This is a genomic window from Brucella tritici (genome assembly GCF_902825325.1).
GTDB lineage: Bacteria > Pseudomonadota > Alphaproteobacteria > Rhizobiales > Rhizobiaceae > Brucella.
Genome location: NZ_CADEAR010000005.1, coordinates 115,344 through 225,647 on the forward strand (window position 1 = coordinate 115,344; position 110,304 = coordinate 225,647).

Genomic DNA, 110,304 nt, shown 5'->3' on the forward strand with positions numbered 1-110,304 from the left:
CATGCCAAGCACCACGCCAACCGGCTGGCGCACGGCCATGGAAACGATGCCGGGTTTGTCAGAAGGGATGATCTCGCCGGTGATCTGCGTGGTGAGCGCTGCGGCTTCGCGCAGCACTCCGGCGCCAAGGTGGACGTTGAAGCCCGACCATGGGGCCGTTGCACCGGTCTCTTCGAGCATGAGACGGGTGAATTCATCGGCCCGGCTTTCCATCAGGTCAGCCGCCTTGTTCAGCAGAGAACGACGCTCGTTCGGTCCCGTTTCAGACCAGCTTTCAAAGGCTTTCGCGGCAGATAGTGCAACCGCATCGACATCGGCGATGTTGGCCGCTGGCGCGGTGGTGGCGACTTTTCCGGTGACCGGGTCCTTACGCTCGAAGGTCTTGCCCGATGCGGATGCAATTTCCTTACCGTCGATGATGAAGCCGATTGTCGTCATGGTCTTCTCCCTGTTTACCTTTCATATCATGGTATAAAAGCTGAAAGCTTGCATGATCCTTATTTGTGAACAGACTGTGCAACGGCACTGTTTCGAATTTGAAAGCAAGCAGCGGAGTGTAGCTTCGAGGCGGTGGCATTAGCCTTCCTTCATGCTCATATTGAAGGAATACGGACATGAACCTTATGACCATGAAGACCCACGACCCTGACGAAAATCGCTGGCAGAAGGTACTCGACCGCGATAAGGCGTCGGACGGTGCATTTGTCTATGCGGTGCGCACGACAGGCGTCTATTGTCGTCCATCATGCCCCTCGCGGCGTGGAAAGCGCGAAAACGTGCAATTCTTCGAGGGTTGCGAGGATGCGGAACGCGCCGGTTTCCGGCCATGCATGCGCTGCAAGCCGCATCTCTCCGAGACATTGGCGACGCAGAACAGCACCCGTTATGCCGATATGGTCGCTAGCGCCTGCCGCTTTATAGAGACGGCGGAAGAGGTGCCTTCGCTTGAAGAAATAGCGGCTTTCGTGAAGGCGAGCCCGGCCCATTTTCATCGTGTATTCAAGGAGTTAACAGGGCTGACCCCGAAAGCCTATGCCGATGCGCATCGTGCGAAGAAGATGCGGGAGGCGCTTGATGCACCGGAAATCCGCGTAACCGAAGCCATCTATGATGCCGGTTACAATTCCAGCAGCCGCTTTTATGAGGCTTCGGACAGGATTTTGGGAATGACTCCAAAGGCTTACAAGCAGGGCGGCAAGAATGCGGAGATTCGCTTCGCCATCGGCCAGTCGACGCTCGGGGCGGTGCTGGTGGCTGCAAGCGACAAGGGTGTCTGCGCTATTCTGATGGGCGATGACCCGGAAGAACTGATCCGCGATCTGGAAAAGCGGTTTCCGCAGGCCAATCTCATCGGTGCAGACCGTGAGTTCGAGGACATGGTGGCCGAAGTTGTCGGTTTCGTAGAAGCGCCGCGCATCGGTCTCGACCTGCCGCTCGATCTGCAAGGAACCGCATTCCAGCAACGCGTCTGGCAGGCTTTGCGCGAAATTCCGGCAGGAAAAACAGTGAGTTACACTGAAATTGCCGAACGTATCGGCGCGCCGAAATCGGTGCGTGCAGTGGCACAGGCCTGTGCGGCCAACAAGATCGCTGTCGCGGTTCCGTGCCATCGGGTCGTGCGCAATGATGGTGGCATCTCCGGCTATCGCTGGGGCGTCGAGCGCAAACGCGATCTCCTGAAGCGGGAGAGCCAGACATGAACAAAAATGAACCCTTACAGGCGGGAAATATCCCTGCCTACGACTGGCAAGAAATCGGCGCCGAACTGGATGAGTTCGGCGCCACAATCCTCAAAAACATCATTTCGCCACAAGAGTGCCACGAATTAGCCGCCGGTTACTACAATTTGGCCGCATTTCGAACCGTTATTTCGATGCGAAAACACGGTTTTGGGCGCGGAGAATACAAATATTACGCAAATCCCATTCCTGCCTTAATTTGGAATCTGCGCCAGAAGCTCTATCCGCAGCTTGCGCCCATCGCCAATCGATGGAGTGAGAGACTGGGATCGGATGTCCGCTTCCCCCCGACCCATGACGAATTTCTGGACCGGTGCCACGCAGCAGGGCAGACCCGTCCGACACCGCTCATCCTGCAATATGTCGAGGGTGACTATAATTGCCTGCATCAGGATATTTACGGCGATATCGCATTTCCCTTGCAGGTGGCGATTTTGCTTTCCGAGCCGGAGAAGGATTTTACAGGCGGGGAATTCGTTTTGACCGAACAACGTCCCCGGATGCAGAGCCGGGCGGAAGTCGTGCCGCTCCGGCAAGGCGACGGCGTGGTTTTCGCGGTCAATGACCGTCCAATGCAGGGCACGCGCGGCGATTATCGCGTCAAGATGCGGCATGGTGTCAGCCGTATCCGTTCCGGCCAGCGGCATACGCTGGGCATAATCTTTCACGATTCCAGATAAAGCATGTCTCCCAAAAGTGGGAACCGCCTTCGCGGGGAAATCAGTCCACTGGACTGATTTCTGATCCCGCTACGATGGGATAAAGACATGCGTGAAAACAAAAGCTTAAAGCGTGTTCCCTGAGTATAGTGAGATGCAACACGTTTTAAAGGTTGAAACCGGTGTTTCGATAGCCTTTGATCGCGGCTAGAACATGATTCCGAAAAGTGGGAACCGGTTTTCGGATAAAATCATGCTCGAACAAAAGTTTAGAGCGGGATAATGGTTCAACTTGAAAACATCACGCTCTAATCGATCAAAGGAGTCGGATATGAGCGTGACCATCTACGGTATCAAGAACTGCGACACCATGAAGAAGGCGCGCACCTGGCTTGAAGGCCATGGCATCGACTATGCGTTTCACGATTACAAGAAGGAAGGGCTCGACGGCGAAACGCTGGACCGCTTCCTGAAAGATATTGCGTGGGAACAGTTGCTCAACCGGGCCGGAACGACGTTTCGCAAACTGCCCGAGGAAGAACGCCAGAATGTCGATGCCGCCAAGGCGCGGGCGCTGATGCTGGCACAGCCTTCCATGGTCAAGCGTCCGGTTCTCGACAAGGATGGAAAACTGACGGTCGGTTTCAAGCCGGACCAGTACGAAAACTTCTTCAAGCCTTGAGGCGGGAAAACGCTGCCATAGATAGCTGCCGATAAGCTGATGGAGAAATCGATGCGGCAGCGCGCAAATAAGGTTGTCCAGCAATGGTCTGCGAGCTGGCGCGATTCCCTCATCGCTTCCTTCGCAGGCGGTGTCGCATGGTTGATCTGCCAACTGGCTCTGGGGCAGCCAAAACCCGTCTTTGCCATGGTCACGGCCGTGATCTGCCTGGCACCGAACCTGCCCAACCATGGCAAGCAGGCGATAGGGGTGATGGTCGGCGTCACGACCGGTGTTCTGGTCGGCGAGCTTTCTCTGCTCTTGCCGGAAACCGTCCCGGTCTTCCACACAAGCATAGTGACCTTCGTTGCCATGGTTCTGGCGACCTCTTTCGGCATGGCTCCGGCAATTGCTATCCAGTCGGGCGTTTCGGCGATTCTGGTTCTCGCCATGGGGCCGCAGGTTGCAGGTGTGACGCGGTTGATCGACGTTCTGGTCGGTGCCGGTGTGGGCTTGCTGTTCAGCCAGATATTGATGACGCCAAGCCCGGTACTTCTGATCGACAGGGCTGTTCGCGGCTTGCTCGACCGTCTCGCAAACGGGCTCAAGCAATCGGCTGTAGCACTCGAAAAACAGGATCCCGTGCGGGCACAAAGCGCGATCAATCAGTTCACATCCGCCCACCGGGCGGTGATCGCGCTTGGCGACGGTATCGCATTGGCGCGCAGCAATGCCCGCTGGTCGCTGCGCGGGCGGCTGGTGGCGCGTGAGGTTACGGAAATGGCGGGCCGGTACGACCGGCGCGGCATCCGTCTTTACGCATCGGCGCTGCTGTTCGGGGAGGCGCTGGGCAATGCACTGCGAAAGAAGGAGGCGCCGCCGCCGCTCTGGCTGACGGAAGCCTTGCAGGTGGTCATTGCCAATTGCGAGCTTGAGGAAGGGCAGGAGCCAAGCCGGATTCCTCCCATGCCAAAGGATATTCCCTTCGGCTGGCGTGATTGCGCGCACCGGCTATCGTCGGTTCAGGACACGCTTTTGCATTTCCTGCATTCCGATATTCCGGACAGTCTTCCCGTGCCCAAACGGCAGCAAAAGCAGGACGAAGCCGCAGCTTGACGATTTTCAGAGAAGCGACCGCACGTGATGCGCCAGTTCATCCGCCGCTCGTCGGGCAAGCTTGGGGTGGTTCTGCCAGTCGTCAAAAACTGCACCACGATAGGCCGCCTGCCCAAGCGCAAGGGCAGAGGCGGTTTCGGATGAAACCAGCGACAGGGCCCATGCGGCAGCTGCATCTTTCGGGGTAAAATTTCCAGTTTCGAGCGTGTACCACATGCGCGCAAGCGTCAGCAGCACATTGCGCTCGTCACCCTGAAGATTGCCAAGCAGGCCGGGCAAGGCGTCAGCAATTGCCCGTCGCACATCGTCAAGCGGCACCGGTGGCAGAAGGTGTTCCCGCGCCGGGCCCACGAGGCTTACGGCCTCCTGACCGGCTTGCGCGAGCACCAATGTGTATTCTGGATCAGTGTGCGGTTGCGGCACGGTTCCGGCCTCGAACTCGTCGCGCAACCATTCTCCATAGATGAATGCACAGCGCGCGGGATAGCTGAGTGCGGTGAGATCCTGTCCTAGAAAAATCATCACTTCCAGACATCTGGGCGTGCCGGGTTTGGCCGGATGCCGACCTGATATCTGCATAAGCTTGCCGACGAGACGCGCGCCGGTTTCCAATGTGAGAGGCTGGTTGCTGACCACCAGCAGATCGACGTCGCTATTGGGGCGAAGTCCGCCATTTACGGCAGAGCCGTGCAGATACACGGCCTGCAAAGATTGCCCCAGACTTTCCCGCAAAACGGTCAGAGCCTTTGTCGCTTCGTCAGGTATTGACAGATCGCCGCTCGTCACCATCGATTTATAATATAACTTTCAGATGTGCGCAGCTGGTGATCAACAACGCCGTCCATCGGGAGTGTTTTCCTTTTAGACGTTTCCCTCTTTTTTCAATACTTCTGCCGCATCCCAGGCGCCTCTTGCACCTGCATCGCCTTTTCGAAACATGATTACTGTGACACCGACATTTGCCGTAGGGGCATATACAGGCATTGCTGATCCTGAACTATTATAGCTTCCATATGTGGAACTCCCATATGTGTTTGCGGAAAACGTACCGTTGTTCCAGCTATTAACGCCAACTAACTGTCTGCCTTGCGAGGTGCTGGCCTGCTCAAGGCGGAAATGAGTGTAACCTCTATTCAGCGTTGCTTGAGCTGCACGTTTCATTGTAATGCGCCCCGCTGAGCCAGCAAATAGTGCGCCAGATGCTTGTGTATCCAGGCGCACCACGTTGGGTGCGAGCGGCATTTCATTGGTAGTTGCACATGCGGAAAGCGCTACGGCACACGCGGTTAAAAGAATCAAATTTTTCATACTAAGCCCCCCAAAAAACTAACTACGGAGTAACAGCTGCTTAGCTAGTTTTCAATTCATTTGGGAGGCTGTGATCCCAGCTATTCTCGGAGGTTTCACGAGGGTACCTTTTGCGAAGAACTAGATAGTCTCTTTAACGGTTTTAGATCACGCCGGAGAGACTTCCCGCCGTTCCAGAATGCGGTCGATCAAGCCCCATTCGAGGCCTGCTTCAGCAGTCATGAAATTATCGCGGTCGAGCGCGCGTTCCACCTCTTCATAGGTGCGACCGCAATGTTCGGCATAAAGACGCGTCATCAGCCGCTTGGTTCGTTGCGCTTCCTCTGCATGGATGAAGATGTCCGATGCCTGCCCCTGAAATCCGCCGGAAGGCTGGTGAACAAGCAGGTTTGCGTTGGGAAGGGCAGCGCGATGACCGGGCTCACCGGCCATCAGCAGGAAGGAGCCCATCGAGCGGGCCGTCCCCATGCAAAGCGTGTGCACGGGCGCACGGACATAGCGCATCGTGTCATAGATCGCGAGGCCGCTGGTCACAACGCCGCCCGGCGAATTGATATAGAGATTGATCGGCTGTTTGGAATTTTCCGCTTCCAGAAACAGCAATTGCGCGCAGATAAGTGCGGACACGGTGTCGTTCACTTCGCCATTGAGAAAGATGATCCGTTCGCGCAGCAGGCGTGAATAGATATCGAATGATCTTTCGCCACGGCTCGACTGTTCCACGACCATAGGGACGAGTTGCATCGTTTCGCGCATCGGCGAACTCCTCTCTTCCAGAAATTTGGTGTGTTAGAGCATGTCTCCCGAAAGTCGGAACCGGTTTCGGGATAAAGACATGCGTAAAAACAAATAGATAGAGCGGTTCCAGCGGCCCTGTTTTCTGAAAACGCTTTAGGCGGTCAGGCTGCGCGCATCATCGGCGCCCGGTTGTTGTTGGCGGCAACTGCCGTAGTGCGCTTCAGACGCGTGTCGTTCAGCTCATGGATGACGCGCAGAAAGGTGCCGCCGGAAATGCCCGGTACAATGCGGAACGTGACCATACTTTCCAGAAAGGGCGGTTCGCTTTCCCGCATCCGGTAGCTTATTTCCTCACCGGGCTTGCAGGATGCAGGCTCCGGATCGGCCAAAGCCTCGGATGGAAGCCAGTTTTCGCGAAACTCCGGAATGCTGATTGCGCGCCAAACTTTCTGCGGCGTGGCATCCAGCTCATATTCAAGCTTGATGCCATTTTCGCGTGGTTCTTCCTGCCGGTCGGTCATTGGTCCATATCCTTCAGCAAGGTTTTGAGAGCGTCGATACGTTCCGGCCAGTAGGCGCGATATTTCGCAAGCCAGTTCGCGATGAGCGTCAGTCCGTGCGGGTCGACCTCGTAATTGACGAAGCGTCCCTCACGTTCCTCACGCACCAGTCCTGCACCGCGCAACACCGCCAGATGCTGTGACATGGCAGGCTGGCTGATCTCCATGCCTTCGCGTAGCGCACTGGCATTCATGCTGCCCGATGCCAGCTTCTCGAAAATCATCCGGCGGGTCGGGTCGGCAAGTGCCCTGAATACATCGTTGAATATATCGTTCTCATTCATGTCATCACATAAGCACGCGCTTATGTGATTCGCAAGACCTTATTTGAAGGCCGACGTCTTGTTTAATCAGATGAATGAAACTGCATGGTGAAGACATTCCCGCCGATACCCTGCGCGAGTGAGGGCGCAAGGTTCAGCGGCGTGCATTTTTCGACCGCTTCGATTGCAGCGTTTACGAATGCCTTTTTGGCCTTGTCATCGCCCTGAACGTTGATCGCGCTGGCACGCGGCGGTCCTATCAGGCTTCCGTCTCGCTTGAAGCTGAAACTGAGAGTAACGGCGGAATTTTTACTGCCTGAAGGCGGAGACCAGCAGGCGTTCAGCGCGCTGCCGACATCGTCCATCGTCTTCAGTTCCTGCGCCTGAACTGCCCCTGTGGCGGTGATCGTAACGGCGGTCAACAGACAAACGGATAGTCCTGTTCTATTCATCCTGATCCTCCATCAAGAAAGTGTAGCAAATCTATTGTAGGTCTGCTTTGGCGGAGTTCAAACCCAACTCTGTGGTTAGTGTTAGAGCGCATCCCGAAAAGTGTGAAACGGTTTTCGGATCAGATGCGCGTTAAAACAAACAGTTGAGACGCGCCGATCTGATTCAATCAGATCGAGACGGCTCTAACGTGCTGAGGGACAGTTTCAGCCTCAATCCGTGTGATCGGTCCGATCAGAAAAATTCAATTGTCCCCGGATGATTGAGGTATATTTTCCCGCCAATGACCGAGACCTCCCTGGAAATGACCAAGCCTGTATCTTCACAACACCGCACTGCCGTCCGTTATGCTTTCGGCGGTTTTCTGGCCATGGCTGCTGCCATGGGGATCGGGCGTTTCATCTACACGCCGATCCTGCCGGGAATGATGGCTGATGTCGGCTTCACGGCCGCCGATGCAGGTTTCATCGCATCGGCAAACTATATCGGCTACTTGCTGGGAGCGATTGTTGCCGGTTATGGATGGTCTGCGGGCATCGAACGGGCAAGCGTCATTGTAGGCCTGATCATCAGCGGATTGCTATGCGCTGCCATGGCGCTTTTTGACGGTGTCTGGCTGTTCTCCATCATCCGTTTTGCTGCAGGTTTCATCAGTGCGGTGACGATGATCCTTTGCACGGCAATCGTGCTGAGCCATGTCACGGCGGCGGAAAGAGCCGGGCTTGGAGCCCTGCATTTCGGCGGCGTCGGCAGCGGCATTGCACTTTCTGCCGTTCTGGTGGCGCTGATCCGTTTTGCCGGACTTGACTGGCGGGCCGACTGGATCGGTGCTGCAGTTCTGACCATCGTCATGGTTGTTCTGGTTGCGGCTTTCGTCAGGGAAGGGCCGGTCGGTGGCAACAGCGGCACGCGTGAACCGCCGCTTCCCAAGAGCTTCGCCTTCAACGCGCTGGCGCTGGCCTATGGAATTTTCGGCTTTGGCTATGTGATCACGGCCACCTTCCTCATTGCAATCGTGCGCGCAACCGATGGCGGCCCACTGATGGAAGCGGCCGTGTGGGTGGTGACCGGCCTGACGGCCGCGCCCTCGATCTGGCTGTGGGCACCGGCTGCGAAGAAGTTCGGCCTCTTCAACGCATTTGCCCTGACGGCCATTCTGGAGGCCGTCGGCGTTGCCGCGAGCGTGGTTCTGGCGCCGCCGCTGGGGCCCTTGGTGGGGGGTGCGCTTCTGGGCATCACTTTCATGGCGTTGACGGCGTTCGGATTGCAGATCGCCCGCACGCTTGCACCGGCTTCGCCAAAACGCGCTTTGGCGCGGATGACGGTCTGTTTCAGCATCGGCCAGATTGTCGGCCCGCTGGTTGCGGGCTTCATGGCGCAGCGCTCCGGTTCGTTCACTTCGGCAAGTCTGGCCGCAGCGCTTTCGCTGGTGGTCGTCGCAGTGCTTGGCATCATGGCAGGGCGTGCGACAAGATCGCAAGGTTGAAACCTTACAGGAATTTAACTGGTAAAGGCACGAAGACAGGCTTCTTATGAGGAAAATCCTCACGAAGTTGGACTGAAATTCCGTGTTTGTGTCATTCTTCCCTCGCCCGAAAATCTTCTTCTGGTCCGCACTCATCTGGAGCCTGCTGGCAATCGCTGGCTGGTATAACGGTGGCGAAGGGCTGGGCGCCATATTCGGTCTGCCACCTTTAGCACATGATGCCGCGCCGATTATTGGTGCGAGCCTTTTCTGGTCGGCGCCGTTTCTCTGGTTCTATGTCTATTTCGCGGTGGTGACGTTCGCCTTCTACCTGTTCTGGGCGTGGTTTTCATCGCACCCATGGCAGCGCTGGTCGATACTTGGATCAGCCCTGATCCTGTTCACCACCTATTTCGGCGTGCAGGTCAGCGTGGCGGTCAACGCCTGGTACGGACCGTTCTACGATCTGGTCCAAAAGGCACTGACATCGCCCGGAGCCGTCAGCGCCTCCGATTTCTACTGGGGCATGGTCACCTTCGCCGAGATTGCCTTTATCGGCGTGACGGTCGGCGTTCTGAGCCTGTTCTTCGTCAGCCACTATATCTTCCGCTGGCGTTCGGCGATGAACGAATACTATGTCAGCCACTGGCCGAAACTGCGTTCCATCGAAGGTGCAGCCCAGCGCGTGCAGGAAGACACGATGCGCTTTTCCACGACGCTGGAACAGCTTGGTGTCAGCCTCGTCAAATCGGTGATGACGCTGATCGCCTTTCTGCCGGTCCTGTTCAGCTTCTCGGAGAAGGTCAGCGAGCTGCCGGTGGTTGGCATGGTGCCGCACGCGCTGGTCGTGGCGGCGATTTTCTGGGCAGCTTTCGGCACCGGATTTCTGGCGCTGGTCGGTATCAAACTGCCGGGATTGGAATTCAACAATCAGCGTGTCGAGGCGGCCTACCGCAAGGAGCTGGTCTATGGTGAGGATCATGCGGATCGCGCGGAGCCGATCACGCTCGGCGAACTGTTCCGCAATGTCCGGCACAATTATTTCCGGCTCTATTTCCACTATGTCTATTTCAACGTGGCCCGCATTTTCTACATTCAGGCCGACAATATTTTCCCGACCCTGATCCTGGTCCCGTCGATCGTGGCGGGCAAGCTGACGCTCGGTCTGATGAACCAGATCAGCAATGTCTTCTCGCAGGTGCAGGGATCGTTCCAGTATCTCGTCAATTCATGGACCACGATCATTGAGTTGCTGTCGATCTACAAGCGTCTGAGGGCCTTTGAGGCGGTTATCCGCGACGAGCCGCTGCCGTCGCTCGATCAGGCAAATCTGGAATCAACCCCTTCGACATAAGGTCAGGATCTGCTCTGGTCCTTATGGACAGTGTCCCTGTCGAGACTGTCCAGATAATCGCTGTAGGTGGTGCATTTGACGTCGGGCTTGGTGCAAACTTCCGTTACGAGCCGTTCCATGGCGCGCCAATAGGCGCCGTCATTCATCAGCACGAAATGGAAGCCGAGTTGAAGCGGGTTACGTTCGCCCGCATATTGCTTGTCGAATGCCGTCCGGAAAGCCTTATAGGCCCGTTCCTCGAAAGCGGCGGATTGCTGTGGCGCTTCCTTGCCCTTCGAGTGGCGGACATAGAGATTATAGTCCATCGCCACGATAGGACGCTGTGACGGGCCTTCCGGAACAAGAGGCAATCCGAAAGAAGCAAACTGACCGGCAAGGGTCGGCTCTTCGGGGCCGCGCGTGATGGAGGACGCCTGATAGCGGAACCCGTTTGCCTTGAGCGCATCCTGCACCGGCTTCGATGCGGCAAGATAGGGCGCGCGGAAACCGTCGATGCCCTTCAGCGCCATATCGCGCCAGCCTTCAGGCTCACCGTCGATGCCGTTATTCTTGTAGGCGTCTGCGGTAATGCGGCGGAACTCCTTGATTTCCTTATCCCAGTCGGCGGTAGACCAGTCGGTGCCGTCAAAATGGCCGCAGCCATGGCTTGCGATCTCGTTTCCTTCCAGATGCGCCTGCCAGATATTGCCAAGGCGGGCGACGACTTCGTTGCGGCTCAGCGCAAAGCCAACATTGGACGAACCCGCCCGCTTGTGAGGCGGCTTGTAATCGCGCCGGTCCTGCTTGGTCATCAGGAAGACGCAGGAGAGGAAATAGGTGAAATGGGCGTTGTTCTTCTTCGCCAGCTCGCGCGAGCGGGTCCAGAGCGCATTGTCATGTGCACCATCGAAGGAAATCAGCACATATTGCGGCTTTGCGGACATTGGTTCTGCCTGTGCAGTGCAGGTGGCCAGAACCAAGGCGGAGAGAAGAAGGGGGCGGGGGGACAGAAAGCGCATGAATCACGAAACGAAGCGGGGGAGGAACAGTTCCACTAGTTCTTGAATAAGGCTATTGTCGGACCGAAATGCACTTTGTGACACGTGTTTCGGCTTATTTCGCAGACGGGTCTTACATATGGCGCGAAATGCGACTAAAAGCGCCAGAACGAACAAATACGAACATCAATTTGGCTTTAGTGGCAGGTCCATGGCAGACGACAGTTTCATTCGCGAGGTAAACGAGGAAATCCGTTCGGAACGGGCAAAGCAGATCTGGCGGAATTTCGGTCCGGCATTGATCGGCGCTGCTGTGGCCGTTGTTCTGGGAACGGCTGGCTGGGTCGGCTATCAGCACTGGGTCGACAGCAAGGCTTCCGCTTCCGGTGACAAGTTCCTTGCCGCACTGGACCTCGCCTCGGAAGGCAAGAACGACGAAGCGCTGACCGCGCTCGACGATTTGGAGAAGACCGGCTACGGCTCCTATCCGGTTCTGGCACGTCTTCGCGCCGCATCGGTTCTCGCGGACAAGGGCGATGCCGCCGGTGCCGTGAAGGCTTTCGATGACGTCGCCGCCGACAACGCCGTGCCTGCACCGCTTCGCGACGTGGCTCGCCTGCGTGCCGGCTATCTGCTGGTCGACAGCGGTTCCTATGACGATGTCGCCAAGCGCGTCGAAACGCTTTCCGCAGACGGCAATCCGATGCGTTCAAGTGCGCGTGAAGCGTTGGGACTTGCTGCTTGGAAGGCTGAGCGGTTCGATGATGCGGTCAAGCTGTTCCAGCAGATCGCCAATGACAATCTTGCTCCGGCCAACATTCGCCAGCGTTCCAATACGATGCTCGATCTGATGCGCAGCGCAGGCGTCAAGGTGCCTGACGCGCAAAGCACATAATAAAACAAGCGCATCCCGAAAAGTGCGAAGCGGTTTTCGGATAAGATGCGCGGGAAAATCAAAGCGCATCCCGAAAAGTGCGAAGCGGTTTTCGGGCAAGATGCGCGTCAAGATAAATAAATAGAGCGGTTCCACGTTTCGGTTGAAAGCGGAACCGCTCTGGTTTCTGGAGTTATCTTCTCCCATGGGTTTCACAGTCGCCATCGTCGGGCGTCCCAATGTCGGCAAGTCCACGCTGTTCAATCGCCTTGTCGGCCGCAAGCTGGCGCTGGTCGATGACCTGCCGGGCGTCACGCGTGACCGGCGCATCCACGATGCCAAGCTCTACGATTTGAAGTTTCAGGTCATCGACACGGCAGGTCTTGAAGAAGCTGCCAATGACAGCCTGGAAGCGCGCATGCGCGCGCAAACCGAGGCTGCCATTCAGGAAGCCGACGTGATCCTTTTCGTGGTCGATGCCAAGAATGGCCTGACGCCGACTGACAGCACCTTTGCGGAAGTGGTGCGCCGTTCCGGCAAGCCGGTTGTGCTGGTCGCCAACAAGGCGGAAGCGCGCGGCGCACAGTCCGGCATGTATGACGCTTTCCAGCTTGGCCTTGGCGAACCGTGCCCGATCTCTGCCGAACACGGTCAGGGCATGCCCGATTTGCGCGACGCCATTGTCGAACTCCTGGGCGAAGAGCGCGTCTTTGCCGATGAGAAGGAAGAGGAAGCCGCAGACGAGGTTTTCACGCCGAAGGCTGTCGGTGAACTGATCGGCGACGACGTCGAAGACCCGGACGAAGAAGAAATCCCGGCCTATGATGCGACCAAGCCGCTACGGATCGCCATTGTTGGCCGACCCAATGCTGGCAAGTCGACGCTCATCAATACGATGCTCGGTGAAGACCGCCTGCTGACGGGACCGGAAGCAGGCATTACCCGTGACTCGATCTCGGTGGATTGGGAATGGCGTGGCCGCAAGATCAAGCTGTTCGATACCGCTGGTCTGCGCCGCAAGTCGCGCGTGCAGGAAAAGCTCGAAAAGCTCTCGGTTGCTGACGGCCTGCGTGCGATCCGTTTTGCGGAAGTCGTCATCATCGTGCTCGATGCGACGATCCCGTTTGAAAAACAGGATCTGCAGATTGCCGATCTCATCATCCGTGAAGGCCGTGCGCCGATCATCGCGTTCAACAAATGGGATCTGATCGAGGACCGCCAGATGGTTCTTGCCGATCTTTACGAAAAGACGGCCCGCCTGCTGCCACAGGTGCGCGGGCTTCGCGCCGTGCCGATTTCCGGTGAGCGTGGTCAGGGTATCGACAAGCTCATGGAGAATGTCGTCAAGACCCACGAAATCTGGAACCGCCGCGTTTCGACCGGGCGTCTCAACCGCTGGCTGGCAGGCGTCATCGCGCACCAGCCGCCACCGGCAGTTTCTGGGCGCCGCCTCAAGGTCAAGTATATGACGCAGGTGAAGACCCGTCCGCCGGGCTTTGTCGTGTCCTGCTCGCGCCCCGATGCGATGCCGCAATCCTATGTGCGCTATCTCATCAACGGTCTGCGTGAAACCTTCGACATGCCGGGCGTGCCGATAAGGCTTTCTTTGCGCACCTCGGACAATCCGTTCGCAGGCCGAGCGAAGAAAAAGAAATAAGCTGACACAGAGAAAGCCCGGATTGCTCCGGGCTTTCTCTTTTCGGTGATCACGAGACGCTGTTTGCGGCCTCGACGATCAATCCCGCGACCTCGTCGGGTCTTGATGCAAGCGAGGCATGACTTGCATCCAGTGTGATGGTCTTGCGCGGGTTCATGCGCTCAGCCATCCGCTTCTGGTTCTCCGGCGCGATCATATGGTCCTGAGTTGATATCTGATACCAGGTTGGCTTCTTCTTCCAGGCTGGTGCTGTGATCGCGTCACCGAATGTATTGGCGATGGGAGCTTTCTGCGTGGTTGCCATGACCAGAGCTTCGTCGGCGCTCAGATCCTGGCAGAAACTCTCGCGAAACTTATCGTATTTGATCCAGAGATAGCCGTCGCTGTCGGGCGCGAGGTTGGCGATTGCCGCAGGCGGATGTTCTTGGCTGATGCCGCCGGGGCTTTCGCCCGCATCAGGTGCAAAGGCTGCGATGTAAACCAGACCCACCACATTGGGCAGATCGCCTGCCTGTGTAATGACCGCACCGCCATAGGAATGGCCAACCAGAATGACAGGGCCGTCCTGTTGTGCTGTCATCTTGCGCAAACGTTCAGCATCGTCGGCAAGCGACGTCAGGGGCATCTCCACGGCTCTTATCTTGTCATGTCCCATTCGGGAAAGTGCGAGGATGGTCTTGCTCCAATGGGCAGCTCCTCCCCAAAAACCATGCGCGAGGACGATCGTTGGTTTTGTGCTCATGAGACGGTTTCCTAATTGTGGTTGATGCCGGGGCCGGCAATCGTGAACTAGGGCGTCAACGCCTCATGAAAATAAGATATTACTAATATATCTGGGGCAGAAATTGCAGACTTCCGGCGTGATGCCGGAAGTTGCGTTCGGTATGGGGCCAGCCCCCTAGGCTTTCGGCATTACAAATTCGACACGCCGGTTCTGCGCCCGCCCGTCGGGATTGTCCTTGCCCTTGATTTCGTTGGGCGCGACAGGTTCGCTTTCGCCGTGCCCTTCCGGTTTCAGCCGTGCCGATTGAACACCATTGTTCATGAGAAACTTCGCGACCGCATTGGCACGGTTTTTCGACAGTTTGTCGTTGTAGTTGTCGGACCCCTTGGAATCCGTATGGCCCACCACGCGGACGGCGGAATCCGGCATGCTTTCCAGTATTCTGGCAATATCGGTCAGCGTTGCCTTGGCCTTGCCAGTCAGTTTGGCGCTGTCGAAATCGAACAGAATATCGCTCGTCACGGAAAGGACGATGCTGTCATCGGTTTCGCGCATGGTGATATTGCCACTCTTCTCGACAATCTCCTGTGCCGCACCGGACAGGCCACGCGCCTTGCCATCAGTGCTGCCCGATGCCGAAACCAGATCACGGATTTCGGGCACGAGGTCGCGAATATAAGCGCTGTTGTCGGTGCTTGTATTCTGCGCTGCCGCAATGGACGGCAGGCAGAGCACGGCAAGCCCTAAAGCGATGCTGCCTATGATCTTACTGGTCATGGCCAGCCCCTATTCGGCGGGAACGGCGAACGGTCCAAGCGGCTCGACGCCCTTGATATAGAGCGTCACCTTCTGGCCCTTCGGTGGAGCAGGGAAGACGCCGTGCCATACACCGACGACATGGCCCGTACCGAACAGGGAAACCGACGCTGGAGCGAGCGGCTTGCCTTCGGAATCTTTCAGCAGAAGGTATTTCTTGTCGCCCGCGAGGAGATAGTAGTCATTCTCGTAGTCCTCGTCCGACAGCGCGGTGTAAAGCGTCGTGGAAACACTTCCGCCTTCCCTGGCGTTGATGAAGCGAACCTTGACCGTCAGCTTGTCGCCGTCGGCCACGACACCGCTCACTTCTGCGGTGGCCTGGCCGCTGCTGTGATAGCCGCTGGCTATCGGCTGGCTGGCCGTCTCCTGAGCATTTGCAGCGTGGGGAAGCGCACCGGCCGAAAGGAGGAGCGTGGCAAGAACCGTACGTGAGAGAAACGCCATGAGTATCGCTTTCATCTGTTGGGTGAACTTGAACATAGCGAAACCGAATGCAAAACATCCGGCATTGCGAAGACGGTGAAAACAAATAAGCGGAGCAGTTCAGGGGATGTGAGTGAAAGACGAACCACTCCAGATGCGGCGCAGAAACCTAACAGGCCGAAAACAAAATTCATGTAAACTTTAAAGACCTTCATTAACATTTGCGCGACCCAAAATTTTTCTCATCTGGGCGCCGATGATCGCGATCGTGATCACAACCAGCACTTAATTTGGTACTTTCGGGTTGAGCTTGCCTTCGGCGACTGCTAATTCGCCCGCTCTCCGGTTTTCTCCAAAAAGGTGCAGTGATGACGAAGGCTGTTCAGAGCCGTTTTGACGGCGTGACATTGGGCATCGATTTTGGCACGACCAATACGGTTATTTCTGTTGCAGCGCCTGACGGCACGACAGCGGTTTTGAGTGTGCCGAAGGATGGGATCGACATTACCGGTTATCGCTCGATCCTTTGCTTCTGGCAGGATCGCGAAACCGGGGAGCGCACCGTTGAAAGCGGGCCTTGGGCGATGGACGCATTCGTCAACGCGCCGCATTCCACGCGCATGTTGCAATCGTTCAAGACGTTCGCGGCATCGAAATCCTTCACCGATACGCCGGTTTTCGGCAAGCGGTTCAAATTCGAGGATATTCTGACGACTTTCCTCGAAACGGTTGCCGCGCGGCTGGGCGACCGTCTGCCGCCAAAGGGCAATCGCGTGGTCATCGGCAGGCCGGTGATCTTTGCAGGCGCTTCACCGGATGAAGCACTGGCCATGCAGCGCTATGAAAAGGCATTCCGGGCGTTCGGCTTCACCGATATTCACTACGTCTATGAGCCGGTTGCTGCCGCTTATTTCTATGCACAGGAACTGAAAGCTGCATCCACCGTTCTGGTGGCCGACTTCGGCGGCGGTACGAGCGACTTTTCCATCGTGCGCTTCGAAGTGGGCAAGCATGGCCTCAGCTTCACACCGCTCAGCCAGACGGGTCTTGGCATTGCGGGCGATACGTTCGACTATCGCATCATCGACAATGCCGTTTCGCCGCTTCTCGGAAAGGGTACCGAATACCAGTCTTTCGGCAAAAGGCTGACCATACCGAACCATTATTATGCAAATTTTGCGCGCTGGAACACGCTGTTCCTGATGAACTCTCCGGCGACCATTCGCGATCTGGACGAACTGGCCCGGCAAGCGGTCGATCCGAAGCCGCTCGAACATTTCATCAACTTGATCGAGAACGATTACGGCTATGAAATCTACCGCGCCGTTTCGGACCTCAAGGTGCGTCTCTCCTCACAGCGCATGTCGGAACTGCACTTCAAGGCCGACGACTTCGAAATCCGTTCCGACATCACACGCAATGATTTCGAAAACTGGATCGCGGACGATGTGCACCAGATCGAGCAGTCGGTGCAGCAGGCGGTGGATAAAGCGGAGCTGGAAACGTCGTCTATCGACCGTGTTTTCCTCACCGGCGGCACATCTTTCGTGCCGGTTATCCGCACCGTGTTTGAAAACCGCTTCCCCGATGCCGTCGTAACAAGCTCGAACCAGTTCGATTCCATCGCCAACGGTCTCGCATTGATCGGACAGAGCGCTGATATCGACCGCTGGTCTGTGAAGCAGGATTAAGTGTGGTTGGAGAATGGTTCACTCCAAGCCTGGAAAACCTTCCAATCGCCACTGCCGGTCCGGCTTGCGGACTGACGCAGACACCATACGAATCTTGCCCTTGATCCGGTCTTTCGATACGAGGCCGACATACTTTCCTCGGCTATCGTTCGCATTATCGCGATTGTCTCCCATGATATAATATTGGTCGCGAGCAAGTGCCTTCTCCTCGACGTTGTCAATAACGCCATGATCGACGGTATCCAGAAGAACATAGCTCTTGCCTTCCGGTGTCGTCTCGCGCACGAAACGGCACTTATAATAAGAACTCGACACGGTTTCTTCCGGGCAACCATCATCAATTGTTGATGTGATCTCCGTTGTTTCGAGCGCTTTTCCGTTGATGAGCGGTATTCCGTTCTCGATTTTGACCGTTTCACCGGGCAGTCCGATCACTCGCCCGAGGAATTCAGCTTTGACCGGTACATCGCCGAACAATTCCTTCGAAAGGTAGTCAACAGTATAGACGACGAGATCGCCGCGCTCGATCTTTTCCTGTGGTCTATAGCTGGTTGCCGCGACGACATCGCCTGGCCCAAAGACGGGCATCATGGATGTGCTACTCACGCGCAGGTTCATGAGTTCTGCTGTGGCGGTATTGCATGCAAGGAGGCCGCTGATGGCGCCTGCAAGGCCAACTATAAATGCCTTGGTAAACTGCATTATAATTATACCTTGGATTCAAAAATTGCGTGATGAGTCGGTGGCAAATGTGCGTTGCTCCGTCAATCATCTTACGGACACTGGCGTCAATTAAGTCAGTGAAAGTCGAGTGTAGGTTTCTCGAACTTAAGAAGCGGTTGCCGTATCGGCAAAACAGGCGGCAATTTGCTTGTTGGCGCCGAGCTTTTCCGCCCATTTGACCAGATCGGGTATCTCGCTTCTTTCAGCCATCCCGCCCCAGACGTCCTTCAGTTTGGGTGATTTGCCGGAAAGGTCGAAAAAGAAATAGCCGGGATCGGCCACCGGGACATCCGCATAGACGACGGACCAGTTGCCATATTGCATGAAGCTCTCAATGTTGACGGAAGCCGGTTTGACTTTCTTGCCGAGGCTTTGCGCGATGAGAGACCTGTAGTCGGATTTCTGTTGCTTGGTCAGTGTCGTCGTCACGCCGTCACAGGCAGGTTTGGCAAAGGCGCTCCCTGCAGGAAGAGCCATCGCAACAGAAAGCAGCAGAGCGGCGCGGGCTGGCGAAAAGTGTGTGTTCATCGTTCCCCTCAGAAAAATGTCACCTCATTTCAGCAGCATAACCAATCTGCCGCCGATGCATAAGGGGATTTTGACATGCGCATTGCCGATGCTGGATAGCCCCGATAAGGTCCGGCCGTGAAAATAGCAAGGAGTCGGTCTTTCCATGCCAAGTGATGCCAAAGCCGGACGTTTTACTGATAATCTTCGTCAGAGCGCCGAACCATTCTGGTCGCAAGCCGTCGGCCATCGCCTTGTCAGTGAAATCCATGCGGGTACGGTCGCGCCCGATGTCATGACGCGCTATCTGGTGCAGGATCATCGCTTTATCGACTGCTTTCTGTCACTGCTGGGCGGAACGCTCGTCAATTGCGACCGGATGGAAGCCAAGCTGACATTGGGCCGTTTCATAGGCATGATCAGCAGCGACGAGAATTCCTATTTCGAACGGGCTTTTGCAAAACTCGCAGTTTCCGACGCCGAGCGTTTCGATACGCCCGATGCAGCGCCAACCGCCGCATTCAAGGAGCTGATGTTGGAGGCTGCGCGATCCGGCTCCTATGCGGCCTGCCTGTCGGTGCTGACGGTTGCCGAATGGCTTTATCTTGACTGGGCTGAAAAAGCGCCAAAGCCTCTGCCCGACGATTTCATTTTCGCGGAATGGATCGTGCTGCACGACAATCCATATTTTGTGGAGTTCGTTGGTTTCCTGCGCTCGGAACTCGACAGGGTCGGCCCGGCAACGACGGAACAATGCCAGCAGTTCTTCCGGCGAGCGGTCGAACTGGAGAAGGCATTCTTCGATGCCGCCTATGAGAGCCGAGCCTGATAATTATAGAGCAGGTCTAGTTACTCGCAGCAGGGAAGGGGCAGTTGCTGTCCCCTTCGTCGCATTTGAGATAACCCTTGAGATCATTGATGCGCTGTGTTGTTAGGCCGGACAGGCAGATAGGATAGGATGTGCCCACTATACTGCCGCCGCCGAAAGTCTGCATGTCGCATTCGGCATCGCGGAAGGCGATCCACGCCCGTTGCGACTGCACCAGCTTTTTCTTCAGGTCGGCATCGTCGGCGCGGCGCTGCAAGGTCTTGAAGAGCTTGTTCAACTCGGCATCAGATTTCTTGTAGGCATTGCCAAAACATTCATTGAGTGCGGCCTGCGAACTGGCGTTCTGGCAGTCATCGGCCTGCGCCGTGGCAATAGCCGCAAAAGAACTGAAAACCACTCCGATAATCCCGAGCTTCAATCCCCGCATAAGTTCCCTCCCAGAAGCTTTGAAGACCAATATCATTATCGCAAATAGAACGGCTGTCACGAAAGAAAAGGCGCTCTAATCCTTTGTTTTGAACCGCGCATCTTTTCCGAAAACCGTTTCACCCTTTTCGGGATGCGCTCTAATCCTCAAAACGGTTCGACCCATCGCGGTCACGCCCGTAGCCTTTCATGCCGGGGAAGGGCGGCAACCAGGATTCGCGACGGATCATCCAGAGTTCATATGTCGGTTTGAACTGATCCGGCGTATCGAGCGAGCCGAGATTGACCTCGATTTCATCCGCGCTGCGTCCGAAAACAGGAGAGCCACAACGAGGACAAAAATGACGTCCCGCATAGTCGCGGGTTTCCCCCTCAACCGTAACCGCAGTTTCAGGGAATATCGCCGAAGCGTGAAACAGGGCTCCATGATGCTTGCGACAATCGAGGCAATGGCAGATGCCGACCCGATATGGCCGCCCCGACGCTTCAAAGCGGACACTGCCGCACAGGCATCCACCTGTGACCTTATCCATGACGCAACTCCCTCTCCATAGCTATCCGGCATTCGTGAAGCCGAATGAGCTTAAACCCTGCATTAACCATATTCGTTCATGGTTAACGCGCTGCTGATAATGACTGTATTAGCCAGAGCTGCAAGCGCGTCCTCCACCCGATGGACAAGGTTAATACTCCGTTATCGCCGCATCAGTTTAGTCAGTGTGAGTGGAGTGTGCGGTGCGTCTTGTATCTTTACGAGCGCTGTTTGGTCGAAGGAAGGCCGTTGCCGAGCCGGTGTGGCATTACCCTGTCACGGGCTATTGCCCGGAAGAGGGCCGCTATTACGCGGTAAGGGCAAAGCCACGCCAGACAGTTCATAAGCCGCATCGCCTGGTGCCGCTGGTTCTGGCAGCCATGACATATCTCTTCAACTCCAATGCGATCGCCTTTCAGGATATGGCAAGCCTGGTGCCGTCGGCGGATCTGGGGTCGCATCGCTGGACCGCCTTCGTTGCCAAGGCGCCGGTCGGCTCTGTGCATCAGGCTGAAATGCCGTTCGTGGATGCGACGACCGTAACGGGCAGCATAGCGACAAACGGTATTGAAGTGCCGGGCATCGGTCGTGTCGCGCTGTCCGGAGGCAAAAAGACGGCCAAGCTCGGTCCGGATGATCCGAACCCGGATGAAAACCGCATCAATCGTGCCGACAAGACAGGCCGTCTCGTCTCAGTCAAGCCCAAGGCACCCGCCAAGGCCTTCACTGCCGGCAGCATGTTCGAGAAGATCAGCATGATCACGCGTCCGCCGGAAAAGACGGACGCGAAAATGGCCTTCTCCAGCAAGCTCGAAGGCAAGGAAGTCGCCATCACAATGGCATTCCACGCGGTCAAGCCGCCAAAGCCACGCTCCGAAATGCCGACCCAGCTTGCCAAGCTCATTACCAATGACCAGCCGGATGCGCTGGCCCTTGGTTATGCGCCTGCGACGCCGGACTATGGCAAGACATCGCCTTTCGAGAGCATTTTGAAGCCCCAGCCGGACGAAGGCCGCTTCGTGCCGCCGATCGGCGAGAAGGACCATGAATGGGCAGCAACACCGTTGCCGCCTTCCGCTTTCAGCCAGAGCGAGCAGAAGTGTCTTGCGGAGGCCGTCTATTATGAAGCGCGCGGCGAAACGGTAAAGGGGCAGGTTGCTGTCGCTCAGGTTGTCCTCAACCGCGTGCGCAACCCCGCCTATCCGGGTTCGATCTGCGGCGTGGTCTACCAGAATCGTGACTGGCTCAATGCCTGCCAGTTTTCCTTTGCCTGCGATGGCCAGAAGCACCGCGTGACCGAAATGCCGCAATGGCGCATGGCGCAGCAGGTCGCGAAGACGGTTTCCGCTGGTCAGATTTGGCTGCCGGAAGTCGGTTCCGCCACGCATTACCATGCGACCTATGTTCGCCCGTTCTGGGCTCCGACCATGAAGAAGGTCACGAAGATCGGTCTCCACGTTTTCTACCGCACCTATGGCGGCGGGTGGAGCTGATTGCTGTGTTCTCACGCAATAGCAGGGTCGACCGGTTTCAACTCACGTTTTTGTTAGCGGACTAAAAGGCCAAGCAGGCGCATAAGGCCGGCTTTCATCCTCACCCGAACAGGGTGTGACCGTTCAAAATCGATTCCGTTTTTTTAGCCAATAATGTGACCAATCTGATCCTTTGGTCGGAAAATGAGTCGCACTAATATCTAACTATTTGAGTTTGTTGGATAAAAAACCTTCTGGACCAATGCCTGCACCGCCTTGACTAGCGGACGGCGTGTCAATATGTTGCGCGCAACTTGGAAATGGGATTGAAATCCTCGTATTTCTTGAAAAAAGGAGCTGCCAATGGCGCGCGGGACCGAACCCGGAAAGCCATCCGGTGGCATCAAGGATGCGAAGAACGAACCCGGTTCCGGGGAGCTGGATCAGCGTTTGAATCGCCTGGAGGCCGAACTGGCCAAGAAGGGTGTACTCAAGCAACCGGCTTCCGAGGAGGAACGATCGGCGACTGCAAGTTCGGTCGCGCAGGCCATGAAGATTTCCAGCGAGTTCATCGCAGGGGTTGTGGTCGGAGCGCTGATTGGCTGGTTCATTGATCGTGTCGCCGGTACGTCGCCCTGGGGATTGATCGTATTTCTCCTTCTGGGCTTCGGTGCGGGCGTCCTCAACGTGCTTCGTTCCGCTGGATATGTTGCCGAACAGGGCAACATTAAATCTAGCGTGGAAAAGAGCGACAAGAAATAGGACTTGAAGGGCTTCACGGTAAAGTTCGTTCAAGTGTAAGTGATCAAACGGGCCTTGCGCCCGAGACTGAAACGCCTTCGGGCAGACCAAATCGCCTTCGGGCAGGCCAAATTGCCTTCGGGCAGGGAAGACAGACGAGGTTAAGGTGGCGAACGATCCGATCCATCAGTTCCAGGTTTCCCGGTGGATTCCCATCGACGTAGGCGGTGTGGACCTTTCGTTCACGAATGTTTCGGCCTTCATGGTCGCAACCGTCGTGCTCGCTTCGGGTTTCCTCTATCTGACTTCTTCGGGCCGTGGTCTCATCCCGACCCGTCTGCAGTCAGTTTCGGAAATGGCTTACGAGTTCGTGGCCACCAGTCTGAGAGATTCAGCAGGGTCGAAGGGCATGAAGTTCTTCCCCTTCGTCTTCTCGCTGTTCATGTTCGTGCTGGTTGCCAACTTCCTCGGTCTTTTTCCGTATTTCTATACGGTTACCAGCCAGATCATCGTAACCTTCGCGCTCGCCGTGCTGGTTATCGCCACGGTCATTATCTACGGTTTCTTCAAGCACGGTTTCGGCTTCCTCAAGCTGTTCGTGCCGAGCGGCGTTCCGGGCATTATCGTGCCGCTGGTTGTCGCCATTGAAATCATCTCGTTCCTGTCGCGTCCGATCAGCCTCTCGGTTCGTCTCTTTGCGAACATGCTTGCTGGCCACATCACGCTGAAAGTCTTCGCAGGCTTCGTCGTTTCGCTGGCCGCACTTGGGCCCATCGGCATCGGCGGCGCGGTTCTGCCGCTCATCATGACGGTTGCGATCACCGCACTCGAATTCCTCGTAGCCTTCCTGCAGGCCTACGTGTTTACCGTTCTCACCTGCATGTACATCAACGACGCAGTACATCCGGGACACTGAGTTCAAGCCGGCGGGCGACCGCCAGAACTGAAATCCGCGCTTATATTCAATCCAGAAGGAGCTTAACATGGAAGCGGAAGCAGCAAAGTACATCGGCGCCGGTCTCGCCTGTTTCGGTATGGCCGGTACGGCTCTCGGCCTCGGCAATATCTTTGGCCAATACCTCTCCGGCGCTCTGCGCAACCCGTCCGCTGCTGACAGCCAGTTCGGCCGTCTGGTGTTCGGTTTCGCCGTTACGGAAGCTCTGGGCATCTTCTCGCTGCTCATCGCGCTTCTGCTCCTCTTCGCCGTCTAATCAACGGTCGCAAGGAACTGGCCTGCCGCGATCTGTATCTTGAAATGCAGCGCGGCTGGCCTTTGCATATGACGTCTGAGTAAGGCATGATCCTTCTCCATCTGGATCAGATCGTGCTGGATTAAAGGGGAAATCTGGATGTTCGTGTCCACGGCGTTTGCCCAAACCGCCACCGAATCGCAGCCGGCACCTGCTGCTGGCGAGCACGGCGCAGCCGATGCTGTGCACACCGAGACCGGGGTCGCCAACGATGCCGGACACGGCAGCGGCGTATTCCCGCCGTTTGATTCCACCCATTATGCTTCGCAGCTCCTGTGGCTCGCGATCACCTTCGGGCTTTTCTATCTGTTCATGTCGCGCGTGGTTCTGCCGCGCATCGGTGGCGTGATCGAAACCCGTCGCGATCGTATCGCTCAGGATCTCGAGCAGGCAGCCCGCCTCAAGCAGGACGCCGACAACGCTATTGCTGCCTATGAGCAGGAACTGACCCAGGCCCGCACCAAGGCTGCTTCGATCGCCGAAGCCGCTCGTGAAAAGGGCAAGGGCGAAGCTGACGCAGAACGCGCTGCAGCTGAAGCAGCACTTGAAGGCAAGCTCAAGGAAGCCGAAGAACGTATCGCCGCGATCAAGACCAAGGCCATGAGCGACGTCGGCAACATTGCCGAGGAAACCACGGCAGAGATCGTCGAACAGCTTCTGGGCACCAAGGCCGACAAAGCTTCGGTAACAGCAGCCGTCAAGGCTTCGAACGCCTGAGGAGAGGACAATGGACGCTACATTCTGGGCACTGATTGGCCTCATTATCTTCCTGGCAATCCTGGCTTACCTGAAGGTTCCGGGCATGGTCGGTCGTTCGCTCGACGAGCGTGCTGATCGTATCAAGAACGAACTGGAAGAAGCACGCACGCTTCGCGAAGAAGCCCAGCAACTGCTGGCCGAGTATCATCGCAAGCGCAAGGAAGCCGAAAAGGAAGCAAGCGACATCGTTGCTTCTGCCGAACGTGAAGCCAAGGCACTTCTCGAAGATGCCAAGCGCGCGACGGAAGAATATGTTGCACGCCGCAACAAGCTGGCCGAACAGAAGATCGCAACGGCTGAAGTCGATGCCATCAACGCAGTTCGTGCTTCGGCAGTTGACCTCGCAGTCGCCGCAGCCGGCAAGATCGTTGCGGACAAGGTAGACACGAAGGTCGCAGGCAACCTGTTCAAGGATGCTCTGTCGCAGGTCAAGTCGAACCTGAACTAATCCCGCCTCACATAGTTTCAGAGAAACGCCGCCTCAAAAGGGCGGCGTTTTTTGTTGGCTTGGATCGAGAAATCGATTTCAGTACAGTCCGATCAGAGGATGGCTGCAATGCCATCCAGTTTGTCAAACAATGGTCGGTATTCCTCCAAAGCAAGGTCATCCAGTGCACAGGCTTCCGCTGGCGTAAACCATCGCAGTTCCGTGTGCTCCCGGTCGCGAATGGTGGGATGGCCGTCCCAGCCGTTAACGGTAAAGAGGTGGAATGACGCGACCGGATCTACCGCTTTTATGGTGGCGAGAAACGAAAATGCGCGAAGCGTTAATCCGAGCTCCTCGTGGATTTCCCGTTGGAGCGCGCTTTCAAAGCTCTCGCCCGCTTCAACATGACCACCCGGAAAACTCCACCGGTTTGGATAGGCGCGACGATCCGGGCTGCGGCGCCCAAGAAGAATGCCCCTGGGGCCGATGAGAACTGCATTGACAATATCCGGCATGATGGCCCTCAGACGGTGCAAAGTGAGGTCAGTCCTTGAGGTCTGCCAGATGCGCAAGCGGCAGCTCTCCTTGCGATTTGACCGTCTGGATGGCGAAATTGCTCCGAATGTCGATCACGCCGGGAAGCCGCAACAGCGTGCCGGATAGAAAGCGTTCATAGGCCGCGAGATCAGCGACCACCACCTGCAACAGAAAATCGGATTCTCCCGACACGAGATGGCATGAAAAGACCTCCGGCAGATTCTGCACGGAGGTGCGAAACGCAGTCGCAGTTTCTTCGTGATGGCGCTCCACCCGGATGCCGACGAAAACGGTCAATCCAAGCCCGACCTCATTGCGATCCAGTGCTGCATGGTAACCTTGAATAGCGCCTGCCTTTTCGAGCATCTTGACGCGCCGCAGGCATGGAGAGGGCGACAGGCCGACTTTCTCTGCCAGTTGTACATTGGAGAGCCGCGCATCTTCCTGAAGTGCGGTCAGTATCTTGCGGTCGATAGCGTCCAGTTTCAATTTTGGCATGATCCGACAATCAGAGTTACTATATTGGTGGAATATACCACAAGCCAGAAACATTGCGCCACAAATCGCAAGGACATGCGCATGGATCTCCGCATAGTTTCGACACGCCGCTGCTTCGGATAACGGACAGGCTGTTACTTTCTTTGTTCGCATTATCCTACGCAAAACTGCTGCGCACTTTTGCTGGAAATGCTCTGGTGGACGATATCGATGGGCGAGATGTGGTTATATGCAGGCGCATTGGCTGCTGCATTTCTTATTCCGGGACCGGATATGCTTCTGCTCCTCCAGACAGGTGCAGCACAGGGCAGGACACATGCGCTTGCAGCGGCAGCAGGGCTTGCAATCGCGCGTGCCTGCCATGTGGCACTTGCCGCACTTGGTCTCGCTGCGCTTTTACATGCATTTCCAGTCGCGTTTCAGTTCGTTCGGATCATAAGTGCCTTTTATCTGGTCTGGCTTGCCATTGGCATCCTGCGCCATCCGTTGCCGACAGTGGATACGGTCGGCGGTGCGCGGGAGCGACGATCCTATATGGCGTCGGCCCGGAAAGGTCTTCTCACCAATTTGCTCAACCCGAAAGCGCTGCTTTTCTGTTCGGTTCTGCTGCCGCAGTTCGTTCATCCTGAAAATGGCAGTATTACGCTCCAGTTTGCACTTCTGGGGGCTGTCATGACTATGGTGGGGCTGTCGTTCGACACGATCTATGCCTTTACAGGCTCGTCGCTTGGCAACCTGTTCAAACGTTATCCTGCTATACAAACGGTCCAGCGCTGGGGTTTTGCAGCCCTGCTTTTCGGCTTCGCGGCCAAGTTGGCCACTGTTTAAGCGCTATAGCGGCCTTTGATGGGCGCGAAAGTGTAGCGGTGGATGCCGGGAACGGGACCAGCCGTTTCGATGGCGGTGCGATGCTTCACGGTTGCATAACCTGCGTGAATCTCCAACCCGTAGGGCGGATGAACGGCACCGGCACGGATCATCATCCGGTCGCGTGTTACCTTGGCGACGATGGAGGCGGCGGCGATGGAGACGGAGCGCTGATCGCCCTTGACCAGCGCCGAACCTGGGCAGGGAAGCCTCGGCGGAACATCACGTCCGTCGATCAGCGCGTGGCATGGCTGCAAGGTCAGGCCAACAGAAGCGCGACGCATGGCTTCAAGCGCGGCCTTCCTGATATCGCTTGCATCGATACTGCGCGCGCTGAGGCTTGCCACCGAAACGGTGACGGCCTTCGCCAGGATGGTTTCGTAAAGCGCTTCACGCTTTGCAGCCGTGAGACGCTTGGAATCGTCCAGACCATCCGGAAGGTCATCGATATCAAGAATAACCGCAGCGGCAACCACCGGACCGGCCAAAGGTCCGCGTCCGGCCTCATCGATGCCGACGATGTGTTTCAGTCCACGCGAAAGCAGCCTTTTCTCTTCGGAAAAGTCAGGCGCAAGTGGGATATCAAAGAGGAGCGGAGAATCAGAAGCCGAGCGTTTCATTTGGCGGCAATGCTCGCATTGCTTCCGATTCTCCGCAAGGGCCCTGCTCGAGGACGGTGGCGTGAAAGCAGGCAGCCCCTCCGTCTGAAGGACAAGTCAGACGGAAATTGAATTGACGACTGATAGGGTATGCAGTTTGAAAACCGGCCCCAGCCCAAGGTTAGGCTTACCTTTCGCTGCGCGTCTTTCCTAAAACAGCGAAAGCTGCTTGCCTCCCTTTTCGACCGGTTCGAACAGGTCGGTGCGCAACTGCAACCGTCGCGCATTGAAGCCGAGCTTGCGTGCGGTAATCTCGAAACGGCGACCGATCTGCCATGCATAGGGGCCTGTGCCGCGCATGCGCTTGCCCCATTCAGCATCATAATCCTTGCCGTCACGCATGGAGCGCACCAGCGACATGACATGACGATAACGATCCGGATAATTGCGCAGCAGCCAGTCCTTGAACAAAGGCGCTACTTCGAGCGGCAGGCGCAGCAAAACATAACCCGCTTCGCGCGCGCCTTGTGCATAGGCGGCATCCAGAATGCGCTCGATCTCGTGATCGTTGATCCCCGGAATGACCGGTCCCATCATGACGGAAGCAGGGATGCCCGCATCGGCCAGCTTGCGGATGGCCTGAAGCCGCAGTGTCGGCGTAGAAGCGCGCGGTTCCATCGTGCGGGACAGGTGAGCATCGAGCGTCGTGACCGACAAGGCAACCTTGGCCAGTCCTTTCTCGGCCATGCGGCTCAGAATATCAATGTCGCGCACGACCAGGGCAGACTTCGTCACGATGCCGACCGGATGATTGGCGGCCTCCAGCACTTCGAGAATTTCGCGCATGATGCGCCATTTCTTCTCGACCGGCTGATAGGGATCAGTGTTGGTGCCAATGGCGATGGTTTTCGGCTGATAATTGGCCTTGGCCAGTTCGCGCTCCAGAAGGCGCGCGGCATCCGGCTTCGCGAACAGACGGGATTCGAAATCGAGGCCGGCAGAAAGTCCCATGTAACTATGGGTCGGACGGGCAAAGCAATAGATGCAGCCATGCTCGCAACCGCGATAGGGATTGATCGAGCGATCGAAATTGATGTCGGGTGAATCATTGCGTGTGATGATCGTGCGCGGCTTTTCGATCTGCACGTCTGTCTTGAACGGCGGCAGTTCCTCAAGCGTGGTCCAGCCGTCATCGAAATCATGCCGCGTCGTCGGCTCAAAGCGTCCGGTCGGATTGATGCCTGCGCCGCGCCCGCGCCTGCGAGCGTGATCGATGCGCAGGCCAGCCTCGCCGATCATCGCATTGGCGTGATCCGCGCGTCCGCTACCGAAGGCAGCCCTGTCGGCCTGCTTGATGATATCTGCCTGCTGGATCACTTCCATCTTCGTCTCCCTGAATGGAAACATCGGGCGTTGTGCAATCACGACGAAAACAAACCGGAGAACAGCTTAGAGCGCGTTTCGATCTGATTGAATCAGATCGGCGCTCTAATCATTTGTTTTTACGCGCATCTTTTCCGAAAACCGTTTCACACTTTTCGGGATGCGCTCTAAAAACCGTTCTGTTGCGTGTGCCGTGCTGCCATGCGACTCTGTTCTGATGAATCTATTCCTATCGCAAGAATAAGAACAAATCAAGAACATATGCGTGACAGCTTTCCGTTCATGCGTTCTTGATATATGAAGCGCGCATGTTGTCCGTCGTCATCGAAACTCTGAATTCAGAACGAGCGCTGGCCCACACGCTTTCGGCATTGGTACCGGCTGTCGTGGAGGGTTTGCTGCGCCGTGTCACGGTTATCGACAGAGGATCGTCGGATGAAACCGCTCTCGTTGCGCTGGGCGCGGGCTGCTCCTTTTACGCCGAAATGGATATTGAGACAGCGCTGGATGAAATCCGCACGCCGTGGGTCCTACTTTTGAATCCTGGAGCTATACCGCAGGACGGCTGGGAGGAAATTCTCCGCCGCCACATCGAGAATGATGGCAGTGCCGCGCGCTTTTCACTGCCGGAAGACGGCGGCTTTGGTGCCGTGCGTAAAATCTTCGGACACAAGGCGACACTGGATGCCGGGCTTCTGGTTCGGTTGGACATTCTAAGGCCGCTGCTGCTCGACGGCGTGGCATTGGATCAGCTTCCACAGCGCTTGCGACCAACTCGTCTCAAGCATCTTATTTTGCCGCCCGAAGACGACTGAACAAAACAAAAAGGCGAAGCTGAAAGCTTCGCCTTTTTCGTCAGACATGCCGACTGGATTAGTTCTGATAAGAGGAAGGCGAAGCATCGCCGAAGCGGTGAGCCGAACCATCCTGATAGACCGGAGCCTTGATCGAGGCAGGAGCAGTATAATCAAGCTTCTGGCTCTGCGTTGCAACTGGCGTACGATCGTTTGCATAAAGATCGGCAGGTTCGCCGACATGTGGGTTTTCGGCGAAAGCAGCACCGGCGCTAAGAGCAACGGCAACGGCAGCAAGAGCAAACTTCTTCATTTTTTTAATCCTTATGATCGCTCCTTCGGATGGCATAGAAGCCTTTCCGGGGCTCCCGGGTGGCACCATGCCATCCATCGGGGAGATAACTGGGGGAAGCTGAATGATTGGGAGGAATATCCAGCTTGGAAATTCATCGGGGCGTCATCGGCTGGGAGGCTTTTGACGACGCCCTGTATTCTAAGTCTTTAAAGAAAGCTTAGTTCTGGTAGCTCGAAGGCGATGCGTCACCGAAGCGATGAGCCGAACCGTCCTGGAACGAGGACTGGCTGATCGAAGCGGGAGCAGTGTAGTCGACCTTCTGGGAAGCAACCGGGGTGCGGTCGTTTGCATAAAGATCGGCAGGTTCGCCAACGCGTGGGTTTTCAGCAAAGGCAGCGCCGGCGCTAAGAGCGAGGGCGGCAGCAGCAAGAACAATCTTTTTCATTTTCCTATCTCCTTGGAAAGTGGAGCGGCGTTTTGTTCGTCGTTCCGATGCACCTCAAATGGGTGACAGTGGGTAAAAGTTCCAGTCACGAAAATGTTTTCTTAATCACACATTCGTGCAGCCAATTTTTTAGAATGTAGATAATCTATCAGAAATAAATAAATATAATCAATAAGTTGTGTTGTATATCAGTCTTCACGAAACTGTTGTATGAGGCCTTTTGTTCAAAAAGCGCGAACAGTCTGTCCCAATATATTGTCCAATGTGAGTGAACAATAGGGCGATTTGCGGGCTTTCGGAGGGGTATCCGTTCAGAAACTATTTTCGAGAAGGGACGCTTTGGGTCGCGATTACGAACCAATCCGGTCTTTCTGCTGAAAGACGCGCCTCTGCCTGTTCGGCGGCTGCCATGTTTTCAAAGACTGCATAGCAAGTGGCACCGGAACCTGACATCTGTGCGTAGAGCGCTCCGCTTGCGCGAAGCATCTCAAGCTTGTCAGCGATCCGGGGGGCAAGTTTCAACGCCGGGGCGAGAAGATCGTTGCGGGTTGTTTGCAGATAGGCGCAAAGGGGTGCGATATCGGCATGGGAAGCAAGGTTCAGCGCCGGATGATCGCGTTTGTCGAGTGCGCGAAAAACATCGGGCGTTGCAACGGCCGTTCCGTCATTGACGAGCAGCATGGGCAAGGCCGGAAATCCGGCAATAGGAGTCAAGTCCTCACCGATGCCGCGTGCAGCCAATGGTGTACCCTTTGATGCGCCATGCAGGCACATGGGCAGGTCGGCACCAAGAGCAAGCCCCATCGTGGCGAGCTGTTCGGAACCGAGATCAAGGCCCCACAACGCATCAAGTGCGAGCAGCGTTGCTGCGGCATCGCTCGATCCGCCGCCAATGCCCGACGCAATCGGAAGGTTCTTCTCCAGATGAATGGCGACGGGCGGCACTGCCCTTTGCGCATACTCGCGCAAGGTATCGCGAGCCTTGAGAACCAGATTGCCGCCATCGAGCGGTATGCCCTTTGCAAAAGGCCCGCTGACGGTAAAGCTGTCCTTTTCAGCAAGTTCAACACGAACGATGTCGCCAAAACGTGCAAAGACGACCAGCATATCGAGCAGATGGTAGCCATCGTCACGACGCCCCGTCACATGCAGCGCGAGATTGATCTTGGCCGGGGCCAGTCGCGTCACGGCACCGGGAAATCCGGCATTGGCGGTTTTTTCGGTTTTCGGGGAAATGGTCATTTCTGGTTATGGACCGGGAATAGAGCATTTCCAGCAAAAGTGTGAAACGGTTTTGCACAGGAAAATGCGATGAAACAAATAGTTAGAGCGGTTCCGACGATTCTGTTAAAATAGGAACCGCTCTAAAGAAACCATGGCGGTTCGGCTGCGGCAAGCCACCGCGCCGCTTCTTCGGCAACTGCTTCTGATGGAAAGGTCAGTCCTTCTTGACGTAATATTCGCCGGTTTTGGGGTCCTGCACCAACGTGCCATGCGCCCGGTTCTGCGCTTCCTTCTCTGCCTGACGCACACGCTGGGACACGCGCGAGGCTTCACGCTTGAACGAGCGGTAGCCGTACCAGGCGGCGGCGATGATCAGCAGCAGAAAAATGAGCTGGGGCATGGCCTCAAGTCCTTAAGGGTTGCAGTTCGGATTGCCGGATCGCAACGGCCGAAATGCCGGATGTTCATGAAGGGGCGGGAAGCGGCCCGCCCCACTTTCTGACACCATATCATGGTGAAACGAAGAAATTCAAAGCATTGGTGCGAAAATCGACGCCGATTTTCGCTGGCATTGTCTTTTCAAAGACCGTAACGGCCCCAAAGCGCCTTTTCTTCGGCTACCGAAAGCAGGCCGTCGCCGAGATGCGCGGCAATGGAAGCCGGTTCAAGATTACCGAACGCCATATCGACGCCGGGCATCTTGCGTCCCAGAAGGCCGCGCTTTTGTTCCACGAGCTTGAGCTTGACCTTGTCGCCATAGGTTTTGCGCAGGAAGCTGCGCATGTCGCCAAGCCCGTCGATCAGGCCAAGCTGTTGTCCCTTGATGCCGGTCCAGAACAGCCCCGTAAACAGGTCCTTGTCCTCTGCAAGCTTCGTTCCGCGTCGCTCCTTCACCATGTCGATGAAGGTTTCGTGGATTTCAAGCTGCAGAGATTTCAGCCGCTCGATGTCGGCCTTCTTCTCCGGCTGGAACGGGTCAAGCGTCACCTTGTTGGAACCCGCCGTATAGACGCGGCGCTCCACGCCGATCTTCTTCAGAAGTTCGGGGAAGCCGAACGAGGCCGACACAACGCCGATAGAGCCCACGATGGATGACGGATCGGCGATGATTTCGTCACCGGCCAGCGCAATCATATAGCCGCCCGAGGCGGCGACATCTTCGACGAAGATGAAGACCTTCTTCTGATGTTCGGCGGCGAGATCGCGGATACGCCGGTAGATCAGACGGGACTGAACCGGCGAACCGCCGGGCGAATTGAGCGAAATGGCAACGGCCGGCGCTTCCTTGTCGGTGAACGCTTTTTCAAGCACTGCTGCTGCCGACGCCAGTGAAAGCATCGGACGGAATGCAGATCCGCCGGACATGATGGCGCCATGCAGTCGCACGACAGGTATCTCGATGGAAACCGGGCGGAAGCGGCGCGGAACAAGGCGCGTCAATAAACCGGGCAAGGCGAACTCCTGCTGACTGAAATAATTTCAGCAAATGTAGGAAGCAATATGGGAAACACAAAGAAAACCACCCGGAAATTTTGTTCTCCGGGTGGCGTGTCGGTTCTGTCAGTCGTTTTTCGGCTTTGTGACCAGCCGCAGCAAAATATAGCTGCAAGGCCGACAGGCCCGAACTAGCCAGTGCGCCGCTCTTGGTTTCCACCGGCATTGGCGAAGCCGAAAATCGGCATGATGATGAAATCAGCAGGTCTGGACCATCGGAACTTCTGAAATGCTGCCGTGTTATCCGATCCGGGAGGAGACCCGCGATGGTGCTCACAGCTATTTTTGCCCAGCTCAATTGTTCCGACCTCGAACGCAGCACGGAATGGTTCGCCACAATCTTTGATCGCGGCCCCGATGCGCGACCGATGCAAGGGCTGGCTGAATGGCATCACGGTTCGAGTGCGGGGTTCCAGCTCTACCAGAACCCGACGGAAGCCGGGCACGGCACGCTGACGCTCATCGTCCGCAACGTGCGGGCCGAACATGCGCGCCTTTCCTTCGACGGGATTCGCCCCGGAAGTGTCGAGAACGCCGACTATACGACGATCCTGAGATTGCGCGATCCGGACCGCAATCTGGTCGTGCTGACACAGCCTAAATATTAAATAAGGGCGTCGAGCCCGTTATTGATGCCGTCGGCGCGCGGGGTGAAACCATGCCCCTCACTGCCATGGAGAACGAGCGCTGGCATGAGCGAAAGACCGGCGCGGCTTGCGCGTGTGCCTGTCACGACGATGCGGATCGCCGCCGCATCGGGGCGCGGCTGGACAGGTATGATCTTCAGGCCGCCAAACCGCCCCGACAGAGCCTCGAGGATGGGAGAAATGGAGCCGGGCCGGGCAATGATGGCAATGCCGCCGCCGGGCTTCACAATGGCGGCCGCAGTGCGCACCCATTGTTCGAACATGCCTTCGGGCATGACATGCGCTTCCGCCTTCAACGGATCAGGTGTGCTGCGATCACGCGCTTCGTTGAAGGGGGGATTCATGATAGCGAAGTCGAAACTGTTATCGACAAGGCCAGCGGCGAGGCGTGCCTTGCCTCTCAGGACGACGTCGGCTTCGATCACGCTGATACGGCTTGCCAGAGTGGCATTCAGCGGATGCGCAATGCTTTTACGGGCAAAGCCAGCCATGAAGGCTGAACGCTCGACAAGGGTGATATTGGTGTCCGGGCATCGGGAGGCGACTGCAAGTCCGGCAGCTCCTGCGCCGCTGCCAAGATCAACAACGCGTCCGGCAAAGCCGTTTGGAACGGCACTTGCCAGAATCATCGCATCCACACCGGAACGATGGCCTTTCAATGCGGGCTGGACGAGATGAAATGCCCCACGATGAAACACATCGAGTGTTTCTCCGGCTTCATCTTCGCTTTCCGAACTTGTTTCCGAATTCATTGATCGCGCAGTTCGTGTTCAATCTCGGCATCGATCAGAATCTGCCGTGCTTCTTCGACTTGTTCTTCGCTGACCAGAAGGCGGCGCGGCAACACGCCCAAAGAGCCTTCGATGATGCTCATATTCGTGTCGGCAATGAAATAAGCGATCCCGGCCTCTTTCATCAAGGCCTCGGCAAAGGACAGCAGAACGGAATCATTCGTACGGATAAGTTCGATCATTTGAACAGTTTGTAGCGAATGCACCGCATTGACAACAGCTTCCTTCAATGGTGAACAGGCGTTGGAATAGTAACGCTTTGAGGGCGCTTTGGGGGCAGTTGCGTCTTGAGCAATCCGGCCCGTTTCAATAATGTGGCCGGGCAGCTAGGAGAAATGGCATTGGGTGTGGTTCTGAATCTGGACGGTAAAAAGAAACAGGAAGGATCGGTTCAACCGCTTGTCGATCTGACAAAGGCCGACATGGCGCGGGTGAACGAGATGATCCTTTCCCGGGCCGGGTCCGATGTGGAAATGATACCGGAAGTCGCCAATCATCTGATTTCGTCCGGCGGCAAGCGCCTGCGTCCCATGATGACGCTCGCGGCAGCCCGCATGTTCGGCTACGAAGGCGACGGCCATGTGCGCCTCGCGACCGCTGTGGAATTCATGCATACGGCCACATTGCTGCATGACGATGTGGTCGATGAAAGCGATCTGCGTCGTGGAAAAAGCACGGCGCGCATGATCTGGGGCAATCAGGCCAGCGTTCTCGTCGGCGACTTCCTTCTGGGGCAAGCCTTCAAGATGATGGTGGATGTCGGTTCGCTCGACGCGCTCGATGTTCTCGCCACCTCGGCGTCGGTGATCGCCGAAGGCGAAGTGATGCAGCTTGCCGCTGCCAAGAACATGGAAACCACCGAAGATGAATATCTGGCGGTCATCAAGGCCAAGACTGCGGCGCTGTTCTCGGCTGCCGGCGAAGTCGGCCCGATCATTGCCGGCGCACAGCGTTCGGACCGCGCTGCGCTGCGCGATTACGGCCTCAATCTCGGCCTTGCCTTCCAGCTTGTCGATGACGCACTTGATTATGGCGGCTCGGCAGCAGATCTCGGCAAGAATACCGGTGACGATTTCCGCGAAGGCAAGATTACGCTTCCGGTGATTCTGAGCTATCGTCGCGGCACTGACGATGAACGCGCTTTCTGGAAGCACGCGATCGAGGACGGTGCGAGCGATGACGCCTCACTTCAAAAAGCCATCGGCCTGATGACGAAGCACGGCGCGATTGCCGACACGGTGCAGCGCGCGCGGCATTTTGGCGAGATTGCCCGCGATGCTCTGGCACCTTTGAAAGCAACGCCTCAGAAGGACGCGCTGATCGAAGTCATCGATTTCTGCATCAGCCGCGTGAACTAACCGGCAACAGTTGCAAACTCCGGCCAGCATTTCTTGCGGGCCAGCGATACACGGGAAAAGCATCCCATCACGGATGCTTTTCTTGCCCCGCCATCCCAAAAAGGCCATGCTTGGGGTGCCTTTTCCGGCAAAGAGACAGCGTGCCCGGCTTTTGAGCCAGTTGGGGTTTGCTTGCCGGTATCTGTCACAGGGATTTGAGAAGAGGATAGGGCTTTATGCGGCAAGGATCGAAATACCGCCCGCTTTATGGTTTGCTGCTCTCGCTTCTGGCGGGGATCGCGATCCCGACAAGTGGTGCTTTGGCCAAGGCGACAACCGATCCCACACCGCCTCCTGTCCGCGCCGGTTCGTTTGCCGGAGCCTATCTTGCCGGACGTACTGCCGAATCCGACAATAATCTCGCTACCGCCGTCGATTTCTATCGTCAGGCCATGGCGTTCGATCCGGGCAATGCGCAGATCAAGCAGGATCTGCTGTTGGTTCTGCTGACGGAAGGCCGCTTCAAGGATGCGCTGCCTCTGGCGGAAGAACTGAAGAACGTCCCTGATATCGAGCGTTTTTCGCGTGTGGCGTTGGCCATCGACGCCATCGACCGCAAGCAATATCGCAAGGTCGGGCCGCTTCTGATGCTGTCGCTGCAATCCGATATGGATCGCCTCGCGACCGGCTTCATGAGCGCATGGGTAAAGGTCGGGCAGGGCAATCCCAAACAGGCGCTTGCCGACATCCAGAAAATGCAGGGACCGGAATGGTACGGCCTGTTCCGCACCTATAATTCCGCACTGATAGCCGATCTTGCCGGCCAGAAGCAGGAAGCGCGTGATTTCTACCAGCAGGCTATCGATGACCGGCCGGGCGGAAGCGCTGCCCCCGACACCTATGAACGCATCGTGATGGCCTACGCCTCCTTCAAGCTTCGTCAGGGAGACAAGGAAGGTGCGATCAAGACGTTGAACGATGCAGCCGAACTTCTGAACGGTCGCATGACGATCACCGAAATGCGCGAAAAGATCGAGGCGGGCGAGAAATATGGCCGCCTCATCAAAACCGCTCAGGAAGGCACTGCCGAAGCGCTCTATACGCTTGGCACGGCGATCAATCGCAGCGGCGCAGAAGCCTTTGCCAAGCTTTACCTGCAGATGTCACTGCCGCTGCGTCCGGACAATGACGCAACGCTTTATCAGTTGGGCGATATTTCCGCCAAATTGCGCCAGCCGGAAAAGGCCATCGACTATTATGGCCGTGTGCCGGAGAAATCGCCTTACCGCCGCGATGCTGAAATGCAGCGTGCGCTCAATCTGGCGGAAAACAGCCAGTCTGCCGAAGCCGTCAAGCAGCTAAAAATTCTGCTCGATCGTGACAGGACCGACATGCGCACTTATCTGGCGCTCGGTGGTGTCTATGCGCAGGACAAGAATTTCGCCGATGCGGCGAAGATTTATGATGCTGCGGTGGAGCAGATCAAGACGCCGGAACGCAAGGACTGGCCGGTTTTCTACCAGCGCGGCATTGCCTACGAACGCCTGAAGCAATGGGACAAGGCCGAGCCCAATTTCCGCAAGGCGCTGGAGCTTTATCCCGACCAGCCGCAGGTGCTGAACTATCTTGGCTATTCCTGGGTTGACCGGGGTGAAAATCTCGATGAAGCACTGGGCATGATCAAGAAGGCGGTCGAGTTGCGTCCGCAGGACGGCTATATCGTCGACTCGCTGGGCTGGGCCTATTACATGCTGGGCCGGTATGACGAGGCGGTGGTTGAACTGGAAAAGGCGGTCAAGCTTCGTCCGGAAGACCCGACCATCAACGACCATATGGGCGATGCCTATTGGCGTGTCGGGCGCCTTCTGGAAGCCACCTTCCAGTGGAACCATGCCATCGCTGGCAAGCCTGAGCCGGAAGATCTGGTCAAGATCGAGGAAAAGCTGAAGAAGGGCTTGCCGGATATTCCGGGCCAGTCTTCTGCCGATGCAGCAAAGCCTGATGAGAAAAAGCCCGCTGAGGCAAAGCCGGAAGCTCCGGCGCCGTCGAATGCGCCTGATGCACCGTCCGACAAGACCCCAGAAAAGCCGACAACTGACTAATATCAAAAACCCATGAGTATAGTCATGGGTTTTTGATTGAGCCTGAGTGGCGGTTGAACTTTTCAAGGCGTGATGCGTCAGCATCTTGGCGCCTTGGTATAAGAGCTTCAGGCTGCGGGTTTCAAGGTGGTGTGACACCGAAACTGGCAGCCCGTGCTTGACCCTGCGTTACGGACAAATTAGACCGGGCCATCATTTCAATTACAAGGCCCGACCCCGTGTCCAGTACGTTGCCAGCACATATGCATCCCACCCGTTCCTTTCAGGGTCTGATCCTGACGCTCCATAACTATTGGGCGGAGCACGGTTGCGCCATTTTGCAGCCCTATGACATGGAAGTGGGTGCCGGTACGTTCCACCCGGCAACGACGCTGCGCTCGCTGGGGCCGAAGCCGTGGAAAGCGGCTTACGTGCAGCCTTCGCGCCGTCCGAAGGATGGGCGTTACGGTGAAAACCCGAACCGTCTCCAGCACTATTACCAGTATCAGGTGATCATCAAGCCATCGCCGCCGAACCTTCAGGATCTCTATCTTGGTTCGCTGCGCGCCATCGGTCTCGATCCGACCCTGCATGACGTGCGCTTTGTGGAAGATGACTGGGAAAGCCCGACGCTCGGCGCATGGGGCCTCGGCTGGGAATGCTGGTGCGACGGCATGGAAGTGTCGCAGTTCACCTATTTCCAGCAGGTCTGCGGCATCGAATGCTCACCGGTTTCCGGCGAACTGACCTATGGTCTCGAACGCCTCGCCATGTATGTGCAGGGTGTGGACAATGTCTACGACCTTAACTTCAACGGCCTCGAAGGCGACGAGAAGGTCACCTATGGCGAGGTGTTCCTGCAGGCTGAGCAGGAGTATTCCCGCTACAACTTTGAAATGGCCAATACCGAGGCTTTGCATCAGCATTTCATCGATGCCGAGCGCGAGTGCGAGGCTATTCTGAAGGCTGGCGCGCCTGCTCCTGACGCCAATCATCAAATGCATAAGAGCGTTTTCCCGGCCTATGACCAGTGCATCAAGGCATCCCACGTGTTCAATCTGATGGATGCGCGCGGCGTGATCTCGGTTACCGAGCGTCAGAGCTATATTCTGCGCGTGCGCAATCTTGCGCGTCAGTGCGGCGAGGCATTCCTTTTGACGGATGCCGGTGGTTTCAATTTCAAGCGTGAGGGCGAGTAAAGAACATGCCTGATTTGTTGCTCGAACTCTTTTCCGAGGAAATTCCAGCTCGCATGCAGCGCAAGGCTGCCGGTGATCTGAAGAAGATGATTACCGATGGTCTGGTGGAAGCTGGCCTTACTTATGAAGCTGCGACCGCCTACTGGACGCCGCGTCGTCTGACGCTCGATATTCGCGGCCTCACCGTGCGTTCCAAGGACGTGCACGAAGACATTAAGGGTCCGTCGGTTACAGCACCGGAACAGGCCATTCATGGCTTTCTGCGCAAGGCCGGTCTGACGGATGTTGCTCAAGCCCATGTGCATTCCGATCCGAAGAAGGGCGATTTCTACGTCGCCCATCTGACGAAGCCGGGCCGCGCAGCGGAAGAGATCGTCGCCGAACTGGTGCCGCAGACGATCCGCAATTTCCCATGGCCGAAATCCATGCGCTGGGGTGCGGCTTCTGCCAAGCCGGGTTCGCTTCGTTGGGTACGTCCGCTACAGTCGATCCTCTGCACCTTCGGTCCCGAAACCGAGGAAACCGTGGTTATCGATTTCGATGTCGATGGCATCAAGTCGGGCAATCTCACCTATGGCCATCGTTTCCTGAGCGACGGTCAGGCAATCAAGGTACGCCGCTTCGAGGATTATGTCGAAAAGCTCGAAAAGGCTTTCGTGGTTCTCGACGCCGAACGCCGCAAGGAAATCATTTCGCAAGACGCGCACAATCTCGCCTTCGCTTCCGGCCTTGAGCTGGTCGAAGACGATGGGCTTCTGGAAGAGGTGTCCGGTCTGGTCGAATGGCCGGTTGTGCTGATGGGCGAGTTCGAGGAAGAATTCCTGGCCATTCCGCCGGAAGTCATCCGCCTCACCATCCGCGCCAACCAGAAGTGCTTCGTCACCCGCAAGCAGGGTGAAGCGCAAGCGCTTTCCAACAAGTTTATTCTGGTGTCGAACATTGCGGCCCGCGATGGCGGCACGGAAATCGCCTATGGCAACGGCAAGGTCGTGCGCGCACGCCTGTCGGATGCGCTCTATTTCTGGCACACCGACCAGCACGATCTGCCCGACCTCGACAAGCTGGCCGCTTCGGCGGAAAAGTTCGGTCTTGATCTGAAGAAGCCGCTCGATCAGCGCATGGCGCGTCTGGATGCACTGAATGTGACCTTCCATGCGAAGCTTGGCACGCAAGGTGCGCGCGTTGAGCGCATTCGCGAACTGGCTGCGCAGATTGCGCCGCTGGTGGGTGCCGATCCGAAGCTTGCTGCGCGCGCGGCAGTTCTGGCAAAGGCTGATCTCACCACGGAAGTTGTGGGCGAGTTCCCCGAGCTTCAGGGTGCGATGGGCCGCAAATATGCGTTGCTTCAGGGAGAAGACGAAGCCGTCGCTGCTGCAATTGAAGAACATTACAAGCCGCAAGGTCCGTCCGATGTGGTGCCGAAGAACCCCGTTTCGGTTGCCGTTGCGCTTGCCGACAAGCTCGACACGCTGGTCGGCTTCTGGGCGATCGACGAAAAGCCAACCGGCTCGAAGGACCCGTTTGCGCTGCGCCGTGCAGCGTTGGGCGTGATCCGTCTCCTGCTGTCGCAGGAATGGAAGTTCCCGCTGCTTCCGCTCTTCCGTTCGGCCTTTGCCGCGCTGAAAGAAGGTCAGGTCCAGCGCAAGCTGCGCGAGTTTGAAGCCAAGCTTGCCGGGGAAAACTCCGGTGATGTTGACGGCGAGCAGGATGTCGACAATGCATTGGCCAGCTATGAAAAGCAGGTTCGCGCTGAGGCGGAAGCATCGTCCGAGCCAGTATTGGCCGATCTCCTGTCCTTCCTTCATGACCGTTTCAAGGTGCATTTGAAGGAAGAAGGCGCACGCTACGACGCTATCGACGCCGTGCTTTCACCGGAAGCCGACAATCTGGTTTTGGTCGCGCGTCGTCTGGAAGCGCTGATCGTCTTCATCAATGAGGAAGACGGCAAAAACCTTCTGGCTGGCACCAAGCGTGCCGCCAATATTCTCGCTGCTGAAGAGAAGAAGGGTACGAAGGTTGCGGAAAGCGTGAGCGCGTCTCTTCTCCGCGAAGCGGAAGAGAAGGCATTGTTTGAAGCCGTAACTCTGGCTTCGCAAGATGCCGAGGCTGCAATTGCCCGTGAAGATTTCAACGGTGCGATGCTGGCGCTCGCCAAGCTGCGCGGTCCGGTCGATACGTTCTTCGAAAAGGTGCTGGTGAACGACGAGGACGAGAATGTCCGTGCCAATCGTCTGGCATTGCTCGACCAGATTCGTGCGGCAACTGGCAAGGTGGCGGATTTCTCCAAGATCGCTGGCTGATAATCAGCCGCATGCGGTTCCTTTTTCCCTCATCCTGAGGAGGCTCCCCGAGCTTGTCGAGGGGAGGCGTCTCGAAGGGCTGAGGGAAAACGCACAGCGCTTGTCGCGCCTTTCAATTTTGGCTTCTCGATCCTTCGAGACGGCCCTGCGGGCCTCCTCATGATGAGGGACGAAGAGCTGGCGCCATTTTTGTTTATTTCAAACTGGGTCTGAGTTCGAGCGAACTGAGGTCGATTTCGTCCGATGCTCCGGCCCAGGCATCGCCAACGACGCGCACCGGCTTTGTGGGGTCAAAGTCTTCTGCTGGCGCAGCGGCTGGCTCAAGCAGATCGTCCGGGACTGGCTGACCCTGCATACGCGCCATATAGGCACGGGCGCGCTTGCGGCGGGCCTCAATTGCCTGCTGGACGTCTAGTTCGGCTGCCTGCTTTTGCGCGCAGGGACCGCAGACCGGCAGGCCGTTGGCGCCGATCTTGTCATAGCCGATATAATCGATGGAACCGACCTGATAGGTCGATGGCGCGCGCTCACCCCCGTTTGCGGAAGCAATTGCGGGCAGTCCGATGGCCGTCAGCGAAATAGCGATAAATCGCGATAACATTATTCACCTCACGCATGAATAATATCATCATGCCCTGAAAAACCTAACAAAACGCAATTTTTCATGCGCAATCATGATCGGCTTGCCGCGATTGTGCCCGGATATGGTCCAAGCTTGCTTGCACAGGCGCTTGAGCTTGTGTAGGCAGAACGGGCTTAACTTGGGACGCCCGAGAGGCGGAAAACCAGTGTCCGATAGTGTCAAATTCGATGATGAGGCAGTCCAGCGCGCAGTGGAAGTGCTGCGGCGCGGCGGTCTTGTCGCCATTCCGACCGAAACCGTTTATGGGCTTGCTGCCGACGCTTCCAACGGCGAGGGCGTGGCGGGTATTTTCGCGGCCAAGGGGCGGCCTCAGTTCAATCCACTGATTGCGCATGTGAGCGGCATCGCCATGGCGGAGCGCTATGTCACTTTCGATGCTTTGTCGCGCAAGCTGGCGGAAATATTCTGGCCCGGCCCGCTGACCATCGTGCTGCCACTCAAGGCGCAGCAGGATACAGATCGTCGCATCCATCCGCTTGTAACCGCTGGGCTTTCGACCCTTGCCATCCGCATGCCGCTTGGCCGTGTGCGCGATATCATCGAGGAGCTTGATAGTCCGGTAGCAGCGCCAAGCGCCAACACGTCAGGCCGCATCAGCCCAACGAGCGCTCGTGCCGTTGCAGATGATCTTGGCGACAAGCTTGATCTGATCCTCGATGCCGGACCTTGCGGCGTCGGAGTTGAATCCACCATCGTCAAGGTTGACGGCGATAAAGTGCATCTGCTCCGTCCGGGCGGACTGGCTGCGGAAGAAATCGAGGCCGTCATCGGCGAGAAGCTCGTGCGCGCCGACCACACGTCGGCAATTCAGGCGCCGGGCATGATGGCGTCGCATTATGCGCCTGATGCTGCGATGCGGCTTGATGTCGGCTCGGTGCAGCCGGGCGAAGCCCTGCTTGCCTTTGGCCCACAGCGCGTGGCCGGTTCGGATGCGGCAAAGGTGATCATGAACCTGAGCGCTGATGGTAATTTGCGCGAAGCAGCGGCCAATCTGTTCGACTTCATGCGCAGGCTCGATGCAACAGGCACCGCTACCATTGCTGTCGAACCTATTCCTTTCGAGGGCCTCGGCGAGGCCATCAACGACCGTTTGAAACGCGCGGCGGCCCCGCGCTAACATCCTCCTATGTAAGAGACAGACTATGCTGGACACCGCTCTGATCGAACGTTTCTCCGCCATCGTGGGCGAAAAGAATGCGCTCACCGCGCCGGAAGATCTCGCCGCTTATCTCATCGAGCAGCGCGATCTCTATCATGGTCGCACGCCGCTTGTTCTTCGTCCGGGTTCGACAGAAGAAGTCGCGGCCATCATGAAACTTGCCAGCGAGACGAAAACGCCGGTGGTGCCGCAGGGTGGCAATACGGGCCTCGTCGGCGGGCAGCAGCCCGACGAAAGCGGCGCGGCCATCATTTTGTCGCTGGGTCGCATGAACCGCATCCGTAATCTCGATACGGTCGGTAATCTGGTAACGCTTGAAGCGGGTGTCATTCTGAAGAACCTTCAGGAAGCTGCTGAAAAAGCCGGCCGCCTTTTTCCGCTGTCACTGGGTGCAGAAGGCTCGTGCCAGATCGGCGGTAATCTCGGTTCCAACGCTGGTGGTACGGCAGTGCTTGCCTATGGCAATATGCGCGAGCTTTGCCTTGGCCTCGAAGTCGTGCTGCCAACGGGCGAGATTCTCAACGATCTACGCTATGTGAAGAAGGACAATACCGGTTACGACCTGAAAGACCTTTTCGTCGGTTCGGAAGGCACGCTCGGTGTCATCACGGCTGCAGTATTGAAAATCTTCCCGCAGCCGAAGGGCAAGGGTGTAGCCTATGCAGGTCTGCGCAATCCAGACGACGTGCTGCGCCTGTTCCAGCTTGCAACGGAACATGCAGGCCCGTCGCTGACCGGCTTCGAATTGATGCCGCGCGTGGGCGTGGAGTTTACGGTGCGCCATGTCGATGGCGTGCGCGATCCGCTCGAAAGCCCGCATGACTGGTACGTGCTGATCGATATTTCTTCTACCCGCTCAGAAGAAGATGCGCGCACGACGCTGGAAACGATCCTGACCGAAGCCTTCGAGAGCGATATTATTCAGGATGCGGCCATCGGCGAAAGCGTTGCGCAGGCGCAGTCCTTCTGGAAAATGCGTGAGGAAATGTCCTGGGCACAGAAGCCGGAGGGCGGCTCGATCAAGCACGATATTTCCGTGCCGGTTGCTTCCATCCCCGCTTTCATCCACGAAGCAAATGCCGCGACGCTGGAAATGATCCCCGGTGCGCGCATCGTCTGCTTCGGCCATATCGGGGACGGCAACCTGCATTACAACGTTTCGCAGCCGGTAGGCGCTGACAAGGAAGCCTTTCTTGCGCGATGGCACGAGCTGAACCACCGTATCCACACGATCGTCGCGAGCTATACGGGTTCGATTTCGGCAGAACACGGCATTGGTCAGCTCAAGCGCGAAGAACTGGCTTTCTTCAAGCAGGATGTCGCGCTTGACCTGATGCGCCGCATCAAGTCAGCTTTCGATCCGGCAGGCATCATGAACCCCGGCAAGGTTCTATAAAGTATCACTATTTAATCGAGTAAGGCGGGCGGTATTAACCGCCCGTTTGTTTTAGTAAACACTTCTTCAGAAGAATTTCCGAATTCTTACACCTGGTTGCAATCTGCTAACCAAAGGAAAAGGCAGGAAAAAGTTAACTTAACTCATTAAGCTCATCGGTAATAAACCGCGCCTATTCTCCATCTCAACGAAGAGCAAAAAGCTCGACAAAGGGAAGTCGGAATAACCGGCTCCTAAAAATAAAAGACAGAGAGACAGAGGCGTCGAAAATGATGAGCAAGGGACTGAAGCCCGATTGGGCAGGACGGGAATTGCGGCTCGATCCGTTTCATTTTCCGCAGGTTGTGAGCTATGCGAGCCACGACGGAAGCAGCGACGTCACCTTCACCATCAACGAGCGCGGCGCGGTGATCCGGCAGGTTCTGCCTTCAAGCGGCCTGCCGATGTCCATAGCGCTTCCGGCCAACGCATTTGTCGGCGTTGCCGCCCGCGCGGTGGAAGATGAGTTCGGCGAAATAACGGTGACGCTGGAGCTGATGCATGAAGATCCGCAGCTTTCCGTTCCCCTGCTTGTCGCACATGATCTGACCGATGTTGCCGCCGACTGGCGCGCCTGGGCCGCGAGCTTCAACCTGCCGATGATGCTGGTTGAGGAAGACGGTGTCGCCCGCCCGCTTTACGAAAGTACAGGTGCGGTCCGCACCAGCCAGCCGCAGGCTCGTCGTCAGGGACAAGAGCCGCGTCGTCGTCGTCCGCGTTTTCTCGCTCGCCGCAAGACAGGTACGCTTGGCGTCCGTCTGGTGATCTCCGGCAAGGAAATTATTGCTCGTAATTGAATCAGAAAGGCTCGCCCGATAAAAGGCGATCCCTTCAAAAAAACTTGGCTGACCTCCAAAAAGCCCCGAACGTCTTGGGGCGCATCCCGAAAAGTGGAAACCGGTTTTCGGAAAAGATGCGCCCGGAAAGGAAGACGTTCGGGTTTATTTTTTTCGGCTGAGAAATGCCATGACGGCCTCGCGAGCTTCATCCGAGGTAAGCCGTTCAGCAAAATGTCTGGCCTCACGTGCAATACGTTCGGAAACTTTTTCAGCCGGCATGCGCATCAGGGCGCGAGCGATCTGCATGGCCTGCGGCGGCTTGGCAGCGATTTCCTCCGCTGCCTTCATCACTTCTGTCTCAAGCGCATCCTCGGCAACGATCTGATAGACGATACCGGCTTCCTGCGCGGCTTCCGCGGTAAATCCATGACCGAGCGCCAGTAGGGCAAATGCTTTCTGATGCCCCATCAACGGTGGGGCCAGCAGGCTGGAAGCTGCTTCCGGCACAAGGCCGAGATCGACGAACGGTGTGCGGAACAATGCGCGCGAGGTTGCAAATGTCAGATCGCAATGCAGGTGGATGGTCGTGCCGATGCCGATGGCAAGGCCGTCGACGCCGGAAACGATTGGCTTCTTTGCGCTGGAAAGAGCCTCAAGAAAATCCAGAATGTCGTTGCCGAGATCGCCACCCGACGCAGCAGCCATGAAATCCTGCATGTCATTGCCGGATGAGAATGCACCCGGACTCCCAAGAAACACATGCACACGCACCGCGTCATCGGCATCGCCGTCCGCGAGCGCCTTTGCCATGGTGGAATACATGGCGCGGGTGATGGCGTTCTTCTTGTCGGCCCGGTTGAAGCGGATGATCTGGATCGCGCCTTTGCGTTCGATCAGGATATGTTCGCTCATGCTCACGCCTCCAGCGCAGATTTGGCGGCGGCAAGACTGGCGGCGCCGGTGATGACGGTGTCCTTCAGAGAGGATACTTCGGCGAGCATGTTTTCCGCGAAGAAGCGGCTCAGCACCGCGCGTCCGCTATCGTCGTCGGCAAGCGCTGCGCGCGCGAGATAAGCGCCGCCGGAAACCAGCGACAAAAGCCGCTGATAAGGCGTGGCTCCGGCAAGTGCCGCTTCAAGCTGCCCTTCTGTAACCGCCTTTTGCAGCCAGTCCGTGGCTTCGCGAGCCTCCGTAATAGCCTTGGAAAGGCGCGCGCCGGTTTCGCCGAGTTCCGGGCGATTGGATGCGGTGGCCTTGTCGGCGTCTTCCTGTAATTCTGCAAGGAAACCCTTGATATGTTCACCGTTCCCGAGGGGCAGCTTGCGCGCCACAAGGTCGATGGCCTGAATGCCGTTGGTGCCTTCGTAGATCGGGGTGATGCGGGCATCGCGCAGCAATTGCGCTGCACCTGTCTCTTCGATGAAGCCCATGCCGCCGTGAATCTGGATGCCGAGCGAAGCGACGTCCACACCTGCATCGGTCGCGAAGCTTTTGGCAAGCGGTGTCAGCAAACCGGCACGATCCGACCAAAACTGCTGGTCCGCACCGTTCGTCGCATGACTCATGTCGATGGCATGAGCGCAGGAATAGGTGATCGAACGGGCAACCTGCGTCAGCGCCTTCATCGTCAGCAACATGCGCTGCACGTCCGGGTGTTCGATGATCGGACTCATGCCGTCTTTCGGGGCAGCACCGATGGCGCGGCCCTGCTTGCGTTCCTTCGCATAGGCGAGAGCCTGCTGATAGGCGGCTTCGGCAACGCCGACGCCCTGAATGCCGACGAGCAGGCGGGCGTTGTTCATCATGGTGAACATGCAGGCTAACCCACGATTTTCCTCGCCGATCAGGTAGCCGACTGCCCCCTGTTCCTCACCTTTCACGAAACCATCGCCATAGATCATGGTGCAGGTAGGCGAGGCGTGGATGCCCATCTTGTGTTCAAGGCCCGAGCAGAACAGATCGTTCCTGCGACCGAGCGAGCCGTCATCGTTCACGAGGAACTTCGGTACAAGGAAAAGCGAAATACCCTTTGTCCCGGCAGGGGCATCGGGCAGGCGGGCCAGTACCAGATGCACGATATTGTCGGTCAGGTCATGCTCGCCATAGGTGATGAAAATCTTCTGGCCGAAGATGCGGTAGCTGCCGTCATCGGCGCGTTCCGCACGAGTGCGAAGTACGCCAAGATCGGAACCCGCGTGCGGTTCGGTCAGGTTCATCGTGCCCATCCACTCGCCGCTGATGAGCTTTTCGAGATAGATGTCCTTCAATTCCTTGGAGGCGTGTTTTTCGACCGCTTCGACGGCACCCATCGTCAGCGTCGGGGCGATGGCGAAAGCAAGCGTGCCGGAATTCCACATTTCGCTTACCGCAACCGACATCATCGTGGGCAGGCCCTGACCGCCATAGTCCGGCGTACCGGTCAGCGAGTTCCAGCCGCCTTCGATCCAGTCGCGATATAGCTCTTTCCAACCCGGCGCGGTCGTGACGACGCCGTCCTTGACGGTCGCGCCGTGCTTGTCGCCGGTGATGCGCAAAGGTTCGACGCGCTCGGAGGCAAACTTGCCGGCTTCTTCCAGAATGGCGGCGGCAAGATCGGCGGAAAATTCAGGGAAACGGTTGTCGTCGAGGGCTTTCTCCAGCCCTGCAACTTTCATCAGCGTATGGGAAATTTCAGAAACCGGCGCGCGATACATCTTTCCTCCGAGTATGTTTCGCGGACTTCTCCTCGGAAGCCCGCCCTGCGCCGGTGCTTCATGCAATCCGGCAGGAGCCATTTTGGCTGTTCAATACAAGAGCTATCGGCTTATTACGTAAACGTCAATATTATGCAGCGGCTTCACAGCCATTTGTATGGAGGTAAACAAACTAGTGGTCTGATTCCGACATTTGCATCCTCGGATATGAGCGCTGAGCAAATGTCGGAAGCAAAAAGACTACTAGTAACTTTATGAATCTAGTGGATTTTTCGAATTTGACGTTTGAAACGGGATTAATATCGAACGGGTATCAATCGTCAAATTCAATCCATTAGGCATCATCCGCCTGTAAGGACCGAAACTTGGCCGCGGCAGATTGCTGTCGAGGCTATTTCTTGTCGGCTTGGTTTTCCCGTTCCACGGCACGCCAACCGATATCGGAGCGGTAGAAACCTTCCGGCCAGTCGATGAGCTTCACGGCTTCATAAGCGCGGGCCTGTGCCTCGGCGACCGTATCGGCAATGGCGGTGATGTTGAGCACGCGGCCTCCGCTGGCAACGATGCTGCCGTCCTTCTCCGCCGTTCCCGCATGGAAGAGCTTGACGCCATCGATGCCTTCGAGCTTGTCGAGATCGCGGATGACGCTGCCCTTCTTCACATTGGACGGATAGCCTTCCGCAGCCATCACCACCGTCAGCGCGGGCTGGTCTTTCCAATCGAGCGAGACTTCATCGAGCTTGCCGTCCACGGCGGCATTGATGAGCGCGAGCAGGTCGCTGTTGAGGCGCATCATCAGCACCTGGCATTCCGGATCACCGAAACGGGTATTGTATTCGATGAGCTTCGGGCCGTCCTTGCCGATCATCAGGCCGAGAAACAGAATGCCGGAAAATGGTGCGCCGATTTCCGCCATGCCGCGCATGGTCGGTTCGATCACTTCGCGCATCGTTCGTTCGACAATTTCCGGCGTCATGACCGGAGCAGGGGCATAGGCGCCCATGCCGCCCGTATTCGGGCCGGTGTCGCCGTCGCCGACGCGCTTGTGGTCCTGCGCCGAGCCGAGCGGCAAGGCGGTCTTGCCATCGCAGATGCAGAAGAAGCTTGCTTCTTCGCCGTCCAGAAATTCTTCGACCACCACTTCGGCCCCCGCGGAACCGAAAGCGCCCTCGAAACAGGCGTCTACGGCGTCGAGCGCTTCATCGAGCGTCATCGCAACAACCACGCCCTTGCCTGCGGCCAGACCGTCAGCCTTCACCACGATGGGCGCGCCCTGCTGGCGGATATAGGCCTTGGCTTTCGGCGCATTGTTGAAACGGCCATAGGCCCCGGTCGGAATATCGAAGCGGGCGCAGAGATCCTTGGTGAAACCCTTGGAGCCTTCCAGCTGGGCTGCCGCCTTGGAGGGGCCAAAGACGCGGATGTTTTCGGCGCGCAGATCGTCGGCAAGTCCTGCAACCAGCGGCGCTTCCGGTCCGACTATGACCAGATCGATGGCCTTATCCTTGGCGAAGGCAATGACGGCCTTGTGGTCGCTGACATCGATATCGACCAGCTCGGCGGCTTCCGCGATGCCCGGATTGCCAGGCGCGCAATAGAGTTTTGTCAGTGACGGAGAAGCGGACAGTTTCCAGGCCAGAGCATGTTCACGACCGCCAGAACCGATTAAAAGAACTCTCATTGCTTGCTCCGTCTTCGTCGGGGTTATAGTGGTGGCTGCATATATCAAGGATTTCGCCATGTCACAGCCCGAACTACACGGATCGATTCAGTCACGCAATGCGCAAGGGCGTGTAAAGGATGCTCCATCGGGCCATTGGGTCTATAAGCTGCTGCCGCATTGGCTCTGGCCCTATGCACAGCTCGCCCGGTGGGATCGTCCGATTGGCTGGCAGCTTCTGCTCTGGCCGTGCTGGTGGTCGGCAGCTCTGGTGGCGGGTGCGGGCGCCAAGCCGGGCGATGGCGCCTGGGCCGTCATGCCTTCGATCTGGCATCTCGTTCTGTTTCTGGTCGGCGCCATTGCCATGCGTGGCTCCGGCTGCACCTATAACGATCTTGTCGATCAGGATATTGACGACAAGGTGGATCGCACGCGTTCAAGGCCACTGCCGTCGGGGCAGGTGACACGTGGTCAAGCCAAGATTTTTCTGGTTTTGCAGGCGCTGGTCGGTCTCGTTGTGGTGCTGCAGTTCAACTGGTTTTCCATCGGGCTGGGCATTTTCTCGCTTCTGATTGTTGCTGCCTATCCTTTCATGAAGCGCATTACCAACTGGCCGCAATTCGTGCTTGGTCTTGCTTTCTCATGGGGCGCACTCATGGGCTGGGCTGCGGTGGAAGGCTCGCTCAGCCTTGCACCGGTACTGCTCTATATCGGTGCGATCCTCTGGACGATCGGCTATGACACGATCTATGCGCATCAGGACAAGGAAGACGATGCGCTGGTGGGTGTGCGCTCGACGGCGCGTCTGTTCGGCAAGCATACCAAGACGGCGTTGATGATCCTCTATGGTGGCGCTATCGGCTTTTTTGCGGCGGCCTTCGCCGTGGCTGAGGTGCCAATGCCAGCACTGGCCGGATTGCTCGCAGCGGGCGTGCACCTCTACCGCCAGATCATCGTCTTGGATATCGACAATCCCGACCAGTGCCTGAAACTGTTCAAATCCAACAATATCGTAGGCTGGCTGATTTTCCTTGGGCTTGTTGTCGGGAGCCTGTGGGTAGCGGTCAAGCCGCTGGTATAAATAAGAAGGCCACCAGAAACGGTGGCCTTCTTTTTATCGGATTACGGATAGAGCCGTTCCTTGTTCCAGTCGCCTTCCGGCGAGGGACGTGTGAACAGCACGCGGTCATGCAGGCGGAAGGCCCTGTCATGCCAGAATTCGATCGAGACTGGGCGAATACGGAAACCCGACCAGTAGGACGGGCGTGGAATGTCGCCGATGGCATATTTTGCGGTATATTCCGCAACGGCCTTTTCCAGCGCGAAGCGGCTTTCCAGCGGACGTGACTGCTTGGATGCCCATGCGCCGATGCGGCTGCCGCGCGGGCGCGAGGCGTAATAGGCATCGGCCTCGGCATTGCTTACTTTCTCCACCACGCCGCGCACGCGCACCTGACGGCGCAGCGTCTTCCAATGGAAGCACATCGCGGCCTTTTCCGCTGACAGGATTTCCTTGCCCTTGGTGCTTTCATAATTGGTGTAGAAAACGAACCCCTGTTCGTCGAAATCCTTCAGCAGCACCATGCGCACATTGGGCAAGCCATCGGGATCGACGGTTGCCAGTGCGACCGCGTTGGGATCGTTCGGTTCGCTTTCTTTGGCGTCGACCAGCCAATCGGCAAAGAGTTTGAATGGTTGGGAGGATTCGGTGAAGTCGTCGCTTGCGTTTGTCATTTTGGATAATTCAACAGCCTGTCGCAATTTTGCGGATCGTCCTGCAGGGGAGTCCCCGCCAAAGAAACCCCAAATGGGGCGGGTCGGGAGGGAGCTTCTTCGATAACCGGCATTTTGTCCATGGTCTTGCCGGGATGTGTCGTCGCAGGGCTCGACATAGCTTTACTTGACGGGCAACTTCTTGTAGGGCGCCGGTCAAGGTAGGGGCTATGCCAAAACTCGATTTTCTGACGCTTTATATTGTGATTCTCTTAAATTCGCTGACGGTCTGCATCATCTGGACCGCTATCGCCTTCTCCTATCGCAAGTTCCGGCCCGCCAGAATCTGGCTTCTTTCGACGACGCTTCTGCTGGTCGGAGGCTTCGTTCTTTCGCTGCAAGGTAATGAGGGCGCATTCTGGCCTGCGGTCACCGGCAACACCATCATCATTTACGGATTCTGCCTGGCATATGTCGGTGCACGTTATTTCCATGGCCAGAAAGGCGGCTGGCGGCTGGCCTTGGGCATATCGCTTGCAAGCTTCGCCGTCATGGCGGCTTTTCATTCGAGTTGGCAGGGACGCAACATAGCCTATGCGGTGGGGCAGTCAGTGCCTATGGTCATGACTGTTGTTTATCTGGCCCGGCAGAAGAATATCGGCCTTGGCGGCCAGATTGCCATCATGGCATTTCTGCTGGGTATAGTCGGACATGCTATCGAGACGTCGCTGAACATTGCCGCATGGGCGGGAGAATTCGACCAGTCGCTTTATTTTTCCATCGAAAGTTATGCGCTGGTCTGTGTGATCTATAGCGGCATGATCTGGAATTTCGGCTTCATTGTCATGGCAATGAACCGCCTGCATGGCGATATGGCCAAGGTGGCGGAAACCGACGAACTGACCGGGCTTCCAAACCGTCGCCATTTCATGAAAAGGCTGACGCGGGCGGAACTTGCATTCAGTGAAGACGGTACAGCCTATAGCGTCATGCTGATCGACATAGACAATTTCAAGCAATGGAACGACACCTATGGCCATGCGCTGGGCGATCAGGCGCTCGTGCATTTTTCCGATGTGGCGGTCGATGTCCTCAACCGGCGCGGTGTGCTGGCGCGCCTTGGCGGGGATGAGTTTTCCATTCTGCTGACAAAGATGGACGAGCAGGAAGCGACGGAAATCGCTCGCGATGTCGTCAGGGCGATTAATGATGCGCCACTTGTGTTCAATGGACAGAAACTCGTCATAACGGTGAGCATAGGTATCGCCAGCGAGGAGCGCGATAATGAAACGAGTGACCTCGACGTTTTTGCCCGCGCCGATCTTGCGCTCTACAAGGTGAAACAGGCAGGCCGGAACGGCTATGCGACCCGCACCAAAACGGTGAATGCGTCGCGTTCACCTCTCCTTGAACGGCAGCTGGTCACCGATTGAGTGGGCTCTGTCGATCAGGATGCAGAAAACCGGAAACATCGTTTGACGGCTGAATAAAGTACGGAGTTGGGCGTTGTGCTCTGATTCCGATTTGTTTACCTTTCCGGCACACCGCTTGTTAACTCAAGTTCACCCATAATCCCTGCATCTTTAGCGTGTAGAAATAAGGGAATAGCGTTGGCTGTCGAGACGCTTCGCCATAAAGACAATCTCTGGAGCCTGAGCTGTGGCGCAAATGCGCTGCACAAGGTGGCGATTGGCATCTGCGTCTTCTCGCTTGCCGGTTGCGCCATGGGTGGTGTGAGCATCGAAAAAGCTGCTCCCGATTCTTCCACGATCACCGGATCAGTAATGCAGCCTCAGCCGGTGGAAACCGATACCGGCAAGCTTTCCGATCAATCCGCTATAAAGAACGTTGTTTCCGCTCTCAATTTCATGGAATGGGGCAAAAAGCCTGTACCATGGGCCAACCCTGAGACAGGCAGCCAGGGCACGATCACGACGATTGCCGAGAACAGCAAGAACAATCAGCTTTGCCGCGAGTTCGAAACCTCGCGGGAAGCTTTTGACGGTGTTTCCATCTACCGCGGCGAAACCTGCATGCAGCGTGGCGGCCAATGGACGGTGACTTCTTTCGCTCCAATCTGAGTGCCTGATCCAAAATGCGCTGAAAAGAAAACTCTGGTTTGACTGGAACTTTTCCGGTCACATGCGCATATTATGGGCAACGAGTCTTACTTATCTCACAGTCATTTTCCTGAAAGAGGAACTATATGCGCGATCCCTATAGCGTGTTGGGCGTCGCCAAAACGGCGAAGCCCGAGGAAATAAAATCGGCTTTCCGCAAACTGGCCAAAAAGCACCATCCGGATCAGAACAAGGACGATCCGAAGGCGCAGGAGCACTTTGCAGAACTGAACCAGGCCTATGAAGTTCTGGGCGACAAGGACAAGCGCGGACAATTCGACCGCGGCGAGATCGATGCCGAAGGCAAGCCTACCTTTCAAGGTTTTACCGGCGGACAAGGCTTCGGCGGCGCTCATGGCGACCCGTTCGCCGGGTTCCGGCAGGGCGGCGACGGCAACAGTCATTTCGAGTTTCGATCCGGTCCAGGCGGTTTTCAGCAAGGCGGCGGCTATGGCGGCGCGGAAGACATTCTGAATGATCTTTTCGGAGGTGCATTCGGCGGCGGTGCGCGTGCGGGTGGCGCGCGTCAGCGCGGCCCGGCGAAGGGAGCCGACCTGTCCGCGTCCATTAATATCACGCTGGAACAAGCGGCCGGTGCGGAGAAGGTCGAGGCGATCTTTCCGAATGGCAAGCATCTGAAGATCAAATTGCCGAAATTCGTGGAAGATGGGCAGACCATTCGCCTGAAAGGGCAGGGCGAGCCGTTGATGGGTGGAACCGCCGGTGATGCTCTCGTCACGATCCACTTCAAGGCACATCCGCGATTTCGTCTGGAAGGGCGTGATGTCCATGTAGACCTGCCGATCGAACTTGCCGACGCCGTGCTTGGCGGCAAGCAGGAAGTCGAAACGCTCGACGGACGGATCGCGGTTAAAATACCGGCCTGGTCAAGCTCCGACCGCGTGCTGCGCCTGAAAGAAAAAGGCCTTCCGTTGAAAGCCGGCGGACGTGGCGATCTCTACGTGCATGTGCGGATCATGCTGCCGGAAGGCGGTGACAAGGAACTGGAAGAATTCCTGCAAAAGCGCAAAGTCGCTTAAGTTCCACTTCAATCGTTTGAAGCCGGGTGTTGTCTCTCTGCGGCAGTAAAGTGACAATGCCCGGCTTTTTCACTGCAATTGCTTGAAGGAGAGCCGAGCCTGTGCGATAGGGCAACAAGTTAATTGTTTTCAATGAGGACCCCTAATGACCGCACAGTCAGGTTTGTTGCAGGGCAAGCGTGGATTGATTCTGGGCGTCGCCAACAACCGCTCCATCGCATGGGGTATTGCAAAGGCCGCTCGCGATGCAGGCGCGGAGCTCGCATTTACCTATCAGGGCGATGCATTGAAGAAGCGTGTCGAACCGCTGGCAGAAGAGCTTGGCGCGTTTGTTGCCGGACATTGCGATGTAGCGGACGCCGCCAGTATCGATGCTGTTTTCGAGACGCTTGAAAAGAAGTGGGGCAAGCTCGACTTCCTAGTGCATGCTATCGGTTTTTCCGACAAGGACGAATTGACGGGCCGCTATCTCGATACGTCGGAAGCCAATTTCACCAACACGATGCTGATCTCAGTCTATTCGCTGACGGCGGTTGCGCGCCGGGCGGAAAAGCTGATGGCGGATGGCGGATCGATCCTGACGCTGACCTATTACGGCGCCGAAAAGGTCATGCCGAATTATAACGTCATGGGCGTGGCTAAGGCCGCTCTCGAAGCAAGCGTGAAATATCTGGCTGTCGATCTCGGGCCCCAGAACATTCGTGTCAACGCAATCTCGGCTGGCCCGATCAAGACGCTTGCCGCTTCAGGCATTGGCGACTTCCGCTACATCCTCAAGTGGAACGAATACAATGCGCCGCTGCGTCGTACCGTCACCATCGAGGAAGTGGGCGATGTCGGCCTCTATTTCCTTTCCGACTTGTCCCGTTCGGTGACCGGCGAAGTCCACCACGCGGATAGCGGCTATCATGTCATCGGCATGAAAGCGGTTGACGCTCCAGACATTTCGGTCGTGAAAGACTGAAGCATCGAAAACAAAATCCCGAAAAGTTGACCGGCTTTTCGGGATTTTTCTTTGTCTTTTCCGATGCGGGGAAGCTATCCAGATTATTCATTGACGGCAGATAGAGGTAGGGCTGTGGCTCGGGAAATCATCTACTTTTCGCGTCACGGCGAGACGGACTGGAATGTCTCGCAGCGTATTCAGGGGCAGCTTGATATCGACATCAACGATAATGGGCGCAGCCAGGCCGACCGCAATGGTGACATGCTGAAATCGCTGATCGGCAACGGCGCGGGCTTTGATTTCGTGGCAAGTCCGCTTCGTCGCACGCGTGAAACGATGGAGCGCATCCGCCTGCGCATGGGGCTCGACCCGTACGAATACCGCACCGATCCGCAGCTGATGGAAGTCAATTTCGGCGACTGGCAGGGCTTCATGATGGAAGACATCGCCAAAGAGCGCGAGGATCTTCTGGAAGCGCGCGCCCGCGACAAGTGGAATTTCGTGCCGCCGGGCACGACTGCCGAAAGCTATATGGGCCTGTCGCGCCGTATCGGGCGTTGGGTAGAAGCCGTGGAATGGCCGACAGTCTGCGTGACGCATGGCGGCTGCATCCGCACGCTGTTTTATCTTTATGGCGATATGGACGGCCATGCCGCTGCCAATCTTTCCATCCCACAGGACAAGATCCTGAAGTTCGCAAACGGCAAGCTGGAGTGGGTTTGATCCTGCAAATCAGTCTATAGTGATTGCGAACAGAACTTTGCCAGCTATGGAGGCGTTACATGCCCTTCGAACGTTTCGCGGTCATATCGGATATTCACGGTAACAGTGATGCGCTGGCTGCGGTGCTGGCCGATATCGATGCATTGCAAATCGAGACGATCATCAATCTCGGCGATCATCTGAGTGGCCCCTTAGCCGCGCGTGAGACCGCAGATATGCTGATGGCGCGGGAAATGATCTGCATTCGCGGCAATCATGATCGCTGGCTTGTGGAAAAGTCGCTCGCGGAGATGGGACCGTCGGATCGGGTCGCGCGCGAACAGCTTGATGACCGGCACATCGAATGGCTGCGCGCAATGCCTGCATCGCGCTCTCTGGCCGATGGACGTATATTCATCTGCCACGGAACCCCATCGAGCGATACCACCTACTGGATGGAGAAAGTTATCGCGAATGGTGATGTTGTTCTGCGGTCTCGGGTCGAGATCGAGGCGGAGGCCGAAGATATAGCGGCGTCTCTTATCATTTGCGGCCATACGCATACGCCGCGGGTCGTTCGTCTTGGGGACGGGCGAGTGCTGGTCAATCCGGGAAGCGTGGGTTGTCCCGGTTACGACGACGATCACCCGGTTCCGCATATTGTCCAGACCGGCAATCCCAATGCGTCCTATGCTGTCGTCGAACAGACCGGGGCCGGCTGGCAGATAACCCTGCGCAATGTTCCCTACGATACTGCACGGATGATCCAGATGGCAGAGAACAACGGTCGTGCCGAGTGGGCGCGTGTTGTCAGAAGCGGCTGGTTCCAGTCCAAATGAAAAGAGCGGCTTATGAGCCGCTCATTCTTCTGTAGGGGCGGTTCCGGGCTTACGGCGCTTCCTGAATGTCGGTGATGAAGCGCGTGCTGTCGACCATGTCATAGATGATGAGGACTTTCATGCCCTTGTTGATCGCGCTGTAATCGAACTCGCCGGGCAGCTTGTATGTCTGGCCGTCATCCAGCGTTATGGTTTCGCTATCCTTGTTGATACCGGTGATCTTGCCTTCGGCATCGTCTGCCATGGCTACCGTTGAGAAGAGCGACGCCACTATGAGAATTAATCCGACCAGATAATGCATGACTTTCCGTTCCTTTGGTTGTGCCTCGGGTTGGGTTGTCGCCTGACCGATTCGACACGATTGTCGTGATTGCGATTATCAGCGCCTTGCGCCGTATACCCACAGTTTAGCGTGCGGAATGTGTCAAAAAAAATGCCGGATATCGATCTTCAGAAGGAAATTTTACGTCACGGGGGAGCTTGATTTGACCAGCGTCAAAAAGCTAAATAAAACCGGGCCGTAAAGTAGCTGCTCTCTCCTTGACCTGCTCCGGACAAGGACAATTTATTCAGGCGTCGCGCATGTCTCACAATAGTTTCGGTCATCTGTTCCGCGTAACCACCTGGGGCGAAAGCCACGGTCTGGCGCTCGGTTGCGTTGTTGACGGCTGCCCGCCCGGCATCACGTTCACTGAAGCCGAAATTCAGGCCTATCTCGACAAGCGCAAACCCGGCCAGTCCAAATATACGACGCAGCGCCGTGAGCCGGATCAGGTGCGTGTGCTTTCCGGTTTTCTTCTGGACGACGACGGCGTAACCATGACGACGACCGGTACGCCGATTTCGATGATGATCGAGAACACCGATCAGCGCTCGAAGGATTATGGCGAGATTGCCCGCCAATATCGTCCGGGGCATGCCGATTATACCTATGATGTCAAATATGGGATTCGTGACTATCGCGGCGGCGGACGTTCGTCGGCGCGCGAAACAGCGGCCCGTGTTGCCGCCGGTGCCATTGCACGCAAGATCGTGCCGGGGCTTGAGGTCAAGGGCGCGCTGGTCGCCATGGGCGTGCACGGTATTGACCGCCGCCGCTGGAACTGGTCGGAAGTGGACAACAATCCGTTCTTTTCGCCGGATGCGGGTTCGGTCGAGCTGTTTGCAGACTATCTTGATGGGATTCGTAAGAGCGGGTCGTCGGTTGGCGCGGTCATCGAGATCGTTGCTGAAGGTGTGCCTGCTGGTATCGGAGCGCCGATCTACGGCAAGCTCGATCAGGATATTGCAAGCCTGCTGATGTCGATCAATGCTGTAAAGGGCGTGGAAATCGGCAACGGTTTCGAAGCTGCCCGTCTCACCGGCGAAGAGAACGCGGACGAAATGCGCATGGGCAATGACGGCAAGCCCCTGTTCCTGTCCAATCATGCCGGCGGCATCCTGGGCGGTATTGCAACCGGTGCGCCGGTTGTGGCGCGCTTTGCCGTCAAGCCGACCTCATCGATCCTGACACCGCGTCGCTCCATCGACAAGGACGGCAAGGAAGTGGATGTGATGACCAAGGGCCGTCACGATCCATGTGTGGGTATTCGCGCCGTTCCGATCGGTGAGGCGATGGTAGCTTGCGCGATTGCCGATCATTATCTGCGACACCGCGGCCAGACCGGTCGCGTCTGACTAACTTGGGGCCAAACTGGCCGCGTTTGATTGAATTGGGCCGGATTGGCCATATCTGACCGACGATAGGGCCGTTGGTTGCCTGACATATAGAGGTCGAAATGAGCTATAATCAAAAACAGGTCGTTGATGCGCTTCGCGCTTTCGAACGCGGCGAGATTGTCGTGGTCATGGATGATGACGGACGCGAGAACGAAGGCGACCTGATCGTTGCCGCCGTGCATTGCACGCCGGAAAAGATGGCCTTCATCGTACGCCACACATCCGGTATCGTCTGTACCCCGATGACCCGCGACGAAGCCAAGCGCCTCAACCTCGCACCGATGGTTGCCGAAAACGAATCCGCTCACACGACGGCATTCACTGTAACGGTTGATTATCGCCATGGCACGACGACCGGCATTTCGGCGGAAGATCGCACATTGACCGTGCGCAATCTGGCGAACCCCAATGCTGGCGCTTCGGACTTTGTGCGTCCCGGCCATATTTTCCCGCTGGTTGCCCGCGAAGGCGGCGTCTTGATGCGTTCCGGCCATACGGAAGCTGCTGTCGATCTCTGCAAGCTCGCAAACCTGCCGCCTATCGGCGTTATCTGCGAGCTGGTCAATGATGACGGTTCCGTCATGCGTGGCCCGGACGTGAAGGCCTTTGCCGAAAAGCACACGCTGCATCGGGTCACGGTCGCTGACCTCATAGCCTATCGCCAGCGCAAGGAAACTTTGGTCAAGCGCGTTGGCGACGCGCCGGTCAAGACCTGTGCAGGTGCGGCCCATGCCTATACTTACGAACTGCCATGGGAGCCCATGCAGCACGTGGCTGTCGTATTCGGCGATATTCGTGACGGCGAGGAAGTGCCGGTCCGCCTGCATCGCGAAGATGTGCTGAACGACGTCTTTGGTAAGGGTGGCAGCAATCTTGATGCCATCATGGAAAAGATGGGCAAGGAAGGTCGGGGCGTGCTGGTTTATCTGCGCGAAGGCTCTGTCGGCGTACGCGCGGATCATCACGACACACGCGCGCGCGATGTGATCCAGAGCGACCATGAAAGCCATGCCGAAGCGGTTGCCCGCGAGGAAGAATGGCGCCAGATCGGCCTCGGAGCGCAGATATTGAAGGATCTCGGCATCACGTCGATCGTGCTTCTGGCATCGCGTGAGCGTCACTATGTCGGCCTTGAAGGTTTCGGCATCCACATCGCGCGAACGGAAATCATCTAATCTCAATTCAGACGGAGCTGGCGCATGGTCGTCATGGCCATGTGCCGGTGAGATGCTATAGTGAATCTATGACCACACGGCTTTACTGGCATCCGATCTATCTTGAACACCTGACTCCGCCCGGCCATCCCGAGCGGCCGGATCGCATCCGGGCGTTGATGAGCGAACTGGAGGGGCCGGATTTCTATAGGCTCGACCGGGTAGAGGCCCCGCGCGGCGATGAGGCATCAGTGTTGCTCGCGCATCCGGAAAAACATCTGGAAGCCATACGTGCCGGCATACCGGAGCCAGGTTCGGACGAGGAAGTACCAGCGCCTGTCGTGAAGCTCGACGGCGACACCTATGTCAGCCCGAAAAGCATGGATGCCGCACTGACGGCCATCGGTGCTGCGACGGCGGCGGTTGACGATGTATTTTCCGGCGCTGCGAACAATGTGTTCGTTGCTGCCCGGCCGCCGGGACATCATGCCGAGCGTTCCAACGCGATGGGCTTTTGCCTTTTCAACAATATTGCAATTGCTGCCCGCCATGCGCAACAGCGTCACGGCGCGGAGCGTGTCGCTATCGTCGATTGGGATGTCCATCACGGCAACGGGACGCAGGATATTTTCAAGGACGATCCAAGCGTCCTGTTCTGTTCGACGCATCAATTTCCCTTGTATCCAGGCACAGGTGCGAAGGATGAAACCGGCGTCGGCAACATTTTCAATGCGCCGCTTTCGCCTGATACGGGAAGTCGCGAGTTCCGCGAGGCATTTAATAGTCGTGTATTGCCCGCTTTGGACAATTTCCGGCCAGATTTGATCCTTATTTCGGCGGGCTTCGACGCTCACTTTCGTGACCCGCTGGCCGAGCTCAATCTCGACGAAGCGGATTTTGACTGGGCGACAGGCAAACTCATGGAACGGGCAGAAAGGTTCTGCGATCACCGGCTAGTGAGTGTGCTTGAAGGTGGATATGATCTAGAGGGCTTGTCGCAGTCCGCGTCTACGCATATTACGCGGCTGTTGAAAGGATGAATCATGGTAACCGAACCGTCCAACGCCGACATTGCGGTAATGAGCTTCGAGGATGCGTTGAAGCAGCTTGAGAAGATCGTCGACGATCTGGAGCGGGGCGATGTGCCGCTGGAAGAATCCATTCGCATCTATGAGCGCGGCGAAGCCCTCAAGAAGCATTGCGATACGCTTCTGAAGTCTGCCGAGGACAAGGTGGAGAAGATTCGCATTGGCCGCGACGGTCAGCCGGTCGGAACCGAGCCGCTGGATCCCGAATAAACCAACCGGGTACATCCGGTCAGAATAATGTTTTGAGCTGGGCGACGTAAGGCGCCAGAACGCCGCTCAGCATGTAGGGGCCAAGTCCCCAGGCAAGCGTCCATCCTGCAGCGCCGACAATGTTGGCTGCCAGAAAGTGTAGCGGGTTCATTTTCATTGAACCTGCAACGATACCGTTAAGCTGCCGCAGCAACACGACGAAGCGTGCCGTTGCAACCACATAAATTCCCTTGCTATCGAAAAGTTTCTCGAACTGCTCCAGCCGTTCCGGCGTCAGCTTGACGAGATGTCCATATCGCAGGATCAGTCGGCGTCCACCAAACCGCCCGATCAGATAGCCCGTACAATCGCCTAGCACCGCGCCAACAAAGACCGCGAGCAGCACAGCCTCAATGTTCAGCGCTCCATGAAGGGCAAGCAGCGAGCTTGCTACGAGGGCGCTTTCGCCCGGCAAGGGTGCGCCGAAAGATTCAAAATATACGACGAAGAAAAGCGCCAGCGCACCATAAGCGGCGATATAGGGTTCCAGAAAGCTCATTAATTGACAGGTCTTTCGGCAAGCGGAATTAAAAAGGCTCCGGACGAGCCGGAGCCTGAATTTCATGCTAGCACATCAGCCAATGGAACGTTTGCCCGAAATGGCATGGTAGATCCATAGCACTACGACCGCGCCGATGATGGAAACGATCAGGCTGTAAATGTTGAGGCCGGTGACGCCCTGTGCGCCGAAAAAGGTGAAGATGACGCCGCCGATGATGGCGCCGACAATGCCGAGAGCAATATCCAGGAACATGCCCTGGCCACTTTTATTGACAATCTTGCTGCCGATGAAGCCGGCAATCAAGCCTAGTATTATCCAGCTTATAACAGACATCTAATATCTCCCGATGCGTAAATACACTTTTGCATCACGCACTTAGGAAATTTTCACACTGCTACAAAATTTGCAAGGTATAATGCTTGTCAAATTGGGAAACCCATTTAACTTTAACTTACCGAATGCACAGTTGGCATCGGATAACAGGGAGTATCGTGTGATGGGAAGTTATGACGACAACTCAGGCAATTCGCCCATTCCCGGCGGAAGCCTCGCGAAACCGGTTCTGATTGCGCTCGGCGCCCTGCTGATCGGCAAGATGCTGAAGGGGAATAGCGACGAGGCGGAGACCACTCAGGCGCAGCCCGCGCCAGTGCCGGATCAATCGCAGGCAGGCGGCGGACTGCTTGGCGGCATCCTTGGCGGTCTTGGCGGACTGCTCGGTGGTGCGGCTGCAGGTAATGCTTCTGCTGCTCCCTCGGCTCCGGGTTCTCTCGGTGGCGGTCTTGGCGGTCTCCTCGATCAGCTGAAACAGGCTGGTTTGGGTGAAAAGGTGGATTCCTGGGTCGGCCAGGGTTCCAACCACCCAATCGAGCCGGGCCAGCTTGGCGACGCAATCGGTCAGAAAACCTTGAGTGAAATCGCACAGCATGCCGGTATCGACCAGCAGGAGCTTCTGGATCAGCTGTCTCAGGTGCTGCCAGGATTGGTGGATAAGCTGACGACCAACGGACAGGTGCCAGACGCGAGCTCGCTTTCGAAGCTGCTGCAGAGACGCTGACTGTATTTATATCATGATCGAACCGCACCGCTCGTCGGTGCGGTTTTGTTTTGGGGATAGTTTCGATAAAGTGAAACCACCGCTTATATAAGCACCGTAGATCAACGGCTGGAGTTGCGTTTCATGAGTTTCTTTCCGTGTCCTGATCCGGTTCTTGGCGACAAGACCTCGGTTGACAGCATCGAAACGCTGGTCATTCCCCGCACGAGTGACATTGGCGGGCTGGAAGTGCGGCGAGCCTTGCCGACGGTACGTCGCCGTCTGGTGGGCCCGTTCATTTTCTTCGATCGCATGGGACCGGCTGTTTTGCGGGACGGCGATGCGCTGGATGTGCGCCCGCATCCGCATATCGGCCTATCCACGGTGACCTATCTGTTTGACGGGCATATTCGTCACAGAGACAGCCTTGGCACTGAAATGGTTATCCGTCCCGGTGACGTGAACCTGATGACTGCGGGCCGCGGCATTGTGCATTCCGAACGATCTCCTGAAGAAGAGCGTAACGGACCATTATCGATTTCCGGTATCCAGACCTGGCTGGCGCTGCCCGATGCGCTGGAAGAGATCAATCCTGAGTTTTTTCACACCAATGCGCCCGACCTGCCGGTGATGGAGGATCGTGGTTTCTCCGGCCGGCTGATCATGGGTTCCATGCTGGGACTGAAGTCTCCGGTGATCCAGCACGCCGATACGCTTTATGCGGATATTCGAATAGAGCCGAACGGGCAATTTCCAATCCCGCCTGTGGCCGAAGAGCGCGCCATCTATACGCTGCAGGGCAATGTCGGCATTGGCGGTGAAGTGTTTCCACCGGATCGCTTGCTGGCTTTTCGCCCCGGCGACGACATTGTCGTGCAGGCCGGACCGGAAGGCGCACATATTATGCTTTTTGGCGGTGCAACTCTTGGTTCGAAGCGCTATGTATGGTGGAACTTCGTATCCTCTTCACGGGAGAGGATCGAGCAGGCCAAGGAAGAATGGCGCAGTGGGCGTTTTGACATCGTGCCCGGTGACGAGAAGGATTTCATACCTTTGCCTGAATGAGGGTATTTGAGCCCGGCTATAGGACACGATGTCCCGCCCTGCTTGATCCCGTCGCGTTGCTGCTATACCGACAACAAAGCCTAACCAGAAACAGGTTGTTTTAATGTCCCGACCTATGACCCCATTGCTTGACAAGGCGCCGACCCCGGAAGCCCTGCGTGCATTGCCGGAATCCGACTTGCCACAACTCGCGCAGGAATTGCGCGCAGAGTTGATTGATGTGGTTTCTACCACTGGCGGGCATCTGGGCGCGGGACTGGGGGTAGTGGAGCTGACAGTAGCATTGCACCACGTCTTCGACACGCCGCATGACCGTATCATCTGGGACGTCGGCCATCAGGCCTATCCGCACAAGATTCTGACGGGGCGCCGCGACCGTATCCGCACATTGCGCCAGACCGGCGGTCTTTCGGGCTTCACCAAGCGCACAGAGAGCGAATACGATCCTTTCGGAGCGGCGCATTCGTCGACATCGATTTCGGCCGGCCTCGGCATGGCGGTCGCATCCGATCTTTCCGGCGAAAAGCGCAATGTGATTGCAGTCATCGGCGATGGTTCGATGTCTGCTGGCATGGCCTATGAGGCGATGAACAATGCCGGGGCGCTCGACGCGCGCCTGATCGTTATCCTCAACGATAACGACATGTCGATTGCACCGCCAACCGGTGCCATGAGTGCCTATCTGGCGCGTCTCGTCTCCGGCAAGACCTATCGCAGCGTTCGCGAAGCCGCCAAGCAGGTCGCCAAGAAACTGCCGAAGTTCCTGCAAGACAAGGCCCGCAAATCGGAAGAATATGCGCGTGCCTTCTTCACGGGCGGCACATTGTTCGAGGAACTGGGCTTCTATTATGTCGGTCCCATCGACGGGCATAATCTGGATCATCTGCTGCCCATCCTGAAAAACGTACGTGATACGCAGGAAGGCCCGGTGCTCATTCATGTGGTGACGCAGAAGGGCAAGGGTTATGCGCCTGCCGAAGCTGCTGCCGATAAATATCACGGCGTCAACAAATTCGACGTTATTACGGGCAAGCAGTCGAAGCCGCCTGCAAACGCACCGAGCTACACCAAGATTTTCGGCACCAGCCTGATCGAGGAAGCACGCCATGACGACAAGATCGTGGCGATCACCGCCGCCATGCCATCGGGAACGGGGCTTGATCTTTTTGGCGAAGTGTTTCCGCAACGCACATTCGATGTCGGTATTGCCGAGCAACATGCGGTAACCTTCGCCGCCGGCCTCGCCAGCGAAGGTTTCAAGCCGTTTTGCGCGATCTATTCCACCTTCCTGCAGCGTGGTTACGATCAGGTTGTGCATGACGTGTCGATCCAGAACCTGCCCGTGCGCTTCCCCATTGATCGCGCCGGTCTGGTTGGTGCCGATGGCCCGACCCATGCAGGCTCCTTCGATACAGGCTTTCTCGCAGCTCTTCCCGGTTTTGTGGTGATGGCTGCGTCGGATGAAGCCGAACTGCGCCATATGGTACACACGGCTGCCGAATATGACGAAGGCCCGATTTCTTTCCGCTATCCGCGTGGTGACGGTGTGGGTGTTGACCTGCCGGAGCGTGGTCAAGCGCTCGAAATTGGCAAGGGCCGCATCGTGCGCGAAGGTACGAAGGTTGCGCTCCTATCCTTCGGAACGCGTTTGCAGGATTGCCTTGCCGCAGCCGATGAGCTGGGGGCCGCCGGTCTTTCGACCACGGTTGCCGATGCACGCTTCGCCAAGCCGCTCGATCACGATCTGATCCGCCGCCTGGCGCGTGAGCATGAAGTGCTGGTTATGGTGGAAGAGGGCGCTGTCGGCGGCTTCGCTTCCCATGTGCTGCAATTCCTTGCCACCGACGGCCTTCTTGATCGTGGCCTCAAGGTGCGGGCTTTGACATTGCCGGATAGCTATCAGGACCACGGCAAGCCGGATGCGATGTATGCCGAGGCCGGTCTTGACCGGACAGGCATCGTGCATGCGGTGTTTGCCGCTCTTGGCCGCGAGGCTGTTGCAGCGCCATTTAGCGCCTGACCGATGGGTGGGGAAACGAGCGACAAGAACCTGCGGCTCGATCAGCTAATGGTGGAGCTTGGGTTGTTTGCAACGCGTTCGCGGGCGCGCGATGCGATCCAGCGCGGCACGGTCAAGGTTGACGGCAAGCCTGTCACCAAGCCGGGCCAGACGGTTCTGCGCACCGCAAAGATCGCCGTGGATGATCCCGCAAGCGCCTATGTTTCCCGCGCTGCCTTGAAGCTTATCGCGGCGCTCGACCATTTCGACCTTGATGTGAAAGGGCGTACGGCGCTCGACATCGGCGCTTCGACTGGCGGTTTTACGCAAGTTCTGCTGGAGCGCGGCGCGAACCATGTTCTTGCCATTGATGTCGGCCACGACCAACTGCATGAGACCCTGCGCGCCGATCATCGCGTCACCAACAAGGAAGGGCTCAACGCCCGCGCTCTGGAGCTTTCCCATCTCGATGGACGCAATGTCGATTGTGTGGTTTCGGATGTGAGTTTCATTTCGCTGAAACTCGCATTGCCTCTGGCATTGGCCTTTGCGCAAAAAGGTGCTATCTGCGCGCTTCTTGTAAAACCGCAATTTGAAGCGGGCCGCGAGGCCATTGGCAAGGGCGGCATTCTGCGTGATCCGAGAGATGGCGAACGCATTGCGGAAGAACTGAAATCATGGCTGGAGACGCAAGCTGGCTGGCGCGCGCTCGGTCTTTGCCCGTCGCCTATCGAAGGCGGCGATGGTAATCGTGAATATCTCCTGGCAGGAAAGAAAGATCGATGACGACCCAGATTACAATCCGCTCGATCGGTGCGGGCGGCGATGGCGTCGCCAACCTTCCTGATGGCCAGATTTATGTGCCTTTCACGCTGCCGGGCGAAGTGGTCAATGTTGCGCGCGACAGGAACCGCGCGACGGTTATGGCGCTTCTCGAAACATCGCCCGAGCGTCAGGCCCCGGCCTGCCAGCATTTCGAGGATTGCGGTGGCTGCGCGCTTCAGCATTGGCAGGATGAACCCTACCGTCTGTGGAAGCGCGAACTGGTCGTCTCCGCGCTCAAGGGCAGGGGAATTGAGGCGGAGGTTGCGCCTCTGGTTGCTTGCCAGCCGCGCACGCGCCGCCGTGCTGTTTTTGCGGCACGCAAGACGGAGAAGGGCGTGTTGCTCGGCTTCAACCGTCACCTCAGCCATGAAATCATTGATATCGTCGAATGTGCGGTAACCGTTCCGGAGATCATTGCGCGGCTTGATGATCTGCGTGAAGTCGGGGCCTTGATTGCGCCCGGCTCAAAGCCGTTCAAGCTGGCAGCAACACAAACGGAATCCGGTCTCGATCTTGCTGCAAGCGGTTGCGGCCAGCTGAGCGACGAGCAACGGCGCGCACTGACGGCGCTTGTCATGAAGAAGGGCTTTGCGCGCCTTTCGCATGAAGGCGAGATCATTGTCGAGCCGAAGAAGCCGCTCATTCATTTCGGCAAGGTGCCGGTTCCTGTTCCGCCCGGTTGTTTCTTGCAGGCGACGGTGGATGCCGAGGAAGCAATGGTGCAGCTCGTGCTGGACCATGTGGGCAAAGCCAAGCGTGTCGCGGACCTGTTCTGCGGTGTCGGCACATTCGCGCTGCGGATTGCAGAAAAGAGCGCGGTTCATGCCGTTGAAAACGACGCGCTGGCCCTTGCGGCTCTCGACCGTGGCGTGCGCCATGTTCAGGGATTGAAGCCTGTTTCAGTTGAACGTCGCGACCTTTTCCGCCGTCCGCTGATGCCGAAGGAATTGCTGCCCTATAACGCCGTGGTTTTCGATCCTCCGCGTGCAGGTGCGGAAGAACAGGCGCTTGAACTTGCAAAATCCAAGGTGGAGAAGGTTGTCGCGGTTTCGTGCAATCCGGTGACGCTCGCCCGCGACCTCGCCATTCTGGTGAAGGGCGGCTATCGCGTTACACGTGTCACGCCGATTGACCAGTTCCTCTGGTCGCCACATGTTGAGGCCGTGGCGACACTGGTGAAGAGGTGAGGCAATAGGGCAGTAAGTGAATAAGGCAGTATGTTTGGGTTGTAGATGGCCGCGACGGCTGTAACTTCCTACTGCCCTACTGCCCTACTGCCCTACTGCCCTACTGCCCTACTGCCCTAAACTCACATCTTTTCGATGATCTTCTGGTCGCCTTCATGCGCCTTTCCGTTGGCGGCGATGATGGCGGGGACGATGTCATCCGCCTTGTCGATGACGAGCGGCTTCACTTGGTGCGCGGTGTGTAGGAAACCTTCCGCCGTCATGTGCTCCAGAAGCGAGAGCATCGGCTGCCAGAAATTATTGATGTTAGCGAACACCATCGGCTTGCGATGCTTGCCGAGCTGCGCCCAGGTCATCATTTCCACGATTTCCTCAACCGTGCCAATGCCGCCAGGGAGCGTGACGAACGCATCCGACTTCTGGAACATGAGATGCTTTCGCTCGTGCATGTCGCCGACGACGATGAGCTCGGTCAGCTGTTCGGCTTTTTCAAGGCTTGCTTCCTTGTCGAGCAGGAAGGTCGGGATGATGCCGGTGACTTCGCCGCCAGCTTCCATCACGCCCTGTGCCACGGCGCCCATGATGCCGCGCGTGCCGCCGCCATAGACGAGGCGCAAACCGTGTTCGGCGATGGACCGGCCAAGCGTAACGCCGGCTTCACGATAGATGGGATTCAGGCCCGTAGACGAGCCGCAATAAACACAGATGGATCGAATCTCAGACATGATTTTCTTGTGCGCTTTTGACCTTTCAGCGTCAAGCGTCTGCGATTTCATTTTGCAGTGAAGATTGCCGTCAGTGAGACGTTTACGTCAGGTTCCGGGTGGACATTCACAGCGATTGTTATATCTCAATCCGTATGTACTCCAGATTGAGAAGTGGATTGGATATGAAGAACTGGGTTGTGTTTCTCGGGCTCACCTTTGCCGCATCATCCGCATCGGCTGGCGAGATCAACATCAAACTGCCGGACGATACCGAAGTAACGACCAACTCCGTTCTGTATAAATGTGGCGAGAAGAATGTCTCGGTAACCTACTACAATGCCGGTGATATTTCACTTGCTGAGCTGGAGCTCGAAGACGAGACTATCGTCGCTTCCAACGTCATTTCAGGGTCTGGAGCCAAATATGCCGGTGGCGTCTATATCTGGTGGACCAAGGGCGAAACGGCCGATCTCTATAACCTTATGGACGATCCAGACCAATCAAAGCCGACAAACTGTGTAGAACAGTAATCTAGCTAATAAAAAGCCTCGTACCTTTTGCTGTTTCGGTGCAGATTTCTTGTGGGGGGAAGCCAAAAGCTATAAACCCGTCATTAAAGTCTCTGGCGTGGGTTTCGAAGCGAAATGCAAAAAAACAGTTTAGGGTTGCTCGGTATCGGGCTCGTCGCAATTGTCGCCGGGCTCGGCCTTTATTGGAATGCGACGCGATCCCGCGTTGAGGCGCCGCAACCCAATGCAACTGCGCCAGCGTCGACCCCGGCGTCGAGCAATGCGCCAGCGCAGCCACAAACAACGCCATCCGAGACTACCAAACCTGCAGGTGACGTTTCAGCAAACGATGCGAAGCCGCAAGGCGCGCAATCGGAAGAGCATACCAAGCAGGCTGATGCCGCTCCCGCAGAGCAGGCCAGCAAGACGCCGGTTTTCGATCTTCTTCGCGTCGAGCCTGACGGTTCGGTCGTGGTCGCAGGCAAGGCGCTGCCCAATGCCGATGTGGAGATTGTTGCAGGCGCAACCGTTGTGGGCAAGGCCAAGGCGGGACCCAATGGCGATTTCGCCATTGTTCTGGATGAGCCTTTAAAGGCGGGTGATCATCAGCTCGTCTTGCGTGCTACTGGTGCGGACAACAATGTAGCTACCTCCGCGCAGACGGCCATCGTGTCGGTGCCTGAAACCAAGTCGGGGCAGGTGCTGGCGCTGGTTGAGGAGCCGGGGCAGGCGAGCCGCCTGATCACCAAGCCGGAGACAGCTCCTGCACCACAGGAGAATACAGACGCTGCCCCCGAAGCGGCAGCCAAGGCCGACAAGCCGGAAGCCAAGCCTGCGCAGGACTTGCCGATTGCAATCGAAGCGGTGGAAATTGAGGGCCAGTCGGTTTTTGTGGCGGGTAAAGCCAAGGGTGGCAATCGTGTGATCGTCCACGCCAATGATACGTTACTTGGTGCTAGCCTCATTTCACCTGATGGCCGTTTCCTCGTGCAGAGCAAGCAGCCGCTCAGCGTCGGAGACTATATCATTCGCGCCGATCTGCTCGATAATGCCAATCAGGTTCTGGCGACAGCCCGCGTCCCGTTCCGTCGCGAAGCGGGCGAGAATATCTCGGCTGTTGCTTCGGATACTGACGGTCAGACGGCAGCTCCATCGGGCACGAATGGCGGTGAAGCCGCTTCGTCGGCAGCACCGCTGCAGAAAGTCGAAGGTTCGGTCATCATTCGTCGCGGAGATAATCTCTGGACGATATCCAAGCGCGCCTATGGCAAGGGCACACGATATACGACGATCTATCTCGCCAATCGTGATCAGATTCGCAATCCGGATCTCATCTGGCCAGGTCAGGTATTCAACATGCCGAAGGAACCTCTGGGTGAGGGCGAGGTCAAGCGCCAGTTGGAAGATAGCGCTAACTGACGGGGAGTTGCCGGCACTGAAACGTGGCTCTCAACATAGGGAGGCGCGTTTCAGTAATATGCGCCAGTCACGACAGTGTGTTTCCGTTTGGCGGTCTTTTCTGGAATGAACGTCTCCAAATCTTGAACTTCAGAGTATAATCGTATATCGTCGATATACGATGAAGATAGTTCTGGACAAAAGCTCGACCGAAGCCGTCGCCGATCTGGCGCAGCTCGGTATTGACGATGAAGCGGCAGCGCGCATTTGCGCCGCGCTGGGCCATCCTGTCCGCATTCGAATTATCCGCCAGTTGATGATGGAGGACGCCTGCTGCTGTAAGGATATTGTCGGCAAGCTCGACCTTGCACAATCGACAGTTTCCCAACATCTCAAGGTCCTCGTACAGGCCGGTCTTATCGATTATCGGCCTGAGCGTCAGTCTTCGCGTTACAGCGTCAACTGGCAGCAACTAAGCGCTGTCCGCACGCATTTTGCTTCCTTCAAGAGCAGATGCTGCGGCTAGAGCGCATCCCGAAAAGTGAGAACCGGTTTTCGGAACCAGATGCGCGTAAAACAAAAGATGGAGCATCCCGAAAAGCCCGAAGTGGCTTTTCGAAGTGATGCGTCGATACAAACAGATAAAGCGATGACGGAGTTTCATCTCGTACGAAATCGCTTCAGCCCACCGACTTGAAAGAACGCACCATGAGTTCCCCCAAAACGGTTTCCGCCGACTCCGGCGAGACGTTCAAGACACTGCGAAATCTCTGGCCCTATATGTGGCCTTCCGACAGGCCCGATCTGCGCATGCGTGTCGTCTGGGCCACGTTCTATCTGGTGATTTCCAAGATCGTACTCATCCTCGTACCCTATTTCTTCAAATGGGTGACGAATGCTTTGACCGGTCAGTTGAATCCGCCGGATTATATCCCGTTGTTTCTGGTCGGCGCGGTGATGCTGGTGCTGGCTTATAACGGTGCCAAGATCGTACAGGCCGGTCTCAACCAGCTCCGCGATGCATTGTTTGCGAGCGTCGGCCAATACGCGGTGCGTCAGTTGGCCTACAGAACCTTCGTGCACATGCACCAGCTTTCGCTCAGGTTCCATCTTGAACGGCGTACGGGTGGGCTTTCGCGGGTCATTGAGCGCGGCACAAAGGGCATCGAAACGATTGTCCGTTTCACGATCCTCAATACGCTGCCTACCATTCTTGAATTTGCACTGACGGCGGTGATTTTTGCCGTCGCTTACGGCATTTCCTATCTGCTCGTGGTCGCTGCGACGGTCTGGCTCTACACTTGGTTTACGATCAAGGCGAGCGACTGGCGCATCAATATCCGCCGCGAAATGAACGACTCCGATACGGATGCCAACACCAAGGCGATCGACTCGCTGCTCAACTTCGAAACGGTCAAGTATTTCGGCAACGAGAACATGGAAGCAAAGCGCTTCGACGCCTCGATGGCGCGCTATGAAAAGGCCGCAACCCAGACCTGGACGTCGCTCGGCTGGCTGAACTTCGGTCAGGCCGTCATCTTTGGCGTTGGCATGGCGGTGGTCATGGTCATGTCGGCGCTGGAAGTTCGGGCCGGGACGCAATCCATCGGCGATTTCGTTTTCATCAATGCCATGCTGATGCAGCTTTCCATTCCGCTCAATTTCATCGGTTTCATCTATCGCGAAATCCGTCAGGGTTTGACCGATATCGAGCAGATGTTCGATCTCCTCGATGTGCAGCAGGAAGTCGTCGATAAGCCCAATGCACCAGCATTGAAAATCGATCACGGTGCGATCCGTTTTGATGATGTGCATTTCGCTTATGATGCGAACCGCCCGATCCTCAAGGGCATCAGTTTTGAAGTTCCGGCAGGAAAGACAGTAGCGATTGTCGGACCTTCGGGCGCGGGTAAATCCACGATCTCGCGACTGCTGTTTCGCTTCTATGATGTGCAGTCCGGATCGGTTTCCGTCGACGGGCAGGACGTCCGCGACGTTACGCAGGAAAGCCTGCGCAAGGTCATCGGCATGGTGCCGCAGGACACCGTACTGTTCAACGATACGATTGCTTACAACATTCGCTATGGCCGTCCTGATGCCACGGCTGAAGAGGTGGAAAAGGCGGCAGAACTGGCGCAGATTTCCGGCTTCATCAAGCACCTGCCGGAAGGCTATCAATCTATGGTTGGCGAACGCGGCCTCAAGCTTTCGGGCGGTGAGAAGCAGCGTGTAGCCATTGCGCGTACGATCCTGAAGGCCCCCCCAATCCTGATACTCGATGAAGCGACTTCCGCGCTCGATACGGCAACGGAGCAGGAAATCCAGTCTGCGCTCGACATTGTCAGCCGAGGCCGCACCACGCTCGTCATCGCGCACCGTCTGTCGACCGTGATCGGTGCCGATGAGATCATCGTTCTGAAAGACGGCCTGATTGCCGAACGTGGCACGCATCGCATGCTTCTCAAGCATAAGGGGCTTTATGCGTCCATGTGGGCTCGCCAGCGCGAGGCCGACGAGGCAGAAGAGCGTCTGCGCCAGGTTCGGGAAAGCGACGAGCTGGGTGTCGTCAAACGCGGCGTTCCGGCGGCGGAATAGCTCGTTTGTCGGCAGTTACTTATATTAGGGCACGATCACGTGCCCTAACAGCCGTGAATAATTTGCGAAATGGATTTCGATTCTGAACAGGATGAGGTAAATAACGGCCAAACTCAAAGGAAGAGCGATGAGCCTTACTGACACCATCCGCAATACTTTCGTGCCGATCCATCGGGAAGGCTATCCGTTTATCGCGGGCTTTTTCGTGGTTTCGCTCATTCTGGGCTGGCTGTGGAACCCGCTGTTCTGGATCGGGATGGTGCTGACCGTCTGGTGCATCTATTTCTATCGCGATCCGGAGCGTGTGACGCCGATGGACGACGATCTGGTCATTAGCCCTGCTGACGGCAAGGTTTCCTTCGTCGGCCCGGCTGTGCCGCCGGCCGAACTGGACCTGGGTGCCGAACCGCTCATGCGCGTTTCGGTTTTCATGAATGTGTTCTCGGTTCACATCAACCGCTCTCCGGTGCGTGGCAAGATCGAAAAGGTCGTGCATCGTCCGGGGAAGTTCCTTAATGCAGAACTCGACAAGGCCAGCACGGAAAACGAACGCAACAGCGTCCTGATTGAAAGCCCGCACGGCAAGATCGGCGTTGTTCAGATTGCTGGTCTGGTTGCCCGTCGTATCGTCTGCTGGTCAAACGAGGATGATGATCTGTCTGTGGGCGAACGGTTTGGCCTGATTCGCTTCGGATCGCGCGTCGATGTCTATCTTCCGGCCGATGCGACCGTTCGTGTTGCTGTTGGCCAGACGGCAATCGCCGGTGAAACCGTGCTGGCCGATTATGGCAGCGTGCGCGGCGAGCCTGTGGTGCGGATCGGCTGAGCCGATGGAAACACCTTTTCCGCCTTTTGAGCCCAATGGCCGCGTGGATTCATCGCGCGGCCCGAAGCTGTCGCAGATACCTCTGCGTATTGTCGTTCCCAACGTCATAACGGTTCTTGCCATTTGTGCCGGTCTTACCGGCATTCGTCTTGCCTTCGAGAACCGCTTCGAGCTTGCCGTCGTAATGGTGCTCGTGGCTGCCTTTCTGGACGGTATTGATGGGCGCGTGGCCCGCATGATGAAGGGATCGTCGAAATTCGGCGCCCAGATGGATTCGCTTGCCGATATCGTCAATTTCGGTGTGGCGCCGGCCTTGGTGCTTTATGCCTTCATGCTCGATCAGGCGCGCTCATTCGGCTGGATCGCCGCACTCCTTTATGCCATTGCCTGCTGCCTGCGACTTGCACGTTTCAATGTCATGCTGGAAGATCCGAACCGCCCGGCATGGCAAAGCAACTACTTCATCGGCGTGCCGGCACCGGCAGGTGCCATGCTTGTCCTGTTGCCGGTCTATCTTGGTTTTCTCGGATTGACGCCAACACGAGGGCTCGCTTTTGGCGTGGCGGTCTATACCGTGGCAATCGCGTTCCTGTTGGTAAGCCGTCTGCCAGTCTATAATGGCAAATCCGCTGGAAGCCTTGTCCGGCGCGATATCGTCATGCCGCTCATCCTGTTCGTGGTGGTTTACGTCGCTTTCCTGATGAGCTTCACCTGGCAGACCCTGAGCCTCACGGCGCTCGCTTATCTGGCATTCCTTCCGTTCAGCCTGGCTGCCTGGAACAAGCGCGAGGCTGCTGATCGAAAGGCCGAGGAAGAGGCCGCCACCGAAGAGGATAGGCCGTCAGAGGAAAACTGATGGCAATGCCTGCTTGATGAAACTGACGCGCTCTTCGACCGATGATTTCGGCAGGAGCGCGATTTCATATCCAAGCCGTCTGTAGGTTTTATCCATCGCGTGGAAAGTACGTGTGGCCTCTTCGAAATCCTGCTTCCGCTCAGTATCCTGACCGAAGATTTCTGCCCATGGCGGAGCCAGAAAAACTGTTCTGTTGTACGGAAACTGCCGTGCGGCCTCTTCCATATGCTTTGGAATGGGCAGGTTACACAGCATCAGATAGCCGATTACGTCGGGCACGCCGCGGTCGAAGAAGACCGTCCCGCTCTGTTGTTTCGCCATTGCATGCGAGCGCATTTCCCAGCACAGCATTAACTCTGCAAAAAGCGCGCGATCACTCCAGGGCAGGGCCTTGCCGCCAATAGCGACCTGGTCCTGAATAATAGCGCGTCCGGCTTCCACAGTGCGGGAAAAGCCCTGCCTTTCGAGTGCATCAATCAGTGTGCTTTTGCCTGATCCAGGCCCGCCGCTGATGATGATGAAACACTGGTGATCTTTGATCATAGGTCCTCCAATAGCAAAGGGAACGCGCGCCAAAACGGTCGGTGCACGACGAAGGGATCTGAAAGTGGGGGAACCCGCTGAAAAAGGAGCCATCAGGCGGCTAGGCGGGAACATCAATAAACAAGCAAATAGAACCGGCCTTGCATATAGGCAAGGCCGGAAGAAAGAAATCAGCTCGGCAGGTGATAGTCGAGGAACCGATCCTGTCGCACGTCGAAAAGCTTGCCGCTAACTTCAAGATTCGGATCGGCGAGCTTGACGATCTTTTCAGCGACCGACTGCGGTGTTGGCAGCGTTTCAGGGTCTTCACCGGGCATCGCCTGCGCACGCATTGCCGTACGGGTGGCACCCGGATTGACGGAGTTGATCTTGAGCTTCATCTGCTTCGTTTCTTCGGCCCAGCTGCGCGCCATGACTTCGACAGCAGCTTTCGAGGCAGCATACGGCCCCCAGAAGGCGCGGCAGGTATGTGCCACACCGGAAGAGAGCAGAATGGCACGTCCGGCGTCGGAAGCCCGTAGCAGCGGATCGGTGGACCGAATAAGACGCCATACGCTGGTGACATTGACGTTCATGAGCTTCTCGAACGTCTTGGCCTCGACATGGCCGATCGGCGAGATCGTGCCGAGGACACCCGCATTGGCAACCATGATATCGAGCTTGCCCCAGCGCTCATGAATGGAGCCGCCAAGGCGATCAATCGCTTCCATGTCGGTAATATCGAGAGGCACCAGCGTTGCGCTACCTCCCAATTTGCGGATGTCGTCGTCCAGCTCTTCAAGCCCGCCGACGGTGCGGGCAACCGCAATCACATGCGCGCCGCGTTTTGCCAGTTCAAGCGAAAGAAAATACCCAATACCGCGCGATGCGCCTGTTACCAGTGCGATGCGGCCCGTAAGGTCGATGCTCATCTAGTCCCCATATGATGCAAGAACATGAAACAGGCGGCCTTTTGGGCCGCCTGCGTGAAGAATTGGGCGATCAGCCGTTGCTTGCGAGCAGCGACAGCGTATGCACGTTGCTCTCGCCTTCCTGATCGAGGAGGCGGGTCGGATATTCGCCCGTGAAGTAGTGATCGGTGAAAGCTGGCGCCTTCGGATCACGAGGCTTTCCGCCGACAGCCTTGTAGAGCCCGTCGATGGAAAGAAATGCCAGGGAATCCGCGCCGATGTAACGGCACATGGATTCCAGGTCCTTGTGCTGGTTAGCCAGCAGCTTATCGGCATGGGGGGTGTCGATACCGTAGAAATCCGGGTGGTAGATCATTGGACTTGCCACGCGGATATGCACTTCCTTTGCGCCCGCATCGCGGATCATCTGGACGATCTTGACGGATGTGGTGCCCCGTACAATGGAATCATCCACCAGCACGACCCGCTTGCCTTCGATCATGGCGCGATTGGCCGAATGTTTCAGCTTGACGCCAAGCGCGCGAATTTGCTGCGTCGGCTCGATGAAGGTGCGGCCTACATAGTGATTGCGGATGATGCCGTATTCAAATGGAATGCCGCTTGCCTGCGCGAAGCCGAGGGCAGCAGGCGTGCCGCCATCTGGCACCGGCACGACAACATCGGCTTCAATACCGGCTTCCTTGGCAAGCTCCACGCCCATATTTTTGCGCGCGACATAGACGCTGCGACCGCCGACCACGGAGTCAGGACGGGCAAAATAGACATACTCAAACAAGCAGAGCCGTTCCGGCTGCGGATTTTCAGCCTTGATGGATTCGATGGTGATGGAGCCGTCCTTCTGAATCTCGCAGATGACCACTTCGCCATTTTCGACGTCGCGAACATATTTCGCGCCGATAATGTCGAGGGCACAGGTCTCCGAGCAGAAGATAGGCTTGCCGTCGAGCTCGCCCATGACGAGCGGGCGGATGCCGATAGGATCACGCGCGGCAATCAGCTTGGTACGGGTCAGCGCCAGCATGGCGTAGCCGCCCTCGACCTGCCGGATGGCATCGACGAAACGGTCTGAGGAAGATGAGTGGCGCGAACGGGCAATCATATGCAGCACGACTTCCGTATCGGAGGTCGCCTGAAAGATCGCGCCGGAAGCAATCAGCTGCTTGCGCAGCGTAATGCCGTTGGTGAAGTTGCCGTTATGGGCAATGGCAATGCCGCCTACTTCCAGTTCCGCGAACAGTGGCTGCACGTTGCGCAGGATCGTCTCGCCGGTGGTGGAGTAGCGCACATGGCCGATGGCACGGTCGCCGGGCAAACGATTCAGCGTCGCTGCATCGGTGAAATGATCGCCGACGAGACCCATATGGCGTTCGGAATGAAAGCGGCGATTGTGATAGGAAACGATACCGGCGGCTTCCTGCCCGCGATGCTGGAGGGCATGCAGCCCCAATGCGGTCAGCGCGGCTGCGTCTTCGTGGCCAAGTATGCCAAATACGCCGCATTCTTCATGCAGGGTGTCTTCATCCAGCATAAAGGAGGCATTTTCAGAAGAATGGCTGGTCATTGCCGCAAGGCCTTTCGATTGCAGAGGCAACTAAAGCGCCTCTCTATCACAAGATGGCTTTTTGTTAAAAGCGAAGAGTTCACCGCTGCGTCGATATAGTCTCATGAATATTAGTATCGCACGATGGCCGCGAATAATCTCGCAAATTCCCGCCTGAAATATGATCGCGGAACCGAAATGACAATGTGTGAGCGTTATTTGGGCCATTTCATATCAGTCGGCTTTTGCCTCCAGAATTGAAAAAGCCGCCAGCGGGGCTGACGGCTTCTCGATATATCGGAGCAACTTATTGCTGTGCAGGCGTATCGTCCGGAACCGGCGCTTCTTCCTGCTCACCAGAAGCCGGAGCATTCTGCTGCGGCTTGAACTTATCGATCATCTGGTCGGGGTTGGCCGGCAGAAGATCGATCAGTTGCTGGCCGAAAGAATCGAGCATTGGCTTTGATTTCGCATTCGTCACCCAGGCTGGCTGGTTTGTCGGGACGAGCCAGTTGAAGAACAGCATGGCAACGACAACGAGAAGCACGCCGCGCACGCCGCCAAACAGAAAGCCGAGCGTGCGGTCGAGCGCACCGATACGGCTATCGATGATGAAATCGGCGATCTTCATGGTGATCAGAGAAACGACGATCAGCACAACGAGGAAAACTGCGCCAGCGGCGGCAATCTTCGCGATGGTTTCGTTGTTGATATAGGGCTGCACAAAAGGCAGAACCGGCTGGTAGAAGAGATAGGCTGCAGCGGCTGCCGCCGCCCAAGATACCAGCGACAGCACCTCGCGGGAAAAACCGCGCACCATCGCCAGAACGGCTGAAACCAGCGTTATCCCGAGTAGAATTCCATCAAGCATGGTTATCGGCATTCTGCCTGTCCTCAGTTATTATGCGCAATCACTTTAATACGCAGGGCAGTCAAAGATGCTGGAGCTTATCACCGGAAGGTTGACAGATTCTTCCAGTCATAAAACTCCAGATTTATTGCTTCTTTCCGGAGCCTGAAGCCGCAATACGGGCAACAAGGTCGGGCAGAGCCGAGGTTTCCATGAGGGGGAAGTTGCGATCTTTCCAAAGTTCGCCGCTGCCGCCGGGCACCTCTGCCTGCCGGAAACCGAGCTTCTCGGCTTCCTTGAGCCTCTGTACTGCATGCGTTACCGCGCGAACAGCACCGGAAAGGCTGATTTCGCCGAAATAAACACAATCTGGCGGAAGGGCAATACCGGCCATGGATGAAACCAGTGCAGCAGCCACAGCTATATCGGCGGCAGGCTCGCTGATACGATAACCGCCCGCAACATTCAGATAGACGTCGTGCTGCCCGAAACGAACGCCGCAATGTGATTCGAGAACGGCGAGAATCATGGCAAGTCGTCCGCCGTCCCAGCCGACGACCGCACGACGCGGGGTGCCAAGCGAGGAGGGGGCGACAAGCGCCTGTATCTCCACCAGCACGGGACGTGTGCCTTCCATGCCAGCAAAGACAGCGGCACCTGGAGCCTTGGCGTTGCGTTCACCAAGGAAAAGCTCTGACGGGTTGGAAACCTCGCGCAGGCCACCATCGGACATCTCGAAAACACCGATCTCGTCGGTGGGGCCGAAACGGTTCTTCACCGTGCGCAGGATGCGGTAGTGATGCCCGCCTTCGCCTTCGAAATAGAGAACGCCATCGACCATATGTTCGACCACGCGCGGACCGGCAATCTGGCCATCTTTGGTGACATGTCCCACCAGCACGACTGCGGAACCAGTCTGCTTGGCATAGCGGATCATGGCTTGCGCCGACGAACGCACCTGCGTGACCGTGCCAGGAGCAGAATCTGCCATATCGGTCCAGAGCGTCTGGATCGAATCGATGATGACGAGGTCGGGTCGCTTGTTATCGGAAATGGTAGCGATGATGTCTTCGACGTTGGTTTCGGCGGCAAGTTCCACCGCCGACGATGCCACGCCCAGACGCTGCGCGCGCAGGCGAATCTGGGCAACCGCTTCTTCGCCCGAAACATAAACAATGCGATGGCCGCGATTGGAAAGGGCAGCTGCAGCCTGTGTCAAAAGTGTAGATTTTCCGATGCCGGGATCGCCGCCGATCAGAAGGGCTGAACCGCGCACAAAGCCGCCGCCGGTCACACGATCAAGTTCGCTGATACCGGAAATGATCCGCGGCGCATCTTCAATGTCGCCGGACAGGGAGGTGAGGGCTACAGCGCGACCTTTGCGCTTGGACAACATGGCGCCGGGGCCGGAGCCGATGCCGCTATTGGTGCCTTCCTCGACGAGCGTGTTCCACTCGCCGCAGGAATCGCACTTGCCCGCCCAGCGCGTATGCACTGTGCCGCAATTCTGGCAGATGAACTGAATGCGCGCCTTGGCCATCAGAGACGCGCCCTTTTCGAAGAGATATTATTCATACTGTTCGGGAAGATAGGAACCCTCGGCCAGATCTGCAAATCGCGTGAATTCGGACTGGAAGGCGAGCTTGACCGTTCCGGTCGGCCCGTGGCGCTGCTTGGCGATGATGACGTCAGCAGTGCCGCGCACTTTTTCAAAGTGCTGCTTCCATTCTTCATATTTCGGGTCGAATTCATCCCGCGGTTCGAGGTTCTTGACGTAATATTCCTCGCGGAACACGAAGAGCACCACGTCGGCGTCCTGCTCGATGGAGCCCGATTCACGAAGGTCGGAGAGCTGTGGGCGCTTGTCGTCGCGGCTTTCCACCTGACGGGAGAGCTGTGAAAGCGCAATGATTGGAACATTCAGTTCCTTGCCAAGGGCCTTGAGGCCGGTGGTGATCTCGGTGATTTCCTGCACGCGGTTCTGTGCCGAGGCCTTCGACGAGCCGGTCATCAGCTGTACGTAGTCGATCACCAGAACGTCGAGGCCGCGCTGGCGCTTGAGGCGACGAGCGCGGGCGGCGAGCTGCGCAATCGAGATGCCACCGGTCTGGTCGATATAGAGCGGGATTTTCTGCATCACCTGCGAGCAGGCGACGAGCTTCTCGAAATCGGTCTCGGTGATATCACCACGGCGGATTTTCGAGGACGACACTTCCGTCTGCTCGGAAATGATACGGGTTGCGAGCTGTTCCGCCGACATTTCGAGCGAGAAGAAGCCGACAACGCCGCCATTGACGGCCTTCATCGAGCCATCGGCCTGTTGTTCGCCTTCATAAGAATTGGCGATGTTGAACGCAATATTGGTTGCAAGCGAGGTCTTACCCATACCCGGACGACCCGCAAGGATAATCAAATCGGAAGGCTGCAAGCCACCCATCTTGCCATCGAGCGTATGGATGCCGGTAGAGACACCGGAAAGGTGGCCGTCACGCATAAAGGCGGCGTTGGCCATGTCCACAGCCGTGGTGACGGCGTCCTTGAAGGGCAGGAAACCGCCGTCATAGCGACCTGTTTCCGCTAGTTCGAACAGGCGGCGTTCAGCGTCTTCGATCTGTTCCTGTGGTGCCATGTCGACAGGCGCGTCATAGGCGACGTTCACCATGTCTTCGCCGATGCCGATTAGCGCGCGGCGTGTCGCCAGATCGTAAATCGCGCGGCCATAATCCTCGGCATTGATGATGGTGACGGCTTCGGTTGCGAGACGGGTTACATACTGGAAGATCGTGAGATCGCCCACCTTGCCTTCGGTCGGCAGGAAGGTTTTCATCGTCACAGGATTTGCCATCTTGCCCACGCGAATGAGATCGGTCGTGATCTCATAGATGCGACGGTGCAGAGGCTCGAAGAAATGGGTTGCCTTGAGGAAGTCCGATACCCGGTAAAAGGCATCGTTGTTGATCAGGATCGCGCCCAGCAGCGCCTGTTCCGCTTCAATATTATGGGGTGCTTCCCGATAAAGCGCGTCTTTTTGGTCCCGCACATCGTCGAGTTTGCGTACCGCCGCTTCCGCCATGATTCTCAATCCTGTCCCTGATGCAACCAGCTAGCCCTCAAGCGATGCCAAACGCAACGCGACTTCGAGTGATTCCTGCTGGAAGAGACAAGCTATACCATGATTCACACTGATCCACAGTTCGGATCATGGTTTTGTCAGTCCGCTGTTGACGCGGACTGACATCTCGAATCGACAAGGTTGCTGTCAGGCGTTCATGCTTTTCTTGACGGCTCGAACCTCGCTATTGGCACCTTTCGGCGCGCTGTCGAGGCGCTTGAGGCGTTTTTCTTCAGCCTCGATATAGTTGCGGGTCAGCGGAACGGATTCCTGCCTGTGGGCGATCTGAATGTGGAACACCATCATGTTCTGCCAGCGGAACGCGCTTTCCGATGCCGCCAGATAAAACTCCCACATGCGGCAGAAACGCTCGTCATAAAGCGCTTTGGCCTTGTCGCGATTGGCCATGAAGGCCTCTCGCCACGCCTTCAGCGTTTCCGCATAGTGCAGCCTGAGAATTTCTACGTCGGTGACATAGAGCCCGGCCTTTTCAATATGCGGTAGAACCTCTGAAAGTGCGGGAATATAACCACCTGGGAAGATGTATTTGCGAATGAACGGATTGGTCGCTCCCGGACCATCTGCTCGTCCGATGGCATGTAGAAGGAAAACGCCATCCGGCTTCATCAGGCGAGCGACGTGCTGGAAATATTCAGCGAAATGGCCAACACCAACATGTTCGAACATGCCAACCGACACCAGCCGGTCAAACTTGTCGTCGATGTTGCGATAGTCGGTCAGTTCGAACTTCGCACGGTCGGCCAGTCCTTCATCCTGAGCGCGCTGATTGGCAATGGCGTGCTGTTCTTCGGACAAGGTTACGCCGGTGACATTGGCCTTGAGATGGCGGGCGAGATATAGCCCCATGCCGCCCCAGCCACAGCCGATATCGAGCACCTTGTCGCCTTCCTTCACCAGCATCTTCGCGGCGATATGGCGTTTTTTGGCAAGCTGTGCCTCGGCCAGCGTGGCATTCGGTGGATCGAAATAGGCACAGGAATATTGCTTGTCGGGATCGAGAAACAGGTCATAAAGCTCGCCCGAAAGATCATAGTGACTTTTGATGTTGTTGGAAGAACGCGAAATCGTGTTCATCTGCTGGAAACGGCGAAACAGAATACGCAGTTTGGCCAGAGCCTTCATCCATGGTTCTGTGGCAGCTGTCGGCCCGGTATTTTCAAACACGATCCGCAGCAGCGCGTAAATATCGCCTTCCAGAAAGTCGATCTCGCCGTCCATGAAGCACTCTGCGAGTTTCAGTTCCGGGTCGAGTGCTACGGCGCGCTCTGCATGTTTTGTCTTGAAATGTATATGAACCGGCACGCCCGTCTTGTCGCCATACTGCGAACGCCCACCACTAGAATCGGTAACCGTCAGGTCACCGGTTTTAATCATATGCGAAAGAACAGTACGCATCATTCCATACATCGGCCCCATCTCCTCTTGGGGATCGAAGCAGGCGCACGTCCATGCGTTTGCATGGCAGGCGGCGGTGCATAAGTATCAGAGCCGCACTGTCATCAGATTTTCAGGCAATATCCCCTCGGTCAATCGGCCTCGGGAGTAATGCCCAAGCAACGCAGACGTTTCCGTCAGCACCCTCTCCAATCCAATACTAATATGCAGAATAGGGAGTTTTACCGATCTGAAAAGAGAAAATGCCCGGCGAAGGCCGCCGGGCACGATCATATAAAGTTTACCACGATGGGAATGCATGCCATCTGACTGGCCATTCCCATGGATAATAGGGGGCTAAATTAAGCCTGATCTTCAGCTTCGTCTTCTTCGTCGAAAACTTCTTCCGACAGAGGCTGTTCTTCGATGCCGTAAATAGCTTCGATCGAGGTCAGGTCTTCACCCTTTGCCTGACGTTCGGCTTCTTCAGTCGAACGTGCGATATTGACCGTAACCTGAACCTGAACTTCCGGATGCAGCAAAATCGAAACTTCGTGCAGGCCGATTGTCTTGATCGGATGGTTCAGTTCAACCTGGTTGCGGTGCAGGCTGAAGCCGTTAGCCGAGATGATGTCGGCGATGTCACGGGTCGAAACGGAACCGTAGAGCTGGCCGGTTTCACCAGCCGAACGCACAACGATGAACGATTCGCCGTTGAGCTTGGTTGCAACTGCTTCGGCTTCGTTCTTGCGTTCCAGGTTCTGGGCTTCGAGCTGAGCGCGCTGGCCTTCGAACTTCTTCTTGTTGGCTTCGTTGGCACGAAGAGCCTTGCCCTGCGGGAGTAGGAAGTTACGGGCATAGCCGTCCTTGACCTTGACGGTTTCGCCCATCTGGCCGAGGCGGCCGATACGTTCCAGAAGAATAACGTCCATTGGAGTTTCCTTTCGAGTTTCTGATTCGGTTACTGACTGTCAGTGCCCGGCATTTTCGAGACTGGCGCACCGCGCGAAGTGTCGAAAAGTCCGAGAACCATGAAGATGAAAAGCAGGAATGCGAAGAGTATGATCGCAAAGTAGGCAAGCCACAGCGCCACCGGGCGCCACACTTTGCCACGTGTGCGAAAATGCATGATGGCAAGACCTGACATCATGAAACCAGCGCTGAGCGCACCGGCAACAACGGTTGCGATCAATCCGGCGCCGCCGGGAAGAAATGCAACCGCAAGAGCGACCGCGAAGACGAGCAGGGCCGGGCGCGGCATGCGCAGCGTTGCGGGCCAGTCGTCACGCGGACGGCGCAGACGACCAGACATGGAGATCAGGCGCTGTGCCAGATAAAGATTGCCGACGAGAATTGCGAGGCAGGTTGCTGGCTGGATCGCGGGCAGGACGACCATCAGCAGCGACGTTACATTGTTGCGAATGTCGTCGCTGGCGGTGAACTGCGGATCGGCTTCAGCAACCCGGTCGATAAGCGTATTTGCAAGTTCGCGCGCCATGTCCGGGCCAAAGCCCAGAATCGCACCGATGACGATGAAGCTGAGCGCCACCATCATGGCAAGCCGGAACACGATGTCCGACAGCGGATACCAGACGAGAATATCTTTCGGTCCGCCCACTTCCTCGGCCGGCCGCGCGAGGCCGGACAGATAAGCGCCGGTTGCTGCAGGAATGAAGCTCGTCAATGCCATCAGGAGTGCTGCAAGCGGGACGGCGACAACGCCGACGGCAACCGTGGCTGTGGCGGCGGCAACGATACCGGCGCTCGAACCCCAGCCAAGGGCAACAACGAAGATGGGCAGTGGTGTCAGGAAGTAGAGAACCATGGCCATAGCCGCCACCGCGCCGCCCTGGGCGATGACGCCGGACGACATCAAGGCCGAGGCAAGCCCCGCCAATATGCCGATACCGATAATGGTTCCATTGAATTTCATCAGTTTCGCTGTCCTGCTCCGGTCTTGCCGGTTCGTGCAGTTAGAGGCAGTTGCCCCAACTTGGGTTTTTATTACGCTCCGTTGCGCCCATCGCAATGGAGGAAAGGGACGCGGGAGGCGATCTCTGAGAACGCGCCTCCCGAATCTAGTTCTTACTTCACAACGTAAGGCAGCAGGCCGAGGAAACGAGCGCGCTTGATCGCCTTGGCGAGTTCACGCTGCTTCTTCTGGCTGACAGCCGTAATACGGGAAGGAACGATCTTGCCGCGTTCGGAAATGTAACGCTGCAGAAGCTTGATGTCCTTGTAGTCGATCTTCGGTGCGTTTGCGCCGGAGAACGGGCACGTCTTGCGACGGCGATGGAAAGGACGACGGGTCGGGATCTGATTGATATCAACCATGATTATGCTCCTTCACCAGCTTCGTTGTCGCGCGGGCGACGTGGGCCGCGATCACCACGGTCACCGCGATCACCACGGTCGAAACCGCCTTCACGACGACGCGGACGATCATCACCATCGCGTTCGCGACGGTCGTCACGGCGGGTGAGCATGGCCGACTGGCCTTCTTCGTGTTCTTCAACGCGAACGGTGAGGAAACGAAGAACGTCTTCGTTGATGCGCATCTGGCGTTCCATTTCGGCAACGGCTGCAGCCGGAGCGTCAATGTTTACGAGCGTGTAATACGCCTTGCGATTCTTCTTGATACGGTAGGTGAGGGGACGCAGACCCCAGCTTTCGACCTTACCGACCTTGCCGCCATTAGCTTCGAGGACACCCTTGTACTGTTCGACGAGAGCGTCGACCTGCTGCTGGGAAATGTCCTGGCGGGCAAGAAGCACATGTTCATAAAGAGCCATTGGCTTTGCCTTTCTTCTGTTACAACATGCCGACACCAACGGCTAAGCCTCTGCGACTTCTCTTTTGCCGGAAAACCGGTGAAGAAAGGACGCTCACTGAGACGATCGAGAGCGGAGACACGGGAGGCAGAAGCGCTTATGACTTCTACGGATGTTCGTGAATTTAACTGCACAAACAACCGGCCCTCCGTTCAGCCCCCAGCTGGTGCCGAGCAATGAACGGGCGGCTATTACGTGTTTTTCCCCGGCTTTGCAAGGCGCAAACCGCACAAAAACCGGGAAATACTTGACTTTGCTGCCCTCACTGAGGCACATCCCGCCAAATTGTGCATTTAATTGCGGGCATGTCGGCGAAAACGGACATCGGTTTCGACATTATCATATGCTTAAAACCAGAATGAGGCATCAATGGCGGTAGCATTTACTTTCCCCGGACAAGGCAGCCAGGCGGTGGGCATGGGCAAGGCTCTGGCCGAGCAGTTCGCTGAAGCGCGCGCCGTTTTCGATGAAGTGGACGCGGCATTAGGCGAAAAGCTTTCCGCTACCATGTTTGAAGGACCGGAAGACGTATTGACGCTGACCGCCAATGCCCAGCCTGCGCTGATGGCCGTTTCGATGGCTGTGCTGCGCGTCATGGAAGCGCGCGGCTTTTCGCTGAAAGACAAGGTTTCTTATGTTGCCGGGCATTCGCTTGGTGAATATTCGGCGCTTTGCGCAGCCGGAACTTTCTCGCTTGCCGATACGGCGCGCCTCCTGCGCATTCGCGGTAATGCGATGCAGAAGGCTGTCCCTGTCGGTGAAGGAGCAATGGCAGCGATCATCGGCCTGCAGCATGGCGATGTAGAAGCAGTCTGTGCTGAAGCCGAAGCATCCGGTTCGGTCCAGATCGCCAATGACAATGGCGGTGGACAGCTCGTCATTTCCGGTTCCAAGGCTGCGGTCGAACTGGCAGCTTCGCTTGCTTCCGAAAAGGGCGCCAAGCGTGCCATCATGCTGCCCGTATCCGCTCCCTTCCATTCAACTCTGATGGGCCCTGCCGCTGACGCGATGCGCGAAGCGCTTGCGTCGGTTGAAAAGCACAATCCGATCGTGCCGCTTATCGCCAATGTGCGCGCAGCGCCGGTCACCGATGCCAACGAGATTGCTGATCTTCTCGTCGAGCAGGTTACAGGTCAGGTGCGCTGGCGTGAAACGGTCGAATGGTTTGCAGCCAATGGCGTCACCACGCTTTATGAAGTAGGTTCTGGCAAGGTTCTGACTGGTCTGGCACGCCGCATCTCGAAGGATGTATCCGGTGCTGTGGTTGGTTCTGCCGAAGAAATTGAAGCAGCGCTTGCTGCTCTCAGCGCCTGATCCCGAAAAGTTGCAGACTTTTCGGATAAGATCATGCGATGGAAATCGAGAAGCTAAAAGGATCCGACATGTTTGATCTGACTGGCCGCAAGGCTCTGGTAACCGGCGCAACCGGCGGTCTTGGCGAAGCGATTGCCCGCGCCCTTCATGCGCAGGGTGCAATCGTCGGCCTGCACGGCACACGCGAAGAAAAGCTGAAAGAGCTTGCCGCTGAACTTGGCGACCGCACCTTCATCTTTCCGGCCAATCTTTCTGACCGCGAAGCCGTCAAGGCCCTGGGTCAGAAGGCGGAAGAGGAAATGGGCGGCGTTGACATTCTGGTCAACAATGCTGGCATCACGCGCGATGGCCTGTTTGTGCGCATGAGCGACGAAGACTGGGATGCGGTTCTCAATGTTAATCTTACGTCCGTTTTCAATCTGACGCGTGAGTTGACCCATCCGATGATGCGCCGCCGCAATGGCCGTATCATCAATATTACGTCGATTGTTGGCGTGACCGGCAATCCGGGTCAGGCGAACTATTGCGCTTCGAAAGCTGGCCTCATCGGCTTTTCCAAGTCATTGGCGCAGGAAATCGCCAGCCGCAATGTAACGGTTAACTGCATCGCTCCGGGCTTCATCGAATCGGCCATGACCGACAAGCTGAACGAAAAGCAGAAGGAAGCGATCATGAGCAATATCCCCATGAAGCGCATGGGCGTTGGTGGCGATATTGCTGCGGCAGTTGTCTATCTGGCAAGCGACGAGGCAGCCTATGTGACGGGTCAGACCCTGCACATCAATGGCGGCATGGCCATGATCTAAGTCTCCTTCTTCCCTCTATTATGGTATAAAATGCCTTAATACGGGGGATGGAGAAGGAAAAGGCGCTTTGCCTTGCTCAAGAAGCATGGTAATGCGCCCATCGAGAATTGCGGCATTCTGAGTAGAAGTGCCGCGATCCTGTTCCGAAAGGAATATCCACAGGATGACTGTCCGGGCGGCTTCGCTCGAAACTTGGCAGACATCTTATAACTTGATTACAATCCTGCATGCCGCTAACCAAGGCAGAGCAACAAACACACAGGTCGAGGTTCCGACATGAGCGATACCGCAGAGCGCGTCAAGAAAATCGTTGTTGAACATCTGGGCGTAGATGCCGACAAGGTCACGGAAGGCGCAAGCTTCATCGATGACCTCGGCGCAGACAGCCTCGACACGGTCGAGCTGGTCATGGCTTTCGAAGAAGAATTCGGCGTTGAAATTCCTGACGACGCTGCCGAAACGATCCTTACGGTCGGCGACGCTGTGAAGTTCATCGACAAGGCTTCCGCCTAATCTGAACTTGGCATTGGGCTGGGGTTCTCGCGAATCCCGGCCCTGCTTGTCTTTAATCGTCTCTTTCGCATCCGCGATTGGGACGAATTTGTACAACGGTCGTTCAACGGCCTGTTTGTGAATCTGCCAGAACACTGATCGGAGATCATGTTTGACGTGGCAGGCTCCGGTTTTAACAATTGGAGCACCATCCCTTTCAGTCAGGCCCGGACATATGTTCTGCCGGTTAAAGCCTGCGGGGCGGTGTTCGTGACATAACAAAGTTTTAAGGGGTGGATATGAGGCGTGTCGTCATCACCGGTCTTGGTCTGGTGTCGCCGCTTGCCAGCGGTGTCGAAGAGACCTGGAAGCGTCTTATTGCCGGTGAAAGCGGTGCTCGCCGCATCACGGAATTTGAAGTTGATGATCTGGCCTGCCAGATTGCCTGCCGCATTCCGGTTGGCGACGGCACCAATGGCACCTTCAACGCCGACCTCCATATGGAGCCCAAGGAACAACGCAAGGTTGACCCCTTCATCGTTTATGCTGTCGGCGCTGCCGATCAAGCGCTGGAGGATGCCGACTGGCATCCTGAAAGCGACGAAGATCAGATCCGTACCGGTGTTCTCATCGGTTCCGGCATTGGCGGTATCGAAGGCATTGTCGAGGCAGGCTACACGTTGCGCGACAAGGGCCCACGCCGTATCTCGCCGTTCTTCATTCCTGGCCGCCTGATCAATCTGGCTTCCGGCCACGTTTCCATCAAGCACGGGCTTCGCGGTCCAAACCATTCGGTCGTGACCGCTTGCGCGACCGGCACGCACGCTATCGGCGACGCTGCCCGTCTGATCGCTTTCGGCGATGCGGATGTCATGGTTGCCGGTGGAACGGAATCGCCGGTCAGCCGCATTTCGCTTGCAGGCTTTGCGGCCTGCAAGGCATTGTCCACCAAGCGTAACGACGACCCGACCGCAGCTTCCCGTCCTTATGACGAAGACCGTGACGGCTTCGTGATGGGTGAAGGTGCGGGCGTTGTGGTTCTCGAAGAGCTGGAGCATGCACTGGCGCGCGGCGCGAAAATCTATGCGGAAGTCATCGGCTATGGTCTATCGGGCGATGCCTATCACATCACTGCTCCGACTGAGAGCGGCGAGGGCGCCGAGCGTTGTATGGTCGCTGCCCTGAAGCGCGCTGAAATCACGCCGGACCAGATCGACTACATCAACGCCCATGGCACGTCTACCATGGCTGACACTATCGAACTCGGCGCTGTCGAGCGCGTGGTCGGCGATGCTGCGTCGAAGATTTCGATGTCCTCGACCAAGTCGGCTATCGGCCATCTGCTGGGTGCGGCTGGTGCAGCTGAGGCGATTTTCTCGACGCTTGCCATCCGAGACAATATAGCGCCGGCAACGCTCAATCTTGACAATCCGGCTGTCTCGACGAAGATTGATCTGGTTCCGCACAAGGCACGTGAACGCAAGATCGATGTGGCTCTGTCGAACTCCTTCGGATTTGGCGGAACCAACGCTTCGCTGGTCCTGCGCCGATACTCCTGATCGGTGTCGCTGAAAATAGAATATCGAATTAAAAAACGCGGGGATTTCTCCGCGTTTTTGCCAAAATATAACCCCATGCGATGTTTAAAATCGCGAACTGCGGTTAGTGTGGTCACGACTCCGAAGAGTTTCATCCACTCTGACGAAAAATAAGTGCAAAAAGCCGTTCTGGGCGGGCATTCGGCACAATGTGTCGAGAGGTTCGCCAAAATAGATAGACAGAGCCTTTCTCGTGGTTTGGTTTGAATCAGCGAAATACTCTGGACCGAGGTGATTGAGTGAATTCAGAGGCGCCATCCGGAACATCCCCTGCAGACGAGCAGCCCAAGGGCGCGACGCAGGAAACGAACGCGACGTCGAAGCCGTTCGTGCCGAAATCCGCGTCTGAAGCTTTGCGTCCTGAGCCGGGAACGCCGCCACCGCGCAAACGTTCGCGCCATGCGCGCAGCCAGATTGTCGTCTTCATGAATTTCATGCTGTCGCTGGTCGTGCTTGTTCTGCTCGGCGCGTCCGCCCTGTTTTATTTCGGCAAGATGCAGTTTGACGGGCAAGGTCCGCTCACGGCTGAAACAACGTTTCTCGTCAAGCGCGGCGCTGGTATTGCCGAAGTTTCCAATAGTCTGGAAAACCGTGAGATCGTCAGTGATGCGCGTATTTTCCGCTACGGTATGCGGACGCTCGGTCATGAAAATGATCTGAAGGCTGGCGAATACGCCATTCCGGCGGGCGCTTCGATGCGTGATGTGATGAATATCCTCATCAGTGGCAAATCCATCATGTATCCGCTGACCATTCCGGAAGGTCTGACGGTCAAGCAGATTTTCGACCGTATCTCGGCCGATCCGACGCTGGTTGGCGACATGCCGAAGGACATGCCGCCCGAAGGCTCGCTCTTCACTGATACGCTGAATTTCACGCGTGGCACGACCCGTTCGGAAATCATCGATCGTATGGTTGCGTCCCAGAAAAAGCTCGTGGATGAGGCCTGGGCAAAGCGTAACTCCGACCTGCCGGTCAAGGACAAGAACGAATTCGTGACGCTGGCTTCGATCGTGGAAAAGGAAACCGGCATCGCATCGGAACGTCCTCATGTTGCCTCGGTCTTCGTCAATCGTTTGAAGAAGGGCATGCGCATCCAGTCTGATCCGACCATTATTTATGGCCTGTTCGGCGGGGCTGGCAAACCTTCTGACCGACCGATCTTCAAGTCGGATATCGAAAAGCCGACCCCTTACAATACCTATGTGATCAATGGCCTTCCGCCGACGCCGATTGCCAATCCGGGCAAGGCTGCGCTGGAAGCCGTCGCTAATCCTCTGGATACGGAAGACCTTTACTTCGTAGCCGATGGCACGGGCGGTCACGTGTTCTCGAAGACGCTGCAGGAGCACAACGCCAATGTCCGCAAGTGGCGCTCTGTGGAACAGCAGAAGAATATCGAACAGCAGAACAACAGTGGCAGCAATACAGACCAGAGTTCGGGTCAGAGTGCAGGCCAATAGCGCTTCGCTATGACCTTGAGTGAATGTGAGGATGTGTAACCGAAGCCGGTGTTTACCACCGGCTTCGGCTTGATTTTTAGAGTAAGTCCGCACTGTCGCGGGCGTGAGTTGAGGGGACGGAACGCATGGCACTCCAAAGCATGACCGGATTTGCACGCCATGCCGTGCAACATGCCATGGAAGGCGGAGAAGCGCGCATCGTCTGGGAAGTGCGTTCCGTCAATGGCAAGGGGCTCGACCTACGGCTGCGTCTGCCGCAAGGACTGGAAGCTGCCGAACATCCCGTACGCTCCATGCTGGCGCGTCATTTCTCGCGCGGTAATTTTCAAGCCAGCCTCAGCGTCGAGCGGAGCGAGGTGCAGGCCGGTTTCAGTATCAATCAGGCTATGCTCGCGGAGGTTCTGAGGCTTGGTGCGGATTTGCAGGCGAAGCACGGACTGGCCCCCGCCAGCGTAGACGGCATTCTTTCATTGCGTGGTATCATCGATCCGGCGCAGATGGCTGATGACGAAGACGAACGCGGTGAACTGGAAGCTGCCATCGTTTCCGGCTTTGAGGGGACACTCAAGGCAATTGCCGATGCGCGCATGCAGGAGGGAAAAGCTCTCTTCACCATTCTTTCCGCTCATGTTGACAGTATAGAGTGCCTGACCGCGAATGCACGTCGCGACCCATCACGTGGCACGGACGCGATCAAAACCCGCCTCGCCGGACAGGTGGCGCTGCTGATGGATGCCGCCCGCGAACTTGATGAAGCGCGACTCTATCAGGAGGCGGCGTTTCTTGCGACCAAGGCCGACATTCAGGAAGAGCTTGACCGGCTGGAGACCCATGTGACTTCCGCCCGCAAGCTTCTGGAGGGCGGTGGTTCCGTCGGGCGCAAGCTCGATTTTCTTTCACAGGAATTTAATCGTGAAGCTAATACACTGTGTTCTAAATCGAATGCAGCGTCGATCACAGCCATCGGTTTGGAACTGAAGGCAGTCGTGGATCAGTTTCGCGAACAAGTACAAAATCTGGAGTAACAGGTATCATGGCCATCTCTTCGGTTGAAAATGGCGTCGCACGTAGAGGCTTAATGGTAGTGATCTCGTCGCCATCCGGCGCCGGTAAGTCCACTATTGCCCGGCTGTTGCTGGAAGACAAGAAGATGAACCTCTCGCTGTCGATCAGTGTGACGACGCGTCAGCGCCGCCCGAGCGAGATCGAAGGCGTCCATTATCATTTCAAGACGATCCGTGAATTTGAACGCCTGCGTGACAATGACGAGCTGATTGAATGGGCTGAGGTCCACGGCAATTTTTATGGCACACTGCGCGAAACGGCTGAAATCGCGCTGGCTGACGGTCAGGACATGCTCTTTGACATAGACTGGCAGGGCGCAGACCAATTGCAAGCGAAGATGCCAGCTGATGTGGTTTCGATTTTTATCCTGCCACCAACGATGCGCGAACTGCAACTGCGCCTGAACCGTCGTGCGGAAGATACAGCAGACGTCATTGAGACCCGCCTGCAGAATGCCCGCTTTGAAATCCAGAAATGGGTGAAGTACGATTATATTGTCATCAATGAAGATCTTGATCGCTCCTTTGCCGCGATCAAATCGATCATCGAGGCTGAACGTCTTCGCCGTGATCGTCGCCCGGGCCTGTTCGATTTTGTAACAGGTTTGCTGGAAGAAGATCCGGCAATATAAATTCTGGAAAGTTGCCTTAACCGTGTCGTTTGCAAGTGCAAAAAGCAAGCATTGGTCGATCGTGGAACTGCTTCACGAGACGGTAAAGAACCCGAATATTCATGTGCGTGGCAAGCATAGCTATTACAGCAATGCCTGGACGGGTTCGTTTGAAGAGAGCGTGGTTCGTTATCTTTATGGCGACGAATACAGTCTGAAGGCCTGGGAATCCCAATGGTCTGTCGATCAGCTCTATATTGGCGACTACGTTTGTATAGGCGCAGAGGCGGTCATTCTGATGGGTGGGAACCACACGCATCGCACGGACTGGTTCAGCCTCTATCCTTTTCCAGATGTCATTCTCGATGCCTACAAGGGAAAGGGTGACACCATTATCGGGGATGGGGCATGGCTTGGAATGCGCTCCATGATTATGCCCGGGGTCACTATTGGGGAAGGCGCAATTATTGCGTCAGGTGCCATCGTCACCAAAGACGTTGCAGCTTACACTATCGTGGCTGGCAATCCTGCAGCCCCAATTCGCTCCCGTTTTCCGGCAGCTACGGTCGATACGCTTTTGAGGCTCGGAATTTACAAGTGGGAAGACAAGAAATTTGATGCGATGACAGCGTATCTTTGCGCGGATGATATCGATGCGCTTGTGAAAGCTTCCGCTGATTACGATAAGAACACCGGAACGGCAGAGTAAATCCGTTCACTCCAGCTTGATTGCCACACGATCCGTGTCGGCAACCAATTGCCGAAAGGCATCGAGAAACGGCTTCCCGCCACGTGTTGTCAGCTTGCCTAGAGATTCGGTATTCCTGAACACCAGTTCGCATTCACCAGGCCAGCCCGGACCTTGCCATTGCACAGCGTCCCAGAATGAGTCGAGTGTATAGCCGAAGGACTCCGGGTCTTGGGCGGGAACGGCCGAAAGATAGCGCTGCCAGAGCTCATCGGGATTTTCAACACCAGCACAGTCGATTTCGTAGGTGGGCAGCATGTCAGCCTAACAGGATCAGCAGGCCGTCCACCATGCCGAGGACAAGAATGAGTGCGCCCATCGTAATGGCTGTCACGACCAGCATACGCTTCTGCCGGTCGCGCTTCTCCGTTTGCTTGCCCGTCCAGTCGTAAGGCGATTCAGGCATTCCTCTCTCCAGATCGGCCTGGCATCGAATATCGCTGTGCAGGCCATAGTCCGTAACCTGCACTTTACTCCCTGTGTCTGCAAGTTAGATGACGCTGATAAGCGGAATAGCTCTTATACAGCCGTGCCGCCTACCGTTACCTGATCCATGCGCAGATGTGGCTGGCCGACGCCGACGGGAACCCACTGGCCACCCTTGCCGCAATTGCCGCTGCCGGTATCAAGCTTCATGTCGTTGCCGATCATCGAAATCCGCTGCATGGCATCCGGACCGTTGCCGATCAGCATTGCGCCTTTAATGGGCGCGCCGACCTTACCGTCCTCGATCATGTAGGCTTCCGTACAGCCGAACACGAACTTGCCGGATGTGATATCCACCTGACCACCGCCAAATGAAACGGCATAGATACCCTTCTTCATGGAGGCGATGATTTCCTCCGGCGTCTTGTCGCCGGAAAGCATGTAGGTGTTCGTCATGCGCGGCATGGGCGCGTGAGCATAGGATTCTCGGCGTCCATTGCCGGTCGCTTCCATGCCCATCAGGCGCGCATTCTGGCGATCCTGCATATAATTGACGAGTTTGCCGTCTTCGATCAGCACGGTGCGATTGGTCGGCGTGCCTTCATCGTCAATTGTGAGAGAACCGCGTCGCTCCGCGATAGTGCCGTCATCGACGACTGTCACACCCTTGGAAGCAACTTTCTGCCCAAGCAGACCCGCAAAGGCCGATGTTTTTTTGCGATTGAAGTCGCCTTCCAGCCCGTGCCCTACAGCTTCATGTAGCATGACGCCCGGCCAGCCATTGGCGAGAACGATATCGAATGTACCTGCCGGGGCAGGGATAGCTTCAAGATTGACGAGCGCCTGACGCAATGCCTCATCTGCTGCGTGCTGCCAGCTTTCGGCGGTGATGAATTCGCCGAACCCCTTGCGTCCGCCAACAGTATGCGAACCCGATTCCTGGCGGTCGCCATCGCCAGCCACGACAGAAACGCTCAGGCGTACCATGGGCCGTATATCGCGCACGAAATTACCGTCGGCACGCAGAATTTCGACCTGCTGCCACGAGCCTGCGAGTGAAACGGAAACCTGACGTACTTTCGGGTTCTTGGCGCGCAGATAGGCATCAACCTGCTGCAAAAGCTGCACTTTCGCGTCGAATGACGGTGAACCGATGGGGTTCTCATCCGTGTAAAGGTGTCGGTTGGTGCCGGCAGGCACCGCCGCGTAGTTTCCACCATAGCCCTTTAAGGTTGCGGAAACAGCGTCAGATGCGCGTTTCAACGCAGCAAGCGAAAGATCGCCAGCATGAGCATAACCGATGGCTTCGCCTGCGACCGAGCGCAGGCCAAAGCCTTGGTCCTGATTGAATGAGCCGGTCTTGAGGCGGCCGTTGTCGAAAACAAGCGCTTCCGCTTCGCGATATTCCACGAAGAGCTCGCCATCGTCGCTGCCTTTCAGGCTTTGGGCGACAAGGCGTTCGATATCGTCGCGGCTAGCGTCGAAACTGTCGATCAGGCTTTTCATAAAAATACATCCTGCAGCATGTGTTTGCTGCAGGATGTAAGCCTTAAACCGGTTAAGAACAACCACGCGATGAAGAACTGTTGAGATTCTGGTGATGGCACGGCGAAAACTGTGGGCCGCGAGAATCGAAGCGGAGTGTACTTTAAGGATACATGAGCACTGGAAGCGCAGCGGGATGCGGTTTGCAGCCCGCCAGCGCCGGAATATCGATAGTTCTTAGGGGAGGGCGTCGAAGCCTTCACCAAACCCCTTCAGATCAACCGGGATGCCTACGCCTTCTTCCGGTGTCTGGAAGACGATGAAGGTAGCTGCCTTGCCGGAACGCAATGTCTTGAGGAGATCATCCTCAAGGATCACCTCGGCGTAGCAGCCGTCTTCGAAGCAGCGGACGAAATAGGCGCGACCGATATCCTTGCCGTCGACATTGAGGCCAAGTCCGTTAGGCAGCAAAACGCCGAGCGGGGCCAACACGCGGAGAATGCGGGCTTTGTTGTCTGCCGTTTTGAGAACGACAACTGAAAGGCCCAGTTCAGGGCGCTTTGCTGCGACCACGTTCTGGATCAGCGCACACTGTTCCGTTTTGGCGCCAGCGGGCGTATCACAGAGAACTGACCACGCACCGTGCTGCGACTTGAGTTTGCCGCTCTGCTGAGGGCTGGGCGGAGCTGCCTGCGACTGGGCCGCGGGAGCTTCTTGCGGGGTTTGTAACTGTGCCGGTGTGTCCTGAGCAACCGAAGGAAGCGTTGCAACGGCAAGCGTCAAGCTGACGCCTGTTGCTAGAGTTGCGAGGCGCTGGCTGATCGTGCGGCGGGCAAGCATGCGAAAAGTCATGAAATCTCCAGATCGAATCACCGGGACGTTAACGCGCTGCATTGGCCATGAAAAGCGCCGTGATTGGCGTTTAACGGTCTTGGCCATCATAGCAACGGTGATACCGTCTGTTGCATCGATTGTCACGCGGCACGTTAAAAGAAACGTCTTGTCAAATCATGGCTTCATTATGGGTTTCGTGCGGTTTTCCCAAGTTTTCACGGTGAGAACCAGCGGCCCTCGCACATTGAATCAACGCAGACGTCTATCCTCCACTATGCGGGCTGCGCGCAAAAATGCCGCACAGGAACATATTCGCCTTCCTTGCGGTGTGCGCTAAGGTGTGGTTTGAACGCCGACGGGGGATGCGGCCGTCTTTAGCGTCCGGCGTCCAGCTCGAAAGGGCGAAAAGGGAGAGAGTTCTGGTGGATAAGATTGTTGCCACAACGAAGGGCGCCTTCGGCGGTGCTCTTGCAGTGCTGTGGACGACTGGTGCCGCTTTTGCGGATCAGCCCCGTCCCTGGGAATGGAGATTTCAGGACGCAGCGACTGGAATTGCCGAGCAGATTCATTGGTTTGAGCGTTATACGCTCTGGTTCATCATTCCAATTACCTTGCTGGTTCTGTTTTTGTTGCTCTGGGTCGTGTTTCGCTTTCGCGCGAGTGCAAACCCGGAACCATCCAAAACCAGCCATAATACCGCTATTGAAGTGATCTGGACCATCGGGCCTGTGATCATTCTTCTGTTCCTGGCGGTGCCGTCTTTCCAGCTTCTGACGGCGCAATATTCGCCTGAGGATCCGACGCTGACGGTCAAGGCAACGGGCTACCAGTGGTACTGGGGTTACGAATATCAGATCGATAATCCGGTCAGCTTTGATGCCCTTCTGCTGAAGGACAGTGATCGCGCTGCTGCCGGAAAAGAGGACCGTGCGCGTTATCCGCGTCTTCTCGCCGTCGACAATGAAGTCGTGGTTCCGGTTGGTGAAACGGTCCGCCTCCTCGTCACCGCTGCCGATGTGATCCATTCGTGGACGATCCCGGCTTTCGGCGTGAAGATGGATGCCGTTCCGGGTCGCATCAACGAAGCCTGGTTCAAGGCGGACAAGGAAGGCCTTTATTACGGTCAGTGCTCTGAGCTTTGCGGCAAGGATCATGGCTTCATGCCGATCGCCGTGCGCGTTGTCTCGAAGGAGCAGTATCAGACCTGGATCGCCGCTGCGGGATCGGATCTGAACGGCGCGAACAAAGCACTTCAGGCCGCTGTTGAAAGTGGCGCAAACGATAAGGTGGCTGCGGCGGGTCTCTGATCCCAAACGCCAAGACTGTTGAAAAACGGGAGCGAATTCCATGGCTGGCACAGCAGCTCACGAGCATGGTGCCCACGACGACCACAAGCCGCACGGCTGGGTTCGTTGGGTATACTCGACCAATCATAAAGACATCGGTACCCTGTACCTGATTTTTGCAATCATCGCCGGTATCATCGGCGGCGCACTGTCCATCGCGATGCGCGCCGAACTCCAGGAGCCGGGCATTCAGATTTTCCATGGGCTGGCGTCCATGGTCTACGGTGTTGAGGGCGATGCTGCGCTTGATGCCGGCAAGCAGATGTTCAATGTGTTCACCTCCGCGCACGCTCTGGTCATGATCTTTTTCATGGTCATGCCGGCGCTGATCGGTGGCTTTGCCAACTGGATGGTGCCGCTGATGATCGGCGCGCCGGACATGGCTTTCCCGCGCATGAACAATATTTCGTTCTGGCTTCTGCCGCCTGCACTGTTGCTGCTGATGATCTCGCTGTTCATGCCTTCGGCGCCCGGTGGCTGGGGGCCTGGCGGCGGTTGGACGCTGTATCCGCCTCTGTCGACCTCAGGTCAGCCCGGACCAGCTGTGGACTTTGCCATTCTGGCAATCCACATTTCGGGTGCGTCGTCGATCCTCGGCGCGATCAATTTCATTACGACGATCCTGAACATGCGCGCGCCGGGCATGACGCTGCACAAGATGCCGCTCTTTGCCTGGGCTGTGCTGGTGACAGCGTTCTTGCTTCTGCTTTCGCTGCCGGTTCTGGCAGGCGGCATCACCATGCTGCTGACCGATCGTAACTTCGGAACGACTTTCTTCACCCCGGATGGCGGTGGTGATCCGATCCTTTACCAGCATCTTTTCTGGTTCTTCGGGCACCCGGAAGTGTACATTCTGATCCTGCCGGGCTTCGGCATTGTCAGCCACATCGTATCGACCTTCTCGCGCAAGCCGATCTTTGGTTACCTCGGCATGGCTTACGCTATGGTCGCGATTGGTGTCGTCGGCTTCGTCGTCTGGGCTCACCACATGTATACGGTCGGCCTGTCGCTCGATACGCAGCGTTACTTCGTGTTCGCGACGATGGTCATCGCGGTTCCCACAGGGATCAAGATCTTCTCGTGGATCGCGACGATGTGGGGTGGTTCGATCACCTTCCGCGCACCGATGTTGTGGGCAATCGGCTTCATCTTCCTGTTTACGGTTGGTGGCGTGACGGGCGTGCAGCTTGCCAATGCCGGTCTCGACCGTGCACTGCACGACACCTACTACGTTGTGGCGCACTTCCATTACGTTCTGTCGCTGGGGGCGGTGTTTGCGATCTTCGCGGGCTGGTACTATTGGTTCCCGAAGATGAGCGGCTACATGTACAATGAGTTCACGGCGAAGCTGCACTTCTGGGTAACCTTCGTTGGCGTGAACCTGGTTTTCTTCCCGCAGCACTTCCTTGGTCTTGCTGGCATGCCGCGCCGTTACATCGACTATCCGGATGCCTATGCAGGCTGGAACATGGTGTCGTCCTACGGCTCCTACATTTCGGGCTTTGCTGTCTTGATCTTCCTCTACAATGTCTTCGAGGCATTCGCGAAGAAGCGTGAAGCCGGTGCAAACCCGTGGGGTGAAGGCGCAACCACGCTGGAATGGCAGCTCTCATCGCCGCCGCCGTTCCACCAGTGGGAACAGCTGCCACGCATCAAGTAATTGTGCGATGGGCGGAGTCCGGAAAAGACTTCGCCCTTCTTTACAAAATGTGCTATGGCGGGCGGCATTCTGTTCCGCCCGTCGCCGGTAGACGAAAAGTCGGCCATCAAGCGCGGCATTTCCGGCGGGAACAGAACGGTTTCCGGGAGGACGTTGTTGTGATTGTGCCGATCCGCGCTGTAGGGGCGTGGTGTTCGGACCGATGAACTTGAGGTTTTTGAAGTTAAAATGTCTCTGGTGGAAAAAAACGCAGGTACCGATGATGCGCTCGTTCTCTCTGAAGCGACCGCGCGGGATTACCTTGTTCTTTTGAAACCCCGCGTGATGTCCCTTGTGGTCTTCACCGGGCTGGTCGGTCTCGTGGTCGCGCCGGGACATATGAATCCTGTACTCGCTGCTATCAGCATCCTGTGCATCGCGGTAGGTGCGGGTGCGTCCGGCGCGCTGAACATGTGGTACGACGCCGATATTGATGCCGTTATGAAGCGCACGCGAAACCGGCCTATCCCGGCTGGCGTCATTGCACCCAATCAGGTTCTGGCTTTCGGTTTGACACTGTCGGCCTTCTCGGTTGTTACACTTGGTCTGATGGTTAACTGGCTGGCGGCAGCGCTACTTGCCTTTACGATTTTCTTCTACGCTGTCGTCTATACGATGTGGCTGAAGCGTTCGACGCCGCAGAATATCGTTATCGGCGGCGCGGCTGGTGCATTCCCTCCGATGATCGGTTGGGCAGCAGCGACCGGCGAAATCACATGGGATAGCGTCGTCCTGTTCATGATTATCTTCCTGTGGACGCCGCCGCATTTCTGGGCATTGTCGCTCTTTTCAGCCAATGATTATGAAGCGGCGCGCATTCCGATGATGCCGAACGTCAAGGGTGAACTTTCGACCCGGCGTCAGGCGTTGTTCTATGCGATCCTCATGGCACCGGTCGGTGTTCTGCCTTGGGTGCTCGGCTTCGCGGGCCCTGTCTATGGCGCGGTTTCGACGCTGCTCGGACTGACTTTCGTTTATTACGCATGGCGAATGTGGGCTGCCGGATCGCAGCCTGCAATGCTGGCTGCTGCCCGCAAGCTGTTTCGCTTCTCGCTGCTCTACCTGTCGGGTCTGTTTGCAGTACTGCTTGTCGAGGCACTGGTAATGAAGGCGTTTGCCGCCTTTGGAGTGTTCTAATGGATAAAACCGTACAGAAGCCAGTGGAAAGCGAGCTGGAACTGATCGTTCCGACGGAACGGCAAAAGCGGGCGCAGCGCAATCGTTCCTGGGGACTGGCGATAGCGCTGGCTCTGTTCGTGCTGCTCGTCTACGTCGGCACGATTGCCAAGCTGGGCGCTAACATTCTGGTACGGCCGCTCTAAATTTTATCTGGGAGGAAAGAATGGCGGATCAGCAGGAAAAGACTCAAAAGCTGAAAAAGCAACAACGTTCCAACGCAACGATTGCTTTCGCTTGCTTGTCTTTCTTCGTCTGCATGATCGGTGCGGCCTATGCCTCTGTGCCGCTATACCGTATTTTCTGTCAGGTAACAGGCTATGGCGGCACGACACAGCGTGTCGAACAATATTCCGATACGATTCTCGACAAGACGATCAAGGTGCGTTTCGACGCGAATACGGCCAACGGGCTACCATGGGATTTCAAGCCCGTGCAGCGTGAGGTCACGGTTCGTATCGGCGAAACGACGATGATTAAATATGAAGCACGCAACCTATTCGATCAGCCGACCTATGGCCGCGCAAGCTTCAACGTCGCGCCGGGCCGGGCTGGGGCTTATTTTAACAAGGTTGAATGCTTCTGCTTCACCGATACGACCTTGAAACCAGGCGAGGACATGGAAATGCCGGTGGTGTTCTTTGTCGATCCGGAGATCGTCAACGATCCAGATCTGAAGGACGTCAAGACGATCACGCTGTCCTACACGTTCTTTCCGATTGAGAAGCCGAAGCCTGTTGCAAATGCCAAGGCGGAGACATCGACAAACGGAAGCTGATGCCTAACGGCGCATAATGCCGCAAAGACAAAACAATGAGGCGGTTTTATTCTGATAAGAAATACCGCTTGTTACAGACAGACTTGCTAGAAACCGTATTAGCGGTTTAAGCAGGAAGGTACGAGAGAGGAGCCCCTAAGGGGATTTACGGGGAGAGACATGGCCGACGTTCATCAGAAAAATCACGACTATCATATCATCGCGCCCAGTCCTTGGCCGTTTCTGAGCTCGGTGGGTGCATTCGTGCTTGCCGTTGGTGGTATTGCCTGGATGCGTTACATCAATGCCGGTGAGCTGCCGTTCTTCGGTCTCAACGTTGTGACGCCCTGGATTTTCTTCATCGGCCTCGCGATCGTGCTCTACTGCATGTATGGCTGGTGGTCAGATACGATCAAGGAAGGGCATGAGGGTCACCATACCCGCGTCGTGTCGCTGCATCTGCGCTACGGCATGATCATGTTCATCGCCTCGGAAGTCATGTTCTTCGTGGCTTGGTTCTGGGCGTTTTTTGACGCAAGCCTTTTCCCGAATGAAGTGCATCAGGTAGCGCGCGCCACATTCACGGGCGGTGTCTGGCCTCCAAAGGGCATTGAGGTGCTCGATCCTCTGCACCTGCCGCTCTACAATACCGTGATCCTGCTTCTGTCGGGCACGACGCTGACCTGGGCGCACCATGCGCTGTTGCACAATGATCGCAAGGGCATGATCACCGGTCTGGCGATCACCGTCGCTCTCGGCGTCCTGTTCTCCTTCGTGCAGGCCTATGAGTACATTCACGCACCGTTTGCCTTCAAGGACTCGATCTACGGCGCAACCTTCTTCATGGCGACTGGTTTCCACGGTTTCCACGTCATCATCGGCACGATCTTCCTGCTGGTCTGCCTTATCCGCGCCATCGGCGGTGACTTCACGCCAAAGCAGCATTTCGGTTTCGAAGCCGCTGCCTGGTATTGGCACTTCGTTGACGTGGTTTGGCTGTTCCTCTTCTTCGCCATCTATGTATGGGGTGGTTGGGGCGCACCGATGCACGGTGGCTGATAGCTAGCAGTCACAAGTTTCGAGGCGGCCCTGGCAACATGGCCGCCTTTTGTTTGTGAAGAGATGATGAAAAGGGACGTGCAATGCCGGATCATAATATTTACCCTCCCGTCGATCCAATAAAGAGCGGTATTGCTGGACATTGCCCGCGTTGCGGTGAGGGTAAGCTGTTCGACGGTTTCCTGAAAGTCGCTCCGCGCTGCAAAGCCTGCGGACTGGATTATTCTTTTGCCGATTCCGGCGATGGTCCCGCGGCGTTCGTCATTTTGATTATCGGTTTCATTGTTGTCGGTCTTGCGCTCTGGATGGAAGTGAATTTCGGGCCCCCGCTCTGGGTGCATTTCATTCTTTGGGTGCCGCTAGCGATCATTCTCAGTCTTGTGGCCATGCGATGGGCCAAGGGTATCCTTATCAACATGCAATATCGTCATAAGGCCGCGCAGGGGCGTCTGGACAATCGACAGGATGACGGCCAATGACGGCAGCACAGCAGTCGCGTCGTTTTCCCTGGGGTGTGTTGATCGCTTCTGCCATAGCGCTCGTCATTCTGCTGGCGCTCGGCACCTGGCAGGTGGAACGCCTGCAATGGAAGGAAGCGCTGATCGCATCGACCGAACAGCGCATTCACGAGCCGCCGCTGCCGCTTTCCGAAATGGAGAAAATCTACAAGGAGGAGGGGTCGGTCGAATATCGTCCGGTGACAGTGTCGGGCACTTTTATGCATCAGGGCGAACGGCATTTTCTGGCCACCTATGAGGGAGCAGCCGGATATAATGTCTATACCCCATTGATGCTTGAGGACGGGCGTTTCGTGCTGGTTAATCGCGGCTTCGTTCCTTACGAGAAGAAGGACCCGTCAACGCGCGCCGAAGGGCAGATAGACGGTCCGGTGAGCGTGACTGGGCTGGCGCGCGATCCCTTGTCGGCGAAGCCGGGTTTCTTCCTTCCCGAGAATGATGTTGCCAAGAACATCTTCTACTGGAAGGACTGGACGGCGATGGCGGAAAGCGCCGATCTGCCAAATCTGGATGAGCTCGTGCCGTTCTTCATTGATTCCGACAACAAGCCCAATCCGGGCGGTTTACCTATCGGTGGTGTGACGATTATCGATTTTCCCAACAACCATCTGCAATACGCGGCGACATGGTATGGCCTCGCTCTGGCCCTGATAGGGGTTGTCGGGACGTGGTTGTGGCGCTATCGAAAGGGGTGAGGGCTTGACAACGGTCTCGTTGCAGCCCAACTCCGAGATTAAAGCATGTCTTCCAAAACTGGGCCTCGGTTTTGGGAAAAAAGACATGCGTGAGAACAAAAACTGAAAGCGCAAAGCGCTTGAGTTTAAAGCCACGCCAAACCTTGCGAGCACGCTTCATGACCGATCAGCGACCAACACTGGAAATCCGCCTTTGCGGCCCGCGCGGCTTTTGTGCCGGAGTGGACCGGGCGATCCAGATTGTCGTGCTGGCGCTGAAGAAATACGGCGCGCCGGTCTATGTTCGCCATGAGATCGTGCACAACCGCTATGTGGTCGAGGGTTTGCAGTCCCGTGGCGCGATTTTTGTCGAAGAACTGGACGAGATCCCCGCAGCGCACCGCGATCAGCCAGTCGTGTTTTCTGCGCACGGTGTGCCGAAGTCCGTGCCTGCGGATGCGGAAGCCAAGAATCTGTTTTATCTCGATGCAACCTGCCCCCTTGTTTCCAAGGTGCACAAGCAGGCCATGCGTCATCAGCGCCTCGGTCGCCATGTTATTCTGATAGGTCATTCCGGCCATCCTGAAGTGATCGGCACCATGGGGCAATTACCGGATGGCGCGGTGACGCTGATCGAAACCGTTGAGGATGCGCGTAACTGCCATTTCGATGATGAGAACAACCTCGGCTTCGTGACGCAGACGACGCTTTCGGTGGATGACACGGCCGGTATCATTGAGGAATTGCAGGCGCGCTTTCCGAACCTTTCGGCTCCGGCTGCGGAATCGATCTGCTATGCCACGACCAATCGGCAAGATGCGGTGCGATCTGCCGCTCCAGGATGTGATCTGTTCCTGATCGTCGGTGCACCGAATTCTTCCAATTCCAAGCGTCTGGTCGAAGTGGCGGAGAAGGCTGGCGCGCGAATGTCGATGCTGGTTCAGCGCGCGGCTGATATCGAATGGGATCGCATAGAGGATATATCGGTAGTAGGCCTGTCGGCTGGGGCGTCGGCACCTGAAATCATCGTTGATGAAATCATCGATGCCTTCAAGGCACGCTTCAACGTGAAGATCGAGCTGGCCGAAACGACGGTCGAAACCGAGAACTTCCTTGTGAATCGCGAGATTCGCGATGTGGAACTGACGGTGCAGGATATGGCATTCGTCAACGGGGAACACCGGGTGGTCGGTATTCCGAAATTGATGCCCAAGATCATACAAGGGAAATAAGCGGCATGGCCGTCTATACGGATATCAATGAAATCGAACTTGGCGTTTTCCTGCAGCAGTACGATATCGGCACACTGACATCTTACAAAGGCATCGCGGAAGGAGTGGAGAACTCCAACTATCTTCTGCACACCTCTTCAGGTTCCTTCATCCTGACGCTTTATGAGAAGCGCACCAATCGCGAAGACCTGCCGTTTTTTCTCGGCCTGATGCAGCATCTGGCCAGCCGTGGCCTTGAATGCCCGCAGCCGGTGGTTCGTCGCGACGGTACGACAATCGGTGAACTTGCCGGACGGCCCGCCGCAATCGTCACTTTCCTTGAGGGCATGTGGATGCGCCGCCCGACGGCGGAGCATTGCGAAGCTGTCGGTGAGGGGCTGGCACATATGCATCTGGCGGGCGCTGATTTTTCGCTGCGCCGCCGCAATGGCCTGACGCTTTCTGACTGGCGCCCGCTGTGGAACCTGTCGCGTGCACGCGCGGATACGGTGGAGCCGGGTCTCGTCCGCGAGGCGGAAGCCGACCTTGCCTTTCTTGAAAAGAACTGGCCCGCCGATCTGCCGCAGGGCGTGATCCATGCCGATCTCTTTCCGGATAATGTCTTCTTCCTCGGCTACAGGCTTTCGGGCTTTATCGATTTCTATTTCGCCTGCACGGACATTCTTGCCTACGATGTCGCCGTCTGCCTGAACGCATGGTGCTTTGAGAAGGATTTCTCCTACAATCGCACCAAGGGAGCGGCGCTTCTGCGCGGCTACACCTCGGTTCGTCCGCTGTCTGCGGCTGAGGCCGATGCGCTGCCGGTTCTGGCGCGTGGGGCTGCCATCCGTTTCATGCTTACCCGGCTTTACGACTGGCTCAACGTCCCGGAAGGCAGTTTCGTGGTCAAGAAAGACCCAATGGAATATGTGCGCAAGATGCGTTTCCATCGCCAGATTGAAACTGCTGCCGAATATGGGCTGGAGCAGCAGGGAGCGGCTGCGTGAAGCGGATTGAGGCTTTTACGGATGGTGCCTGCTCCGGCAATCCTGGTCCCGGTGGCTGGGGCGCAATTCTGCGCTGGAACGGCAATGTCAAGGAACTGAAGGGCGGCGAAGCCGACACGACCAACAACCGCATGGAGTTGATGGCGGCTATCTCTGCGCTTTCGGCACTCAAAGAACCGTGCGAAGTCGATCTCTATACGGACTCAGTCTATGTGCGTGATGGCATTTCCGGGTGGATCGATGGCTGGAAGCGCAACGGTTGGAAGACCGCTGCCAAGAAGCCGGTCAAGAATGCCGAACTGTGGCAGGCGCTCGATGAAGCGCGCAAACCGCACAAGGTCAACTGGCATTGGGTCAAGGGCCACGCCGGACACCCGGAAAATGAACGCGCCGATGAACTTGCCCGGGAGGGCATGGAACCGTTCAAATATGGCGGCCATAAATCATTGAAAGTGCAATAAGCTCGCATGGAAAAGGGCGGCATTGCCGCCCTTTTTGTTAGAGCGCTTCCCGTTTCAATGAAATTGTTGGAAACGCTCTAACCATTTGTTTCTACGCATATCCTACGCATCGAAGCGGGGTAAGAAATCAGTCCAGTGGGCTAGTTTCCCCGCGAAGGCGCTTCGCACTTTTGCTGGAAATGCTCTAGATCAAAGCTGTTCGAGAATACCCGACGCAGCCGATGTAACCGCCTGTCCGGCCTGTTCTTCGATGTTGAGAGTCTTGACGACACCGTCGTCCACAATTGCCGAATAACGCTTGGAACGAATGCCGAGGCCGCCAGCAGTGGCGTCGAGCTCAAGGCCTGCAGCCTTGGTGAAAGCTGCTGAACCATCAGCCAGATAGAGGATCTTGCCTTCGCCGCCCGTGCTCTGCGCCCATGCGCCCATGACGAAGGCGTCGTTTACCGCAACCACAGCAATCTGGTCGACACCCTTGGCGAGGATCGCGTCGCGATTATCGAGATAGCCCGGCAGGTGATTGAGGCTGCAGGTCGGCGTAAAGGCGCCTGGAACGGCAAAGAGAACGACCTTCTTGCCCTTGAAGACTTCGTCGGTCGTCATTTCCTTGACGCCGTCTGCGGTCTTCACCTTGAAAGTCGCTGCAGGCAGCTTGTCGCCAACTTTGATCGTCATCTAATTTCTCCTCGGGGCAGGGGGCCGTCTGCTCCGCTGCCTATTGTCAAACGCTAATCGCACCGCGAAGCGCGGGCGACACAGTTAAACCGATAACAGGTCGTCGGACAATTTCAAAACACGGATAAAAGCAGGAAGGGGCTAATCCAGGGTCACCTGACCGGATACGGCTTTTCCATTTTGCACGATGGTATAGTCGATAACCGGTTTGTCGGCCTTTCCATGCATCTGGACGGAAAAACGATGCCCGGTCTGGCCGCTTTCAACTGCAACGACGTCGGAAAGCCTGATCTTGTCGCTGGCAACGAACAGTTCCGCAGGGGTCACAGAATCGGGAACAGTGAGGTCGAAGACGGCCTTGTCTCCTTCCCGTTTCACATTGCTTATGCCGAATGTCGAAGTTGCCGGTGTCGGGAGCCGGTCGAAAGCGGTCTCAATGATCGTTCGCGCAGCTATCGCTTGTGGCGAAGCCTGTTGTCCGTCTTCGTTGAGGGGGAAGTCAAAATTTGCCTGCACCGGAACGCAGATTTTCTCGCAGACCCCGAGAAAAACATGGCCCTTTAGCCGTGTGTCGGCGGACGCCAAGTGAAACACGATTGGCAGCGAAACGGGATGTTTATATCCGATGCCGCCTTCATCATCGCCGCCAAACCGGACGGGTGCCGGGAAATCGATCTGTGCTTTTGCATTTCCCTCGATATTGATCTGCGGTGGAACGCCTGCATCGCCGGGATTACGCCAATAGGTTTTCCAGCCGGGCTGCAACTCGATCTGCAAGGCACCGCGCCGTTCGCCACTGGCCGCATCGTTCGGGCCGTTGTCTTCAATAATGACACGCACACGCCCGCCGGGCGTCTCGGTCCACTCGGAGGTCGAGGCCAATGCTGGTAGTGCCAGTGAGGCCAACAAAAGCGGGGCGATGGCTAAAGTTCGGATGTCCATGGGCAAAAGATGGAACGAAAAGATGGTCGCTTCAAGTCCAATATTATCGGGATCGTTGGGCACAAACTCGTTGCTTGTATGGCGGTGTTCCGTCCGGTTGTGCGAGCTGGGTTTCGCTTCGAATGCGAGGCTCGAAATAAATGACCATTGTTATTTTACGCAGTCTTGCTACCTTCATATTCATGACCATTCTCAAGACGCCGAATAAAGAGCAGGGGTTTCTAAACGGGCAATTCCTGCTTGCCATGCCCGGAATGAGCGACGAGCGTTTTGCCCGGTCGGTGGTTTATATCTGCGCACACTCTGATGAAGGCGCGATGGGTTTCATCATCAATCAGCTTCAGCCGGTCGAATTTCCTGACCTCCTGCGTCAGATCGGGGTTATTGATGAGGATGAACTGATTATTCTGCCGGACCGTGCGCAACATATGATGGTGCGCAATGGCGGCCCCGTCGACCGTACCCGCGGGTTTGTGCTGCATACCGACGATTATATGGTCGATTCCACCATGCCGGTTTCAGAGGATGTCTGCCTCACCGCAACGGTCGATATTCTGCGTGCCATTTATGGGGGCAGGGGACCGTCACGAGCCTTGATGGCCCTTGGTTATTCCGGTTGGGCGCCGGGCCAGATCGAAGCGGAACTTGCAGAGAATGGCTGGCTGACCTGCGACGCACCACTCGATATGCTGTTCGATAGCGATATCGAGGGCAAATATTCGCGCCTGATGCTCCATATGGGCATCGATATGTCCAGGCTTGTCTCTGATGCGGGGCATGCTTGATGTAGGGGAAATAGGGGAATATGTTTTGATTGCGAATGTCCGCTCCGAACATACTTCACTGCCCTACTGCCCTACTGCCCTACTGCCCTACTGCCCTACTGCCCTACTGCCCTAATCAAGCCGCCGCAGCATCCAATTGTTCGCGGATCATGCGGGTTGCTTCGTCCCGGCTCGTCGGCTGGCCGAACATAAAGCTCTGCACATATTCACAACCCATCTGGCGAAGCTGAAGCGCATCGCTTTCGCTCTCCACACCTTCGGTCACGACAGCAAGGCCCAGATCATGCGCCATGCTCACAATCGAGCGCAGCAAGGTGGCTTTCTGCGGCTGGTCGCCCTTCACGAACGACCGGTCGATCTTGATGATGTCGAACGGGAAGCGCGTGAGATATGCCAGTGAGGAATAGCCCGTCCCGAAATCGTCAAGCGACAAGCCTATGCCCATCGCTTTAAGCCGGGCCAGGACATGCGTGGATTGTTCCGGATTTTCCATGAGAACGGATTCCGTCAGTTCAAGCTTGAGGCTGCCCGGATTGAGATGAATACGGGAGAGCACTGAACGGACATCATTGATGAGGTCCTGACGGATGAGTTGCGTGGATGAAAGATTGACTGAAACGAAAAGCTCAAGTTTTGGGAACAGTTCCTGCCACGCGAACAGGTCTTCCGCAGCCCTTTGCATCGCAAACAGACCAAGTTGAATGATAAGACCGGAATTTTCCGCAATTGGAATAAACTCCGAAGGCGAAATTGCGCCGCGCCGCGGATGTTCCCAGCGCATGAGCGCTTCGAAACCGGCAATCGTACCTTCATCAAGCTTGACGATGGGTTGGTAGACGAGGCTGATTTCGTCCCGTTCAAGCGCACGACGCAGATCGGACTCAAGCTGGAGCTT

The 110,304-nt window shown here is 56.7% G+C and carries 121 protein-coding genes (2 of these 121 running past the window's edge); 68 read left to right on the forward strand and 53 right to left on the reverse strand.

Annotated elements, in window-relative coordinates:
- Nucleotides 1-438 carry the start of an aldehyde dehydrogenase gene (locus HWX93_RS08865; RefSeq protein WP_176037152.1) on the reverse strand. It extends 1,008 nt beyond the left edge of the window, so the window shows 438 of its 1,446 coding nt (coding positions 1-438); its start codon is at nucleotides 436-438; its stop codon lies beyond the left edge, outside the window.
- A gap of 176 nt (nucleotides 439-614) precedes the next feature.
- Here HWX93_RS08865 and ada point away from each other — a divergent pair, with 176 nt between their 5' ends.
- From ada to HWX93_RS08885, 4 genes are all read left to right on the forward strand, one after another.
- The gene (ada, locus tag HWX93_RS08870; RefSeq protein WP_176037153.1) at nucleotides 615-1,700 is read left to right on the forward strand and encodes a bifunctional DNA-binding transcriptional regulator/O6-methylguanine-DNA methyltransferase Ada; all 1,086 of its coding nucleotides are present in this window, start codon (nucleotides 615-617) and stop codon (nucleotides 1,698-1,700) included.
- Nucleotides 1,697-2,419, forward strand: a complete 723-nt coding sequence (locus HWX93_RS08875) for a 2OG-Fe(II) oxygenase (protein ID WP_176037154.1) — start codon at nucleotides 1,697-1,699, stop codon at nucleotides 2,417-2,419. Before ada ends, HWX93_RS08875 begins: the two co-directional genes overlap by 4 nt.
- 310 nt (nucleotides 2,420-2,729) lie before the next feature.
- The gene (locus HWX93_RS08880; protein WP_109986098.1) at nucleotides 2,730-3,080 is read left to right on the forward strand and encodes an ArsC family reductase; all 351 of its coding nucleotides are present in this window, start codon (nucleotides 2,730-2,732) and stop codon (nucleotides 3,078-3,080) included.
- Nucleotides 3,081-3,131: 51 nt separating this feature from the next.
- Complete coding sequence (locus HWX93_RS08885) at nucleotides 3,132-4,175, forward strand: FUSC family protein (RefSeq protein WP_176037155.1); 1,044 nt, start codon at nucleotides 3,132-3,134, stop codon at nucleotides 4,173-4,175.
- Between the two features lie 6 nt (nucleotides 4,176-4,181).
- Here the strand turns inward: HWX93_RS08885 and ant(9)-Ic are convergent, their stop codons facing one another.
- The 6 genes from ant(9)-Ic to HWX93_RS08915 form a co-directional block, all read right to left on the reverse strand.
- The gene (gene ant(9)-Ic, locus HWX93_RS08890; RefSeq protein WP_176037156.1) at nucleotides 4,182-4,964 is read right to left on the reverse strand and encodes an aminoglycoside nucleotidyltransferase ANT(9)-Ic; all 783 of its coding nucleotides are present in this window, start codon (nucleotides 4,962-4,964) and stop codon (nucleotides 4,182-4,184) included.
- Between the two features lie 72 nt (nucleotides 4,965-5,036).
- Entirely contained in the window at nucleotides 5,037-5,483 is a 447-nt protein-coding gene (locus tag HWX93_RS08895) for a hypothetical protein (protein ID WP_109986100.1), read from the reverse strand.
- A 147-nt stretch (nucleotides 5,484-5,630) separates the two neighbouring features.
- Nucleotides 5,631-6,239: an ATP-dependent Clp protease proteolytic subunit gene (locus tag HWX93_RS08900; RefSeq protein ID WP_109986101.1), complete on the reverse strand. Its 609-nt coding sequence runs from the start codon at nucleotides 6,237-6,239 to the stop codon at nucleotides 5,631-5,633.
- A 143-nt stretch (nucleotides 6,240-6,382) separates the two neighbouring features.
- Nucleotides 6,383-6,742, reverse strand: coding sequence for an SRPBCC family protein (locus HWX93_RS08905; protein ID WP_109986102.1), 360 nt, complete (start codon nucleotides 6,740-6,742; stop codon nucleotides 6,383-6,385).
- Complete coding sequence (locus HWX93_RS08910) at nucleotides 6,739-7,065, reverse strand: ArsR/SmtB family transcription factor (RefSeq protein ID WP_176037157.1); 327 nt, start codon at nucleotides 7,063-7,065, stop codon at nucleotides 6,739-6,741. The genes HWX93_RS08905 and HWX93_RS08910 overlap by 4 nt, the downstream gene beginning before the upstream one ends.
- 62 nt (nucleotides 7,066-7,127) lie before the next feature.
- Entirely contained in the window at nucleotides 7,128-7,496 is a 369-nt protein-coding gene (locus HWX93_RS08915; protein ID WP_109986104.1) for a hypothetical protein, read from the reverse strand.
- 302 nt (nucleotides 7,497-7,798) lie between these two features.
- On the opposite strand from HWX93_RS08915, the gene HWX93_RS08920 reads away from it, so the two are divergent.
- A complete protein-coding gene (locus tag HWX93_RS08920) occupies nucleotides 7,799-8,980 on the forward strand; it encodes a YbfB/YjiJ family MFS transporter (RefSeq protein ID WP_109986270.1) in 1,182 nt (393 codons plus the stop codon).
- Nucleotides 8,981-9,062: 82 nt separating this feature from the next.
- Complete coding sequence (gene sbmA, locus HWX93_RS08925; protein ID WP_176037158.1) at nucleotides 9,063-10,313, forward strand: peptide antibiotic transporter SbmA; 1,251 nt, start codon at nucleotides 9,063-9,065, stop codon at nucleotides 10,311-10,313.
- 2 nt (nucleotides 10,314-10,315) lie between these two features.
- Here the strand turns inward: sbmA and HWX93_RS08930 are convergent, their stop codons facing one another.
- Nucleotides 10,316-11,311: a polysaccharide deacetylase family protein gene (locus HWX93_RS08930; RefSeq protein ID WP_176037159.1), complete on the reverse strand. Its 996-nt coding sequence runs from the start codon at nucleotides 11,309-11,311 to the stop codon at nucleotides 10,316-10,318.
- Between the two features lie 190 nt (nucleotides 11,312-11,501).
- Here HWX93_RS08930 and HWX93_RS08935 point away from each other — a divergent pair, with 190 nt between their 5' ends.
- Together HWX93_RS08935 and der are read left to right on the forward strand one after the other, a co-directional pair.
- Complete coding sequence (locus HWX93_RS08935) at nucleotides 11,502-12,185, forward strand: tetratricopeptide repeat protein (protein ID WP_109986107.1); 684 nt, start codon at nucleotides 11,502-11,504, stop codon at nucleotides 12,183-12,185.
- A gap of 184 nt (nucleotides 12,186-12,369) precedes the next feature.
- On the forward strand, nucleotides 12,370-13,821 hold the full coding sequence (der, locus tag HWX93_RS08940) for a ribosome biogenesis GTPase Der (RefSeq protein ID WP_109986108.1): 1,452 nt from the start codon (nucleotides 12,370-12,372) through the stop codon (nucleotides 13,819-13,821).
- A gap of 49 nt (nucleotides 13,822-13,870) precedes the next feature.
- Here der and HWX93_RS08945 read toward each other — a convergent pair whose 3' ends face one another.
- The 3 genes from HWX93_RS08945 to HWX93_RS08955 form a co-directional block, all read right to left on the reverse strand.
- Entirely contained in the window at nucleotides 13,871-14,563 is a 693-nt protein-coding gene (locus HWX93_RS08945) for an alpha/beta hydrolase (protein WP_176037160.1), read from the reverse strand.
- Between the two features lie 156 nt (nucleotides 14,564-14,719).
- Entirely contained in the window at nucleotides 14,720-15,322 is a 603-nt protein-coding gene (locus HWX93_RS08950; protein WP_176037161.1) for an OmpA family protein, read from the reverse strand.
- Nucleotides 15,323-15,331: 9 nt separating this feature from the next.
- Entirely contained in the window at nucleotides 15,332-15,805 is a 474-nt protein-coding gene (locus HWX93_RS08955) for a hypothetical protein (RefSeq protein WP_235969088.1), read from the reverse strand.
- Between the two features lie 347 nt (nucleotides 15,806-16,152).
- Between HWX93_RS08955 and HWX93_RS08960 the strand changes: the two genes are divergently transcribed.
- A complete protein-coding gene (locus HWX93_RS08960) occupies nucleotides 16,153-17,475 on the forward strand; it encodes an Hsp70 family protein (RefSeq protein ID WP_176037162.1) in 1,323 nt (440 codons plus the stop codon).
- An 18-nt stretch (nucleotides 17,476-17,493) separates the two neighbouring features.
- Here HWX93_RS08960 and lepB read toward each other — a convergent pair whose 3' ends face one another.
- Complete coding sequence (gene lepB, locus HWX93_RS08965) at nucleotides 17,494-18,177, reverse strand: signal peptidase I (RefSeq protein WP_176037163.1); 684 nt, start codon at nucleotides 18,175-18,177, stop codon at nucleotides 17,494-17,496.
- A gap of 126 nt (nucleotides 18,178-18,303) precedes the next feature.
- Complete coding sequence (locus tag HWX93_RS08970) at nucleotides 18,304-18,726, reverse strand: hypothetical protein (protein ID WP_176037164.1); 423 nt, start codon at nucleotides 18,724-18,726, stop codon at nucleotides 18,304-18,306.
- 145 nt (nucleotides 18,727-18,871) lie between these two features.
- Here HWX93_RS08970 and HWX93_RS08975 point away from each other — a divergent pair, with 145 nt between their 5' ends.
- On the forward strand, nucleotides 18,872-19,534 hold the full coding sequence (locus HWX93_RS08975) for a TenA family protein (RefSeq protein ID WP_176037165.1): 663 nt from the start codon (nucleotides 18,872-18,874) through the stop codon (nucleotides 19,532-19,534).
- Between the two features lie 16 nt (nucleotides 19,535-19,550).
- On the opposite strand, the gene HWX93_RS08980 is transcribed toward HWX93_RS08975, so the two are convergent.
- Both HWX93_RS08980 and HWX93_RS08985 read right to left on the reverse strand, forming a co-directional pair.
- The gene (locus tag HWX93_RS08980; protein ID WP_176037166.1) at nucleotides 19,551-19,961 is read right to left on the reverse strand and encodes a lysozyme inhibitor LprI family protein; all 411 of its coding nucleotides are present in this window, start codon (nucleotides 19,959-19,961) and stop codon (nucleotides 19,551-19,553) included.
- 139 nt (nucleotides 19,962-20,100) lie between these two features.
- On the reverse strand, nucleotides 20,101-20,493 hold the full coding sequence (locus HWX93_RS08985; RefSeq protein ID WP_176037167.1) for a GFA family protein: 393 nt from the start codon (nucleotides 20,491-20,493) through the stop codon (nucleotides 20,101-20,103).
- A 202-nt stretch (nucleotides 20,494-20,695) separates the two neighbouring features.
- Between HWX93_RS08985 and HWX93_RS08990 the strand changes: the two genes are divergently transcribed.
- From HWX93_RS08990 to HWX93_RS09015, 6 genes are all read left to right on the forward strand, one after another.
- Nucleotides 20,696-21,985, forward strand: coding sequence for a cell wall hydrolase (locus tag HWX93_RS08990; protein WP_176037168.1), 1,290 nt, complete (start codon nucleotides 20,696-20,698; stop codon nucleotides 21,983-21,985).
- 342 nt (nucleotides 21,986-22,327) lie between these two features.
- Complete coding sequence (locus HWX93_RS08995) at nucleotides 22,328-22,726, forward strand: AtpZ/AtpI family protein (protein WP_176037169.1); 399 nt, start codon at nucleotides 22,328-22,330, stop codon at nucleotides 22,724-22,726.
- Nucleotides 22,727-22,871: 145 nt separating this feature from the next.
- A complete protein-coding gene (locus HWX93_RS09000; protein WP_104756471.1) occupies nucleotides 22,872-23,621 on the forward strand; it encodes a F0F1 ATP synthase subunit A in 750 nt (249 codons plus the stop codon).
- Between the two features lie 67 nt (nucleotides 23,622-23,688).
- A complete protein-coding gene (locus HWX93_RS09005; protein ID WP_002963544.1) occupies nucleotides 23,689-23,916 on the forward strand; it encodes a F0F1 ATP synthase subunit C in 228 nt (75 codons plus the stop codon).
- A gap of 138 nt (nucleotides 23,917-24,054) precedes the next feature.
- The gene (locus HWX93_RS09010; protein ID WP_109986118.1) at nucleotides 24,055-24,672 is read left to right on the forward strand and encodes a F0F1 ATP synthase subunit B; all 618 of its coding nucleotides are present in this window, start codon (nucleotides 24,055-24,057) and stop codon (nucleotides 24,670-24,672) included.
- A gap of 10 nt (nucleotides 24,673-24,682) precedes the next feature.
- A complete protein-coding gene (locus HWX93_RS09015) occupies nucleotides 24,683-25,162 on the forward strand; it encodes a F0F1 ATP synthase subunit B (protein WP_176037170.1) in 480 nt (159 codons plus the stop codon).
- A 92-nt stretch (nucleotides 25,163-25,254) separates the two neighbouring features.
- Here the strand turns inward: HWX93_RS09015 and HWX93_RS09020 are convergent, their stop codons facing one another.
- Both HWX93_RS09020 and HWX93_RS09025 read right to left on the reverse strand, forming a co-directional pair.
- Nucleotides 25,255-25,656 carry an NUDIX domain-containing protein gene (locus HWX93_RS09020; RefSeq protein ID WP_176037171.1) on the reverse strand — a complete coding sequence of 134 codons (402 nt, stop codon included), beginning with the start codon at nucleotides 25,654-25,656 and terminating at the stop codon, nucleotides 25,255-25,257.
- 28 nt (nucleotides 25,657-25,684) lie between these two features.
- Entirely contained in the window at nucleotides 25,685-26,176 is a 492-nt protein-coding gene (locus tag HWX93_RS09025; RefSeq protein WP_176037172.1) for an Lrp/AsnC family transcriptional regulator, read from the reverse strand.
- A 210-nt stretch (nucleotides 26,177-26,386) separates the two neighbouring features.
- Between HWX93_RS09025 and HWX93_RS09030 the strand changes: the two genes are divergently transcribed.
- Nucleotides 26,387-27,004 carry a LysE family translocator gene (locus HWX93_RS09030; protein WP_176037173.1) on the forward strand — a complete coding sequence of 206 codons (618 nt, stop codon included), beginning with the start codon at nucleotides 26,387-26,389 and terminating at the stop codon, nucleotides 27,002-27,004.
- On the opposite strand, the gene HWX93_RS09035 is transcribed toward HWX93_RS09030, so the two are convergent.
- Entirely contained in the window at nucleotides 27,001-27,663 is a 663-nt protein-coding gene (locus tag HWX93_RS09035) for a ribonuclease HII (protein ID WP_176037174.1), read from the reverse strand. The genes HWX93_RS09030 and HWX93_RS09035 overlap by 4 nt on opposite strands.
- Nucleotides 27,664-27,852: 189 nt before the next feature.
- Nucleotides 27,853-29,025 carry a PA0069 family radical SAM protein gene (locus HWX93_RS09040; protein WP_176037175.1) on the reverse strand — a complete coding sequence of 391 codons (1,173 nt, stop codon included), beginning with the start codon at nucleotides 29,023-29,025 and terminating at the stop codon, nucleotides 27,853-27,855.
- Nucleotides 29,026-29,333: 308 nt separating this feature from the next.
- Here HWX93_RS09040 and HWX93_RS09045 point away from each other — a divergent pair, with 308 nt between their 5' ends.
- Complete coding sequence (locus tag HWX93_RS09045; protein WP_109986125.1) at nucleotides 29,334-29,840, forward strand: glycosyl transferase; 507 nt, start codon at nucleotides 29,334-29,336, stop codon at nucleotides 29,838-29,840.
- A gap of 58 nt (nucleotides 29,841-29,898) precedes the next feature.
- On the opposite strand, the gene HWX93_RS09050 is transcribed toward HWX93_RS09045, so the two are convergent.
- The 5 genes from HWX93_RS09050 to HWX93_RS09070 all read right to left on the reverse strand — a co-directional run bounded on the left by HWX93_RS09050 (nucleotide 29,899) and on the right by HWX93_RS09070 (nucleotide 33,235).
- Entirely contained in the window at nucleotides 29,899-30,132 is a 234-nt protein-coding gene (locus HWX93_RS09050; RefSeq protein WP_010658330.1) for a hypothetical protein, read from the reverse strand.
- Between the two features lie 199 nt (nucleotides 30,133-30,331).
- Complete coding sequence (locus HWX93_RS09055) at nucleotides 30,332-30,559, reverse strand: hypothetical protein (RefSeq protein ID WP_012090790.1); 228 nt, start codon at nucleotides 30,557-30,559, stop codon at nucleotides 30,332-30,334.
- A gap of 318 nt (nucleotides 30,560-30,877) precedes the next feature.
- Complete coding sequence (locus HWX93_RS09060) at nucleotides 30,878-31,801, reverse strand: 4-(cytidine 5'-diphospho)-2-C-methyl-D-erythritol kinase (RefSeq protein WP_176037176.1); 924 nt, start codon at nucleotides 31,799-31,801, stop codon at nucleotides 30,878-30,880.
- 196 nt (nucleotides 31,802-31,997) lie between these two features.
- Nucleotides 31,998-32,183: a membrane protein gene (locus HWX93_RS09065; protein ID WP_006466164.1), complete on the reverse strand. Its 186-nt coding sequence runs from the start codon at nucleotides 32,181-32,183 to the stop codon at nucleotides 31,998-32,000.
- Nucleotides 32,184-32,362: 179 nt separating this feature from the next.
- A complete protein-coding gene (locus HWX93_RS09070) occupies nucleotides 32,363-33,235 on the reverse strand; it encodes a S49 family peptidase (protein WP_176037177.1) in 873 nt (290 codons plus the stop codon).
- Nucleotides 33,236-33,543: 308 nt separating this feature from the next.
- Between HWX93_RS09070 and HWX93_RS09075 the strand changes: the two genes are divergently transcribed.
- Nucleotides 33,544-33,885, forward strand: coding sequence for a VOC family protein (locus HWX93_RS09075; RefSeq protein ID WP_176037178.1), 342 nt, complete (start codon nucleotides 33,544-33,546; stop codon nucleotides 33,883-33,885).
- On the opposite strand, the gene HWX93_RS09080 is transcribed toward HWX93_RS09075, so the two are convergent.
- Nucleotides 33,882-34,676, reverse strand: coding sequence for a tRNA1(Val) (adenine(37)-N6)-methyltransferase (locus HWX93_RS09080; RefSeq protein WP_176037179.1), 795 nt, complete (start codon nucleotides 34,674-34,676; stop codon nucleotides 33,882-33,884). The genes HWX93_RS09075 and HWX93_RS09080 overlap by 4 nt on opposite strands.
- Nucleotides 34,673-34,897 (reverse strand): DUF2007 domain-containing protein, encoded by a 225-nt coding sequence (locus HWX93_RS09085; protein WP_109986274.1) that lies wholly within the window; start codon nucleotides 34,895-34,897, stop codon nucleotides 34,673-34,675. Before HWX93_RS09085 ends, HWX93_RS09080 begins: the two co-directional genes overlap by 4 nt.
- A 159-nt stretch (nucleotides 34,898-35,056) precedes the next feature.
- Here HWX93_RS09085 and HWX93_RS09090 point away from each other — a divergent pair, with 159 nt between their 5' ends.
- The 4 genes from HWX93_RS09090 (at nucleotide 35,057) to glyS (ending at nucleotide 41,632) form a co-directional block, all read left to right on the forward strand.
- Nucleotides 35,057-36,073, forward strand: coding sequence for a polyprenyl synthetase family protein (locus tag HWX93_RS09090; RefSeq protein ID WP_109986273.1), 1,017 nt, complete (start codon nucleotides 35,057-35,059; stop codon nucleotides 36,071-36,073).
- A gap of 215 nt (nucleotides 36,074-36,288) precedes the next feature.
- Entirely contained in the window at nucleotides 36,289-38,154 is a 1,866-nt protein-coding gene (locus HWX93_RS09095) for a tetratricopeptide repeat protein (RefSeq protein ID WP_176037180.1), read from the forward strand.
- A 242-nt stretch (nucleotides 38,155-38,396) separates the two neighbouring features.
- Complete coding sequence (locus tag HWX93_RS09100; RefSeq protein ID WP_176037289.1) at nucleotides 38,397-39,332, forward strand: glycine--tRNA ligase subunit alpha; 936 nt, start codon at nucleotides 38,397-38,399, stop codon at nucleotides 39,330-39,332.
- A 5-nt stretch (nucleotides 39,333-39,337) separates the two neighbouring features.
- Nucleotides 39,338-41,632 carry a glycine--tRNA ligase subunit beta gene (gene glyS, locus HWX93_RS09105; RefSeq protein ID WP_176037181.1) on the forward strand — a complete coding sequence of 765 codons (2,295 nt, stop codon included), beginning with the start codon at nucleotides 39,338-39,340 and terminating at the stop codon, nucleotides 41,630-41,632.
- A 193-nt stretch (nucleotides 41,633-41,825) separates the two neighbouring features.
- Here glyS and HWX93_RS09110 read toward each other — a convergent pair whose 3' ends face one another.
- Nucleotides 41,826-42,233 carry a hypothetical protein gene (locus HWX93_RS09110; RefSeq protein ID WP_109986132.1) on the reverse strand — a complete coding sequence of 136 codons (408 nt, stop codon included), beginning with the start codon at nucleotides 42,231-42,233 and terminating at the stop codon, nucleotides 41,826-41,828.
- Nucleotides 42,234-42,420: 187 nt separating this feature from the next.
- On the opposite strand from HWX93_RS09110, the gene HWX93_RS09115 reads away from it, so the two are divergent.
- From HWX93_RS09115 to HWX93_RS09125, 3 genes are all read left to right on the forward strand, one after another.
- Nucleotides 42,421-43,392 carry an L-threonylcarbamoyladenylate synthase gene (locus HWX93_RS09115; RefSeq protein ID WP_176037182.1) on the forward strand — a complete coding sequence of 324 codons (972 nt, stop codon included), beginning with the start codon at nucleotides 42,421-42,423 and terminating at the stop codon, nucleotides 43,390-43,392.
- Nucleotides 43,393-43,417: 25 nt separating this feature from the next.
- Nucleotides 43,418-44,830 carry an FAD-binding oxidoreductase gene (locus tag HWX93_RS09120; protein WP_176037183.1) on the forward strand — a complete coding sequence of 471 codons (1,413 nt, stop codon included), beginning with the start codon at nucleotides 43,418-43,420 and terminating at the stop codon, nucleotides 44,828-44,830.
- 269 nt (nucleotides 44,831-45,099) lie between these two features.
- Entirely contained in the window at nucleotides 45,100-45,666 is a 567-nt protein-coding gene (locus HWX93_RS09125) for a DUF6101 family protein (protein ID WP_176037184.1), read from the forward strand.
- Between the two features lie 144 nt (nucleotides 45,667-45,810).
- Here the strand turns inward: HWX93_RS09125 and HWX93_RS09130 are convergent, their stop codons facing one another.
- The 3 genes from HWX93_RS09130 to purD form a co-directional block, all read right to left on the reverse strand.
- Nucleotides 45,811-46,560: a crotonase/enoyl-CoA hydratase family protein gene (locus tag HWX93_RS09130; protein ID WP_176037185.1), complete on the reverse strand. Its 750-nt coding sequence runs from the start codon at nucleotides 46,558-46,560 to the stop codon at nucleotides 45,811-45,813.
- Nucleotides 46,561-46,562: 2 nt separating this feature from the next.
- A complete protein-coding gene (locus HWX93_RS09135; protein WP_176037186.1) occupies nucleotides 46,563-48,341 on the reverse strand; it encodes an acyl-CoA dehydrogenase in 1,779 nt (592 codons plus the stop codon).
- Between the two features lie 391 nt (nucleotides 48,342-48,732).
- Nucleotides 48,733-50,022 carry a phosphoribosylamine--glycine ligase gene (gene purD, locus HWX93_RS09140; RefSeq protein ID WP_176037187.1) on the reverse strand — a complete coding sequence of 430 codons (1,290 nt, stop codon included), beginning with the start codon at nucleotides 50,020-50,022 and terminating at the stop codon, nucleotides 48,733-48,735.
- A 58-nt stretch (nucleotides 50,023-50,080) separates the two neighbouring features.
- On the opposite strand from purD, the gene ubiA reads away from it, so the two are divergent.
- Nucleotides 50,081-51,082, forward strand: a complete 1,002-nt coding sequence (gene ubiA, locus HWX93_RS09145) for a 4-hydroxybenzoate octaprenyltransferase (protein WP_176037188.1) — start codon at nucleotides 50,081-50,083, stop codon at nucleotides 51,080-51,082.
- A 41-nt stretch (nucleotides 51,083-51,123) separates the two neighbouring features.
- On the opposite strand, the gene pdxH is transcribed toward ubiA, so the two are convergent.
- On the reverse strand, nucleotides 51,124-51,735 hold the full coding sequence (gene pdxH, locus HWX93_RS09150) for a pyridoxamine 5'-phosphate oxidase (protein ID WP_109986138.1): 612 nt from the start codon (nucleotides 51,733-51,735) through the stop codon (nucleotides 51,124-51,126).
- Between the two features lie 209 nt (nucleotides 51,736-51,944).
- On the opposite strand from pdxH, the gene HWX93_RS09155 reads away from it, so the two are divergent.
- The 6 genes from HWX93_RS09155 (at nucleotide 51,945) to HWX93_RS09180 (ending at nucleotide 57,361) form a co-directional block, all read left to right on the forward strand.
- Complete coding sequence (locus HWX93_RS09155) at nucleotides 51,945-53,147, forward strand: GGDEF domain-containing protein (RefSeq protein WP_176037189.1); 1,203 nt, start codon at nucleotides 51,945-51,947, stop codon at nucleotides 53,145-53,147.
- A gap of 219 nt (nucleotides 53,148-53,366) precedes the next feature.
- Entirely contained in the window at nucleotides 53,367-53,795 is a 429-nt protein-coding gene (locus HWX93_RS09160; protein ID WP_235969096.1) for an RT0821/Lpp0805 family surface protein, read from the forward strand.
- Between the two features lie 125 nt (nucleotides 53,796-53,920).
- Complete coding sequence (locus tag HWX93_RS09165) at nucleotides 53,921-54,874, forward strand: DnaJ C-terminal domain-containing protein (RefSeq protein ID WP_176037190.1); 954 nt, start codon at nucleotides 53,921-53,923, stop codon at nucleotides 54,872-54,874.
- A 145-nt stretch (nucleotides 54,875-55,019) separates the two neighbouring features.
- On the forward strand, nucleotides 55,020-55,838 hold the full coding sequence (fabI, locus tag HWX93_RS09170) for an enoyl-ACP reductase FabI (protein ID WP_176037191.1): 819 nt from the start codon (nucleotides 55,020-55,022) through the stop codon (nucleotides 55,836-55,838).
- Nucleotides 55,839-55,952: 114 nt separating this feature from the next.
- A complete protein-coding gene (locus HWX93_RS09175) occupies nucleotides 55,953-56,543 on the forward strand; it encodes a histidine phosphatase family protein (RefSeq protein ID WP_176037192.1) in 591 nt (196 codons plus the stop codon).
- 59 nt (nucleotides 56,544-56,602) lie between these two features.
- The gene (locus HWX93_RS09180) at nucleotides 56,603-57,361 is read left to right on the forward strand and encodes a metallophosphoesterase family protein (protein ID WP_176037193.1); all 759 of its coding nucleotides are present in this window, start codon (nucleotides 56,603-56,605) and stop codon (nucleotides 57,359-57,361) included.
- Between the two features lie 49 nt (nucleotides 57,362-57,410).
- On the opposite strand, the gene HWX93_RS09185 is transcribed toward HWX93_RS09180, so the two are convergent.
- Nucleotides 57,411-57,662 carry a DUF1344 domain-containing protein gene (locus HWX93_RS09185; RefSeq protein ID WP_010658359.1) on the reverse strand — a complete coding sequence of 84 codons (252 nt, stop codon included), beginning with the start codon at nucleotides 57,660-57,662 and terminating at the stop codon, nucleotides 57,411-57,413.
- Nucleotides 57,663-57,943: 281 nt separating this feature from the next.
- Between HWX93_RS09185 and aroC the strand changes: the two genes are divergently transcribed.
- From aroC to HWX93_RS09205, 4 genes are all read left to right on the forward strand, one after another.
- Nucleotides 57,944-59,038, forward strand: coding sequence for a chorismate synthase (aroC, locus tag HWX93_RS09190; protein WP_176037194.1), 1,095 nt, complete (start codon nucleotides 57,944-57,946; stop codon nucleotides 59,036-59,038).
- Nucleotides 59,039-59,139: 101 nt separating this feature from the next.
- A complete protein-coding gene (ribB, locus tag HWX93_RS09195) occupies nucleotides 59,140-60,255 on the forward strand; it encodes a 3,4-dihydroxy-2-butanone-4-phosphate synthase (protein WP_109986144.1) in 1,116 nt (371 codons plus the stop codon).
- Between the two features lie 68 nt (nucleotides 60,256-60,323).
- Nucleotides 60,324-61,274 carry a histone deacetylase family protein gene (locus HWX93_RS09200; protein ID WP_176037195.1) on the forward strand — a complete coding sequence of 317 codons (951 nt, stop codon included), beginning with the start codon at nucleotides 60,324-60,326 and terminating at the stop codon, nucleotides 61,272-61,274.
- A gap of 3 nt (nucleotides 61,275-61,277) precedes the next feature.
- A complete protein-coding gene (locus tag HWX93_RS09205; protein WP_002963588.1) occupies nucleotides 61,278-61,532 on the forward strand; it encodes an exodeoxyribonuclease VII small subunit in 255 nt (84 codons plus the stop codon).
- Nucleotides 61,533-61,551: 19 nt separating this feature from the next.
- Here HWX93_RS09205 and HWX93_RS09210 read toward each other — a convergent pair whose 3' ends face one another.
- The gene (locus HWX93_RS09210; protein ID WP_176037196.1) at nucleotides 61,552-62,070 is read right to left on the reverse strand and encodes a DedA family protein; all 519 of its coding nucleotides are present in this window, start codon (nucleotides 62,068-62,070) and stop codon (nucleotides 61,552-61,554) included.
- Nucleotides 62,071-62,145: 75 nt separating this feature from the next.
- A complete protein-coding gene (locus HWX93_RS09215; protein WP_109986147.1) occupies nucleotides 62,146-62,406 on the reverse strand; it encodes a GlsB/YeaQ/YmgE family stress response membrane protein in 261 nt (86 codons plus the stop codon).
- A 163-nt stretch (nucleotides 62,407-62,569) separates the two neighbouring features.
- Here HWX93_RS09215 and HWX93_RS09220 point away from each other — a divergent pair, with 163 nt between their 5' ends.
- From HWX93_RS09220 to HWX93_RS09240, 5 genes are all read left to right on the forward strand, one after another.
- Nucleotides 62,570-63,130 carry a YidB family protein gene (locus HWX93_RS09220; protein ID WP_109986148.1) on the forward strand — a complete coding sequence of 187 codons (561 nt, stop codon included), beginning with the start codon at nucleotides 62,570-62,572 and terminating at the stop codon, nucleotides 63,128-63,130.
- Between the two features lie 123 nt (nucleotides 63,131-63,253).
- Nucleotides 63,254-64,174 carry a pirin family protein gene (locus HWX93_RS09225; protein ID WP_176037197.1) on the forward strand — a complete coding sequence of 307 codons (921 nt, stop codon included), beginning with the start codon at nucleotides 63,254-63,256 and terminating at the stop codon, nucleotides 64,172-64,174.
- A 103-nt stretch (nucleotides 64,175-64,277) separates the two neighbouring features.
- Nucleotides 64,278-66,194, forward strand: a complete 1,917-nt coding sequence (gene dxs / locus HWX93_RS09230; RefSeq protein ID WP_176037198.1) for a 1-deoxy-D-xylulose-5-phosphate synthase — start codon at nucleotides 64,278-64,280, stop codon at nucleotides 66,192-66,194.
- A gap of 3 nt (nucleotides 66,195-66,197) precedes the next feature.
- Entirely contained in the window at nucleotides 66,198-66,959 is a 762-nt protein-coding gene (locus HWX93_RS09235) for a TlyA family RNA methyltransferase (RefSeq protein WP_176037199.1), read from the forward strand.
- Nucleotides 66,956-68,185 (forward strand): class I SAM-dependent RNA methyltransferase, encoded by a 1,230-nt coding sequence (locus HWX93_RS09240; RefSeq protein ID WP_176037200.1) that lies wholly within the window; start codon nucleotides 66,956-66,958, stop codon nucleotides 68,183-68,185. Before HWX93_RS09235 ends, HWX93_RS09240 begins: the two co-directional genes overlap by 4 nt.
- A 122-nt stretch (nucleotides 68,186-68,307) precedes the next feature.
- Here HWX93_RS09240 and HWX93_RS09245 read toward each other — a convergent pair whose 3' ends face one another.
- Nucleotides 68,308-68,910 (reverse strand): TIGR00730 family Rossman fold protein, encoded by a 603-nt coding sequence (locus HWX93_RS09245; protein WP_109986277.1) that lies wholly within the window; start codon nucleotides 68,908-68,910, stop codon nucleotides 68,308-68,310.
- A gap of 164 nt (nucleotides 68,911-69,074) precedes the next feature.
- Between HWX93_RS09245 and HWX93_RS09250 the strand changes: the two genes are divergently transcribed.
- The 6 genes from HWX93_RS09250 to pssA all read left to right on the forward strand — a co-directional run bounded on the left by HWX93_RS09250 (nucleotide 69,075) and on the right by pssA (nucleotide 75,076).
- The gene (locus tag HWX93_RS09250; protein WP_029925558.1) at nucleotides 69,075-69,422 is read left to right on the forward strand and encodes an MliC family protein; all 348 of its coding nucleotides are present in this window, start codon (nucleotides 69,075-69,077) and stop codon (nucleotides 69,420-69,422) included.
- 114 nt (nucleotides 69,423-69,536) lie between these two features.
- Nucleotides 69,537-70,820, forward strand: a complete 1,284-nt coding sequence (locus HWX93_RS09255; RefSeq protein WP_176037201.1) for an Ig-like domain-containing protein — start codon at nucleotides 69,537-69,539, stop codon at nucleotides 70,818-70,820.
- A 160-nt stretch (nucleotides 70,821-70,980) separates the two neighbouring features.
- Nucleotides 70,981-71,325: an ArsR/SmtB family transcription factor gene (locus HWX93_RS09260; RefSeq protein WP_176037202.1), complete on the forward strand. Its 345-nt coding sequence runs from the start codon at nucleotides 70,981-70,983 to the stop codon at nucleotides 71,323-71,325.
- Between the two features lie 182 nt (nucleotides 71,326-71,507).
- A complete protein-coding gene (locus tag HWX93_RS09265) occupies nucleotides 71,508-73,394 on the forward strand; it encodes an ABCB family ABC transporter ATP-binding protein/permease (RefSeq protein ID WP_176037203.1) in 1,887 nt (628 codons plus the stop codon).
- Between the two features lie 127 nt (nucleotides 73,395-73,521).
- The gene (locus tag HWX93_RS09270) at nucleotides 73,522-74,220 is read left to right on the forward strand and encodes a phosphatidylserine decarboxylase (RefSeq protein WP_109986157.1); all 699 of its coding nucleotides are present in this window, start codon (nucleotides 73,522-73,524) and stop codon (nucleotides 74,218-74,220) included.
- A 4-nt stretch (nucleotides 74,221-74,224) separates the two neighbouring features.
- A complete protein-coding gene (gene pssA / locus HWX93_RS09275) occupies nucleotides 74,225-75,076 on the forward strand; it encodes a CDP-diacylglycerol--serine O-phosphatidyltransferase (RefSeq protein ID WP_109986158.1) in 852 nt (283 codons plus the stop codon).
- Here the strand turns inward: pssA and HWX93_RS09280 are convergent.
- From HWX93_RS09280 to rpsF, 11 genes are all read right to left on the reverse strand, one after another.
- Nucleotides 75,062-75,619, reverse strand: a complete 558-nt coding sequence (locus HWX93_RS09280; protein ID WP_176037204.1) for an AAA family ATPase — start codon at nucleotides 75,617-75,619, stop codon at nucleotides 75,062-75,064. The genes pssA and HWX93_RS09280 overlap by 15 nt on opposite strands.
- Nucleotides 75,620-75,789: 170 nt before the next feature.
- Entirely contained in the window at nucleotides 75,790-76,530 is a 741-nt protein-coding gene (locus HWX93_RS09285) for an SDR family NAD(P)-dependent oxidoreductase (RefSeq protein WP_176037205.1), read from the reverse strand.
- Nucleotides 76,531-76,600: 70 nt separating this feature from the next.
- Entirely contained in the window at nucleotides 76,601-78,091 is a 1,491-nt protein-coding gene (gene purF, locus HWX93_RS09290; RefSeq protein WP_109986161.1) for an amidophosphoribosyltransferase, read from the reverse strand.
- Between the two features lie 286 nt (nucleotides 78,092-78,377).
- Nucleotides 78,378-78,953: a CvpA family protein gene (locus tag HWX93_RS09295; protein WP_043062671.1), complete on the reverse strand. Its 576-nt coding sequence runs from the start codon at nucleotides 78,951-78,953 to the stop codon at nucleotides 78,378-78,380.
- 112 nt (nucleotides 78,954-79,065) lie between these two features.
- The gene (gene radA / locus HWX93_RS09300; RefSeq protein WP_176037206.1) at nucleotides 79,066-80,460 is read right to left on the reverse strand and encodes a DNA repair protein RadA; all 1,395 of its coding nucleotides are present in this window, start codon (nucleotides 80,458-80,460) and stop codon (nucleotides 79,066-79,068) included.
- Nucleotides 80,461-80,487: 27 nt separating this feature from the next.
- Nucleotides 80,488-81,993 carry a replicative DNA helicase gene (locus HWX93_RS09305; RefSeq protein WP_176037207.1) on the reverse strand — a complete coding sequence of 502 codons (1,506 nt, stop codon included), beginning with the start codon at nucleotides 81,991-81,993 and terminating at the stop codon, nucleotides 80,488-80,490.
- Between the two features lie 186 nt (nucleotides 81,994-82,179).
- A complete protein-coding gene (locus HWX93_RS09310) occupies nucleotides 82,180-83,460 on the reverse strand; it encodes an SAM-dependent methyltransferase (protein WP_176037208.1) in 1,281 nt (426 codons plus the stop codon).
- Between the two features lie 329 nt (nucleotides 83,461-83,789).
- Entirely contained in the window at nucleotides 83,790-84,359 is a 570-nt protein-coding gene (gene rplI, locus HWX93_RS09315; RefSeq protein ID WP_176037209.1) for a 50S ribosomal protein L9, read from the reverse strand.
- 29 nt (nucleotides 84,360-84,388) lie between these two features.
- Complete coding sequence (locus HWX93_RS09320; protein ID WP_176037210.1) at nucleotides 84,389-85,360, reverse strand: DUF2232 domain-containing protein; 972 nt, start codon at nucleotides 85,358-85,360, stop codon at nucleotides 84,389-84,391.
- Between the two features lie 152 nt (nucleotides 85,361-85,512).
- Nucleotides 85,513-85,761 carry a 30S ribosomal protein S18 gene (gene rpsR, locus HWX93_RS09325; protein WP_006466219.1) on the reverse strand — a complete coding sequence of 83 codons (249 nt, stop codon included), beginning with the start codon at nucleotides 85,759-85,761 and terminating at the stop codon, nucleotides 85,513-85,515.
- A gap of 2 nt (nucleotides 85,762-85,763) precedes the next feature.
- Nucleotides 85,764-86,219 carry a 30S ribosomal protein S6 gene (rpsF, locus tag HWX93_RS09330; RefSeq protein ID WP_010658387.1) on the reverse strand — a complete coding sequence of 152 codons (456 nt, stop codon included), beginning with the start codon at nucleotides 86,217-86,219 and terminating at the stop codon, nucleotides 85,764-85,766.
- A gap of 408 nt (nucleotides 86,220-86,627) precedes the next feature.
- Between rpsF and fabD the strand changes: the two genes are divergently transcribed.
- The 8 genes from fabD to HWX93_RS09370 all read left to right on the forward strand — a co-directional run bounded on the left by fabD (nucleotide 86,628) and on the right by HWX93_RS09370 (nucleotide 94,315).
- Nucleotides 86,628-87,572, forward strand: coding sequence for an ACP S-malonyltransferase (fabD, locus tag HWX93_RS09335; protein WP_176037211.1), 945 nt, complete (start codon nucleotides 86,628-86,630; stop codon nucleotides 87,570-87,572).
- 68 nt (nucleotides 87,573-87,640) lie between these two features.
- Nucleotides 87,641-88,378 carry a 3-oxoacyl-[acyl-carrier-protein] reductase gene (fabG, locus tag HWX93_RS09340; protein WP_176037212.1) on the forward strand — a complete coding sequence of 246 codons (738 nt, stop codon included), beginning with the start codon at nucleotides 87,641-87,643 and terminating at the stop codon, nucleotides 88,376-88,378.
- 276 nt (nucleotides 88,379-88,654) lie between these two features.
- A complete protein-coding gene (locus tag HWX93_RS09345; protein WP_002963616.1) occupies nucleotides 88,655-88,891 on the forward strand; it encodes an acyl carrier protein in 237 nt (78 codons plus the stop codon).
- Nucleotides 88,892-89,169: 278 nt separating this feature from the next.
- The gene (gene fabF, locus HWX93_RS09350; protein ID WP_176037213.1) at nucleotides 89,170-90,429 is read left to right on the forward strand and encodes a beta-ketoacyl-ACP synthase II; all 1,260 of its coding nucleotides are present in this window, start codon (nucleotides 89,170-89,172) and stop codon (nucleotides 90,427-90,429) included.
- 278 nt (nucleotides 90,430-90,707) lie between these two features.
- Nucleotides 90,708-91,931, forward strand: a complete 1,224-nt coding sequence (mltG, locus tag HWX93_RS09355; protein ID WP_176037214.1) for an endolytic transglycosylase MltG — start codon at nucleotides 90,708-90,710, stop codon at nucleotides 91,929-91,931.
- Between the two features lie 125 nt (nucleotides 91,932-92,056).
- Entirely contained in the window at nucleotides 92,057-92,956 is a 900-nt protein-coding gene (locus HWX93_RS09360; RefSeq protein ID WP_176037215.1) for a YicC/YloC family endoribonuclease, read from the forward strand.
- Between the two features lie 8 nt (nucleotides 92,957-92,964).
- Nucleotides 92,965-93,627, forward strand: a complete 663-nt coding sequence (gmk, locus tag HWX93_RS09365; protein ID WP_109986170.1) for a guanylate kinase — start codon at nucleotides 92,965-92,967, stop codon at nucleotides 93,625-93,627.
- A 22-nt stretch (nucleotides 93,628-93,649) separates the two neighbouring features.
- Complete coding sequence (locus HWX93_RS09370; RefSeq protein ID WP_176037216.1) at nucleotides 93,650-94,315, forward strand: CatB-related O-acetyltransferase; 666 nt, start codon at nucleotides 93,650-93,652, stop codon at nucleotides 94,313-94,315.
- Nucleotides 94,316-94,321: 6 nt separating this feature from the next.
- Here the strand turns inward: HWX93_RS09370 and HWX93_RS09375 are convergent, their stop codons facing one another.
- The 4 genes from HWX93_RS09375 to HWX93_RS09390 all read right to left on the reverse strand — a co-directional run bounded on the left by HWX93_RS09375 (nucleotide 94,322) and on the right by HWX93_RS09390 (nucleotide 97,117).
- On the reverse strand, nucleotides 94,322-94,612 hold the full coding sequence (locus HWX93_RS09375) for a hypothetical protein (protein WP_151677180.1): 291 nt from the start codon (nucleotides 94,610-94,612) through the stop codon (nucleotides 94,322-94,324).
- Between the two features lies 1 nt (nucleotide 94,613).
- Entirely contained in the window at nucleotides 94,614-94,760 is a 147-nt protein-coding gene (locus HWX93_RS09380) for a hypothetical protein (RefSeq protein WP_167522167.1), read from the reverse strand.
- 113 nt (nucleotides 94,761-94,873) lie between these two features.
- Complete coding sequence (gene tldD, locus HWX93_RS09385; RefSeq protein WP_176037217.1) at nucleotides 94,874-96,286, reverse strand: metalloprotease TldD; 1,413 nt, start codon at nucleotides 96,284-96,286, stop codon at nucleotides 94,874-94,876.
- A 216-nt stretch (nucleotides 96,287-96,502) separates the two neighbouring features.
- Entirely contained in the window at nucleotides 96,503-97,117 is a 615-nt protein-coding gene (locus HWX93_RS09390; RefSeq protein WP_109986174.1) for an invasion associated locus B family protein, read from the reverse strand.
- Nucleotides 97,118-97,521: 404 nt separating this feature from the next.
- On the opposite strand from HWX93_RS09390, the gene coxB reads away from it, so the two are divergent.
- The 11 genes from coxB to rnhA all read left to right on the forward strand — a co-directional run bounded on the left by coxB (nucleotide 97,522) and on the right by rnhA (nucleotide 107,007).
- Nucleotides 97,522-98,406 carry a cytochrome c oxidase subunit II gene (gene coxB, locus HWX93_RS09395; protein ID WP_151677182.1) on the forward strand — a complete coding sequence of 295 codons (885 nt, stop codon included), beginning with the start codon at nucleotides 97,522-97,524 and terminating at the stop codon, nucleotides 98,404-98,406.
- Between the two features lie 40 nt (nucleotides 98,407-98,446).
- Nucleotides 98,447-100,105 (forward strand): cytochrome c oxidase subunit I, encoded by a 1,659-nt coding sequence (ctaD, locus tag HWX93_RS09400; RefSeq protein ID WP_061345151.1) that lies wholly within the window; start codon nucleotides 98,447-98,449, stop codon nucleotides 100,103-100,105.
- Nucleotides 100,106-100,333: 228 nt separating this feature from the next.
- Entirely contained in the window at nucleotides 100,334-101,281 is a 948-nt protein-coding gene (locus HWX93_RS09405; RefSeq protein ID WP_109986177.1) for a heme o synthase, read from the forward strand.
- The gene (locus HWX93_RS09410; RefSeq protein ID WP_109986178.1) at nucleotides 101,281-101,466 is read left to right on the forward strand and encodes a hypothetical protein; all 186 of its coding nucleotides are present in this window, start codon (nucleotides 101,281-101,283) and stop codon (nucleotides 101,464-101,466) included. Before HWX93_RS09405 ends, HWX93_RS09410 begins: the two co-directional genes overlap by 1 nt.
- Before the next feature lie 20 nt (nucleotides 101,467-101,486).
- A complete protein-coding gene (locus HWX93_RS09415; protein ID WP_109986179.1) occupies nucleotides 101,487-102,098 on the forward strand; it encodes a cytochrome c oxidase assembly protein in 612 nt (203 codons plus the stop codon).
- Between the two features lie 159 nt (nucleotides 102,099-102,257).
- A complete protein-coding gene (locus tag HWX93_RS09420; protein ID WP_109986180.1) occupies nucleotides 102,258-103,136 on the forward strand; it encodes a cytochrome c oxidase subunit 3 in 879 nt (292 codons plus the stop codon).
- Nucleotides 103,137-103,219: 83 nt separating this feature from the next.
- The gene (locus tag HWX93_RS09425) at nucleotides 103,220-103,615 is read left to right on the forward strand and encodes a DUF983 domain-containing protein (protein WP_061345156.1); all 396 of its coding nucleotides are present in this window, start codon (nucleotides 103,220-103,222) and stop codon (nucleotides 103,613-103,615) included.
- Nucleotides 103,612-104,349, forward strand: coding sequence for an SURF1 family protein (locus HWX93_RS09430; protein ID WP_176037218.1), 738 nt, complete (start codon nucleotides 103,612-103,614; stop codon nucleotides 104,347-104,349). The genes HWX93_RS09425 and HWX93_RS09430 overlap by 4 nt, the downstream gene beginning before the upstream one ends.
- A 158-nt stretch (nucleotides 104,350-104,507) precedes the next feature.
- The gene (gene ispH / locus HWX93_RS09435; protein WP_176037219.1) at nucleotides 104,508-105,560 is read left to right on the forward strand and encodes a 4-hydroxy-3-methylbut-2-enyl diphosphate reductase; all 1,053 of its coding nucleotides are present in this window, start codon (nucleotides 104,508-104,510) and stop codon (nucleotides 105,558-105,560) included.
- Between the two features lie 5 nt (nucleotides 105,561-105,565).
- The gene (locus HWX93_RS09440; RefSeq protein ID WP_176037220.1) at nucleotides 105,566-106,546 is read left to right on the forward strand and encodes a homoserine kinase; all 981 of its coding nucleotides are present in this window, start codon (nucleotides 105,566-105,568) and stop codon (nucleotides 106,544-106,546) included.
- Complete coding sequence (gene rnhA / locus HWX93_RS09445; RefSeq protein WP_176037221.1) at nucleotides 106,543-107,007, forward strand: ribonuclease HI; 465 nt, start codon at nucleotides 106,543-106,545, stop codon at nucleotides 107,005-107,007. Before HWX93_RS09440 ends, rnhA begins: the two co-directional genes overlap by 4 nt.
- A gap of 189 nt (nucleotides 107,008-107,196) precedes the next feature.
- Here rnhA and HWX93_RS09450 read toward each other — a convergent pair whose 3' ends face one another.
- Nucleotides 107,197-107,682 carry a peroxiredoxin gene (locus tag HWX93_RS09450; RefSeq protein WP_176037222.1) on the reverse strand — a complete coding sequence of 162 codons (486 nt, stop codon included), beginning with the start codon at nucleotides 107,680-107,682 and terminating at the stop codon, nucleotides 107,197-107,199.
- 141 nt (nucleotides 107,683-107,823) lie between these two features.
- On the reverse strand, nucleotides 107,824-108,624 hold the full coding sequence (locus HWX93_RS09455; protein WP_176037290.1) for a protein-disulfide reductase DsbD domain-containing protein: 801 nt from the start codon (nucleotides 108,622-108,624) through the stop codon (nucleotides 107,824-107,826).
- A 182-nt stretch (nucleotides 108,625-108,806) separates the two neighbouring features.
- Between HWX93_RS09455 and HWX93_RS09460 the strand changes: the two genes are divergently transcribed.
- Nucleotides 108,807-109,409 (forward strand): YqgE/AlgH family protein, encoded by a 603-nt coding sequence (locus HWX93_RS09460; RefSeq protein WP_109986279.1) that lies wholly within the window; start codon nucleotides 108,807-108,809, stop codon nucleotides 109,407-109,409.
- A 115-nt stretch (nucleotides 109,410-109,524) separates the two neighbouring features.
- Here the strand turns inward: HWX93_RS09460 and pdeA are convergent, their stop codons facing one another.
- A protein-coding gene (gene pdeA / locus HWX93_RS09465) for a phosphodiesterase PdeA (protein WP_276313292.1) crosses the window boundary here: on the reverse strand, nucleotides 109,525-110,304 show its end. It continues 2,064 nt past the right edge of the window; the window shows 780 of its 2,844 coding nt (coding positions 2,065-2,844); its start codon lies off the right edge, out of view; the stop codon is at nucleotides 109,525-109,527.

Excerpts from the sequence above, each read along its gene's own strand:
- ada (WP_176037153.1), top strand. The coding sequence starts at position 615 with ATGAACCTTATGACCATGAAGACCCACGACCCTGACGAAAATCGCTGG.
- HWX93_RS08875 (WP_176037154.1), top strand. The coding sequence starts at position 1,697 with ATGAACAAAAATGAACCCTTACAGGCGGGAAATATCCCTGCCTACGAC.
- HWX93_RS08880 (WP_109986098.1), top strand. The coding sequence starts at position 2,730 with ATGAGCGTGACCATCTACGGTATCAAGAACTGCGACACCATGAAGAAG.
- HWX93_RS08885 (WP_176037155.1), top strand. The coding sequence starts at position 3,132 with ATGCGGCAGCGCGCAAATAAGGTTGTCCAGCAATGGTCTGCGAGCTGG.
- HWX93_RS08895 (WP_109986100.1), bottom strand. The coding sequence starts at position 5,483 with ATGAAAAATTTGATTCTTTTAACCGCGTGTGCCGTAGCGCTTTCCGCA.
- HWX93_RS08900 (WP_109986101.1), bottom strand. The coding sequence starts at position 6,239 with ATGCGCGAAACGATGCAACTCGTCCCTATGGTCGTGGAACAGTCGAGC.
- HWX93_RS08905 (WP_109986102.1), bottom strand. The coding sequence starts at position 6,742 with ATGACCGACCGGCAGGAAGAACCACGCGAAAATGGCATCAAGCTTGAA.
- HWX93_RS08910 (WP_176037157.1), bottom strand. The coding sequence starts at position 7,065 with ATGAATGAGAACGATATATTCAACGATGTATTCAGGGCACTTGCCGAC.
- HWX93_RS08915 (WP_109986104.1), bottom strand. The coding sequence starts at position 7,496 with ATGAATAGAACAGGACTATCCGTTTGTCTGTTGACCGCCGTTACGATC.
- HWX93_RS08920 (WP_109986270.1), top strand. The coding sequence starts at position 7,799 with ATGACCAAGCCTGTATCTTCACAACACCGCACTGCCGTCCGTTATGCT.
- HWX93_RS08930 (WP_176037159.1), bottom strand. The coding sequence starts at position 11,311 with ATGCGCTTTCTGTCCCCCCGCCCCCTTCTTCTCTCCGCCTTGGTTCTG.
- HWX93_RS08935 (WP_109986107.1), top strand. The coding sequence starts at position 11,502 with ATGGCAGACGACAGTTTCATTCGCGAGGTAAACGAGGAAATCCGTTCG.
- der (WP_109986108.1), top strand. The coding sequence starts at position 12,370 with ATGGGTTTCACAGTCGCCATCGTCGGGCGTCCCAATGTCGGCAAGTCC.
- HWX93_RS08945 (WP_176037160.1), bottom strand. The coding sequence starts at position 14,563 with ATGAGCACAAAACCAACGATCGTCCTCGCGCATGGTTTTTGGGGAGGA.
- HWX93_RS08950 (WP_176037161.1), bottom strand. The coding sequence starts at position 15,322 with ATGACCAGTAAGATCATAGGCAGCATCGCTTTAGGGCTTGCCGTGCTC.
- HWX93_RS08955 (WP_235969088.1), bottom strand. The coding sequence starts at position 15,805 with ATGGCGTTTCTCTCACGTACGGTTCTTGCCACGCTCCTCCTTTCGGCC.
- HWX93_RS08960 (WP_176037162.1), top strand. The coding sequence starts at position 16,153 with ATGACGAAGGCTGTTCAGAGCCGTTTTGACGGCGTGACATTGGGCATC.
- lepB (WP_176037163.1), bottom strand. The coding sequence starts at position 18,177 with ATGCAGTTTACCAAGGCATTTATAGTTGGCCTTGCAGGCGCCATCAGC.
- HWX93_RS08970 (WP_176037164.1), bottom strand. The coding sequence starts at position 18,726 with ATGAACACACACTTTTCGCCAGCCCGCGCCGCTCTGCTGCTTTCTGTT.
- HWX93_RS08975 (WP_176037165.1), top strand. The coding sequence starts at position 18,872 with ATGCCAAGTGATGCCAAAGCCGGACGTTTTACTGATAATCTTCGTCAG.
- HWX93_RS08980 (WP_176037166.1), bottom strand. The coding sequence starts at position 19,961 with ATGCGGGGATTGAAGCTCGGGATTATCGGAGTGGTTTTCAGTTCTTTT.
- HWX93_RS08985 (WP_176037167.1), bottom strand. The coding sequence starts at position 20,493 with ATGGATAAGGTCACAGGTGGATGCCTGTGCGGCAGTGTCCGCTTTGAA.
- HWX93_RS08995 (WP_176037169.1), top strand. The coding sequence starts at position 22,328 with ATGGCGCGCGGGACCGAACCCGGAAAGCCATCCGGTGGCATCAAGGAT.
- HWX93_RS09005 (WP_002963544.1), top strand. The coding sequence starts at position 23,689 with ATGGAAGCGGAAGCAGCAAAGTACATCGGCGCCGGTCTCGCCTGTTTC.
- HWX93_RS09010 (WP_109986118.1), top strand. The coding sequence starts at position 24,055 with ATGTTCGTGTCCACGGCGTTTGCCCAAACCGCCACCGAATCGCAGCCG.
- HWX93_RS09015 (WP_176037170.1), top strand. The coding sequence starts at position 24,683 with ATGGACGCTACATTCTGGGCACTGATTGGCCTCATTATCTTCCTGGCA.
- HWX93_RS09020 (WP_176037171.1), bottom strand. The coding sequence starts at position 25,656 with ATGCCGGATATTGTCAATGCAGTTCTCATCGGCCCCAGGGGCATTCTT.
- HWX93_RS09025 (WP_176037172.1), bottom strand. The coding sequence starts at position 26,176 with ATGCCAAAATTGAAACTGGACGCTATCGACCGCAAGATACTGACCGCA.
- HWX93_RS09030 (WP_176037173.1), top strand. The coding sequence starts at position 26,387 with ATGGGCGAGATGTGGTTATATGCAGGCGCATTGGCTGCTGCATTTCTT.
- HWX93_RS09035 (WP_176037174.1), bottom strand. The coding sequence starts at position 27,663 with ATGAAACGCTCGGCTTCTGATTCTCCGCTCCTCTTTGATATCCCACTT.
- HWX93_RS09040 (WP_176037175.1), bottom strand. The coding sequence starts at position 29,025 with ATGGAAGTGATCCAGCAGGCAGATATCATCAAGCAGGCCGACAGGGCT.
- HWX93_RS09045 (WP_109986125.1), top strand. The coding sequence starts at position 29,334 with ATGTTGTCCGTCGTCATCGAAACTCTGAATTCAGAACGAGCGCTGGCC.
- HWX93_RS09050 (WP_010658330.1), bottom strand. The coding sequence starts at position 30,132 with ATGAAGAAGTTTGCTCTTGCTGCCGTTGCCGTTGCTCTTAGCGCCGGT.
- HWX93_RS09055 (WP_012090790.1), bottom strand. The coding sequence starts at position 30,559 with ATGAAAAAGATTGTTCTTGCTGCTGCCGCCCTCGCTCTTAGCGCCGGC.
- HWX93_RS09060 (WP_176037176.1), bottom strand. The coding sequence starts at position 31,801 with ATGACCATTTCCCCGAAAACCGAAAAAACCGCCAATGCCGGATTTCCC.
- HWX93_RS09065 (WP_006466164.1), bottom strand. The coding sequence starts at position 32,183 with ATGCCCCAGCTCATTTTTCTGCTGCTGATCATCGCCGCCGCCTGGTAC.
- HWX93_RS09075 (WP_176037178.1), top strand. The coding sequence starts at position 33,544 with ATGGTGCTCACAGCTATTTTTGCCCAGCTCAATTGTTCCGACCTCGAA.
- HWX93_RS09080 (WP_176037179.1), bottom strand. The coding sequence starts at position 34,676 with ATGAATTCGGAAACAAGTTCGGAAAGCGAAGATGAAGCCGGAGAAACA.
- HWX93_RS09085 (WP_109986274.1), bottom strand. The coding sequence starts at position 34,897 with ATGATCGAACTTATCCGTACGAATGATTCCGTTCTGCTGTCCTTTGCC.
- HWX93_RS09095 (WP_176037180.1), top strand. The coding sequence starts at position 36,289 with ATGCGGCAAGGATCGAAATACCGCCCGCTTTATGGTTTGCTGCTCTCG.
- HWX93_RS09100 (WP_176037289.1), top strand. The coding sequence starts at position 38,397 with ATGCATCCCACCCGTTCCTTTCAGGGTCTGATCCTGACGCTCCATAAC.
- glyS (WP_176037181.1), top strand. The coding sequence starts at position 39,338 with ATGCCTGATTTGTTGCTCGAACTCTTTTCCGAGGAAATTCCAGCTCGC.
- HWX93_RS09110 (WP_109986132.1), bottom strand. The coding sequence starts at position 42,233 with ATGTTATCGCGATTTATCGCTATTTCGCTGACGGCCATCGGACTGCCC.
- HWX93_RS09120 (WP_176037183.1), top strand. The coding sequence starts at position 43,418 with ATGCTGGACACCGCTCTGATCGAACGTTTCTCCGCCATCGTGGGCGAA.
- HWX93_RS09125 (WP_176037184.1), top strand. The coding sequence starts at position 45,100 with ATGATGAGCAAGGGACTGAAGCCCGATTGGGCAGGACGGGAATTGCGG.
- HWX93_RS09130 (WP_176037185.1), bottom strand. The coding sequence starts at position 46,560 with ATGAGCGAACATATCCTGATCGAACGCAAAGGCGCGATCCAGATCATC.
- HWX93_RS09135 (WP_176037186.1), bottom strand. The coding sequence starts at position 48,341 with ATGTATCGCGCGCCGGTTTCTGAAATTTCCCATACGCTGATGAAAGTT.
- purD (WP_176037187.1), bottom strand. The coding sequence starts at position 50,022 with ATGAGAGTTCTTTTAATCGGTTCTGGCGGTCGTGAACATGCTCTGGCC.
- ubiA (WP_176037188.1), top strand. The coding sequence starts at position 50,081 with ATGTCACAGCCCGAACTACACGGATCGATTCAGTCACGCAATGCGCAA.
- pdxH (WP_109986138.1), bottom strand. The coding sequence starts at position 51,735 with ATGACAAACGCAAGCGACGACTTCACCGAATCCTCCCAACCATTCAAA.
- HWX93_RS09155 (WP_176037189.1), top strand. The coding sequence starts at position 51,945 with ATGCCAAAACTCGATTTTCTGACGCTTTATATTGTGATTCTCTTAAAT.
- HWX93_RS09165 (WP_176037190.1), top strand. The coding sequence starts at position 53,921 with ATGCGCGATCCCTATAGCGTGTTGGGCGTCGCCAAAACGGCGAAGCCC.
- fabI (WP_176037191.1), top strand. The coding sequence starts at position 55,020 with ATGACCGCACAGTCAGGTTTGTTGCAGGGCAAGCGTGGATTGATTCTG.
- HWX93_RS09180 (WP_176037193.1), top strand. The coding sequence starts at position 56,603 with ATGCCCTTCGAACGTTTCGCGGTCATATCGGATATTCACGGTAACAGT.
- HWX93_RS09185 (WP_010658359.1), bottom strand. The coding sequence starts at position 57,662 with ATGCATTATCTGGTCGGATTAATTCTCATAGTGGCGTCGCTCTTCTCA.
- aroC (WP_176037194.1), top strand. The coding sequence starts at position 57,944 with ATGTCTCACAATAGTTTCGGTCATCTGTTCCGCGTAACCACCTGGGGC.
- ribB (WP_109986144.1), top strand. The coding sequence starts at position 59,140 with ATGAGCTATAATCAAAAACAGGTCGTTGATGCGCTTCGCGCTTTCGAA.
- HWX93_RS09200 (WP_176037195.1), top strand. The coding sequence starts at position 60,324 with ATGACCACACGGCTTTACTGGCATCCGATCTATCTTGAACACCTGACT.
- HWX93_RS09205 (WP_002963588.1), top strand. The coding sequence starts at position 61,278 with ATGGTAACCGAACCGTCCAACGCCGACATTGCGGTAATGAGCTTCGAG.
- HWX93_RS09210 (WP_176037196.1), bottom strand. The coding sequence starts at position 62,070 with ATGAGCTTTCTGGAACCCTATATCGCCGCTTATGGTGCGCTGGCGCTT.
- HWX93_RS09215 (WP_109986147.1), bottom strand. The coding sequence starts at position 62,406 with ATGTCTGTTATAAGCTGGATAATACTAGGCTTGATTGCCGGCTTCATC.
- HWX93_RS09220 (WP_109986148.1), top strand. The coding sequence starts at position 62,570 with ATGGGAAGTTATGACGACAACTCAGGCAATTCGCCCATTCCCGGCGGA.
- HWX93_RS09225 (WP_176037197.1), top strand. The coding sequence starts at position 63,254 with ATGAGTTTCTTTCCGTGTCCTGATCCGGTTCTTGGCGACAAGACCTCG.
- dxs (WP_176037198.1), top strand. The coding sequence starts at position 64,278 with ATGTCCCGACCTATGACCCCATTGCTTGACAAGGCGCCGACCCCGGAA.
- HWX93_RS09235 (WP_176037199.1), top strand. The coding sequence starts at position 66,198 with ATGGGTGGGGAAACGAGCGACAAGAACCTGCGGCTCGATCAGCTAATG.
- HWX93_RS09240 (WP_176037200.1), top strand. The coding sequence starts at position 66,956 with ATGACGACCCAGATTACAATCCGCTCGATCGGTGCGGGCGGCGATGGC.
- HWX93_RS09245 (WP_109986277.1), bottom strand. The coding sequence starts at position 68,910 with ATGTCTGAGATTCGATCCATCTGTGTTTATTGCGGCTCGTCTACGGGC.
- HWX93_RS09250 (WP_029925558.1), top strand. The coding sequence starts at position 69,075 with ATGAAGAACTGGGTTGTGTTTCTCGGGCTCACCTTTGCCGCATCATCC.
- HWX93_RS09255 (WP_176037201.1), top strand. The coding sequence starts at position 69,537 with ATGCAAAAAAACAGTTTAGGGTTGCTCGGTATCGGGCTCGTCGCAATT.
- HWX93_RS09260 (WP_176037202.1), top strand. The coding sequence starts at position 70,981 with ATGAAGATAGTTCTGGACAAAAGCTCGACCGAAGCCGTCGCCGATCTG.
- HWX93_RS09265 (WP_176037203.1), top strand. The coding sequence starts at position 71,508 with ATGAGTTCCCCCAAAACGGTTTCCGCCGACTCCGGCGAGACGTTCAAG.
- HWX93_RS09270 (WP_109986157.1), top strand. The coding sequence starts at position 73,522 with ATGAGCCTTACTGACACCATCCGCAATACTTTCGTGCCGATCCATCGG.
- pssA (WP_109986158.1), top strand. The coding sequence starts at position 74,225 with ATGGAAACACCTTTTCCGCCTTTTGAGCCCAATGGCCGCGTGGATTCA.
- HWX93_RS09280 (WP_176037204.1), bottom strand. The coding sequence starts at position 75,619 with ATGATCAAAGATCACCAGTGTTTCATCATCATCAGCGGCGGGCCTGGA.
- HWX93_RS09285 (WP_176037205.1), bottom strand. The coding sequence starts at position 76,530 with ATGAGCATCGACCTTACGGGCCGCATCGCACTGGTAACAGGCGCATCG.
- purF (WP_109986161.1), bottom strand. The coding sequence starts at position 78,091 with ATGACCAGCCATTCTTCTGAAAATGCCTCCTTTATGCTGGATGAAGAC.
- HWX93_RS09295 (WP_043062671.1), bottom strand. The coding sequence starts at position 78,953 with ATGCCGATAACCATGCTTGATGGAATTCTACTCGGGATAACGCTGGTT.
- radA (WP_176037206.1), bottom strand. The coding sequence starts at position 80,460 with ATGGCCAAGGCGCGCATTCAGTTCATCTGCCAGAATTGCGGCACAGTG.
- HWX93_RS09305 (WP_176037207.1), bottom strand. The coding sequence starts at position 81,993 with ATGGCGGAAGCGGCGGTACGCAAACTCGACGATGTGCGGGACCAAAAA.
- HWX93_RS09310 (WP_176037208.1), bottom strand. The coding sequence starts at position 83,460 with ATGTATGGAATGATGCGTACTGTTCTTTCGCATATGATTAAAACCGGT.
- rplI (WP_176037209.1), bottom strand. The coding sequence starts at position 84,359 with ATGGACGTTATTCTTCTGGAACGTATCGGCCGCCTCGGCCAGATGGGC.
- HWX93_RS09320 (WP_176037210.1), bottom strand. The coding sequence starts at position 85,360 with ATGAAATTCAATGGAACCATTATCGGTATCGGCATATTGGCGGGGCTT.
- rpsR (WP_006466219.1), bottom strand. The coding sequence starts at position 85,761 with ATGGTTGATATCAATCAGATCCCGACCCGTCGTCCTTTCCATCGCCGT.
- rpsF (WP_010658387.1), bottom strand. The coding sequence starts at position 86,219 with ATGGCTCTTTATGAACATGTGCTTCTTGCCCGCCAGGACATTTCCCAG.
- fabD (WP_176037211.1), top strand. The coding sequence starts at position 86,628 with ATGGCGGTAGCATTTACTTTCCCCGGACAAGGCAGCCAGGCGGTGGGC.
- fabG (WP_176037212.1), top strand. The coding sequence starts at position 87,641 with ATGTTTGATCTGACTGGCCGCAAGGCTCTGGTAACCGGCGCAACCGGC.
- HWX93_RS09345 (WP_002963616.1), top strand. The coding sequence starts at position 88,655 with ATGAGCGATACCGCAGAGCGCGTCAAGAAAATCGTTGTTGAACATCTG.
- fabF (WP_176037213.1), top strand. The coding sequence starts at position 89,170 with ATGAGGCGTGTCGTCATCACCGGTCTTGGTCTGGTGTCGCCGCTTGCC.
- HWX93_RS09360 (WP_176037215.1), top strand. The coding sequence starts at position 92,057 with ATGGCACTCCAAAGCATGACCGGATTTGCACGCCATGCCGTGCAACAT.
- gmk (WP_109986170.1), top strand. The coding sequence starts at position 92,965 with ATGGCCATCTCTTCGGTTGAAAATGGCGTCGCACGTAGAGGCTTAATG.
- HWX93_RS09375 (WP_151677180.1), bottom strand. The coding sequence starts at position 94,612 with ATGCTGCCCACCTACGAAATCGACTGTGCTGGTGTTGAAAATCCCGAT.
- HWX93_RS09380 (WP_167522167.1), bottom strand. The coding sequence starts at position 94,760 with ATGCCTGAATCGCCTTACGACTGGACGGGCAAGCAAACGGAGAAGCGC.
- tldD (WP_176037217.1), bottom strand. The coding sequence starts at position 96,286 with ATGAAAAGCCTGATCGACAGTTTCGACGCTAGCCGCGACGATATCGAA.
- HWX93_RS09390 (WP_109986174.1), bottom strand. The coding sequence starts at position 97,117 with ATGACTTTTCGCATGCTTGCCCGCCGCACGATCAGCCAGCGCCTCGCA.
- ctaD (WP_061345151.1), top strand. The coding sequence starts at position 98,447 with ATGGCTGGCACAGCAGCTCACGAGCATGGTGCCCACGACGACCACAAG.
- HWX93_RS09405 (WP_109986177.1), top strand. The coding sequence starts at position 100,334 with ATGTCTCTGGTGGAAAAAAACGCAGGTACCGATGATGCGCTCGTTCTC.
- HWX93_RS09410 (WP_109986178.1), top strand. The coding sequence starts at position 101,281 with ATGGATAAAACCGTACAGAAGCCAGTGGAAAGCGAGCTGGAACTGATC.
- HWX93_RS09415 (WP_109986179.1), top strand. The coding sequence starts at position 101,487 with ATGGCGGATCAGCAGGAAAAGACTCAAAAGCTGAAAAAGCAACAACGT.
- HWX93_RS09420 (WP_109986180.1), top strand. The coding sequence starts at position 102,258 with ATGGCCGACGTTCATCAGAAAAATCACGACTATCATATCATCGCGCCC.
- HWX93_RS09425 (WP_061345156.1), top strand. The coding sequence starts at position 103,220 with ATGCCGGATCATAATATTTACCCTCCCGTCGATCCAATAAAGAGCGGT.
- HWX93_RS09430 (WP_176037218.1), top strand. The coding sequence starts at position 103,612 with ATGACGGCAGCACAGCAGTCGCGTCGTTTTCCCTGGGGTGTGTTGATC.
- ispH (WP_176037219.1), top strand. The coding sequence starts at position 104,508 with ATGACCGATCAGCGACCAACACTGGAAATCCGCCTTTGCGGCCCGCGC.
- HWX93_RS09440 (WP_176037220.1), top strand. The coding sequence starts at position 105,566 with ATGGCCGTCTATACGGATATCAATGAAATCGAACTTGGCGTTTTCCTG.
- HWX93_RS09450 (WP_176037222.1), bottom strand. The coding sequence starts at position 107,682 with ATGACGATCAAAGTTGGCGACAAGCTGCCTGCAGCGACTTTCAAGGTG.
- HWX93_RS09455 (WP_176037290.1), bottom strand. The coding sequence starts at position 108,624 with ATGGACATCCGAACTTTAGCCATCGCCCCGCTTTTGTTGGCCTCACTG.
- HWX93_RS09460 (WP_109986279.1), top strand. The coding sequence starts at position 108,807 with ATGACCATTCTCAAGACGCCGAATAAAGAGCAGGGGTTTCTAAACGGG.